106 protein-coding genes, 1 tRNA gene and 1 riboswitch (2 of these 108 running past the window's edge) are annotated in these 113,087 nt (G+C 65.6%); of the genes, 46 read left to right on the top strand and 61 right to left on the bottom strand.

Annotation, left to right across the window (positions count from 1 at the left end):
- The 5 genes from MRY80_RS09090 to MRY80_RS09070 all read left to right on the top strand — a co-directional run.
- Positions 1-500: the 3' portion of a J domain-containing protein gene (locus tag MRY80_RS09090; RefSeq protein ID WP_293290237.1), read on the top strand. 124 nt of this gene lie to the left of the window's left edge; only the last 500 of its 624 coding nucleotides appear in the window; its start codon lies beyond the left edge, outside the window; it ends in the stop codon at positions 498-500.
- A gap of 73 nt (positions 501-573) precedes the next feature.
- A complete protein-coding gene (gene cobS / locus MRY80_RS09085) occupies positions 574-1,560 on the top strand; it encodes a cobaltochelatase subunit CobS (protein ID WP_293290235.1) in 987 nt (328 codons plus the stop codon).
- Between the two features lie 22 nt (positions 1,561-1,582).
- Entirely contained in the window at positions 1,583-3,481 is a 1,899-nt protein-coding gene (gene cobT, locus MRY80_RS09080) for a cobaltochelatase subunit CobT (protein WP_293290233.1), read from the top strand.
- 203 nt (positions 3,482-3,684) lie between these two features.
- Positions 3,685-4,089: a DUF559 domain-containing protein gene (locus MRY80_RS09075; RefSeq protein WP_293290231.1), complete on the top strand. Its 405-nt coding sequence runs from the start codon at positions 3,685-3,687 to the stop codon at positions 4,087-4,089.
- 119 nt (positions 4,090-4,208) lie between these two features.
- The gene (locus tag MRY80_RS09070) at positions 4,209-5,216 is read left to right on the top strand and encodes an esterase-like activity of phytase family protein (protein ID WP_293290229.1); all 1,008 of its coding nucleotides are present in this window, start codon (positions 4,209-4,211) and stop codon (positions 5,214-5,216) included.
- Here the strand turns inward: MRY80_RS09070 and MRY80_RS09065 are convergent.
- Together MRY80_RS09065 and rpmB are read right to left on the bottom strand one after the other, a co-directional pair.
- On the bottom strand, positions 5,213-5,854 hold the full coding sequence (locus tag MRY80_RS09065) for a queuosine precursor transporter (RefSeq protein ID WP_293290227.1): 642 nt from the start codon (positions 5,852-5,854) through the stop codon (positions 5,213-5,215). The genes MRY80_RS09070 and MRY80_RS09065 overlap by 4 nt on opposite strands.
- A gap of 90 nt (positions 5,855-5,944) precedes the next feature.
- Entirely contained in the window at positions 5,945-6,238 is a 294-nt protein-coding gene (gene rpmB, locus MRY80_RS09060) for a 50S ribosomal protein L28 (RefSeq protein ID WP_293290225.1), read from the bottom strand.
- Between the two features lie 230 nt (positions 6,239-6,468).
- On the opposite strand from rpmB, the gene MRY80_RS09055 reads away from it, so the two are divergent.
- From MRY80_RS09055 to MRY80_RS09040, 4 genes are all read left to right on the top strand, one after another.
- On the top strand, positions 6,469-7,395 hold the full coding sequence (locus tag MRY80_RS09055) for an EamA family transporter (RefSeq protein ID WP_293290223.1): 927 nt from the start codon (positions 6,469-6,471) through the stop codon (positions 7,393-7,395).
- Positions 7,382-8,071: a lysoplasmalogenase gene (locus tag MRY80_RS09050; RefSeq protein ID WP_293290221.1), complete on the top strand. Its 690-nt coding sequence runs from the start codon at positions 7,382-7,384 to the stop codon at positions 8,069-8,071. Before MRY80_RS09055 ends, MRY80_RS09050 begins: the two co-directional genes overlap by 14 nt.
- 40 nt (positions 8,072-8,111) lie before the next feature.
- Positions 8,112-9,062: a bifunctional helix-turn-helix transcriptional regulator/GNAT family N-acetyltransferase gene (locus MRY80_RS09045; protein ID WP_293290219.1), complete on the top strand. Its 951-nt coding sequence runs from the start codon at positions 8,112-8,114 to the stop codon at positions 9,060-9,062.
- Between the two features lie 69 nt (positions 9,063-9,131).
- A complete protein-coding gene (locus MRY80_RS09040; RefSeq protein ID WP_293290217.1) occupies positions 9,132-9,797 on the top strand; it encodes a DUF4386 domain-containing protein in 666 nt (221 codons plus the stop codon).
- Between the two features lie 6 nt (positions 9,798-9,803).
- Here the strand turns inward: MRY80_RS09040 and MRY80_RS09035 are convergent, their stop codons facing one another.
- A complete protein-coding gene (locus tag MRY80_RS09035; RefSeq protein ID WP_293290215.1) occupies positions 9,804-10,256 on the bottom strand; it encodes a cupin domain-containing protein in 453 nt (150 codons plus the stop codon).
- Positions 10,256-11,020, bottom strand: coding sequence for a hydroxyacylglutathione hydrolase (gloB, locus tag MRY80_RS09030; protein ID WP_293290213.1), 765 nt, complete (start codon positions 11,018-11,020; stop codon positions 10,256-10,258). Before gloB ends, MRY80_RS09035 begins: the two co-directional genes overlap by 1 nt.
- Positions 11,021-11,115: 95 nt before the next feature.
- Here gloB and MRY80_RS09025 point away from each other — a divergent pair, with 95 nt between their 5' ends.
- The 4 genes from MRY80_RS09025 to MRY80_RS09010 all read left to right on the top strand — a co-directional run bounded on the left by MRY80_RS09025 (position 11,116) and on the right by MRY80_RS09010 (position 14,636).
- On the top strand, positions 11,116-11,853 hold the full coding sequence (locus MRY80_RS09025; RefSeq protein ID WP_293290211.1) for a class I SAM-dependent methyltransferase: 738 nt from the start codon (positions 11,116-11,118) through the stop codon (positions 11,851-11,853).
- A 117-nt stretch (positions 11,854-11,970) separates the two neighbouring features.
- Positions 11,971-13,086, top strand: coding sequence for a histidinol-phosphate transaminase (gene hisC / locus MRY80_RS09020; RefSeq protein WP_293290209.1), 1,116 nt, complete (start codon positions 11,971-11,973; stop codon positions 13,084-13,086).
- A 3-nt stretch (positions 13,087-13,089) separates the two neighbouring features.
- Positions 13,090-14,043, top strand: coding sequence for a prephenate/arogenate dehydrogenase family protein (locus MRY80_RS09015; protein ID WP_293290207.1), 954 nt, complete (start codon positions 13,090-13,092; stop codon positions 14,041-14,043).
- 86 nt (positions 14,044-14,129) lie between these two features.
- On the top strand, positions 14,130-14,636 hold the full coding sequence (locus MRY80_RS09010; RefSeq protein WP_293290205.1) for a DUF1993 domain-containing protein: 507 nt from the start codon (positions 14,130-14,132) through the stop codon (positions 14,634-14,636).
- 19 nt (positions 14,637-14,655) lie between these two features.
- Here the strand turns inward: MRY80_RS09010 and MRY80_RS09005 are convergent, their stop codons facing one another.
- Complete coding sequence (locus MRY80_RS09005) at positions 14,656-15,657, bottom strand: DUF2125 domain-containing protein (protein ID WP_293290203.1); 1,002 nt, start codon at positions 15,655-15,657, stop codon at positions 14,656-14,658.
- A gap of 42 nt (positions 15,658-15,699) precedes the next feature.
- Here MRY80_RS09005 and MRY80_RS09000 point away from each other — a divergent pair, with 42 nt between their 5' ends.
- Complete coding sequence (locus MRY80_RS09000) at positions 15,700-16,248, top strand: gamma-glutamylcyclotransferase (protein WP_293290202.1); 549 nt, start codon at positions 15,700-15,702, stop codon at positions 16,246-16,248.
- Here MRY80_RS09000 and MRY80_RS08995 read toward each other — a convergent pair.
- The 4 genes from MRY80_RS08995 to ftsE form a co-directional block, all read right to left on the bottom strand.
- Positions 16,226-17,002 carry a 1-acyl-sn-glycerol-3-phosphate acyltransferase gene (locus tag MRY80_RS08995; RefSeq protein ID WP_293290480.1) on the bottom strand — a complete coding sequence of 259 codons (777 nt, stop codon included), beginning with the start codon at positions 17,000-17,002 and terminating at the stop codon, positions 16,226-16,228. The two genes, MRY80_RS09000 and MRY80_RS08995, sit on opposite strands and share 23 nt — an antisense overlap.
- A 187-nt stretch (positions 17,003-17,189) precedes the next feature.
- Positions 17,190-17,876, bottom strand: a complete 687-nt coding sequence (locus MRY80_RS08990) for a YdcF family protein (protein ID WP_293290200.1) — start codon at positions 17,874-17,876, stop codon at positions 17,190-17,192.
- Positions 17,877-17,981: 105 nt separating this feature from the next.
- Positions 17,982-19,025 carry an ABC transporter permease gene (locus MRY80_RS08985; RefSeq protein ID WP_293290198.1) on the bottom strand — a complete coding sequence of 348 codons (1,044 nt, stop codon included), beginning with the start codon at positions 19,023-19,025 and terminating at the stop codon, positions 17,982-17,984.
- Entirely contained in the window at positions 19,018-19,677 is a 660-nt protein-coding gene (gene ftsE / locus MRY80_RS08980; protein ID WP_293290196.1) for a cell division ATP-binding protein FtsE, read from the bottom strand. Before ftsE ends, MRY80_RS08985 begins: the two co-directional genes overlap by 8 nt.
- Before the next feature lie 172 nt (positions 19,678-19,849).
- Between ftsE and MRY80_RS08975 the strand changes: the two genes are divergently transcribed.
- The 3 genes from MRY80_RS08975 to MRY80_RS08965 are packed head-to-tail and all read left to right on the top strand — an operon-like array spanning position 19,850 to position 21,319.
- Positions 19,850-20,401 carry a hypothetical protein gene (locus tag MRY80_RS08975; protein WP_293290195.1) on the top strand — a complete coding sequence of 184 codons (552 nt, stop codon included), beginning with the start codon at positions 19,850-19,852 and terminating at the stop codon, positions 20,399-20,401.
- A gap of 4 nt (positions 20,402-20,405) precedes the next feature.
- Positions 20,406-20,954 (top strand): hypoxanthine phosphoribosyltransferase, encoded by a 549-nt coding sequence (gene hpt / locus MRY80_RS08970; protein ID WP_293290193.1) that lies wholly within the window; start codon positions 20,406-20,408, stop codon positions 20,952-20,954.
- Entirely contained in the window at positions 20,954-21,319 is a 366-nt protein-coding gene (locus MRY80_RS08965) for a response regulator (RefSeq protein ID WP_293290191.1), read from the top strand. The genes hpt and MRY80_RS08965 overlap by 1 nt, the downstream gene beginning before the upstream one ends.
- Before the next feature lie 187 nt (positions 21,320-21,506).
- On the opposite strand, the gene MRY80_RS08960 is transcribed toward MRY80_RS08965, so the two are convergent.
- The 4 genes from MRY80_RS08960 to argH all read right to left on the bottom strand — a co-directional run bounded on the left by MRY80_RS08960 (position 21,507) and on the right by argH (position 27,153).
- Complete coding sequence (locus tag MRY80_RS08960) at positions 21,507-24,035, bottom strand: TIGR02302 family protein (protein ID WP_293290189.1); 2,529 nt, start codon at positions 24,033-24,035, stop codon at positions 21,507-21,509.
- 105 nt (positions 24,036-24,140) lie between these two features.
- Positions 24,141-25,406 carry a diaminopimelate decarboxylase gene (gene lysA, locus MRY80_RS08955; RefSeq protein ID WP_293290187.1) on the bottom strand — a complete coding sequence of 422 codons (1,266 nt, stop codon included), beginning with the start codon at positions 25,404-25,406 and terminating at the stop codon, positions 24,141-24,143.
- Between the two features lie 25 nt (positions 25,407-25,431).
- On the bottom strand, positions 25,432-25,605 hold the full coding sequence (locus tag MRY80_RS08950; protein ID WP_293290185.1) for a lipoprotein: 174 nt from the start codon (positions 25,603-25,605) through the stop codon (positions 25,432-25,434).
- Between the two features lie 135 nt (positions 25,606-25,740).
- Entirely contained in the window at positions 25,741-27,153 is a 1,413-nt protein-coding gene (argH, locus tag MRY80_RS08945) for an argininosuccinate lyase (protein ID WP_293290183.1), read from the bottom strand.
- On the opposite strand from argH, the gene MRY80_RS08940 reads away from it, so the two are divergent.
- The 7 genes from MRY80_RS08940 to MRY80_RS08910 all read left to right on the top strand — a co-directional run bounded on the left by MRY80_RS08940 (position 27,152) and on the right by MRY80_RS08910 (position 35,805).
- Complete coding sequence (locus MRY80_RS08940) at positions 27,152-27,838, top strand: TlpA family protein disulfide reductase (protein ID WP_293290182.1); 687 nt, start codon at positions 27,152-27,154, stop codon at positions 27,836-27,838. The two genes, argH and MRY80_RS08940, sit on opposite strands and share 2 nt — an antisense overlap.
- Positions 27,839-28,432: 594 nt before the next feature.
- Positions 28,433-31,525, top strand: a complete 3,093-nt coding sequence (locus MRY80_RS08935; protein WP_293290180.1) for a helicase-related protein — start codon at positions 28,433-28,435, stop codon at positions 31,523-31,525.
- A 4-nt stretch (positions 31,526-31,529) separates the two neighbouring features.
- Positions 31,530-31,919, top strand: a complete 390-nt coding sequence (locus tag MRY80_RS08930; RefSeq protein WP_293290178.1) for an RNA-binding S4 domain-containing protein — start codon at positions 31,530-31,532, stop codon at positions 31,917-31,919.
- 65 nt (positions 31,920-31,984) lie between these two features.
- On the top strand, positions 31,985-33,316 hold the full coding sequence (locus MRY80_RS08925; protein WP_293290176.1) for a GH1 family beta-glucosidase: 1,332 nt from the start codon (positions 31,985-31,987) through the stop codon (positions 33,314-33,316).
- Positions 33,317-33,463: 147 nt separating this feature from the next.
- On the top strand, positions 33,464-33,802 hold the full coding sequence (gene fdxA, locus MRY80_RS08920; RefSeq protein ID WP_293290478.1) for a ferredoxin FdxA: 339 nt from the start codon (positions 33,464-33,466) through the stop codon (positions 33,800-33,802).
- Between the two features lie 348 nt (positions 33,803-34,150).
- Positions 34,151-34,726: a CarD family transcriptional regulator gene (locus tag MRY80_RS08915; protein WP_293290174.1), complete on the top strand. Its 576-nt coding sequence runs from the start codon at positions 34,151-34,153 to the stop codon at positions 34,724-34,726.
- A gap of 212 nt (positions 34,727-34,938) precedes the next feature.
- Positions 34,939-35,805, top strand: a complete 867-nt coding sequence (locus MRY80_RS08910; protein WP_293290476.1) for an RNA polymerase factor sigma-32 — start codon at positions 34,939-34,941, stop codon at positions 35,803-35,805.
- A 15-nt stretch (positions 35,806-35,820) separates the two neighbouring features.
- On the opposite strand, the gene MRY80_RS08905 is transcribed toward MRY80_RS08910, so the two are convergent.
- From MRY80_RS08905 to thiB, 4 genes are all read right to left on the bottom strand, one after another.
- On the bottom strand, positions 35,821-37,284 hold the full coding sequence (locus MRY80_RS08905) for a M48 family metalloprotease (RefSeq protein WP_293290474.1): 1,464 nt from the start codon (positions 37,282-37,284) through the stop codon (positions 35,821-35,823).
- A 225-nt stretch (positions 37,285-37,509) separates the two neighbouring features.
- Positions 37,510-38,253: a thiamine ABC transporter ATP-binding protein gene (gene thiQ, locus MRY80_RS08900; RefSeq protein ID WP_293290172.1), complete on the bottom strand. Its 744-nt coding sequence runs from the start codon at positions 38,251-38,253 to the stop codon at positions 37,510-37,512.
- On the bottom strand, positions 38,250-39,866 hold the full coding sequence (locus MRY80_RS08895) for a thiamine/thiamine pyrophosphate ABC transporter permease ThiP (protein ID WP_293290170.1): 1,617 nt from the start codon (positions 39,864-39,866) through the stop codon (positions 38,250-38,252). Before MRY80_RS08895 ends, thiQ begins: the two co-directional genes overlap by 4 nt.
- A gap of 4 nt (positions 39,867-39,870) precedes the next feature.
- Positions 39,871-40,872 (bottom strand): thiamine ABC transporter substrate binding subunit, encoded by a 1,002-nt coding sequence (gene thiB, locus MRY80_RS08890; protein ID WP_293290168.1) that lies wholly within the window; start codon positions 40,870-40,872, stop codon positions 39,871-39,873.
- Between the two features lie 50 nt (positions 40,873-40,922).
- Positions 40,923-41,023, bottom strand: a riboswitch (TPP riboswitch).
- Positions 41,024-41,111: 88 nt separating this feature from the next.
- Here thiB and MRY80_RS08885 point away from each other — a divergent pair.
- From MRY80_RS08885 to MRY80_RS08875, 3 genes are all read left to right on the top strand, one after another.
- Entirely contained in the window at positions 41,112-41,783 is a 672-nt protein-coding gene (locus tag MRY80_RS08885) for a thiamine diphosphokinase (protein ID WP_293290166.1), read from the top strand.
- A gap of 65 nt (positions 41,784-41,848) precedes the next feature.
- Complete coding sequence (locus tag MRY80_RS08880) at positions 41,849-42,103, top strand: glycine zipper domain-containing protein (RefSeq protein WP_293290164.1); 255 nt, start codon at positions 41,849-41,851, stop codon at positions 42,101-42,103.
- Positions 42,104-42,255: 152 nt separating this feature from the next.
- Positions 42,256-44,094 carry an ABC-F family ATP-binding cassette domain-containing protein gene (locus tag MRY80_RS08875; protein WP_293290162.1) on the top strand — a complete coding sequence of 613 codons (1,839 nt, stop codon included), beginning with the start codon at positions 42,256-42,258 and terminating at the stop codon, positions 44,092-44,094.
- Positions 44,095-44,109: 15 nt separating this feature from the next.
- On the opposite strand, the gene MRY80_RS08870 is transcribed toward MRY80_RS08875, so the two are convergent.
- The 3 genes from MRY80_RS08870 to MRY80_RS08860 form a co-directional block, all read right to left on the bottom strand.
- The gene (locus MRY80_RS08870) at positions 44,110-44,448 is read right to left on the bottom strand and encodes a hypothetical protein (protein ID WP_293290160.1); all 339 of its coding nucleotides are present in this window, start codon (positions 44,446-44,448) and stop codon (positions 44,110-44,112) included.
- Positions 44,449-44,593: 145 nt separating this feature from the next.
- Complete coding sequence (gene phbB, locus MRY80_RS08865; RefSeq protein ID WP_293290158.1) at positions 44,594-45,319, bottom strand: acetoacetyl-CoA reductase; 726 nt, start codon at positions 45,317-45,319, stop codon at positions 44,594-44,596.
- A 135-nt stretch (positions 45,320-45,454) separates the two neighbouring features.
- Entirely contained in the window at positions 45,455-46,630 is a 1,176-nt protein-coding gene (locus tag MRY80_RS08860; RefSeq protein ID WP_293290156.1) for an acetyl-CoA C-acetyltransferase, read from the bottom strand.
- 239 nt (positions 46,631-46,869) lie between these two features.
- On the opposite strand from MRY80_RS08860, the gene phaR reads away from it, so the two are divergent.
- Both phaR and MRY80_RS08850 read left to right on the top strand, forming a co-directional pair.
- Complete coding sequence (phaR, locus tag MRY80_RS08855; RefSeq protein WP_293290154.1) at positions 46,870-47,472, top strand: polyhydroxyalkanoate synthesis repressor PhaR; 603 nt, start codon at positions 46,870-46,872, stop codon at positions 47,470-47,472.
- 230 nt (positions 47,473-47,702) lie between these two features.
- Positions 47,703-48,131, top strand: coding sequence for a heme-binding protein (locus MRY80_RS08850; RefSeq protein WP_293290152.1), 429 nt, complete (start codon positions 47,703-47,705; stop codon positions 48,129-48,131).
- Here the strand turns inward: MRY80_RS08850 and MRY80_RS08845 are convergent.
- The 4 genes from MRY80_RS08845 to MRY80_RS08830 form a co-directional block, all read right to left on the bottom strand.
- Entirely contained in the window at positions 48,128-48,511 is a 384-nt protein-coding gene (locus tag MRY80_RS08845) for a hypothetical protein (protein WP_293290472.1), read from the bottom strand. The genes MRY80_RS08850 and MRY80_RS08845 overlap by 4 nt on opposite strands.
- A gap of 103 nt (positions 48,512-48,614) precedes the next feature.
- On the bottom strand, positions 48,615-49,334 hold the full coding sequence (locus tag MRY80_RS08840; protein WP_293290150.1) for a carbonic anhydrase: 720 nt from the start codon (positions 49,332-49,334) through the stop codon (positions 48,615-48,617).
- A gap of 57 nt (positions 49,335-49,391) precedes the next feature.
- Positions 49,392-50,279: a pyridoxal kinase PdxY gene (pdxY, locus tag MRY80_RS08835; protein WP_293290148.1), complete on the bottom strand. Its 888-nt coding sequence runs from the start codon at positions 50,277-50,279 to the stop codon at positions 49,392-49,394.
- Entirely contained in the window at positions 50,276-50,533 is a 258-nt protein-coding gene (locus MRY80_RS08830) for a hypothetical protein (RefSeq protein ID WP_293290146.1), read from the bottom strand. Before MRY80_RS08830 ends, pdxY begins: the two co-directional genes overlap by 4 nt.
- Before the next feature lie 164 nt (positions 50,534-50,697).
- On the opposite strand from MRY80_RS08830, the gene MRY80_RS08825 reads away from it, so the two are divergent.
- Positions 50,698-55,509, top strand: coding sequence for an NAD-glutamate dehydrogenase (locus MRY80_RS08825; protein ID WP_293290145.1), 4,812 nt, complete (start codon positions 50,698-50,700; stop codon positions 55,507-55,509).
- A gap of 14 nt (positions 55,510-55,523) precedes the next feature.
- The gene (locus tag MRY80_RS08820; protein WP_293290143.1) at positions 55,524-56,924 is read left to right on the top strand and encodes an MFS transporter; all 1,401 of its coding nucleotides are present in this window, start codon (positions 55,524-55,526) and stop codon (positions 56,922-56,924) included.
- Positions 56,925-56,931: 7 nt separating this feature from the next.
- On the opposite strand, the gene purH is transcribed toward MRY80_RS08820, so the two are convergent.
- The 4 genes from purH to htpX form a co-directional block, all read right to left on the bottom strand.
- Positions 56,932-58,548, bottom strand: a complete 1,617-nt coding sequence (purH, locus tag MRY80_RS08815; protein ID WP_293290141.1) for a bifunctional phosphoribosylaminoimidazolecarboxamide formyltransferase/IMP cyclohydrolase — start codon at positions 58,546-58,548, stop codon at positions 56,932-56,934.
- A 114-nt stretch (positions 58,549-58,662) separates the two neighbouring features.
- Complete coding sequence (locus MRY80_RS08810; protein WP_293290139.1) at positions 58,663-60,288, bottom strand: heparinase II/III family protein; 1,626 nt, start codon at positions 60,286-60,288, stop codon at positions 58,663-58,665.
- A 147-nt stretch (positions 60,289-60,435) separates the two neighbouring features.
- Positions 60,436-61,851 carry an RsmB/NOP family class I SAM-dependent RNA methyltransferase gene (locus tag MRY80_RS08805; RefSeq protein ID WP_293290137.1) on the bottom strand — a complete coding sequence of 472 codons (1,416 nt, stop codon included), beginning with the start codon at positions 61,849-61,851 and terminating at the stop codon, positions 60,436-60,438.
- On the bottom strand, positions 61,842-62,834 hold the full coding sequence (gene htpX, locus MRY80_RS08800) for a zinc metalloprotease HtpX (protein ID WP_293290135.1): 993 nt from the start codon (positions 62,832-62,834) through the stop codon (positions 61,842-61,844). The genes MRY80_RS08805 and htpX overlap by 10 nt, the downstream gene beginning before the upstream one ends.
- A 114-nt stretch (positions 62,835-62,948) precedes the next feature.
- Between htpX and MRY80_RS08795 the strand changes: the two genes are divergently transcribed.
- Both MRY80_RS08795 and MRY80_RS08790 read left to right on the top strand, forming a co-directional pair.
- Positions 62,949-63,200 (top strand): DUF1674 domain-containing protein, encoded by a 252-nt coding sequence (locus MRY80_RS08795; RefSeq protein WP_293290133.1) that lies wholly within the window; start codon positions 62,949-62,951, stop codon positions 63,198-63,200.
- 217 nt (positions 63,201-63,417) lie between these two features.
- Positions 63,418-64,764, top strand: a complete 1,347-nt coding sequence (locus MRY80_RS08790; RefSeq protein WP_293290131.1) for a TadE/TadG family type IV pilus assembly protein — start codon at positions 63,418-63,420, stop codon at positions 64,762-64,764.
- A gap of 297 nt (positions 64,765-65,061) precedes the next feature.
- Here MRY80_RS08790 and MRY80_RS08785 read toward each other — a convergent pair whose 3' ends face one another.
- On the bottom strand, positions 65,062-65,478 hold the full coding sequence (locus tag MRY80_RS08785; RefSeq protein ID WP_293290129.1) for a hypothetical protein: 417 nt from the start codon (positions 65,476-65,478) through the stop codon (positions 65,062-65,064).
- Positions 65,479-65,601: 123 nt separating this feature from the next.
- Complete coding sequence (gene acs, locus MRY80_RS08780; RefSeq protein WP_293290127.1) at positions 65,602-67,554, bottom strand: acetate--CoA ligase; 1,953 nt, start codon at positions 67,552-67,554, stop codon at positions 65,602-65,604.
- A gap of 328 nt (positions 67,555-67,882) precedes the next feature.
- On the opposite strand from acs, the gene MRY80_RS08775 reads away from it, so the two are divergent.
- Positions 67,883-68,416: a D-Ala-D-Ala carboxypeptidase family metallohydrolase gene (locus tag MRY80_RS08775; protein WP_293290125.1), complete on the top strand. Its 534-nt coding sequence runs from the start codon at positions 67,883-67,885 to the stop codon at positions 68,414-68,416.
- A gap of 54 nt (positions 68,417-68,470) precedes the next feature.
- Here MRY80_RS08775 and MRY80_RS08770 read toward each other — a convergent pair whose 3' ends face one another.
- Positions 68,471-69,433 carry an NAD-dependent epimerase/dehydratase family protein gene (locus MRY80_RS08770; protein ID WP_293290123.1) on the bottom strand — a complete coding sequence of 321 codons (963 nt, stop codon included), beginning with the start codon at positions 69,431-69,433 and terminating at the stop codon, positions 68,471-68,473.
- 102 nt (positions 69,434-69,535) lie between these two features.
- Between MRY80_RS08770 and MRY80_RS08765 the strand changes: the two genes are divergently transcribed.
- Positions 69,536-70,435, top strand: coding sequence for a LysR family transcriptional regulator (locus MRY80_RS08765; RefSeq protein WP_293290121.1), 900 nt, complete (start codon positions 69,536-69,538; stop codon positions 70,433-70,435).
- Here MRY80_RS08765 and MRY80_RS08760 read toward each other — a convergent pair.
- From MRY80_RS08760 to MRY80_RS08750, 3 genes are read right to left on the bottom strand one after another with little or no spacing between them, the layout of a single operon-like run.
- Positions 70,425-71,654, bottom strand: coding sequence for an MFS transporter (locus MRY80_RS08760; protein ID WP_293290120.1), 1,230 nt, complete (start codon positions 71,652-71,654; stop codon positions 70,425-70,427). The two genes, MRY80_RS08765 and MRY80_RS08760, sit on opposite strands and share 11 nt — an antisense overlap.
- A gap of 12 nt (positions 71,655-71,666) precedes the next feature.
- Positions 71,667-72,047: a VOC family protein gene (locus MRY80_RS08755; protein ID WP_293290118.1), complete on the bottom strand. Its 381-nt coding sequence runs from the start codon at positions 72,045-72,047 to the stop codon at positions 71,667-71,669.
- Positions 72,044-72,820 (bottom strand): DeoR/GlpR family DNA-binding transcription regulator, encoded by a 777-nt coding sequence (locus tag MRY80_RS08750; RefSeq protein WP_293290116.1) that lies wholly within the window; start codon positions 72,818-72,820, stop codon positions 72,044-72,046. Before MRY80_RS08750 ends, MRY80_RS08755 begins: the two co-directional genes overlap by 4 nt.
- A 143-nt stretch (positions 72,821-72,963) precedes the next feature.
- Here MRY80_RS08750 and MRY80_RS08745 point away from each other — a divergent pair, with 143 nt between their 5' ends.
- Complete coding sequence (locus tag MRY80_RS08745; protein ID WP_293290114.1) at positions 72,964-73,113, top strand: DUF3309 family protein; 150 nt, start codon at positions 72,964-72,966, stop codon at positions 73,111-73,113.
- A 112-nt stretch (positions 73,114-73,225) separates the two neighbouring features.
- Here MRY80_RS08745 and pyc read toward each other — a convergent pair whose 3' ends face one another.
- The 8 genes from pyc to MRY80_RS08705 form a co-directional block, all read right to left on the bottom strand.
- On the bottom strand, positions 73,226-76,687 hold the full coding sequence (gene pyc, locus MRY80_RS08740) for a pyruvate carboxylase (protein WP_293290112.1): 3,462 nt from the start codon (positions 76,685-76,687) through the stop codon (positions 73,226-73,228).
- A 100-nt stretch (positions 76,688-76,787) separates the two neighbouring features.
- Complete coding sequence (locus tag MRY80_RS08735) at positions 76,788-78,392, bottom strand: acyl-CoA dehydrogenase family protein (protein WP_293290110.1); 1,605 nt, start codon at positions 78,390-78,392, stop codon at positions 76,788-76,790.
- Between the two features lie 4 nt (positions 78,393-78,396).
- Positions 78,397-80,217, bottom strand: coding sequence for a feruloyl-CoA synthase (locus MRY80_RS08730; RefSeq protein ID WP_293290108.1), 1,821 nt, complete (start codon positions 80,215-80,217; stop codon positions 78,397-78,399).
- Entirely contained in the window at positions 80,217-80,705 is a 489-nt protein-coding gene (locus MRY80_RS08725) for a MarR family transcriptional regulator (protein WP_293290106.1), read from the bottom strand. The genes MRY80_RS08730 and MRY80_RS08725 overlap by 1 nt, the downstream gene beginning before the upstream one ends.
- A gap of 92 nt (positions 80,706-80,797) precedes the next feature.
- Positions 80,798-82,114, bottom strand: coding sequence for a TRAP transporter large permease (locus MRY80_RS08720; protein WP_293290104.1), 1,317 nt, complete (start codon positions 82,112-82,114; stop codon positions 80,798-80,800).
- The gene (locus tag MRY80_RS08715; RefSeq protein WP_293290102.1) at positions 82,111-82,692 is read right to left on the bottom strand and encodes a TRAP transporter small permease subunit; all 582 of its coding nucleotides are present in this window, start codon (positions 82,690-82,692) and stop codon (positions 82,111-82,113) included. The genes MRY80_RS08720 and MRY80_RS08715 overlap by 4 nt, the downstream gene beginning before the upstream one ends.
- 82 nt (positions 82,693-82,774) lie before the next feature.
- Positions 82,775-83,824, bottom strand: coding sequence for a TRAP transporter substrate-binding protein (locus tag MRY80_RS08710; RefSeq protein ID WP_293290100.1), 1,050 nt, complete (start codon positions 83,822-83,824; stop codon positions 82,775-82,777).
- A gap of 134 nt (positions 83,825-83,958) precedes the next feature.
- Positions 83,959-84,657: a fumarylacetoacetate hydrolase family protein gene (locus MRY80_RS08705; RefSeq protein ID WP_293290098.1), complete on the bottom strand. Its 699-nt coding sequence runs from the start codon at positions 84,655-84,657 to the stop codon at positions 83,959-83,961.
- A gap of 134 nt (positions 84,658-84,791) precedes the next feature.
- On the opposite strand from MRY80_RS08705, the gene MRY80_RS08700 reads away from it, so the two are divergent.
- Positions 84,792-85,271, top strand: a complete 480-nt coding sequence (locus MRY80_RS08700; RefSeq protein WP_293290096.1) for a MarR family transcriptional regulator — start codon at positions 84,792-84,794, stop codon at positions 85,269-85,271.
- Between the two features lie 60 nt (positions 85,272-85,331).
- On the opposite strand, the gene MRY80_RS08695 is transcribed toward MRY80_RS08700, so the two are convergent.
- Positions 85,332-86,177, bottom strand: coding sequence for a glycosyltransferase family 2 protein (locus MRY80_RS08695; protein ID WP_293290470.1), 846 nt, complete (start codon positions 86,175-86,177; stop codon positions 85,332-85,334).
- Positions 86,178-86,441: 264 nt separating this feature from the next.
- Here MRY80_RS08695 and MRY80_RS08690 point away from each other — a divergent pair, with 264 nt between their 5' ends.
- Positions 86,442-87,290 (top strand): metallophosphoesterase, encoded by an 849-nt coding sequence (locus MRY80_RS08690; protein WP_293290094.1) that lies wholly within the window; start codon positions 86,442-86,444, stop codon positions 87,288-87,290.
- 8 nt (positions 87,291-87,298) lie between these two features.
- On the opposite strand, the gene MRY80_RS08685 is transcribed toward MRY80_RS08690, so the two are convergent.
- The 11 genes from MRY80_RS08685 to uraD form a co-directional block, all read right to left on the bottom strand.
- Positions 87,299-88,165, bottom strand: a complete 867-nt coding sequence (locus MRY80_RS08685) for an NAD(P)-dependent oxidoreductase (RefSeq protein WP_293290092.1) — start codon at positions 88,163-88,165, stop codon at positions 87,299-87,301.
- A 134-nt stretch (positions 88,166-88,299) separates the two neighbouring features.
- Positions 88,300-90,264: a TRAP transporter fused permease subunit gene (locus tag MRY80_RS08680; protein WP_293290090.1), complete on the bottom strand. Its 1,965-nt coding sequence runs from the start codon at positions 90,262-90,264 to the stop codon at positions 88,300-88,302.
- Between the two features lie 123 nt (positions 90,265-90,387).
- Positions 90,388-91,590 (bottom strand): TAXI family TRAP transporter solute-binding subunit, encoded by a 1,203-nt coding sequence (locus MRY80_RS08675; protein ID WP_293290088.1) that lies wholly within the window; start codon positions 91,588-91,590, stop codon positions 90,388-90,390.
- 97 nt (positions 91,591-91,687) lie between these two features.
- Positions 91,688-92,122, bottom strand: a complete 435-nt coding sequence (locus tag MRY80_RS08670; RefSeq protein ID WP_293290062.1) for a DUF126 domain-containing protein — start codon at positions 92,120-92,122, stop codon at positions 91,688-91,690.
- Positions 92,119-93,393: an aconitase X catalytic domain-containing protein gene (locus tag MRY80_RS08665; RefSeq protein WP_293290060.1), complete on the bottom strand. Its 1,275-nt coding sequence runs from the start codon at positions 93,391-93,393 to the stop codon at positions 92,119-92,121. Before MRY80_RS08665 ends, MRY80_RS08670 begins: the two co-directional genes overlap by 4 nt.
- 525 nt (positions 93,394-93,918) lie before the next feature.
- Positions 93,919-93,995, bottom strand: a tRNA-Arg gene (locus MRY80_RS08660).
- A 362-nt stretch (positions 93,996-94,357) separates the two neighbouring features.
- Entirely contained in the window at positions 94,358-95,098 is a 741-nt protein-coding gene (locus MRY80_RS08655; RefSeq protein WP_293290058.1) for an aspartate/glutamate racemase family protein, read from the bottom strand.
- Positions 95,098-96,378, bottom strand: coding sequence for a TRAP transporter large permease (locus MRY80_RS08650; RefSeq protein WP_293290056.1), 1,281 nt, complete (start codon positions 96,376-96,378; stop codon positions 95,098-95,100). Before MRY80_RS08650 ends, MRY80_RS08655 begins: the two co-directional genes overlap by 1 nt.
- The gene (locus MRY80_RS08645) at positions 96,375-96,860 is read right to left on the bottom strand and encodes a TRAP transporter small permease (protein WP_293290054.1); all 486 of its coding nucleotides are present in this window, start codon (positions 96,858-96,860) and stop codon (positions 96,375-96,377) included. The genes MRY80_RS08650 and MRY80_RS08645 overlap by 4 nt, the downstream gene beginning before the upstream one ends.
- A gap of 4 nt (positions 96,861-96,864) precedes the next feature.
- Positions 96,865-97,854, bottom strand: coding sequence for a DctP family TRAP transporter solute-binding subunit (locus tag MRY80_RS08640; protein WP_293290052.1), 990 nt, complete (start codon positions 97,852-97,854; stop codon positions 96,865-96,867).
- Positions 97,851-98,417 (bottom strand): 2-oxo-4-hydroxy-4-carboxy-5-ureidoimidazoline decarboxylase, encoded by a 567-nt coding sequence (uraD, locus tag MRY80_RS08635; RefSeq protein WP_293290050.1) that lies wholly within the window; start codon positions 98,415-98,417, stop codon positions 97,851-97,853. The genes MRY80_RS08640 and uraD overlap by 4 nt, the downstream gene beginning before the upstream one ends.
- A 121-nt stretch (positions 98,418-98,538) precedes the next feature.
- On the opposite strand from uraD, the gene MRY80_RS08630 reads away from it, so the two are divergent.
- Positions 98,539-99,474 (top strand): LysR family transcriptional regulator, encoded by a 936-nt coding sequence (locus MRY80_RS08630; RefSeq protein ID WP_293290049.1) that lies wholly within the window; start codon positions 98,539-98,541, stop codon positions 99,472-99,474.
- A 281-nt stretch (positions 99,475-99,755) separates the two neighbouring features.
- Here MRY80_RS08630 and MRY80_RS08625 read toward each other — a convergent pair whose 3' ends face one another.
- Genes MRY80_RS08625 through MRY80_RS08595 form a run of 7 tightly spaced genes read right to left on the bottom strand, consistent with a single transcriptional unit; the run spans position 99,756 to position 106,338 of the window.
- The gene (locus tag MRY80_RS08625; protein ID WP_293290047.1) at positions 99,756-100,787 is read right to left on the bottom strand and encodes an ABC transporter ATP-binding protein; all 1,032 of its coding nucleotides are present in this window, start codon (positions 100,785-100,787) and stop codon (positions 99,756-99,758) included.
- A gap of 31 nt (positions 100,788-100,818) precedes the next feature.
- Entirely contained in the window at positions 100,819-101,661 is an 843-nt protein-coding gene (locus tag MRY80_RS08620) for a carbohydrate ABC transporter permease (protein ID WP_293290045.1), read from the bottom strand.
- Positions 101,658-102,560, bottom strand: coding sequence for a sugar ABC transporter permease (locus tag MRY80_RS08615; protein WP_346433393.1), 903 nt, complete (start codon positions 102,558-102,560; stop codon positions 101,658-101,660). The genes MRY80_RS08620 and MRY80_RS08615 overlap by 4 nt, the downstream gene beginning before the upstream one ends.
- Before the next feature lie 40 nt (positions 102,561-102,600).
- Complete coding sequence (locus tag MRY80_RS08610; RefSeq protein ID WP_293290041.1) at positions 102,601-103,848, bottom strand: sugar ABC transporter substrate-binding protein; 1,248 nt, start codon at positions 103,846-103,848, stop codon at positions 102,601-102,603.
- A gap of 32 nt (positions 103,849-103,880) precedes the next feature.
- On the bottom strand, positions 103,881-104,786 hold the full coding sequence (locus tag MRY80_RS08605) for an SMP-30/gluconolactonase/LRE family protein (RefSeq protein WP_293290039.1): 906 nt from the start codon (positions 104,784-104,786) through the stop codon (positions 103,881-103,883).
- Positions 104,783-105,577 carry an SDR family oxidoreductase gene (locus MRY80_RS08600; RefSeq protein ID WP_293290037.1) on the bottom strand — a complete coding sequence of 265 codons (795 nt, stop codon included), beginning with the start codon at positions 105,575-105,577 and terminating at the stop codon, positions 104,783-104,785. Before MRY80_RS08600 ends, MRY80_RS08605 begins: the two co-directional genes overlap by 4 nt.
- Positions 105,574-106,338, bottom strand: a complete 765-nt coding sequence (locus MRY80_RS08595; protein WP_293290035.1) for a FadR/GntR family transcriptional regulator — start codon at positions 106,336-106,338, stop codon at positions 105,574-105,576. Before MRY80_RS08595 ends, MRY80_RS08600 begins: the two co-directional genes overlap by 4 nt.
- A gap of 122 nt (positions 106,339-106,460) precedes the next feature.
- Between MRY80_RS08595 and MRY80_RS08590 the strand changes: the two genes are divergently transcribed.
- The 7 genes from MRY80_RS08590 to MRY80_RS08560 form a co-directional block, all read left to right on the top strand.
- Positions 106,461-107,603 carry a mandelate racemase/muconate lactonizing enzyme family protein gene (locus tag MRY80_RS08590; RefSeq protein ID WP_293290033.1) on the top strand — a complete coding sequence of 381 codons (1,143 nt, stop codon included), beginning with the start codon at positions 106,461-106,463 and terminating at the stop codon, positions 107,601-107,603.
- A gap of 60 nt (positions 107,604-107,663) precedes the next feature.
- Positions 107,664-108,530, top strand: a complete 867-nt coding sequence (locus MRY80_RS08585; protein ID WP_293290468.1) for a DUF6772 family protein — start codon at positions 107,664-107,666, stop codon at positions 108,528-108,530.
- The gene (locus MRY80_RS08580; RefSeq protein ID WP_293290031.1) at positions 108,530-108,865 is read left to right on the top strand and encodes a hypothetical protein; all 336 of its coding nucleotides are present in this window, start codon (positions 108,530-108,532) and stop codon (positions 108,863-108,865) included. The genes MRY80_RS08585 and MRY80_RS08580 overlap by 1 nt, the downstream gene beginning before the upstream one ends.
- Before the next feature lie 133 nt (positions 108,866-108,998).
- Positions 108,999-109,694, top strand: a complete 696-nt coding sequence (locus tag MRY80_RS08575) for a GntR family transcriptional regulator (protein WP_293290030.1) — start codon at positions 108,999-109,001, stop codon at positions 109,692-109,694.
- Positions 109,684-110,592 (top strand): dihydrodipicolinate synthase family protein, encoded by a 909-nt coding sequence (locus MRY80_RS08570; protein WP_293290028.1) that lies wholly within the window; start codon positions 109,684-109,686, stop codon positions 110,590-110,592. The genes MRY80_RS08575 and MRY80_RS08570 overlap by 11 nt, the downstream gene beginning before the upstream one ends.
- Complete coding sequence (locus MRY80_RS08565) at positions 110,589-112,082, top strand: aldehyde dehydrogenase (RefSeq protein WP_293290026.1); 1,494 nt, start codon at positions 110,589-110,591, stop codon at positions 112,080-112,082. The genes MRY80_RS08570 and MRY80_RS08565 overlap by 4 nt, the downstream gene beginning before the upstream one ends.
- A protein-coding gene (locus MRY80_RS08560; protein ID WP_293290024.1) for a trimethylamine methyltransferase family protein crosses the window boundary here: on the top strand, positions 112,079-113,087 show its 5' portion. The gene runs 548 nt beyond the window's last position; the window shows 1,009 of its 1,557 coding nt (coding positions 1-1,009); it begins with the start codon at positions 112,079-112,081; its stop codon lies beyond the right edge, outside the window. The genes MRY80_RS08565 and MRY80_RS08560 overlap by 4 nt, the downstream gene beginning before the upstream one ends.

The following is a 113,087-nucleotide window of genomic DNA, read 5'->3' as shown; positions in this document are numbered from 1 at the left end:
GCACCCACAAGGCGCCGGCCGGCCGCGACCGCGAAGGCCAGTACCTGCATTTCTGCATCGACCACGTTCGCGAATACAACAAGAACTACAACTACTTCTCCGGCCTCGGCGACGACGAGATCGCGAAGTTCCAGAAAGACGCGCTGACCGGCAACCGGCCGACCTGGAAGATGGGCACGGCCCGCATCGAGGACGCCACCGCCGCGCCGGTCTTTTCCGACATGAAATCGGGCTCTGCGCGCTCGATGCGCATGCGCGATCCCAATTGGCGCGCCGGCGCCACCGCCCAGCCCGTGCGCAAGCTGAAGCCGCTGGAAGCCAAGGCGATGTCGACGCTCGGCCTTAAGGCCACGGCGACAGCCGAGGACATCAAGACGCAGTACAAGGCTCTGGTCAAAAAGCACCATCCCGATGCAAATGGCGGCGACCGCACCTCCGAGGAACGTTTCCGCGACGTGGTGCAGGCCTATCAATTGTTGAAGACCGCCGGGCTGTGCTAGTCCCGGCGAAAGAACCCGTTACACGACACAAGACACCCCCGCATGCGGCCCCCGTCCGCATCAAGGAGGCAGGATGAACAAGATGGAACTCGACATCGCCAACATGCCCGACACCAGCGTCGACGCGCGCACGGTGTTCGGCGTGGATGTCGACATGCAGGTGCCGGCCTATTCGGACGCCGACGCCTATGTGCCCGAAATCGACCCGGACTACATTTTCGACCGCGCCACGACGCTGGCGATCCTGGCGGGCTTCTCCCACAATCGCCGCGTCATGGTGTCCGGCTACCACGGCACCGGCAAATCGACCCATATCGAGCAGGTCGCGGCGAGGCTGAACTGGCCCTGCGTGCGCGTCAACCTGGACAGCCATGTCAGCCGTATCGACCTCGTCGGCAAGGACGCCATCGTCGTCCATGAGGGCAAGCAGGTCACCGAGTTCCGCGACGGCATCCTGCCCTGGGCCTATCAGCACAATGTCGCGCTCGTCTTCGACGAATACGACGCCGGCCGCCCGGACGTGATGTTCGTCATTCAGCGCGTGCTGGAATCGTCCGGCCGCCTGACCCTGCTCGACCAGAGCCGCGTCATCCGCCCGCACCCGGCCTTCCGACTGTTCGCCACCGCCAACACCGTCGGCCTCGGCGACACGACCGGCCTCTATCACGGCACCCAGCAGATCAACCAGGCGCAGATGGACCGCTGGTCCATCGTAACCACGCTCAACTATCTGCCGCATGACAAGGAAGTCGAGATCATCCTCGCCAAGGCGAAGCACTACCAGGACGCCAAGGGCCACGAGATCGTCAACAACATGGTGCGCCTCGCCGACATGACGCGGCAGGCCTTCATCAATGGCGACCTGTCGACCGTGATGAGCCCGCGTACGGTGATCACCTGGGCGGAGAACGCCGACATCTTCAAGGATGTGGGCTTCGCCTTCCGGCTGACCTTCCTCAACAAGTGCGACGATCTGGAGCGCACGCTGGTGGCCGAATTCTACCAGCGCTGCTTCGGCCAGGAGCTGCCCGAAAGTGCAGCCAATGTGGTGTTGAGCTAGGCGAGAAGCGACGCGACAATCCATGGCAGGCCCCGGAGACAATATCCGCAAGAAGCCGGCCAAGCCGGTCGACACCGAGCCCTTCAAGCGCGCGGTGACGACCTGCATGCGCGCCATGGCGGGCGAGCCCGAGCTCGAGGTCGTCTTCGCGGCCGACAAGCCGGCCTTCGCCGGCAAGCATGCGCGCCTGCCCGACCTTCCGAAACGCATCACTCGAAATGACGTGATGGTGACGCGCGGCGTCGGCGATTCCATGGCGCTGCGTACCGCCTGCCACAATCCGCGCATCCACGCCGCTTCCGCCCCGGACGGCACCGACGCGCGCGCCGTCTTCGACGCAGTGGAGCAGGCCCGCATCGAGGCGATCGGCGCCCGACGCATGCCGGGCGTCGGCGACAACATCGCCGCGATGATCGACGACAAGTTCACGCGCGCCAATCTTGCCACCGTCTCCGACCGGGACGATGCGCCGCTGTCGGAAGCCGTGGCGCTGATCGTGCGCGAGAAGCTCACCGGGCGCCCGACCCCGCCCGGCGCCGCCGCCGTCGCCGATGCGTGGCGCGACTGGATCGAGGACAAGGCGGGCGACGATTTCGCCCAGCTGGAGACCGCGATCGACGACCAGTCGAGCTTCGCCAAGGCCGTACGCGACATGCTCGTCTCGATGGAACTCGCCGACGAGATGTCCGGCGAGGAACCCGAGGACAGCGACGACGACAACGAGGACGAACCGGATTCCGAAGAGGAATCCGAGGGCGGCAGCCAGGACGAAACCGGCGAGGAACAGTCGGAGACCGAGGAAAGCCAGACCGAAAGCGAACAGCCCGAATCCGGGGAAATGGACGCCGCCGACGCCACGACCGACGACATGCAGGACGACATGGACGCCGACGCCGAAGAGCCCGGCGAGGCGATCCGTCCCGAGCAGCCGTTCAACGACATCCTGTCCGGCATCGACTACAAGGTGTTCTCCACCGAGTTCGACGAGACGGTCTCGGCGGAGGAATTGTGCGACGAAGCCGAGCTTGAGCGCCTGCGCGCCTTTCTCGACAAGCAGCTCGCCAATCTCCAGGGCGTGGTCGGTCGGCTGGCCAACCGGCTGCAGCGCCGCCTGATGGCGCAGCAGAACCGCTCCTGGGATTTCGATCTCGAGGAAGGCTATCTCGATCCCGCGCGCCTGCCGCGCATCATCATCGACGAGATGGCCGGCACCTTCGCACCGCTCTCCTTCAAGCGCGAGCGCGACACCAATTTCCGCGACACGGTCGTGACGCTGCTGCTCGACAATTCCGGCTCCATGCGCGGCCGGCCGATCACCGTGGCCGCCACCTGCGCCGACATCCTTGCGCGCACTCTGGAACGCTGCGGCGTCAAGGTCGAGATCCTCGGTTTCACCACCCGCGCCTGGAAAGGCGGCCAGTCGCGCGAGGCGTGGCTGAAGGGCGGCAAGCCGGCCGAGCCCGGCCGCCTCAACGATCTGCGCCACATCATCTACAAGAGCGCCGACGCCCCGTGGCGGCGCGCACGGCGCAATCTCGGCCTGATGATGCGCGAAGGCCTGTTGAAGGAGAACATCGACGGCGAGGCCCTGACCTGGGCCTATCGCCGGCTCGCGGCGCGTCCCGAACAGCGCCGCATCCTGATGATGATTTCCGACGGCGCGCCGGTCGACGATTCCACCCTGTCGGTCAATCCCGGCAACTATCTGGAACGGCACCTGCGCGCGGTGATCGAGGAGATCGAGACGCGCTCGGAAGTCGAACTGCTCGCCATCGGCATCGGCCACGACGTGACGCGCTACTACCGCCGCGCCGTGACCATCGTCGACGCCGAAGAACTCGCCGGCGCGATGACGGAACAGCTCGCCGGGCTGTTCGAGGAACAAAAGGCGCGCGACACCCGCCAGCGCAGGGCAGGCTGATCGCCGCCTTGGCCCGAACGGTAACCCAGACATCCGATCCCGCTTCGATCGACGCGTCAGCATCCAGGCCACTGGCCCAGAACTTCGGACGCGGGCTTGCCCACCTGCTACCTCTCCCCCATCATCGATGGGGGAGAGGTGGCCCGAAGGGTCGGAGAGGGGGCCTTGTGGCGCAGGCACCGAAACGATCGGCAAGTCGCAGAATGCCCGGCTCGACCAGTCGGGCGCGGCGCCTGCGGTCGGCCGGCAACCAGGCCGAAGCGCTACTCTGGACAGAGGTGAAAGCCCGGCGGCTCAACGGGTTCAAATTCGTCCGGCAGTCTCCTGTCGGCCCCTATATCGTCGATTTCCTCTGCCGCGAGAAACGTCTGATGATCGAACTCGATGGCAGCCAACACGCGGGCAGCGCCGATGACGAAAGGCGCGATGCGTTCCTGACCGCGCAGGGATACGCCGTGCTCGGCTTCTGGTCGGCGGACATGGTCCGCGACAGACCTACCGTGCTGGCGACCATCGTCGAGGTTCTGGAAGGACGGCTCACGGAAAACACCAATGCGCCCGACCTGAAATACAAGGTGGCGATCCGACGAGGAAGAGGCGACGATTGAGCCGGCCCCCTCTCCGCCTCGCTTCACTCGGCACCTCTCCCCCTGAAGGGGGCGAGGAAGCGCACCGTGTCGGTCACCGCGCCCTCGCTTCCACCTGCGGGAGTATTCTGACTCGGAGGTTGACCCAGCTAGCCCATACAAGCCTGATCGCATCCGCGATGGTCGTTCTCCTCGCCTGCGCCCCGGCCCGCGCCGCATCCGACGCGATCGAGATGACGGTGACGAGCCGGGTGATCACGCATTTCCGCATCGGCACGAACCAGGAGCGCTTCGGGCCCTTGGAATTCGCCGGCGGGCTGGAGATGAACGGGTCTTCGCGTCATTTCGGCGCGATTTCCGGCCTGCAGCTCTTCGACGACCAGTCGCGCTTTCTCGCGGTCGCCGATACGGGCTTCTTCGTGACCGGTCGCATCGAACGCGATGACGACCATCACCCGACCGGTCTTTCAAGCGTCGTGATGCGCCACATGGGCGCTGCGACCAATGAAAAATGGAAGACCGACGCGGAAGGGCTGACGGTCAGGGGCGACATCGCCCATGTCAGTTTCGAGCGCGAACACCGCATCTCCGATTACAGGCTGTCAGGTGACGACGCCCCTGTCCTGCTGCGCACGGCCCCGCCGCCGGTGCCGATGCGCGAATTGCGGGCCAATCGGGGCTTCGAGACCGTGTCGGTCGCACCGGCGGCCTCGCCGCTGGCCGACGCGCTTGTCGGGATCACCGAGATGAGCCTCGACGCCAACCGCAATATCATGGCTTTCGTGCGCAAGCCCGACGGCAAGAGCTTCCAGTTCTCCGTGCGGCGCTCCGACGAATTCGACATCACCGACGGCGATTTCCTGCCCGACGGCGACATGATCCTGCTGGAACGGCGTTTCAACATCACCGACGGCGTCGCCATGCGCTTGCGCCGCATCAGGAGCGGCGACATCGTCGAAGGCGCCACGGTTGACGGAGAGGTGCTGCTGGAGGCCGACCTGTTCTACCAGATCGACAACATGGAGGGCCTCTCCATCACCGTCGATCCCGACGGCACGCCGCGACTGACCATCATCTCCGACGACAATCACTCGCTCCTGCAGCGCAATCTGCTCCTGGAATTCCGTCTCGTCGGCGAGGACGGCTAGGCGGGAACAGCGGAGCGGTCGGCGATGAGGCTCCGCAGCACGCGATAGGGTGCGAGCAGAACCAGCGCGACGAGGATCTTCACGATGAAGTCGCCCGCGGCTAGCGAGACCCAGAGCGCCGTCTCCCCGCCGACGCCGAGGAACGGCACCGGGAAGGCGAGAGAGCCGTCTTCCATGCCGAAGCCGGCGTCGATGAAGGCGAATCGCGCCGAGAAGGCGACGCCGAAGAACAGCACCGTGTCGATGACGGAACCGAGCACCGATGAGATCAGCGGCGCCTTCCACCACGCCGAGCGGCGCAAACGCTCGAAAACGGCGACGTCGAGCAACTGCGCGACCAGGAAGGCCGAACCCGACGCGATCGCGATGCGCGGCGACGCCAGCCAGATCGACAGCGCTACGGCGAGGACGAAACCGAAGATGACGATGATCCGCGCGGCCTGAGGGCCGAAGCGACGGTTGGTCAGGTCGGTGACGAGGAAGGCGACCGGATAGGTGAACGCACCCCAGGTCAGGAGATCGGCGAGATTGACGCCGCCGAAATGGGCTTGGACCGGAAACTGGACGAGATAGTTCGATGCGGCGACGACCGCGCACATCGCAACGATGAAGGGAAGATAAGACTGTGCCTTGAGCATTTTTTTATCCTGGGTGATGCCACCAGCGAGCGTTCAAAGAAAACAGGCCGGTTGCCCGGCCTGAGGAGGTCAACTGACTGAAGCCTGAGATCAGGCGGCCTGTTCGGCCGTCTTCTTGGCGATCTGGCGCTTCAGCAGACGGGCGCGCTGCGACAGCTCGTTTTCCTTCGCCTTGGCGAGGAAAGCGTCGAGGCCGCCACGATGCTCGACCGTGCGCAGGGCCGCGGCCGAAACGCGGAAACGGTAGCTCTGGCCAAGCGCTTCAGACATCAGCGTCACTTGGCAGAGATTGGGCAGGAACCGGCGCCGGGTCTTGTTGTTGGCGTGGCTCACATTGTTGCCGGACTGGACAGACTTGCCGGTCAGATCGCATGCGCGAGACATGGTGTTCACCTTCGAATCTTGTTTCTAGCCCCGCCGGGCAAACGCAATCTCGTGTCGCGCCGGGCTTTGCGGCGTCGCCGGAGGGTGCGGCTCTAGCGGAAAAGTCAGCGTCCTATAGTGACAAAGGACTTTTGCGTCAACCGCTTTGGCCGATTTTGAGTCGCCGTGCGCGCACCCGCCCCGATCGTCGGCCGCTTGACAAATCCGGCCGCGACGGCGACGGGATCGCCATGAGCGACACGATCATGCCAATCACCGCGGAACGCAAGCGTTTCATCGCCACGCTGATGGGCTTCAGCGCGGTCTTGATGTGGGCGCTGCTGGCCTTGTTCACCGCCGCGTCCGGCGACGTGCCGCCATTCCAATTGTCCGCGATCTGCTTCGCCATCGGTGCCGCGATCGGCTTCGTCGCAACCGCCGGCAAGCGCGGCCGGCGGGAGAAGCACCCGCCCGTCCCGTGGCAAGCCTATCTGCTCGGCATCGGCGGGCTGTTCGGCTACCACTTCCTCTATTTCACCGCGCTGCGTCATGCCCCGGCCGTCGAGGCGAGCCTCATCTGCTATCTCTGGCCGATGCTGATCGTGACCGGCAGCGCCCTCATGCCGGGCGAGAAGCTCGGCTGGCACCATCTCGTCGGCGTGGCCTGCGGCTTTGCCGGCACGGCACTCATCGTCACCGGCGGCGAGGGCTTTTCGCTGAAGGCCGAATACGCCTATGGCTACGGCGTGGCGATCGCCGCCGCCTTCACCTGGTCGGCCTATTCGCTGCTGTCGCGCCGCTTCGCCAGCGTGCCGACCGACATCGTTGCCTGGTACTGTCTGGCGACCGCGATTCTTTCGGCCGTCGCGCATCTGGCGCTGGAGACGACGGTCTGGCCGCAAGGCTGGACCGAATGGCTCGCCGTCGCCGGTCTCGGCGCATTGCCGGTCGGCGCCGCCTTCTATGTCTGGGACCACGGCGTCAAGCATGGCGACATCCAGGTGCTAGGCGCGTCGAGCTATGCCGCACCGCTGATCTCCACCGTCATCCTGATCGCGGTCGGCATGTCGCAGGCGACATGGGCGATCGCCATCGCCTGCCTGTTGATCACCGGCGGCGCGGCGATCGCCGCCAAGGACCTGTTGTTTGCCCGGAGGAAACGCGATGCTGCCGTTTGAAGGAGGCGTCACCGGCACGTTGAACGGCACGCTGCTTTTCTCCGTCCTGCTCGCCATCGCCTATCTGTTCTACGGACATCGCCGCTCGACGCCGCTGAAGGTCGCCGCAAAAACGCTGTCCGTGGGCTTGCTCGCTCTCCTGTCGGTCGAGGCCGGCGGCCCGTGGCTGCTGACGCTGGCGCTGGCGTTGTGCGCCGCCGGCGACTTCTTCCTCGCCATCGAGGACAAGGACGAGCGCTTTTTCCTCGCGGGACTGGTCTCGTTCTTGGCAGGCCATATCGCGTATGTCGTTCTGTTCGCCGCCCTGCCCGCATCGCAGGCGCCGCTGCCGCAGGTGGCACTCGGCATTGTCGGCGTCGCCATGGTCGCGATCGCGCTTGGCATGGGACGGCGCCTGTTCGGCGCGGCGGCCGAATTGCGCTGGCCCGTCATGGTCTATATCGCGGCGATCCTTGCGATGGGCATGGCCGCGATCTGGAACGGCGCGGGCCTGATCGTCGCGGGCGCGGCCAGCTTCATGATCTCCGACACGATCCTCGCCGCCGACCGCTTCCTGATGAAGCCGGATACTGCCGGACGGCAATTCGCGGGACCGGCGATCTGGATCACCTATGTCGCGGCACAGGTGCTGATCCTGTTCGGCGTCCTCGCGGCCTATCCGACCGTCATGGCGTGAACATGTTGACAAAATCAACATTATGTTGATTTTGTCAATTATGGATCAAGACAGATCGGTACATCCCGTTCCCGCCGACCGCATCGCCGCGGTCCGCCGGTTCAACCGCTTCCACACCCGCCTCGTCGGCGCCCTGAACGAGCATCTGCTCGAATCGGGCTATGCGCTGTCGCAGGCGCGTGTTGTCTACGAGCTCGGCCATGCCGGCCCGAAACCCGGCATTACGGCGACGGAGCTCGGCCGGGAGCTGGACATGGATCCGGGCTATCTGAGCCGCCTGCTCGCAGGGCTGGAACGCGACGGGCTGATCGCCCGCCAGCCCTCCCCTCAAAACGCCAAACGGCTGCTCCTGAGCCTGACGGAGGCCGGCGACGCACTGTTTCGCCGCCTCGACGCGGCCTCCGCGCGCGAGGTGACCGACCTTCTCGGCCCGCTCGCCGAAAGCGAGCAGAAGGCGCTGGTCGGCGCGATGACCCGCATCCGGACCCTGCTCGACCCGACGCCGGACGACGCCACCATCGTGTTGCGCGATCCGGAGCCCGGCGACCTTGGCTTCGTGGTTCATCGACAGGGATTTCTCTACGGCAAGGAGTATGGCTGGGACTGGACCTTCGAGGGGCTTCTCGGCGGGATCGTTGCCCAGTTCGTCGAGACCTATGACCCGGCGCGCGAACGCTGCTGGATCGCCGAGATGGATGGCGCGGTCGCCGGTTCCGTCTTCGTCGTGCGCGCCGACGACCAGACCGCCAAGCTGCGCATGCTCTATGTCGAACCCTCGGCCCGCGGCCATGGCCTCGGGCGCAGGCTGGTCGAGGAGGCGATCCGCTTCGCCCGGGCGCGCGGCTACACGAAGATGGTGCTGTGGACGAACGACATCCTGGTCGCCGCCCGCCGGATCTACGAGACCACGGGTTTCACGCTCGTCAGCGAGGAGCGTCACCATTCCTACGGCAAGGACCTTGTCGGCCAATACTGGGAAAAGCCGCTGTGACACTGCCCCGCATTGCAGATCCCGCACGCTAGCCGGTAGGGGTGAGGGCGCATCAGCGGAGCACGCCGAATGAACGCCCTTTCCCCCAGAACGAGCGCACTCATCGCCGGAACCGCCTACCTGGCGATGACGGTCACCGCCATAAGCACATTGTTCGATTCGGAGATCGTCTCCGCGCTGTTGGAAAGCGGCAGTGAAGCGCCGGCATGGCCGACCGACATCTCGTCCGGCATTCTCCTGCAGCTCATCGGACTTGCCGCCGTGGCGGTCTTGGACGTTGTCGTGGCCTGGGCGCTCTATTGCCTGTTCCAACCGAAGGCGCCGGGGATTGCACTCTGGATGGCGATCGCGCGGATCGTCTATGTGGTCGTCTTCGCCTGGGCGCAGACCCGCATTGCAGCGGCATGGGCGATCACGCGCGCCGACGCTCTCGACGAGGGAAGCATCGACGCCGTGCTGGCGGCGTTGCAGGACTTCCAAAGGAGCTGGGACCTCGCCTTCTTCGCGTTCAGCGTCCATCTCGTCCTGCTCGGCATGCTCATCTGGTCCGAGAGCGTGCTGCGCAAGACGATCGCCGCGCTGCTTGTCATCGCGGGCGTCGGCTATTTCATCGACAGCGTGATCGCCTTCACGATGCCCGATGTCACCCTTCGGCTGGGCGTCTACACCTTCATCGGCGAGATGGTGCTGATGATCTGGCTCCTGACGGTGGCCGGGCGCCGCGAAACGCGATAGCGCCGATCAGCCGCCCCGCGGCGGGCGCGGCGTCGGCTTCCAGTCCGGCGGAGCGAGCTCGAAGGAGGCGAAGTCGAAGCCCGGCGAGACCGTGCAGCCGACCAGCGTCCAAGGCCCGAGCGAGGTCGCCGTCTGCCAGCAATTGGCCGGAACGACGATCTGCGGATGCTCGCCCGTCGTCAGGTTCGGGCCGAGCCGGTAGCCGGTCGCGTCATGGCCGTTCGGCGACAGGGTGAGGGCCAGCGGCGCGCCGGCGTAGAAATGCCAGACCTCGACGGCGTCGGTCACCCGGTGCCAATGCGAGACGTCGCCGGCCTCCAGCAGGAAATAGATCGCCGTGGAATGGGCGCGACCGTCCACGCCGGCCTTGTCGCGGAAGCTCTCCGCATACCAGCCGCCTTCCGGATGCGGCTGCAGGCCGAGTTCCTTCTTGATCCGTTCGGCGGCCAGGTTGTGCATCAGAAATTGTCCTTGCGCTTGCGGATCTCCGCGAACACGTCCTCGTCGCTGGCGTCCTCCATGCCCAGATGGGCGCGGATCGCGGGATCGTCGGCGCGCAGGAACGGATTGGTGGCGAATTCGACGGACAGCGGCACTGGCAGCGTCCACGCGTCGCCGGCCCGCAGCGCCTCCACCTCTGCAGCGCGCTTCTGCAGCGCGTCGTTGTCCGGATCCACCGTGACCGCGAAACGCGCATTGGAGAGCGTGTATTCATGCCCGCAATAGAGCATTGTCTCGCCCGGCAGCGCCTTCAGCTTGCCCAGGCTGCCCCACATCTCCGCCGGGCCGCGCTCGAACAGGCGCCCGCAGCCGAGCGAGAACAGCGTGTCGCCGGCAAACAGCAGGCCGGCCTTCGCGCTGTGGTAGACGATGTGACCGGCGGTATGGCCGGGCGTTTCTAAGACGTCGAAATCATAGGCCCCGAAAGAAAACACGTCCCCCTCGGAAAGCGCCTCGTCGAGACCGGGGATCTTGTCCGCCTCGCCCTTCGGCCCGACGACCTGGCAGCCGAATTTCAGCTTCAGCGCCATGATGCCGGCGGTGTGGTCGCCATGGTGATGCGTCACCATGATGTCCGTCAGCGTCCACCCCTTGTCGAGCAGCACGGTGTGGATTTCCATGGCGTCCGGCGCGTCGATACTGGCGGTCCGTCCGGTCTCGGGATCGTGCACCAGCACGCAGAAATTGTCCGACCGGCATATGAACTGTTCGATCTGAAGCATGAGGCAGTCTCCCTTTCGCGGTGGTCGCCATTGCCCCGCGCCGGGATTTGTTGCACCTGTCGATCAACGACGCAACCGGCACGGACACGACGCCCATGCATATGGATATCGTGGAAATTCGCGGCTTCTACCACAGCCTGCTCGGCGAGCTGGCGACCCGCTCGATCGCCATGGGGCTGGCGCGCATCTGGCAGCCCATGCCGAACGAGAGGCTGCTCGGCCTCGGCTACGCGCGCCCCTGGCTCGACCGGTTCGAACCCGACACCGAGCGCACGCTCTCCTTCATGCTCGCCGCCCAGGGCGCCGTGAAATGGCCGCGCAACGGACCCTCCCGCTCTGCCCTTGTCTTCGACGAGGAACTGCCGCTGCCCGATTCCGCCGTCGATCGGATCCTGATGGTTCATGCGCTCGAACACGCCGAAAACCCGCGCGAGACGCTGATGGAGGCCTGGCGCGTGCTGGCGCCGAACGGAAGGCTGGTTCTCGTGGTGCCCAACCGGCGCGGCCTGTGGGCGCGCTTCGAACACACACCCTTCGGCACCGGCCGACCCTTCTCCAAGGGCCAGATCACCCGGCAGTTGCGTGACGCCAACTTCACGCCCGGGCCGATGACGGAGGCGCTGGCCTTCCCGCCGGTGCGCTCCGGTTCGCTGTTGCGCGTCGCCTATCGCAGCGAACGGCTCGGCATGCGCCTGTGGCCGGGCTTTGCCGGCGTGCTGATCATCGAGGCGCAGAAGCGCCTGTTCCAGGGCCTGCCGGTGGCCGAGCGCCAGTCGCGCCGTGTCTTCGTGCCGGTGCTCGCCCCGCAGGGCGCCGCCCGCACGCGCGACTGACGTCACGCCCCTTCATTCGCGCTTCTCGACATTTTGAACGGTCGGCGCTATTGCCCTGCAGTCCCAGAAACAGCCTCAGGGCGATCAGACCCGAGGCCAGCAGGAAAGTCTCAGGCAATGTCCGCGCACGAAACCCCGTCCCGTCCCGTCCCCGGTCCCGGCGTGATGGAGATCGCGGCCTATGTGCCGGGCAAGAGCAAGGCCAAGCCGGGCGTCAAGCTGCACAAGCTGTCCTCCAACGAGACGCCGCTCGGACCGAGCCCGGCCGCGATCGAGGCGTTCAGGGCCGAGGCCGAAACGCTGGAGTTCTACCCCGACGGATCGGCAAACGACCTGCGCAAGGCGATCGCCGAGACGCACGGGCTCAACCCGGACAATCTCCTGTGCGGCAACGGTTCGGACGAACTGCTCGGCCTGCTCGCCCATGTCTATCTGGAGCCGGGCGACGAGGCGATCTTCACCCAGCACGGCTTCCTCGTCTACAAGATCCAGATCCTCGCCAATGGTGCCACGCCGGTCGTCGCGCCGGAGACCGATCTGCGCGCCGATGTCGATGCGATCCTCGAGCGCGTCACCCAGCGCACCAAAATGGTGTTCCTCGCCAATCCGAACAATCCGACCGGCACCTACATGTCGGACGCCGAGGTCAAGCGCCTGCATGCCGGCTTGCCGAAACATGTCCTCCTCGTGATCGACGCGGCCTATGCCGAATATGTGCGCCGCAACGACTATTCGGCCGGCGTCGAGCTCGTATCCGACCACGAAAACGTCGTGATGACGCGCACCTTCTCCAAGATCCACGGCCTTGCGGCCCTGCGGATCGGCTGGATGTACGGCCCGGCGCATGTCATCGACGCGCTCAACCGCGTGCGCGGCCCCTTCAACCTGAACTCCGCGGCAATCTCGGCCGGTGCGGCGGCGATCCGCGACCGCGCCCATGTCGAAAAGGCGGCGCATTTCAACGAAGAGTGGCTGTCGACCCTGACGAGCGCCCTCACCGGCATCGGCCTGACCGTCACGCCCAGCGTCGGCAATTTCGTCCTCATTCACTTCCCCGCGGGCGATCCGGCCAGATCCGCCGCCGCGGCGGACGCATTCCTGACCGATCGCGGTTATGTGCTGCGCGCCGTGGACAGCTACGGGCTGCCCGACGCCCTGCGCATGTCGATCGGCACGGCGGAGGCCAATGAGGGCGTGGTCGAGGCGCTGACCGAGTTCATGGGCCGCGCCTGAGCCATGTCACAGTCGGATCCTCTTTTTGAGCGCGTCGCGCTGATCGGCATCGGCTTGATCGGTTCGTCGCTTGCTCATGCCACCCGCCGCGGGAATCTCGCCGGCGAAATCGTTGTTTCGACGCGCAGCGCCGACACGTTGAAGCGCGCCGAGGAACTTGGTCTCGGCGACCGATACGAAGCAGACGCCGCAAAGGCCGTCGAGGGCGCGGACCTCGTGATCCTGTCCATACCGGTCGGCGCCTATGGCAAGGTCGCGGAAGCGATCGGCCCGTATCTCGCCAAGGGCGCGATCCTGAGCGATGTCGGCTCGACCAAGGGAACCGTGGTGCGCGACGTCGAGCCGCATGTGCCGGCCAGCGTGCATTTCATTCCCGGCCACCCGATCGCAGGCACCGAGCATTCCGGCCCCGACGCCGGCTTCGCCAGCCTGTTCGAGGGCCGCTGGGCCATCCTGACGCCGCCCGCCGACGCCGATCCGGCCGCCGTCGACAAGCTGACGCGCTTCTGGACGGCCTGCGGCTCCAAGGTCGACACGATGGACCCGGATCATCACGACCGGGTGCTCGCCATCGTCTCGCACTTGCCGCACATCATCGCCTACAACATCGTCGGCACCGCCGACGATCTGGAAGCGGTGTCGAAATCGGAAGTGATCAAATACTCCGCATCGGGCTTCCGTGACTTCACCCGCCTCGCCGCCTCCGATCCGACGATGTGGCGCGATGTCTGCCTGTCCAATCGCGACGCGATCCTGGAGATGCTGGGGCGCTTCTCGGAGGATCTGGCTTCGTTGCAGCGGGCGATCCGCTGGGGCGACGGCGACAAGCTGTTCGACCTCTTCACCCGCACCCGCGCCGTCCGGCGCTCGATCATCGAGGCGGGCCAGGAAGTCGACGCACCGGATTTCGGCCGTCATCCCGAAATCCAGCCGAAAAAGGAACAGGCGGCCGACTGACGCGTTCTTTCGTCGGGCGCGGACTGTCACAGCGGTTCGCGCCCCGCTATCGTCCCTTTCGCGGACAGATCTTCTGAAAGGACGCCATGCCCCTCACGCTCTACGATGTCAGCATTCCGGTCTTCACCCGGGAACTGCAGAACATGTCGGGGTTCCTTGAAAAGGGCCGCGCCTTCGCCGACGAGACCGGGCTGAGCCACGACGAACTGCTCAACGCCCGGCTCTATCCGGACATGGAGCCGCTCGTCTTCCAGGTCCGCCGCGCCTGCGACGCCGCCCGCTTGACGGCGGTGCGCGTCGGACAGGCCGAACCGCTCGACATCGCGGACACGGAGAAAAGCTTCGACGATCTGGAAGCGCGCATCGTGCGCACGCTCGGCTATCTCGACGCGGTGCCGCAAAGCGCGATGGAGGGCCGCGAGGACGTGCAGATCGTTCTGCCGGCGCCGGAACGCGACCTGACATTCACCGCACGCGACTATGTGATGGCCTTCGCCCTGCCGAACTTCTTCTACCGCGCCACGATGGCCTATGCCCTGCTGCGCCATAATGGCGTGCCGGTCCGCAAAGCGGACTTCATCAGCGGCGGCTGAAACCGGCTGAAACCGATCCTCAGTCGAAGGTCGGCGCCCAACCGACCGGAATGAAGCCCAACACGATCCGCCCGTCGCGCACCGTCACCGGAATGCTCGTCTCCGGCGTGCCGTCTGGCCCCGGCCGAGACGGCAGGGCCGTCACCATCTGCATCTGACCCGAAAACTCGGGAAACACCGGCTTCAGCGCCGTCGAAAGCCCGGCGGGGTCAACCAGGATCGCCTCGAACCTGGCGTTCAGGCGTCCGTCCTGCCCGATATCGAACGGCCCGCTGACGACGACACCCTGTTCGGGCGTCAACAGCAGCGCCAGCCGACGGATCTCGCCGGAAACGCCGCGCAGCGTTTCCGTCCCGCGCGCGGCAAGTGCGACACCGTCGGCGATCGTCAGATCCGCGTCCCCGGCGACCACCGGCAGGGTCCGGCCATCCGTCAGGCGACTGTCGATCACCAGCCCCTCGTAGCGCAGGGCAAGGTCCAGGTCGGCGCCGTTGATGCGCATATGCGCCTCGGCATGGCTGGCGGAGAGCGCCTGTTCCATCGGGCCGAGGGCCACCTTGATGTCCTCGACCGCGACCGAGCCCCGCTGCGGCACCGGCCGTGAAAGCGTCGCGCTGGCGCGGGCAAGCGACCAGTCGAAGCGGATCGGCGCGGCCAGCGCCCCCTGCACGGCCACCGGCGCGTCGAGTTCGGCATAGATGCGGCGCGGTTCGTAGACCTGTGCCGCGCTGCGGAAGCCTCCCGCCTCGATCGTCAGGCCCTGCGCGGGCCGCGCCAGATCGAAGGCGGTGCAATGAACTTCCAGCCGGAAGGGATATCCGCGCACCTCGCGGTCGGCGCATTCGATGGACGTGCCCCGGCCGCGCTGCGTCTCGACCATGCGGGCCGCCTCGGCCTCGACCCGCTCGGCCAGCCAGAACCAACCGGCCGAATAGGCAATGGCGACAAGGATGATGACCATGCCCAGCCAGCGAATGCGCCGGCCGGCATTGTAGGCCGGTTTTGCTTTAGGATCTGCCATGCTAGAGGCCATCGCCTGCGAATGTGGAAACAACGTGAGCTTATGGACGATTTCTGGGTCTTCGGCTACGCATCATTGATGTGGAAGCCGGGTTTCGACTACGTCGAGAAGCGGCGCGCGCGCCTTTACGGCTATCACCGCAGCCTGTGCATCACCTCCTACGAACATCGCGGCACCCGTGAACGCCCCGGCCTCGTCATGGGGCTGGACCGCGGCGGCTCCTGCGTCGGCGTGGCGTTTCGCGTGGCAGGCGAAAAGGGCGAGAGGGTGATGGCCTATCTGCGCGAGCGCGAACTCGTCACCAATGTCTATCTGGAGCGCAGCGCGACGATGGCGCTGGAAAAAGGCCCGAAGACATCCGCCGTCGCCTATGTGGCCGACCGCAGCCACGGGCAGTATGCCGGACGCCTGAGCGTCGAAGACGCGGTCGAGCGGGTCTGCGGCGCGGTCGGCGGCATGGGGCCGAACGAGGACTATGTCATCAACACCGCCGAGCACATCCGCCTGCTCGGCATTCGCGACCACTGGCTGGAACATGTCGTCGCCGGCATCCGGCAACAGATGGCCGTCACCCCGCATCAGTCGGGCTGACACCCGCCGCGCTACGCAACTCCACCACCCTCTTCCTTGCGGTTTCCGGAAAGGGCGGCGCGTCCGGATCGTCGGCGAGCGCCAGCAATTGCCGGTCGCAGGCGCCCTCGGTGCGCTCGATCAGGGTCCGGCGGAACGTCTCGCCGTCGAGGCCCGGCTGGATCGGATCGAGGATCTCCACCTTGATCGTGCCCGGATGGCGCAGGAAGGAACGGCGCGGCCAGTAGAGCCCGGCATTGTGGGCGATCGGCACGACCGGCAGGTCGAAGGTCTCGTAGAGATTGACGATGCCCTTCTTGTAGTTCGGCTCCGCGCCCGGCGGACGCCGCGTGCCCTCCGGATAGATCACGATCTGGCGACCCTGGGCGATGGCGCGCTTCGCGCCCTTGTTGACCGAGTCGATCGCCTTGAAGCGGTTTCCCCGGTCGATCGGGATCATCTGCATCTTGGCGACGTACCAGCCGAACAGCGGAACCCACATCAGCTGGCGCTTCAGGATCATCACCGGATCCGGCCACCACGGCAGGAAGGCGAAGGTGTCCCAGGCCGACTGGTGCTTCGGCGCGAGGATGTAGCTCCCCTCCGGCAGCTTCTCCAGGCCGGTCACGACATGTTTCGTCCCGGCGACATGCCTGTGCAGCCACAGCATCGACCGCGCCCAGAACTTCGGCACGAACCAGGCCTGCTTGTGCGGCGCCAGGAAGGCGAACGGCAGGAACACGACCATGTAGACGAAGGTCACGGCGTAGAACATGGCGTTGAAAAGAAGGGATCGAAGAACCAGCAAGGGACACCCGGTCTCGTTCACGAATTGCGATCCGGCGGTTTCATCGCTGAAACGGCAACCCCGCCCGGATCCTGTCTTGGTCGCGCCTTGCGGCAGCAAGCCGGCGCCCCTCCGGCGATACACGCCGGGGCCCGACAAGGCAAAGACAAATCGACTAGCCGCCGGTCGGCGCCGGGAAAAGCGTGCGAAGCCGCGCCGCGCCATATTTGACATATTCGCCGAGCAGCACGCGGTAGCGGCTGAGCTCCTCGCGCAGGCCGCCCTCGCCGCTGCCGGTGGAGACGACCGCATGCGGAACCAGGCTGACGTCCTGCATGACGCGTTCCATCTCCAGCAAGCTCCGCGGCATGTGATAGTCGTTGGTCACGATGATGAGCGAACGATAGCCGTGCCGGTGGGCCCAGGCGGCCGCCTCCTCCGCGTTGCCGATCGTGTCGAGCGCGTTGTGGTCGAGATCGACGCAGCAGGAGAAGAGCGCCTCGTCATTGGCGTAGGTGTGCATCAGCGTCGCATGCGTGGTCGAGGCGTGCACGCCGCTGATCAGGAGCCGCGCGCCCATGCCCGCCTCGAACAGCCGCACCGCCTCGTCGATACGATCGCGCCCGCCGGTCAAGACCACGATGCCGTCGGCGCGGCGGTCTTCCGGCGCGCGATAGAGCGCGATGTCGTTCAGGAAGATGAAGAAGCCGACACCGTAGAGGACAAGGCAAAGTGCAGCGATGAGCGCCAGAAAGCGCACAAAACCGCCCCTTCGGCGTGACGATCGGCGCATCGTCTTCGCCGATTTCCGCGTCAACACCGCCGTTCCGCCCTGCCCCTCGGTGCCAAACGCCTTGGTCATGGCCCGAATCGATAGCGCCGAATTCGGGCGCGGTACAGACCGAATAGCGACGATTTCGGCGCAAATATGTGGCATTCAACCAGTTTTCGCCCCGGTTGCAGCCCGTCAGTAGTCGAGACGGCCGGGATCGGCATGGTGGTCGTCGATGTCGTGCAGCGTGCGCAGAACGGTGACATGGCTGGTCAGCGCGGTCAGCACGCCCGCCAGCACGATCACCGCGAAGACACCCGCATAGGCGCCGAGCCCGATGGAAAAATCGCCGAAAAAGGCCGACGCCTGCTCGCCCTGCGGCGTGATGATGTTGCGCGCCGACCAGAAGCTGACGAGCACGAAGATCAGCGTCGCGAAGCCGCCGCCGATCACCCCGCCCCAGATGCCGGAGAGGAGGAAACGCCGGTGGAACTGCCGCGCGACGAAGCCCGACCGCGCGCCGATGAAATGCAGCACCTCGATGATGTGCTGGTTCCCCGCCATCGCCCCGCGCGTGGCGAAGATCACCGTCAGCACCAGCGCGGCAAGCACGAGGATGAGAATGCAAAGCCCGATGACCGTCGTCGTGCGCGCCATGCCGACCAGGCGGTCCACCCAGGCGCGGTGATCGTCGAGAGAGGCGTTCGGCACCGACTGGTAGAGCGCATCCTGCAAAAGGGCGAAATCCGGTGGCGAATCCTCGTCGATCGTCACCACGACGAGGCGCGGCACCGGCAATTCGTCGAGACCGAGCCCCGAACCGAGCCACGGTTCGAGAAGCGCCACCGTTTCGGCCCGGCCGATGATGCGCGCGCCGCGCACGCCGGAAAAGCCGGAGGCCAGTTCCTGGGCCTGCCGCAGCGCCGCCTCCATGTCGATGTCGTCGGAGGGCCGGATCTGGATCGTCGCCTCGCGGGCGATCTGGCTTTGCCAGGTCTGCGCGCTCTTGTTGACGAGCGAGACGGCCCCCACGGCAAGGCAGGCGAGAAACGACATGATCGCGATGACCAGCACCAGCGACTGGCCCGACATGCTGCCCTTCGGCACGATCGGCGCGAGCGGGCGCAATCCGGGAACGCGCTCGCCGCGCCCGTCGGTGCGCTGCACCGGCAGTTTCGGTCGGGCGGGACGCGCGGCCTTCGCCGTGGCCGGCGCGGATTTGTCGGCGCGGTCACTCATAGATTTCGAGCTGCCCGTTCGAGAGGATCATGCGGCGCGCGTCGACCTGGTCCATCAGGCCGAGATCGTGGGTGGCGATCACCACCGCGGTGCCGAGCCGGTTCATCTCCAGGAACAGGCGCAGCAGCCGCCGCGCCATCGGCGTGTCGACATTGCCCGTCGGTTCGTCGGCGAGCAGGATCTCCGGCTGGTCGATCAGCGCCCGCGCGATGGCGACGCGCTGCTTCTCGCCGCCCGACAGGACCGGCGGCAGCGCGTGGATGCGTTCGCCCAGCCCCACCCATTTGAGCAATTCCAGCACGTCGTGGCGATAGGTCGCCTCCTCTTTGCCGCGCACCCGCAGCGGCAGGCCGACATTCTCGTAGATCGTCATGTGGTCGAGCAGGCGGAAATCCTGGAACACCACGCCGATGCGCCGGCGCAGGAGCGGCAACTCCACCGGCTTGATCGTGGCGATGTCCTGGTCGAAGACGGTGATCAGGCCGCGGGTCGGCCGCAGCGACATGAACAAAAGGCGCAGGAGCGACGTCTTGCCGGCGCCGGACGGCCCGGTCAGGAACTGAAAGGACTGTTTGGGGATGTGAAAGGACACGTCGCGAAGGACTTCCGGCCCCATCCCGTAACGCAGTCCGACATTCTCGAATCTGATCAAGCGCTCCGCCCGAATCGCATCAACTACCGCGTCAGCGAAGGATTAGAGCAACCGTCCCGCGATTGGAACCGACCTCTCCTGGCCCCGCCAGCCACAACCTTCGATTAACCAAAGCCGCGTAGACCGAAATCATGGCGGTTCCGCGTTCGGCGGCCGCATCGGAGATCCGGACTTGGCGCACGACATCATCGACGCGGAATTCGAGACCGTCCGGCGCGACGCCTTCGACGCGACTGCCGCACCGGGCGCGCCGAAGCCAGTGCCAGCGCAAGCGCATGACCACCAGATCGGCATCCTCAAGTCGGCGGAGCCGGCGCGACCGCTGCCAGGTCCGCGCATGCATGTCGCCTATGGCCTGTCTGTTCTCTTCGCCTCCGTCGCCGCCTTCCTGCTGGCCGGCGGCCACGTTTTGCTGCGGGCCGCGCCGCACGCGCCCGCCGAACCGGCGCTGCAACTCGTCTCCAGCACGAACGAAGCGCTGCCGCAGCGCGGCGACGTGCTGACGGTCCAGGCGACCGTGCGCAATTCCGGACCCGACGCCCGCCGCGTGCCCGACGTGCTGCTGACCTTCCCGGCCACCGACGGCACGCGCCGCCTGGTCTACCGCGTGGCGCGCGGCGAAACGCTCGAACCGGGCAAGAGCCTTGCGTTTACCGTCAGAATGCCGAAAAAACCGGGATATGCGCAGGCGCCGAGCCTGCGATTCGATGCAAACGGGGTTTGACACCATGCCGATCGTTCGGGGCAAGAGGATCGACGTTCTCTATTCGGCGTCCACCATCGCGGCGCGCAATCTGGAACTCGCAAAGGAAATCGGCGAGCGGGACTACAGCAAGCTGCTGGTGGTTTCCGTCCTGAAGGGCTCCTTCATCTTCTCCGCCGATCTGGTGCGCGCCATGCACGACGCGGGTCTGGAACCGGACGTGGAATTCATCATGCTGTCCACCTACGGCGCCGGCACCGAGGCCGGCCAGGTGAAGATCCTGCGCGACATCGACAGCGAGGTCGCCGATCGCGACGTGCTGCTGGTCGACGACATTCTGGAATCCGGGCGCACGCTCACCTTCGCCCGCAAGCTGATCCTCGAACGCGGTGCGAAGAGCGTCGGCGTCTGCGTGCTGCTCGACAAGTCGATGCGCCGCCAGGCCGACACGCCGCTTCAGGCCGATTTCGTCGGCTTCGAATGTCCGGACCATTTCGTCGTCGGCTACGGCATGGATGTCGGCCACGCCTTTCGCGAACTGCCCTTCGTCGGCGTCGTGGCGGGAGACGCCTGATGGCAGCGATCCTGCTCGTCGAGGACGACGATTCCGTGCGCACCTTCACCGCCCGGGCGCTCACCATTGACGGGCACACGGTCGAGCTGGCCGAAGACGGCGACATCGGCCTCGCCAAGCTGACGGAACGCGCTGGCGCCTACGATCTCGTCCTGTCGGACATCCGCATGCCGGCCATGGACGGCATCGCTATGGCCACAGAGATGGCGAAGGATTTCCCCGACCTGAAGATCCTGCTGATGACTGGCTACGCCGAACAGCGCGAACGCGCCCGCGAGGTCACGCAGATCATCGTCGACGTGGTGCAGAAACCCTTCACCTTGGCGCAGATCCGCGCCGCGGTGGCGAAGGCGCTGGCCGCATAACCTCCACAACCCCACGGCGCTTCGCCCGACGACCACTCCCCGCAAGCCGGCGAGGAAGCGGCCCCGCGATCACACGGAACTTGTGCGCCGGATCCTGACGAAGTGGTTCCTCGCCCCGCAAGCGGGGAGAGGTGTCGCGGCACAGCCGTGACGGAGAGGGGCCGGCGCGGAGCCGAACAAAAAAGCCTCAGTTCAGATCCAGCAGGCGCTCGAGATATTCCTTCTCGAGCTGCGGCGACAGCGCGTTGCCGAGACGCTTGCGGATCGCGTCAAGAATTTCGCGGGCGCGGCGAATGTCGATCTCGTCGGGAATTTCCACCGATTCGCCGAAATCCGGTCCGGCCGAACGCTGCGGCCGACCGAGCGGGTCGCGGTCGATGCCGGCGCGGTTGCCGCCCGGCTGCGCCTGGCCTTCGCCCTGGCCCATCGCCTGCTGCATCTGCTGCATCATGGAGTCGGCCCCGCGCCGGAGCGCGTCCATCGCCTGGCCCTGATCGGAGAAGGCCTGTTCGCCCTGCCCGTCCTGCAATGACTGGCCGGCCTCGCCCATTTCGCGCCCGGCCTCGCCGAATTCCTCGCCCGGATTGATGCCCATGCCGCGCAGGCCGTCCATGAACTGCTCGAGCCGGTCTCGCAGCGCCTGCTGGCCGGGTGCGAGGCCCTGCAGGCCATTTTCGCCCATGCCGTTCTCGCCCATCTGGCCCTTTTCGCCCTGCTGACCCGGCTGTTGGCCGGGCTGCTGCCCTTGCTGGCCCTGCTGGCCGCGACGGCTCTGGCGATAGGTCTCGTTCATCAGCTCCTGCTGGCGCCGCAGGATCTCGCCCAATTCGTTCATCTGCTGCTGGGCCTGGCTCTGCTGGCGCCCCTGCTGCATCTGCCGCTGGCCCATCTGCAGGTTGTTCATCATGTCCTGCAACTGGCTGAGCAGTTCCTGCGCCTGTTCGCGCGCGCCGGACTTGGCGAGTTCCTCGAGCCGGTTGAGCATCTCCTCCAGGCTCTGCATGTCCAGTTCCTGCATGTTCTCTTGCGGCATCTGCTGGGCAAGCTCGGGATTGTTCTCCATCTGGCGGGCGAGTTCGCTCAGATAGTCCTGCATGGCCTCGCGCAATTCGGCCATCAGTTGCTCGATCTCCTCGTCGGACGCGCCGTTTTCCAGCGCCTCCTTCAGCGCCTGCTGGGCAGCCTGCAGACGTTTCTCCGCGTCAGACAGATTGCCGTCCTCGATCGTGCGAGCGAACTCCCAAAGATAATCGACGACACCGCGCAGCGCCTCGTCATTTCCCCGCGCCTCCAGAAGCCGCGCCCGCGCCGTGACGAGGCCCAGGAAATGGCTGGCGTTGCGGATCGTCTCCTCGGGGTAGAGCGTCAAAACGTCGATCACGTCGACGATGTCCTTCACCGCATTGGCGTCGAGGGCGAGGTTGCGCCGCTGCTCGATGACGGCGCGCGCCAGCGGATTGGCGAAGGGGCGGCCCGGCAGGATCAGGGTCTTGGTTTCGCTGCGTCCGGTCTGCCCGCGATCGTCCTCGGCTTCCAGCATCATGCGCACCTGCGCGCCCGCCCAGGGATGTTCGCTCAGATCGCGCATCGTCTTCGCCGCGCCGTCCTTGGACGAGCGGCGCGGCACGGCCAACTGCAACTCCGGCGCCTCGTAAAGCGGGCGGGCGGTTTCCGCGCCATCCTCGGCCAGTTCGATCAGGCCGCGCGCCTTGGTGACGCGATAGTCGTCCTGCGCGACGTAGTTCAGCGTCATGGCGCCATTGGCGGCGCGCACGGGATCGCCTTCGAACGCGATGGTCGGCGCGTGATCCGGCGTCACGGTGAATGCCCAGTCGCGCAAGGTCTCCAGCCCGCCGCCGGAGATTTCCAGCCGGCCGGATGCTTCCAGCGTCACCTCGAAGCGCCGAGAACTCGCCGGCTGCGCCTGCCCCTCCTCAGCCGTCGTGGCAAGCGGGGTCTGCGCTTCCGGCCAGGTCACGGTTTCGCCGCCGGTTCCGCCTGCGATGCGCACCACGGCCAGACTGCCTTCCGGCACCGTAAACGCCGTTCTCTCGGCATTCTGCCCGGACGTCAGGAAAAGGGGCGCCATGCCGGTATAGGCCGGCGGGGTGATCCAGGCGTCGATGCGCGGCGGCACGACTTCTGCCAACTGATGGCTGCGAAACGCGTCGCGGATCGATCCGCCCGACGAACCGAAGGACCATGCAAACGCCGTGACCAGCACCAGCACGACGGCCGCCCGCAGCGCATAGGGGTCGCGCGCCGGAATGTCGGTCCTGGCATGTGCGCCATGTACGCCGTCGACACGCGTCGCCATCCGCCGCTGGTGTTCGCGCCACAGCGCGGCCGAAAACGCGTCGTCGGAGCCGGCCGACAACCGGTCGTCCTGGGTGGTGATCGGCGCATGGGAAAGCGCGTTGTCCTGCTCGAGACGCCGGTCGATATCGGACGATCCCGGCATCCGCAGACCGCGCAGGGGCCAAAGGCTCGCCACTGCGGCGACGCCGAGCGCCACGGCAACGCCGATACGCGTCGTGTCACCGACCTGACGGAACAGGCCGAACCATGACAGGATGGCAAAAAGCGCCACGATCGCGGCGATCGGCAACAGGCGCGGCAGCACCCGTTCCGCGACCATTGCGATACGCGTGACGAAGCGAACCGGCCGCAGCCGGCGCGAAAGGGTGGATGGGACGGTTTCGGTCTCGTCTGCCATGCGCCTCATGCCTCAATGAGACGAAATTAGCACTGAAACGGGCAAAGACGAGGCGCAAAAGCAAGAAAACGGTTCACAGCTTCGTCATGTGCGACGACAGCCTGCTCAGAACCAGTCCGGCACGCTGTCGAGACCGATCAGTTCCTCGTAGCTCGGGCGCGGCCTGCAGACGTGATAGCTGTCACCCTTGACGATCACTTCCGGCACGAGGAGGCGCGAATTGTAGGTGCCCGCCTGGACCGCCCCGTAAGCGCCGGCGGACCCGAAGGTGATCAGGTCGCCGGCCTGAACGGCTGCCATCTCCCGATCCTTCGCCAGAAAATCGCCCGACTCGCAAACCGGCCCGACAATGTCCGCCAGCATGCGCGGGCCGTCGGGATCCGCTTCCACGACCGGCGTCATTTCGTGCCACGCCTCGTACAATGTCGGCCGGATCAGGTCGTTCATGGCGGCGTCGACGATGACGAAGGACTTGGCGTCCGTTTCCTTCACATAGACCACTTCGGTGACCAGGATGCCGGCATTGCCGGCGATCATCCGGCCTGGCTCGAACACGGCGGTCACGCCAAGTGGGCGGACATGCTTCTTGACGATCTCCGCATAGGCCGCCGGCAGCGGCGGCGGCGCATTGTCGGTGCGATAGGGGATGCCGAGCCCGCCGCCGAGATCGACATGGTCGATGGCGTGGCCGTCGGCGCGCAACTGCTCGACCAGTTCGGTCAGAAGCCGGAACGCGTCGTCGAAAGGCTGCAACTCGGTGATCTGGCTGCCGATATGCATGTCGATGCCGGAGACCTTCAGGCCCGGCAGGGATGCCGCGCGACGATAGACCTCGCGCGCTCTCAGCCATGAGATGCCGAACTTGTCGCCCTTCTTGCCGGTCGAAATCTTGTGATGGGTTCGCGCGTCCACATCCGGATTGATGCGCAGCGAGACCGGGGCCTGCTTGCCGGCGGCGACGGCGCGCGCCGACAAGAGTTCCAGTTCGGGTTCGGATTCCACGTTGAAGCAATGGATACCCGCCTCAAGCGCAACATCCATCTCGCGTGTGGTCTTGCCGACGCCGGAAAACAGGATCTTTTCCGGCGGGATGCCGACAGCCATCGCCCGGCGCAATTCGCCTTCCGAGACAACATCGGCGCCGGAACCGAGCTTCGCCAGCGTCGTCAGCACCGCCTGGTTGGAATTGGCCTTCATCGCGTAGCAGACGAGCGCGTCGATATCCGCAAACGCATCCGCGAACACGGTGTAATGGCGCTCCAGCGTGGCGGTGGAATAGCAATAGAAGGGCGTGCCGACCGCCTGCGCGATCATCGGCAGCGGCACATCCTCGGCGTGAAGCACGCCGTCACGATACTCGAAATGGTTCACCGGTCGGTTCCGCGGCTATGGGGTATCAGATCAGCGGATCCAGGATGAATCGCCGCTCGTCGTCGGCGTCCTGATCCACGTCGGGCTGGCTCGCCTGGGTGGCCGCCTTGGGCGCTTCGGGGCTGCCTGCACGGCCGCAGGCGGCGAGGCTCGCGGCGAGCGCCGCCATGAGAAGAATGCGCGAGACTGCGAGACCCATCGTCGTCAACCTTTTCGCTGCCACCGGCCACGCGGGCCGAAACCGGATCGATGCCCGTTTTCCTAGCGTGCCGGGGCGCAAATGAACACCCCTGACCGAACCTTCCGGTTCGGCCCGTTAAATCAGCGTTGCAAGTCAGCTTTCCTTGGCCAGCCGCTTCTTCCAGTAGCGGATCTGCCGACCGACTTCCTGCGGCGCGGTGCCGCCGAAGCTCTTGCGGCTCGCCGCCGACTTGCGGACCGTCAGGACCTCAAAGACGGCCGCGGTCACGCCGTCATGGATCGACTGCAGATCCTCCAGCGACAGCCGGTCGAGGCGCACGCCCTTCTGTTCTGCCATCGCGACGGCGCGGCCGGTGACGTGGTGAGCCTCGCGGAACGGTATCCCGAGTTCGCGCACCAGCCAGTCCGCGAGGTCCGTGGCCGTCGAATAGCCGGAAGCCGCCGCTTCGCGCATCGCCTTGTCGTTGACGGTCAGGTCGGCGACCATGCCCGTCATCGCGGCAAGCGCCAATTCCAGCGCCTCGGCGGCGTCGAACACGGCCTCCTTGTCCTCCTGCATGTCCTTCGAATAGGCGAGCGGAAGACCCTTCATCACGGTCAGCAGGGACACGAGATCGCCATTGATGCGGCCGGTCTTGGCGCGAACCAATTCGGCCGCGTCGGGATTCTTCTTCTGCGGCATGATCGACGAGCCGGTCGAAAAGGCGTCCGACAGGGTCACGAAGCCGAATTGCGGCGTCGACCAGATGACGATCTCCTCGGCGAAACGCGACAGGTGTGTGGCGCAGATCGAAGCCGCGGACATGAACTCAAGCGCGAAATCCCGGTCGGAAACCGTGTCGATGGAGTTGCGCGTCGGTTCGGCGAAGCCGAGCGCACTGGCCGTGCGGTGCCGGTCGATCGGAAAGCCCGTGCCGGCAAGCGCGGCTGCGCCCAGCGGGCATTCGTTCATCCTGGAAAGCGCGTCCTTCATCCGCGACAGGTCGCGGCCGAACATCTCCACATAGGCCATCAGGTGGTGGCCGAAGGTGACCGGCTGTGCCGTCTGCAGATGGGTGAAGCCCGGCATCACGGTGGCGCGGTGCTCTTCGGCGCGGGTCAGCAGCGTTGCGATCAGCCCCTTGAGGAGCCCGACGGCCTTGTCCGCCTCGCCGCGCACCCACATGCGAAAATCGAGCGCCACCTGGTCGTTGCGCGAACGCGCCGTGTGCAGCCGGCCGGCCGTCGGTCCGATCAGATCAGACAGGCGCGCCTCGATATTCATGTGGATGTCTTCGAGCTTGCGCGAGAAGGCGAAGTCCCCCGCCTCGATCTCTGACCGGATCGTGTTCAGCCCGTGAACGATCTTGTCGCGGTCGTCGCCCGAAATTATGTCACATTCTGCCAGCATGTCCGCATGCGCGATCGATCCCTCGATGTCCTGGGCATAGAGCTTGCGATCGAAGCCGATGGAGGCGTTGATCTCCTCCATGATTGCCGCGGGGCCGGATGCGAAGCGCCCGCCCCACATCTGATTGGAACCACTGTTCTTGGTATCGTCGCCCATGAGTGAAAAAACCCCGGAAAGTAAGAACGGGACGTCGGCGGGTCGCCGCCCGCCCGTCGCAATGATCGCCGCTGTCGCCATCGGCCTGACTGCCGTCGCCGGCGCGGCCGGGATATACGCCACGGGCATGCTGCATGGCAATGGCGCCGAAACCGGCGCCTGCGAGGCCGCCATCGCCAGGGGCCAGGAGCTCAAACCGCTGCTGACGGGCGAAATCGCAGCCATGGCCGCGCGCTCCGAGGCCAACGACCTTTCCACGCTCGCCTTCAACGACGGCGACGGGCAGCCGACGACGCTCGCCGCGAGCGGCGGCAAGCCGCGCCTCGTCAATCTGTGGGCGACCTGGTGCGCACCCTGCCGCGCGGAAATGCCCGCGCTCGACCGGTTGCAGGCCAACAAGGGCGGAGCGGATTTCGAGGTGATCGCGATTTCCGTCGACGGCGGCTCGGACGACAAGCCGCGTGCCTTCTTCGACGAGATCGGCATCGCCAATCTCGGCTTCTATCACGACCCGACGATCGGCGCCTTCAACACGATGAAGAAGGAATCGCTCGCCTTCGGATTGCCCGTGACGGTGCTTGTCGACGAGGAGAACTGCGTCGTCGCCAACATGAACGGCCCGGCGGAATGGGATAGCGACGACGCCTATCGCCTGATCGACGCGGTCATCAAGAAGGAAGACTGAGGCGGCCAAAGGTTAACGCGAGCACCGATATGGCGGTGCCTCGCGTCCGATGAATCGTTAAAGTTGTGCCTGAGGCATCGACGGACACACCACATGTGGTGAGAACGAAACAGGAAACTTGTCCTATCTCTGATTCGTCGCCGATTCGTTCCACCTCGGTTCTGTTCGTTAACGAGACCTTGCCGGAACCCGAACACACATGGTTAACAAATGGTGAAAATAGTCGATACATATCAATTCATTAACCGGGGCCGCGAAACGCCTGTCAGCCCCGGCGGGCGGTCGTTAACGAATTCGCCGACAACCGACGAGAACGCCGCAGCCGCGATTCACCAACTGGTGTGCATGAGGCCGCGGACCACCACATCTGGTGGAGAACAAAGCTGCAACCTATGAGAGTCAGCGATTCGTCGCCGATTCGTTCCAGACTCGTTCCGGTTGTTAACCCTCACAACCCAGAAGCGGTGAAACGCCCGTAAGTTCGCGTATTTTTCGCCCTGCAATTGCCGAGTCGGCGTGCTAAAGGCGGAAAAGTCTCCCGAAAATGCCGATCGGCGCCGGATACCCCCGGATTCGAATTTCATGCCAGAGTCAATGCCCCCTCAAATCATGACCGGCCACACCGTCAAGGCGGTTCTCGGGCCCACCAACACCGGCAAGACCCACTACGCCATCGAGCGCATGGTCGCCCATTCCAGCGGCGTGATCGGCCTGCCTCTGCGGCTGCTCGCCCGCGAGGTCTATGGCCGCGTCGCCGAGAAGGTCGGCGCAGGCCAGGTGGCGCTGATCACCGGCGAGGAAAAGATCGTTCCGCCCAAGGCCCGCTTCTCGGTCTGCACGGTGGAAGCAATGCCCTCCCAGACCGACGCCGCCTTCGTCGCCGTCGACGAGGTGCAACTGGCCGGCGATCTGGAGCGCGGCCACATCTTCACCGACCGCATCCTCAACCTGCGCGGCCGCGAAGAGACATTGCTGCTGGGGGCCGGCACGATGGCGCCGATCCTGCGCGCGCTGATGCCGGGCATCGACATCGTCTCGCGGCCCCGCATGTCGCATCTGGCCTATGCGGGCTCCAAGAAGATCACCCGCCTGCCCCGCCGGTCCGCTATCGTCGCCTTCTCCGCCGACGAGGTCTACGCGATCGCCGAACTGATCCGCCGCCAGCGCGGCGGCGCCGCGGTCGTCATGGGCGCGCTCAGCCCGCGCACACGCAATGCGCAGGTCGAACTCTACCAGTCCGGCGACGTCGAGTATCTCGTCGCAACCGACGCCATCGGCATGGGGCTCAATCTCGACGTCGATCACGTCGCCTTCGCCCAGCTCAGGAAGTTCGACGGCTATTCCTTCCGTGAACTGTCGCCCGCCGAGATGGCCCAGATCGCCGGGCGCGCCGGACGCCACATGCGCGACGGCACCTTCGGCGTCTCGGGCTACGCCCATCCGCTCGACGACGAGACCGTCGAACGCATCGAGGGCCATGAATTCGAGCCGGTGAAAGTGCTGCAATGGCGCTCGCGCCAGCTCGACTTCTCCTCCATCGCCGACCTGCGCGCCTCGCTGGAGACCCCGCCCAATCTCCCCGGCCTGACCAAGGCGCTGCCCGCCGTCGACCAGCGCGCGCTGGAATTCCTGGCCCGCGACGCGACCGTCGCCGACATCTGCCGGGGCCGGGACGAAGTGGCGCTGTTGTGGGAAGGCTGCATGCTGCCCGACTACCGCAAGATCGCCCCGGCCCAGCATGCCGACATCATTTCGCAGATATTCTTCGACTTGGTCCGGCGCGGCCATGTCGACGAGGACTACATGGCCGAGCAGGTTCTGCGCGCCGATCGCGCGGATGGCGAGATCGACACCCTGTCGGCCCGTATCGCCCAGATCCGCACCTGGACCTATGTGGCCAACCGGCCCGGATGGCTTGCCGATCCGCTACACTGGCAAGAAAAGACGCGCGCGATCGAGGACAAGCTGTCCGACGCGTTGCATGACAGGTTGACGAAACGCTTTGTAGACCGCAGGACATCCGTGCTCATGAAGCGGTTGCGAGAGAACGTGACAATGCAAGCAGATATCAGCCCGGACGGCGATGTAACGGTGGAAGGCCACCATGTCGGACGGCTCGACGGTTTCCGCTTTTCAGCGGACAAATCCGCGGAAGGCGAGGACGCCAAGGCCGTGAAGGCGGCTGCCGCCAAGGCGCTGGCGACCGAGTTCGACACCCGCGCCGAACGGCTTGCCGCCGCCGGCAACGGCGATTTCGCCGTGTCGATGGACGGCGTGTTGCGCTGGATCGGCCAGCCGGTCGCGTCGATGACGGCCGGCGAGGAATGGCTGAAGCCGCGCGTCGTGCTGTTGGCCGACGAGCAGTTGACCGGCCCGTCCCGCGACAAGGTGGCCGCGCGCCTCGAGCGCTTCGTCGCCCATCACATTGAGACGCATCTCAAGCCGCTGGTCGATCTGGGGCGCGCCGACGAATTGTCCGGCATCGCCCGCGGCATCGGATTCCGCCTGATCGAGAATTACGGCATCGTCCCGCGCCGCGAGATCTCCGACGAGATCCGGTCGCTCGACCAGGACGGCCGCGCGGCGCTGCGTCGCTACGGTGCGCGTTTCGGCTTCTACCACATCTTCATCCCGGCCCTGATCAAGCCCGCGCCGGCCGGCCTTTTGACCCTGCTCTGGGCGCTCGCCAATGACGGCAAGGACAAGCCCGGCTATGGCGACGTCGTGCATATGCTGTCGACCGGCCGGACTTCGCTGGTGCCGGATCCCGAATTCGACACCGCCTTCTACAAGCTCGCCGGCTATCGCCATCTCGGCAGCCGCGCCGTGCGCGTGGACATTCTGGAGCGCCTCGCAGACCTGATCCGCCCGGCGCTGCAGTTCCGCGAAGGCGGCAACGCGCTGCCCGAGGGGGCTGCTGGCGGCGGACGCTTCTTCGTCACGCCGGCGATGATGTCGATCCTCGGCGCGACCGCCGACGACATGGAAGCCGTGCTCGGCAGCCTCGGCTACCGCCACGACAAGGTCGAAGCGGCCGATTTCGATGCGAAGCTCGCCGAGTTGAAGGCAGCAAGCGCGCCGGCCGAACCGGAGGCTCCCGCCGAAGCCGACACGCCCGCGGCACCGGCCACCGAGGATGCGGCAAGCGAACCGTCGGACGAGGTGACTGCCGAACAGACGGCTGAACCCGCAACCGAGGCCGCCTCCGACGAACCGGCACCGGAGACTGCGCCCGAGCCCGAGCCGACCCCGGGCGTCGAAGAAGCCGCGAGCGAGGAACCGCAGACCGAGCCTGCCACCGAATCCGAGACAGCCCCGCAGGCCGCCGTAGAGCCGGAGGGCGAAACGACGGAGCCGGCTGCCGAAGCCGAGGAACCCAAGCCGGTTCTCGTCTGGTACCAGGTGCGCGGCGACCGCGGCCGGCGCGGCAAGCGCCCGCAAGGCGGACAGCGCCGCGACGGCGCACCGGCCCAGGAAGGTCGCGAACGCGGCGAGGGCCAGCGTCCGAAAGGCGGCAAGGGCAAACCGCGCGGCAAGCGCGACGGCGACCAGCGCGGACAGCATCATGGCGGCAAGAACAAGGGCGGCAATGCCGGCTCCGCCAGGCCGCCGCGCCGCGAAGCGCCCATCGATCCGGATTCGCCCTTCGCCAAGCTGGCCGCCTTGAAGGACCAGATGAAGAAATGACCAGATGACGGGCGCCGCCAGTCAGCGCATCGACAAATGGCTCTTCTTCGCCCGCGTGGCGAAATCTCGAACGCTCGCCGCCAAGCTCGCCCAGGGCGGCCATGTCCGCGTCAACGGCAACAAGATTTCCCAGGCAAGCCAGGAAATCAAACCCGGTGACGTGCTGACCGTGGCGCTCGAGCGCCGGGTCATCGTCTACAAGGTCGTCGATTGCGGCACGCGCCGCGGCCCCGCCGCCGAGGCACGCCTGCTTTATGAGGATCTTTCGCCGCCGCCCCCGCCGCGCCCGGACAATGCGCTGGACCGGATGAGCGGCACGCGCGATCCGGGAGCGGGCCGTCCGACCAAGAAGGAACGGCGCGCCGTCGACAAGTTGATCGGCGAGGGAGATTGACGTCGGCCACCCGCTTCGTGCTAAGGCAACTGCAACGTTAAAGTGAACCTCCCAAGGGCCCGTTGATGACCTTCTCCTTCCGACGCTCTGACTTTCCCGACGGATTCCAGTTCGGCGCGGCCACCGCCGCCTACCAGATCGAGGGATCGTCCTTCGGCGGCGCAGGCCCGTCGCACTGGGACACTTTCGCCGCAACACCCGGAAATGTGGTCAATGCCGAAACCGGCGCAATCGCCTGCGACCACTATCACCGCTACGAGGAAGATCTCGACCTGATCCGCGACGGCGGCTTCGACGCCTATCGCTTCTCCACATCCTGGGCGCGGATCATGCCCGACGGCACAAACGTTAATGTAGAAGGGCTGGACTTCTACGACCGGCTGACCGACGCCATCCTGGAACGCGGCCTGAAGCCCTATCTGACCCTGTATCACTGGGACCTGCCGGCCGCGCTGTCCGATTTCGGCGGCTGGCGCAACCGCGACGTCGCGAACTGGTTCGCCGATTATGCCCGCACCGTCTTCGCCCGCATCGGCGACCGCATGGAGACGGTCGCCACGATCAACGAACCGTGGTGCGTTGCCTGGCTCAGCCATTTTCTCGGCATTCACGCGCCGGGCCTGCGCGACATCCGCGCCGCCGCGCGCGCGATGCATCACGTGTTGCTGGCGCATGGCCGCGCGGTCGAGGCGCTGCGTGCCGAGGGATGCGACAAGCTCGGCATCGTGCTGAATTTCGAGCACGCCAATCCGGCCAGCGACGCGCCGGAGGATGTCGCTGCGGCAAGGCGCCAGGACGGCCACTACAATCGCTGGTTCATCCAGGCGATCACGCAGAAGAGCTATCCGGAAGACATCCTCGAAGGCCTGGGCGACCATATGCCGCAGGGCTACGAGGCCGATCTCGAAACGATCGGCACCCCGATCGACTGGCTCGGCGTCAATTATTACACCCGCTCCAATATCGCCCATGATCCGGACAGCGTCTGGCCGTCGATCAAGGCCGTGCCCGGCCCGCTGCCGACCACCGACATGGGGTGGGAAATCTATCCCGACGGCCTCCACGCGATCCTCACCCGCCTGCATCGCGACTATACGAAGGACACGCCGATTATCGTCACCGAGAACGGCATGGCCTGGGACGATCACGTCGAAAACGGGCGCGTCGACGACGCCATCCGCGTCGATTATTTCGACGCGCACATGAAGGCCGTGCTGCGGGCGATCGCCGACGGCGCGCCGGTGCAGGGCTATTTCGGCTGGTCGCTCCTCGACAATTACGAATGGGCGCAGGGCTATGCCAAACGCTTCGGGATGGTGCATGTGGACTACGAGACCCAGAAGCGGACTCCCAAGGCCTCTTACGAAGCCTTTCGCCATGCGATTGGCGGCAACTGAGAACAGGTTTGCCAATCAGGGCGCAATCCGTCGAAAATCCTTTCACCGACGTGCGTTTTTGCCCCCTTGCACGCTTTCGGCAAAGCCGGTACCCATCCCCGGATTCCGCGGCCGGTTCCGGTCGGCCGCCACATGCTGGAGCCGCCCGTGACCTATGTCGTCATCGATAACTGCATTCGCTGCAAATACACCGACTGCGTGGAAGTCTGCCCGGTAGACTGTTTCTACGAAGGCGAGAACATGCTCGTCATCCATCCGGACGAATGCATCGACTGCGGCGTGTGCGAGCCCGAATGCCCGGCCGACGCCATCCGCCCCGACACCGAGCCGGGGATGGACAAGTGGCTTCAGATCAACACCGAATACGCCGAGAAGTGGCCCAACATCACCGTCAAGCGCGAGCCCTTGCCCGAGAGCAAGGAGATGGACGGCGTCGAGAACAAATACGAGCAGTTCTTCTCCGCCAATCCGGGCGAAGGCGACTGACGAGAGCGGCCGTCGGCCCCGCGGACAGCTTGAACTTGCCTGGCGGCATTACCATTTACGTTAAGGTAAACCCGTCATCGCGGGCGGGCTGAAGCCCGAAAATTGTGCAACGCATTGAAAATCGCGCATTTTTGTGGTAATAGCACAAGAATGCCATTTCTCGTCACGCGCTTGGGCTGTTTGACACTCCCAATTTGATAGAACGCCTGCTCACCGGTTCATCACCGGCAGGTCATCGCGACCCTTCTGGGGCCCGATCTGCGACGTTCGCGCCTGATCAGAGATGGTGGAAACCAATTGCGCCCCTGCGGATAGTCCGCAGGGCGACGCGCAGGGAGTAAGAAAAGTATGGCGACTGCCTCCAAGAAGAGTGCTCAGCGACAGGGCTTCAAGACCAACGAGTTCATCGTCTATCCGGCCCATGGCGTCGGCCAGATCGCGGCGATCGAGGAACAGGAAGTTGCGGGTCACAAGCTCGAGCTGTTCGTGGTCGAGTTCCAGAAGGACAAGATGCGCCTCAAGGTCCCGGTGGCGAAGGCCGTGTCGATCGGCATGCGCAAGCTGTCCGAGCCCGACTTCGTCGAACGCGCTCTGAAGATCCTCCAGGGCCGCGCCCGCATCAAGCGGACCATGTGGTCGCGCCGCGCGCAGGAGTATGACGCCAAGATCAACTCCGGCGACCTGATTTCGATCGCCGAGGTCGTGCGCGACCTGTACCGCGCCGACAACCAGCCGGAGCAGTCCTATTCCGAGCGTCAGCTCTACGAGGCCGCTCTCGACCGGATGGCGCGCGAGATCGCGGCGGTCAACAAGATCACCGACACCGAAGCGGTGCGCCTGATCGAGACCAACCTGAACAAGGGCCCGAAGCGCGGCGCCAAGGCCGAGAACGACGAAGGCGACGCTCAGGAAGAAGCAGCCTGAATTGCCAGCGCCGGCATAACCAAGGCGCAACCATAACGAAATTGTGAGACCCGGCCCCTGCGGCCGGGTTTTTCGTTTCATGCCAAGGCGTTACGGCATTGTGCGACCAGTGACGCCGCACTGTTCACCCCCGCTTGTGGTCCAATCCCTCAAAAAAGGCGTATCCTAGAGTCAAATTTCCAAGGTCCAACGATCGGGAGAACGACATGGGTATGCAACTGGCCAGACGTTCGATGGTGAAGGCCGCCATGGCCGCCCCCTATCTGGAACGCGAGGAGGAACACGACCTCGCCGTTCTGTGGAAGGAAAAGCAGGATCAGGATGCGCTGCACAAGATCACGACCGCGCATATGCGGCTCGTGATCTCCATGGCGTCGAAGTTCCGCAATTTCGGCCTGCCGATGAACGACCTCGTCCAGGAGGGCCATGTCGGCCTTCTGGAAGCCGCGGCCCGCTTCGAGCCCGAGCGCGACGTGCGCTTCTCGACCTATGCCACCTGGTGGATCCGCGCCTCGATGCAGGACTACATCCTGCGCAACTGGTCGATCGTGCGCGGCGGCACCTCGTCCGCGCAAAAGGCGCTGTTCTTCAACCTGCGCCGCCTGCGCGCCCGCCTGGCCCAGGCCGGATCGTCCGCACCGTCCCAGGCCGACATGTATCGCCAGATCTCCGAAGCGCTCGGCGTCGCCGAAAAGGATGTGGCGCTGATGGATGCGCGCCTCTCGGGCCCTGACACTTCGCTCAGCGCGCCGGTGGCCACGGAGGAAGCGTCCTCGGCCTCGCGCATGGACTTCCTCGTCGACGAACGCCCGCTTCAGGACGAGGTCGTGGAGGAACTGATCGACGACAAGCGCCGCAGCGACTGGCTGCACAACGCCATGGACGTCCTCAACGACCGTGAACGGCGCATCATCATGCGCCGGCGGCTGACGGAAGACGGCGCGACGCTGGAATCGCTCGGCGTGGAACTGGGTATCTCCAAAGAGCGCGTGCGCCAGATCGAGAACCGCGCGCTGGAAAAACTTCGCGGCGCCTTGATCACCAATGATCCCGACATGGCGGCCATGGCCGCCATCTGAGGAGCTTGAAGACCCTTAGTCGCGAACGACCTTGTAAGATTGGCCGGGCTTGACGGTCTCGCCGCTCGACATGCCGTTGAGCACGCGGAACAATTCGAGCGGCCGCGACACCCCGCGCATGCGCGCGGCAAGCGTGCGATCGGACTCGCCCGGCCCCGCCTTCACGATGCGCAATGTCAGCGGTTTCAACGAGCGCTTTTCCGACGTCGACAGCTTGCGGAAGCTGTTTCGAACCGACTGGGCGAGCGGACCCAGCGAGGCCGATCCGCGCGGCATGGCGGTCAGGATCCGGTAGACGGAATTGCCGGCCCGCACGACCGTGATATCGAAATCCCACTGATCCGCCGAGGCGCGTGCCGTCGCGGCCTGCAGGCCGTTGATCCGCAGCGCCTGAACCGATGTCGGGTCCAGTCCCTCCACCCAGCCGCTGGCGATGTAGGTCGTCAGCGACTGCCGGGACGGGACGGAGACGCCGTCGAACCGGATCGCCGCATTGTCGGACGCGCGCGCGCCAAGAACCGCGTCAGCGCGATTGTCGATGTCAAACTCGTCCGGGAAGGTAAAGGAGATGCCGAGTTCGGCATGGGCGTAGGTCTGCCCGCGCACATAGCCTTCCTCCGGCGAATCGCCGAACAGCATGCCGTCGATCCCCGCCAGATAGCTCTCGCGATCGCGGCTGCGCTCACCGCGCCCGCCGAAATTGCGCGCATGACCGATGGCCAACTCGATGCGCTGCGGCGTCGAGGGGTGCGTGGCCAGGAAATCGAGACTCGTGTCGCCGTCGCCCGCCTGGTTGCGGAAATCCATATAGGCGCCCATCGTCTTCTGGAAATCGGCGGCGGCATAGGGGTCGAAGCCGGCCTCGCCGATCGCCGCGATGCCGATGGCGTCGGCCTGCAGTTCCTGATTGCGCGAGAACTGCGCCAGCCGCAGCTTTCCGCGCACAAGCGCCCGACGTCCGGCGTCCTTGTCGGACAGCACGTCGGACACCACCCGGCTGGCAAGCTCCACCTCGGCTTCCTTCTGCTGGCGCAAAATGCCGTGATTGGCCGTCACATGGCCCATCTCATGCGCGATCACGGCCGCAAGCTCGGCCGTGTCGTTGGCGAGCGCCAGGAGGCCGCGCGTGATGTAGAGATAGCCGCCCGGCAGCGCGAAGGCGTTGACGTTGGGCGAGTTCAATATGGTGATCTGGTAGACTTGGCTCGGATTGTCGGAGACCGTCACCAGCTTGCCGACGATGCCGGCGACCATCCGCTCCAGCTTGGCGTTGGAGTATTCCCCGCCATAGGTCGCGAGGATCTTCGGGTGCTGGGCAGCACCGACGCGCGCCAGCTTGCCGGAACGCACATTCTCGGCGATGACCGGGCTGTTGGACGGACGGATCGACGAATCCCCGACGAGGTCGGAGAGGCTCTGGCACGACACGGCAAGCAGCGGCAAGGCTGCGGCGAGCGCAACCGCGCCACGACGCCGCATCGCTTTCGGGCGGAACACCGCCTCTGCCATGGTTACCATCCTGCCCATCATGCGGATTTCGCTATCCCGCGTTCGAATCGTGGGACCACTCCTGCCCCCAAGGTCGGCTTACAAGCAACGCCGTGCAGACCACAAGTGCCACAGGGTCACACATCGCGGCGATGCGTCCGCCTCACCCGACGCGACGCTGATTGCCAGCAGATTGGGGCGAAAGCGCGTCGCGCGTCACGCCGGCCGTCTGTCGCTTTGTCCTAGATAGGCACGCACCGCCTCCGGCGCCACATCCGGGTCCAGAAGCGTGTCGGTCGGCCCTTCGGCCATCGTCGCGCCATCGGCGAGAAACACCGTCCGCGCCGCGATCCGGCGTGCGTCCTCGGGAAAATGCGTCACCATGATCGTGGTCATGGCGCGGTCTTCATGGATAGAGGCGAGCAGGTCCAGCATCTCCACGCGCAGCGCCGGGCCGAGCGAGGCGAAGGCCTCGTCGAGCAGCAGAACCGGCTTGCGGCGCACGATCACGCGGGCCAGCGCCACGCGCTGACGCTCGCCGCCGGACAATTCCGCCGGCCGGCGAGCGCCATAGCCGGCAAGACCGACGGCCTCCAGCGCGGCCTCGACGGTTGCGCGGTCTTGCGCCGTCAGCCGGAGCGACGGCGAGACGCCGAGCGCTACATTTTCGAACACACGGAGATGCGCGAAGAGGTTGTTGTCCTGGAACACCATCGAGACCGGCCGTTCGGAGACCGGAACCCGGGTCATGTCGCGATCGCCGAAACGGATCGCACCCGCATGCGGGGTTTCAAATCCGGCGATCAGGCTTACCAGCGTGGATTTTCCCGATCCGCTCGGCCCCACCAGCGCCGTCATCTCCCCGGCCTGGAAGGCGCAGTCGAAGCGCATCTCGGCGGCGCCCGGCGCGTAGCGGAAGCGAACGTCGTCGCAACGGATTGAAACAGCAGCCTCGGTCAAGACGTCCTCGCCTCCGCGGAGCCGACGCCGGTGCGGTCGGCAAACATCATCAGCGCCATGGTCATGAGACACAGGATCAGGGCCAGCCCGGCCGCGTCCTGCGTCCGGTAGCTGCCCATGCGCTGCAGGATCAGATAGGGCAGCGTCTGGACGTCCTGCGACCCGAAGATCGCGATCACGCCGAGATCGCCCAAGGAAAGCGCCAGCGAGAACGCCAGCGCCAGCAGCAGCGCCCGGCGCAGAAGCGGCCAGGTGACCAGCCGCAGCCGGGCGAAGCCGGAGATCGCCAATTGCCGGCACAGGCGGTCATAGCGCTCCATCATGCTCGACGCGGACGGCGCCAAGAGCCGGAAGGCGAAGGGCACCGCCATGGCGGCATTGATCGTCGCGACCATGATCGGCGCGGCGCCGTAAACGTCGCCGAAGCGGCGGATCGAGACGAACCAGCCGGCCGCGATCACAACCGGCGGCACCACCAGGATCAGGCTCGAGGCCTGCCCGAGCAGGCGCTCAGACGCCGACGGCGTGCCGGTGAAACCGCGTTGCGCCGCCGCGCGCGCCATGCCGAGGGCGAGCGTCAGCGCCAGACCGACGGCGAGGACGGCGGCCAATGCCCCGAGGACGAGACTGGTCGCCAGGGCGGAACGCACGCTCGCCTGCGCGGCCAGCCCGGACAGGTCGGCGGCGAGGCCACGCCAGAACACGACGACGAAAGGCGCGGCGACGAAGACCGTGCCGACGACGATCACGAGCATGGCGACGATCCCCGCGATCGCGTTTCGGCGCGTCGCGAAGGGCCGCATGGCGCCGAGCGTCAGCCCTGCCGACACCTCGCCGCCCGCCCGTGTCAACATGGCGAAGGCGAACGCCGTCACCGCGACCTGGACCAGCGCCAGGAGCACCGCCCGGGCAATGTCGAAATCGAAGGTGAGCGCCTGATAGATCGCCACTTCCAGCGTCGTCGCGCGCGGCCCGCCGCCAAGCGTCAGCACGACGGTGAACGACGTGACGCACAGCATGAAGATCAACGACGCAGCCGACATCAGCGCCGGCCGCATGAACGGCCACAACACGTGGCGGAAGCGCGCCGCAAAGCCCATGCCGAGTTGATGCGCCAGGCGGTCATATTCGGCCGGCATCGACGACAGGCCGCCCAGCGCGACGCGCACCGCCAGCGGCATGTTGAAGAAGACATGCGCCAGCAAAATGCCCGCCAGACCGTAAATGGAGGGAAAATCGACGCCCGCGCTCTCGACCAGCCGGCTGAGGGCGCCACGCTCGCCATAGAGGCCGACAATCGCCAGAACGGCGACGATCTGCGGCAGCGCCAGCGGCAGGACGAACAGCCGCAACACCAGCCCGCGCCCCGGAAAGTCGCGCATTTCGTGCAGCGCGACCGCGACCGGAATGGCGAAACCGAGCGAAAGGCCGGTGGACAGAAGCGCCTGGACGAGCGTGAAGCGCAGGCTGCGCCACACGACCGGATCGCCCAGCGCCTCCGCGATCTCGCCGCCCGCGCCCGGCAGCGCCATGATCGCGAGCGGCAGGAACGCCCCCGCCGCAAGAGCGGCGAGGAACAGGACCGGGACCCACGCGATGCGGCCGATGGCCATGCGTTTAGCGGCTCATCGCCTGCAACCACTCGTCGACCCAGGCCTTGCGGTTTTCGGCGACGGCCTCGGGCGCGAAGAGCAGCGGCTCGGCGGGCTGAACGAGCTTGCCGAAGACGGGATCAAGCGGTTCGGAGGTCGGCGCGGCCGGCAGCATCCAGTTGGTCTCCGGAATGACGTCCTGAAAGGCCGGGCTCAGCATGAACGCCAGGAATTGCGCGGCGAGCGGATTGTCGGCGCCCTTGGTCGTCATGCCCGCCACCTCGATCTGCATGTAGTGGCCTTCCGAAAAAGCGGCCGCCTGATAGCGGTCCGTGTCTTCGGCGATCATGTGATAGGCCGGCGACGTGGTGTAGGAGAACACCATCGGCGCCTCACCGGCGGTGAACAGGCCGTAGGATTCCGACCAGCCGGGCGTCACCGTCAACACGCGGTCCTTCAGCTTCTCATAGGCCGCCGGCGCGTCGTCGCCGTAAAGCGTCTTGATCCACAGCATCAGGCCCAGACCCGGCGTCGAGGTGCGCGGATCCTGGATGGCGATCTTGCCGTAATCGCCGTTGAGGAACGCTTCCATGCTGTCCGGGGGCGTGTCGATGGCCTGCGTGTCGTAGATGACGGCGAAGTAGCCGTAGTCGAAGGGCAGGAAGAATTCGTCCGACCATCCGCCGGGCACATCGACACTCACATCGGACAGGCCGTGCGGTGCGAAGAAGCCGCTGTCCTTTGCTTCCGCCGTCAGGTTGGTGTCGAGGCCGAGCACGATATCGGCGTCGGTGCGTCCGCCTTCCAGGCGCAGGCGATTGAGGAGCGCGACACCGTCGGCGACCGAGACGAATTCGAGGTCGCAGCCGCATTCGGCTTCGAAGGCCTTTTCGACCTGCGGCCCCGGCCCCCATTCCGCGGTGAAGCTCTCATAGGTGTAGACGGTCAACGTGCCCTCGGCGAGCGCGGCCCGGGACAGGCCGACAAGCGCGGTGGCGGAAAGAAGACAAATCAGCAATCTGTGCATCACGCACCTCCTTGGTTCGAATGGGGATCGAGGCGCATGGTTCCGACGGTGCGGAGAAAGCGTCTAATCCCTACGCCGGTGCAAACCGGATCAGGTTCGACGGGTTGGCTTCTGCCTCTCAGCTGCGTTCACAGCACCCCGTTAGAGCAGCGCTCTTCTAGACCGCTTGCGCCCCGCCTTTCAAGAGGCATCGGTTTTGGTGCTTGGCGGCCGAAACAAGGCGCGCTACTTGCTGGGCGATGTCCGATCCTGCCCCCACCCGCTTCGCCATCCTGCTCGACGGCGCGTTGCACCCCACCGAAAGACTGCGCGCCCAGGTGAAGGGCCGGCGGATCCTGGCGGCCGACGGCGGCATCCGCAACGCCGAGCGGCTCGGCGTGACGCCCGAATTGTGGCTCGGCGATTTCGACAGCGCCGACCCGACGCTCGAAGACCGTTTCAGCGGCGTCGCCCGCGACAATCATTCGCCGGACAAGGCGGTTTCCGACGGCGAGATCGCGATCCGTCACGCGCTTGAACTCGGGGCGTGCGACCTGCTTCTCGTCGGCGCGCTCGGCGGCCCGCGCAGCGACCACGCCTTCTTCAACCTCGCAGGCGCCGTCGATCTGGCGCGGCGAATACCGGAGCTCGACATCCTTCTGAGTTCAGGCGACGAGGAGGCAATTCCCGTCCGTCCGAAAAAAAAGTTGCGACCCGACTGGCCGGATGGAACCATTTTCTCCGTCATGAGTTTCGACACTATGGTCGGATTGACAGTGCGCGGCGCCAAGTGGCCGCTTGACGATGTGCATGTGCCATTCGGGTCGACCTGGACTTTGTCCAACGTCGCCAAGGAGGGGCTAGAGATCCATTTGACCCGCGGTTATGCCGTGGCGATTTGCCAGTTTGACAAATCGCGCCAAGCGATGTGACATTCGTCACATTGCTGCTGTTCTTGTTTGTCTAAGCTTTCGGCGGGAAAGAAGGAGATCACCCGATGAAAATCACGAAAACTATCGCAGTGCTTGCTGTCGTCGGCGCCCTGGCGGGCTGCACCACGGCTGAACAGAGCGCGACGGTCGGTGCGGCCGCGGGCGGCGCCATCGGCGCGGCCGTGACCGGCGACCTCGGCGGCGCAGCCATCGGCGCCTTCATCGGCGGCGTGGGCGGCTACCTGCTCGGCAAGGAAGCCGACGGTCGCTGCCGTTACCGTCGTCCGAACGGCCAGATTTTCTACGCGGCCTGCCCGTAAGAATTATCTACCTCCAGTCAGGGCCGCGGCGTGCGATTGCGCGCCGCGGTCTCGGCCTTTTGCGGGCCTCTTGCGGAAACCACGCATGTTTCCGTCGGCTTTGAGACGTGTCCCGCTTCCGCGCGGAAGGGACTTCCTCTAAGACGCTGGCCATGGCCACTTCCCCACCGCTTCTTCGCGCCGAAAACCTGACGCTGACCTTCGGCGGCGCTCCGCTCTTTTCCGATGTCTCCTTCTCGGTCCATGCCGGCGACCGCATCGCGCTTGTCGGCCGCAACGGCTCCGGCAAGTCCACGCTGCTGCGCATCGCGGCCGGATTGAGCGAGGCGATGGACGGCGAGGTCGTCACCGAGAAGAACGCGACGATCCGCTATCTGCCGCAGGATCCCGACCTGTCGGGCTTCGACACGCTGGGCGACTATTCCCGCGCCGAACTCGGGCCCCTCGACGATCCCTATCGCGCCGACCAGTTGCTGTTCGAACTCGGTCTCGATCCGGAGCGCGCGCCTTCGGGCCTCTCCGGCGGCGAAGCGCGCCGCGCCGCTCTGGCGCGCACGCTGGCGCCCGAACCGGACATCCTGTTCCTCGACGAGCCGACCAACCACCTCGACCTGCCGGCCATCGAATGGCTGGAAGACGAACTGGCGCGCTCGCGCTCGGCGATCGTCATGATCTCGCATGACCGCCGCTTCTTGGAAAAGCTGTCGCGCCGCACGCTGTGGCTCGACCGCGGCGTCCTGCGCGACAACGAGGCCGGCTTCTCCGCCTTCGAGGACTGGCGCGACAAGCTGCTGGAAGAAGAGGAGCGCGATCACCACAAGCTCGGCCGCAAGATCGCGCGCGAAGAGCACTGGGTCGTTCACGGCGTCTCCGGCCGGCGCAAGCGCAACATGCGCCGCCTTGGCGAACTGGCCGAATTGCGCAAGTCCTTCCGCGAGCATCAGGCGCCCGAGGGCGCGGCGAAACTGGCCGCCTCCGACGCACGCGAAAGCGGCAAGCTCGTCATCGAGGCGACGGCCATCGCCAAGGCGCATGGCGACAACACGCTGGTGCGCGATTTTTCCATCCGCATCCATCGCGGCGACCGCATCGGTTTTGTCGGCCCCAACGGCGCGGGCAAGACGACGCTGATCCGCCTTCTGACCGGCGAACTGGAGCCGGATGCCGGAACCGTGCGTCTCGGCGCCAATCTCGACATGGCCGTGCTCGACCAGCGCCGCGATGCGCTCGATCCCGACGAGACGCTGGAGCATTTCCTGACCGACGGACGCGGCCAGTCGCTGCTCGTCAATGGCGAGCAGAAACACGTCGTCTCCTACATGAAGGATTTCCTGTTCAAGCCCGAGCAGGCGCGCACGCCGGTGCGCGAATTGTCGGGTGGCGAGAAGGCGCGGCTCATCCTGGCCCGCACACTGGCGCGCCCCGCCAACCTTCTGGTGCTCGACGAGCCGACCAACGATCTAGACATGGAAACGCTGGACCTCCTGCAGGAACTCGTCGCCGGCTTTCCCGGCACGGTGCTGCTGGTCAGCCATGATCGCGACTTCCTCGACCGCACGGTCAATGCCGTGATCGCGCCCGACGAGACGCGCCCCGGCGAGGGCCAGTGGGTCGCCTATGCCGGCGGCTATTCCGACATGCTCGCCCAGCGCGGCACGACCCAGGCCGGACAGCGCAAGTCGAAGGTCAGGCCGGCGGCATCGGCCAAAGCCGAGACTGAGGCGCCGCGCGCGGCTCCGCAGGCGGCGAAATCGAAACTCTCCTACAAGCAGAAATATGCGCTGGAGACCTTGCCCGGCCGCATCGAGGCGCTGGACGGCGAAATCGCCGCGCTGGAGGCCAGGCTTGCCGATCCCGCCCTGTTCGCCAAGGACCCGGCCGGCTTCAACGTCGTCGCCACGGAATTGGAAGGCAAGCGCACCACGCACGCCGCGCTCGAGGAAGAGTGGCTCGAACTGGAAATGCTGCGCGAGGAAGTCGAGGGCGGCTGAGACACCCTCCGCCCGTCAGGCGATCGGATTGCAGCGGTTCCATTCCTCTTCGGGCTGCTCGACACCGTCGATGAAGCGCTCGACACGCAATACGTCGTCGCCGCTCAGGAACATGCGCACGTCATGCGCGGCTTCCGGATCGCCGGCAGGGCCGACATAGCGGAAGGCGTGCCGCGAATACTCGCCCATGATCTCCAGCCCGGAGGGGATTCGGATATTGACCCCGTCGATGGTGAGCGTCCGGCCGTCATCCGCGCACCAGTCGCCATCCACGGCATCGGCTTTCGCCGGCAGGGCATAGAAACCCGCCAGCAGGACACACAAAGCGGCCCGCTTGATCATTGAAACTGCCATTTTTGGTTCGTCACACCAAAGAGATAACCGAATCCGGCCAGCGGGTCCAATTCTCAGTCAGCGGTCTCGACCGCATCGGCGCGGACCCTGCACGGGGCCCGCAGCCGGTGACGCCCGTCAGCCGGGCGTCACGCTCGCCGCTTGATCAGGCGAAATACTGACCGCCATTGGCCGACAGCGTCGAACCGGTGATGAAGCCGGCGTCGTCGGAGGCGAGGAACACGACGCAGCGCGCGATTTCCTCCGGCTCGCCGAGGCGGCCGACCGGAATGAGCGGCAGGATGCGCGTCTTCAGCACGTCCTCGTCGATGGCGCGCACCATTTCCGTTCCGATATAGCCGGGGCAGACGGCGTTGACCGTGATGCCGGCGCGCGCGCCTTCCTGGGCCAGTGCCTTGGTGAAGCCGATGTCGCCGGCCTTGGCGGCCGAATAGTTGACCTGGCCCGCCTGGCCCTTCTGCCCGTTGATCGACGAAATGTTGATCACCCGGCCGAACTTGCGGTCGCGCATGCCCGACCAGACCGGATGCGTCATGTTGAACAGGCCCGACAGGTTGGTGTTGATGACCGCGTCCCAATTGTCCTTGGTCATCTTGTGGAACATGCCGTCGCGAGTGATGCCGGCATTGTTGACCAGCACCGCGACCGGTCCGAAATCGGCCTCCACCTGGCGGATGCCTTCCGCGCAGGCGTCGTAGTCGGCGACCGACCATTTGTAGACGGCGATGCCGGTCTCGTCCTTGAATTTGGCTGCGGCCTCGTCATTGCCGGCATAGTTGGCGGCGACCGTGTAGCCGGCCTCCTTCAGCGCGATGGAAATGGCCGCGCCGATGCCGCGCGTTCCACCGGTGACAATTGCGACTTTGCTCATGGAATGATCCTCCCTCTGGAAATGGGTGTTTGGTCGGCAGTCGGTGGTCGGCAGGGGGAAATCCCGTTGCCGGACACCCCGCTGCCGCCATCCTTTGTGATCTACCGACTAGACACGACTGACAGCCGACCTGCCTTACATCCGCTCGACGCACATCGCGACGCCCATGCCGCCGCCGATGCACAGGGTCGCGAGACCCTTGTTCTTGCCGCTGCGCTTCATCTCGAACAGCAGCGTGTTGAGAATGCGCCCGCCCGACGCGCCGATCGGATGGCCGATGGCGATGGCGCCGCCATTGACGTTGACGATGTCGGTGTTCCAGCCGAGATCCTTGTTGACCGCGCAGGCCTGCGCGGCGAAGGCTTCGTTGGCCTCGACGAGGTCGAGATCGTCGATCTTCCAGCCGGCCTTTTCCAGCGCCTTGCGCGACGCCGGGATCGGCCCGGTGCCCATGATCGCCGGATCGACGCCCGCTGTCGCCCAGGAGACGATACGCGCGAGCGGCGCGATGCCGCGGCGCGAGGCTTCCTCTTCGCTCATCAGGACGGTCGCGGCCGCACCGTCATTGATGCCCGACGCGTTGGCCGCCGTCACCGTGCCTTCCTTGTCGAAGGCCGGACGCAGCTTGCCGACGCTGTCCATCGTCACGCCGTGCTTGATGTACTCGTCATCCTCGACCACGGTGTCGCCCTTGCGACCCTTCACGGTGAACGCAACGATCTCGTCCTTGAACTTGCCGGCCTTCTGCGCGGCCTCGGCCTTGTTCTGCGACGCGACGGCGAAGGCGTCCTGCTCGTCACGGGACAATTGCCACTGGCGCGCGACGTTCTCGGCGGTGTTGCCCATGTGGTAGCCGTTGAAGGCGTCCAGCAGGCCGTCCCGCAGCATGGTGTCGACCATCTTCATGTCGCCCATCTTCACGCCGTTGCGCAGATGCGCGCAATGCGGCGCCAGCGACATGGATTCCTGTCCGCCCGCCACGATGATGCTGGCGTCGCCGGCGAGGATCTGCTGCATGCCGATCGCCACCGTGCGCAGGCCTGAGCCGCAGAGCTGGTTGAGGTTCCAGGCCGTCGTCTCCTGCGGGCAGCCCGCGCCCATGGAGGCCTGGCGCGCCGGGTTCTGGCCCTGGCCGGCAGTCAGGATCTGCCCCATGATCACCTCGTCGACCTCGGCGCCGTCGACACCGGCACGCTCCAGCGCGCCACGGATGGCCGCCGCGCCAAGCTCATGGGCGGGCACATTGGCGAGGGCGCCGCCGAACGAACCGACGGGCGTGCGTGCCGCGCTAGCAATAACCACTGATGTCATGAAGGAAACTCCCTTTCTAAGGCCGGGTGAATGCCGGCTCGTCAAATCATCTTATCGCCCGACGTTCAACACTCAACTGCCGGGCATAGGAAAACCTTTCCGTAGGGGCCAGATAGCATTTGTGCTTACGTCTTTGGCTGCACTGCAACAAACGCTTTGATATGGAGCGGTTTTGTCACTAGTATTTCGCCAATGCGAAAAGCGCCCGCCACGAGGCGCCGCGAACGGGAGAGCACAACATGGCTGATAACGGCGATCCGACCGTCATCAAGAAATATGCAAACCGCCGCCTCTACAACACCGGCACAAGCACCTATGTGACGCTCGAGGACCTCGCCAACATGGTCAAGGACGGCGAGGATTTCGTCGTCCACGACGCCAAGAGCGGCCAGGACCTGACGCATGCCGTGCTGACCCAGATCATCTTCGAGCAGGAAGGCAAGACGGGGCAGGCCATGCTGCCGATTTCCGTGCTGCGCCAGCTCATCTCCTTTTACGGCGACCAGATGCAGATGGTCCTGCCGAGCTACCTGGAACATTCCATGGCGCTGTTCGCCAAGGAGCAGGAACGCATCCGCGAGCAGATGGCCTCCGTCGTCGGCAAGACGCCGATCGACCTGATGGCGTCGGGACAGCAGATGATCGAGGAGCAGACGCGGCGCAACATGGAAATGTTCCGCAACGCCATGCAGATGTTCTCGCCCTTCACGCCCGAGGCCGCCGAGGAGACCGTCGGCGAGGCCGAGGCGACCGCCGACGCGTCATCGTCTCCCGACGACCTGAAATCCATGCGCGAGCAGATCGCTGCGATGCAGCGAAAACTCGATTCGATGGACAAGTAAGACCGGACTTACCCCCGATCAGGATTTCGCTGTCGCGATCGACGACGATCGCGGCCCGCGGCCCCGTGCCGTTTTCGCGATAGCCGGCAAACGGCCCGCAAGCCGGAAATTGCGCGTCAAGATTGCATGCGCGGAAAAGATGTTTCAACGGCCGGGCGAAACCGGTCCGTGCTACGGTCGGCCGGCGCAAATTCTCATCCGCAAATCACAAAGCCAAGGGGCCCCAGAACATGTCGACCATCCCGCTCGCAACGGCCAACCAGATCATCGAGGCGACCATCGCCAAGGGCACGGAGATCGGCGCCAAGCCGCTGTCCGTGGCCGTGCTCGATGCCGGCGGCCACCTGATCGCCTTCCAGCGGTCGGACAACTCGTCCTTCATGCGCTTCGAGATCGCCGCCGGAAAGGCCTATGGCGCGCTCGCGCTTGGCGTCGGCTCGCGCTGGCTGCACGCGCAGGCCGAAACCCGGCCGCATTTCCTGGAAGGCCTGTCGAACGTCTCCGGCGGCAAGATCGTCGCTGTGCCGGGCGGCGTGCTGGTGAAACAAGACGGCGCGATCATCGGAGCGGTCGGGGTGACCGGCGACAGCTCCGACAATGACGAGGCCTGCGCCGTCGCAGGCATCGAGGCGGCAGGCTTTTCGGCCGACGCCGGCTAGTTGAGCGACACGTCGCGGCCGGCCGACCGGATGGACACCGAGAAGCCGGCCATCAGATCGACGGCGGCCATCACCATCAGAAGGAAGAACACCGACGTCGCCGCACCGGCGACGACGAGGAATTCGACCAGGAAAGCGACGAAGACGAAGGTCGACAGCACGTGATCCAGCACGGAGGCGTTGGATGTGCGCGTCGACTTGAGGATCTCGAAGAACATGAAGATGAGACCGGCGAGGATCAGCATGTCGCCGAGGTTCATCCGCCAGACGCCCCCCGACAGCATTCCCACCGCGAAAATCTCGCTGCCCCAGGGATCGCCGCCGCCGAAACCCGCCAATCCCGCGATCACGAGGTTGTAGAGTATAAAGGGGACGACCATCAGAGGAATATTCGACACCGCAAGACCCTTTCCCGGCAGACCTTCGAATGCCGTGTTCCTAAATCCAATTCAAAGAAAAGGAAACCGCCGAATCCGGCGGATTTCAGTCTGCCACGCGCAGTCCCGAGGTGCCCAGAGCCGGCTCGAACTGCCCCTCGTCGGGATCGTAGACCCACAACACGCCTTCCGAAATGTCGAACCAGGCGCCGTGCAGCGTCAGCCGGCCATCGGCCTCGCGCTCGCTGATATAGGGGAACGTGCGCAGGTTTTCGATCGACTGGCGCACCGACATGCACTCCACCGCCGTCTGGCGCGGGTCCTGCCCCGGGTGGATGTGGCTGTCTTCGGGATGGTCGATATGCACGTGACGGACGGGATCGTGCCCCTCGCCGCGACCGACGGCGTCGATCGCCGGGTCGAGAAGGCTGATCCAGTGGCCGATGGCGTCGCCCTTGTCGAGCGACTCGCGACGCTCGTCCAGCGCCGCCGCGACACCGCCGCAGCGGCCATGCCCCATCACCACGATGTGGCGCACGCCGAGATTGACGACCGAGAATTCGATCGAGGCGACCGACGAGCGGTAGCGGCCCTCGGCATTGTAGGGCGGAACCAGATTGGCGACATTGCGCAGGACGAAAATCTCGCCCGGGCCTGAATCGAAGATGATCTCCGGCGCGGCGCGCGAATCGCAACAGGCGATCACCAGCGCCTCGGGCCGCTGCCCGGCCGCCGCCAGTTCGCGGTAAGCGTCGGAACGCTTGCGATAGGTGGAGTGCAGAAAACCCTGATAGCCGTCGAGCAGCTTTTGCGGAAACGTCGTCATGCACAACGAATTAGCGCCAGACCGGCCACTGTTCAAGATGCTGCGCCGCAGCAGCTGTCAGGCCCGGCGCGTCGGCGAAGGCGCCGTGGAGAGCCAGCGCAGTTGCACCATGGCCATCGGCGAGGCCAGGCTCGCCTGGTCCGTCTCCAGCATCAGTTCGTCCGCGCCGCGGCGACAGGCCCGCGCCACCAGGTCGTAGACGGAGGCCGTCGCCATCTGCAACGCCTTCTGCGGCTGGGCGCCGATCAGCAGATGCGCAAGGAAGAGCGCCGTCGTCAGGTCGCCGGTGCCGTTCGGCGGATTGGCGATCTGGCGGTGTTCGGCAAGCATCGCCGTCTCGCCATCGACGAGCAGGTTGCCAATGCCGCCGGCGAGCATCGCATGCGCGCTGGTCACCAGAACGTGGCGCGCCGCCATCTGCGAGGCCGTCGCCCGGATGTCCTCGTTGCTGTCGGTTTTCGAGCCGGTCAGCCAGGCGAATTCGAAGCGATTGGGGGTGACGATGTCGGCGATGGCGAACAACCGGTCGCGGATCGCCTCGGCCACCGCGCCGGGCACGTAAAGCCCGCCCTGGTCGCCGATGACCGGATCGCAGACATGCAGGGCCTGCGGGTTGGCCCGTCGAAGGGCGGAGACGAAATCGGCGACCGGTCCCGCCTGGTCGGCCGAACCCAGATAGCCGGTCACCACCGCGCCCACCTCGCCCAGATGCGGCGAAGAGGCGAGCGCGCCCATGAAGGCGGCGAACTCTTTCGCTTCCGGCACGATGCGCGGCGCGGGCCCGTGGCCCGGATGCCAGGGCAGCGTCACGGTCGGCACGGACCACACCGGGAAACCGAGCGATTCCAGCGCGAAGACCATGGCGCGATTGCCCACCGAGCCCCGCGCCACATGGCTGGAGATCACGACGACCGCCGGACGCACCGAATGGGCTGGCTGGGTCATCGCCGGAGGTAACCGACCAGCCAGATGGCGAGAACGATGAAGGCGATGGCGCTCAGCGCGCGACCGGTCCGGCGGCCCCACACCTCGACGCGATCGTCGGGATCGGCGTCGTCGCCGGCCATGTGCGCCCGGGCGCGATTGACCGTGCGTGCCATGGTCGATTGGCCGAGCAGCTCCGAATCGACGGCGACGCGTTCCAGCGTCTTGCGCGCCTCTTCCTCGCGGGCGAGATCGTCGGGATGTTTTTCGGCCATCGATGAAAACCGTGAATTTCGGGAACCGGCCGGACACTATCGCGGCGCGCCGTTTCCGGCAACAGAGGCCGTCGGCGAAGAATTGTGCTGCATGCCCGGATCGCTTTGTTATGGTAACGCCGCAAAACTGCGATACCCAGCCTTGGACCGAACGGGAGGGGACAATGGCGAAAGACGCAAGTGCGGCAGTGATGGACTATATCGGGTCCGTCCTGCGCCACATGGATGCCGCCGACGAGCGGATGACGACCCTGGTGCGAGCCCTGCTCTCCGAAGCCCGCGAGGACGACCTGTCGCTTGTCGACGCCTCCTGCGCGGCCAAGGCGATCGCGGTCACGGCCGATGCGCTGGCGATGCATGCGCGCGGCGCCTCGGTGGTCCGGGTCGTGCCGGCCTGCGCGCCGAATTGCTGCGTCGTCTCCATCATCAACGAGAACATGCCGTTCCTGTTCGATTCGGTGATGGGCGAGATCAACGACATGTCGCATCGCGTGCGCCTCGTCGTGCATCCGATCTTCGACGTGAAGCATCACGGACCGGATTTCGAGCTCGTCGCGCGTTCGGCGAGCGGCGTCCCGGAGGAAGGCGCGATCCGCACCAGCGTCATCCATGTGATGCTTGAGGACATCAGCGACGAAACCGCGCGGGCGCTGGAAGAGAACCTCAACACCATCATCACCCAGGTGAAGGCCGCCGTGCGCGACTGGCGCGCCATGCTGGACCGGCTCGATGAGAGCATGCGCGACCTGCAGACCAAGATCCTGCCCGTCGCGCAGGCCGACGCCAACGAGGCGCTCGCCTTCCTGGAATGGCTGCGCGACAACAATTTCACCTTCCTCGGCATGCGCGAATACGACTTCGTCGGCGACGAGGAGAACGGCAAGCTGCAGCGCGCCGACGCGCCCGCGCTCGGCATCCTGTCCGACCCGGAGGTCCGCGTGATGCGGCGCGGCGACGAGCCCGTCACCACGACACCGCAGATCCGCGCCTTTCTGAACAGCCGCGACATGCTGATCGTCGCCAAGGCGAACCTGAAATCGAAGGTCCACCGCCGCTCCTACATGGATTACGTCGGCATCAAGACCTATGACGAGGAAGGCCGCCTGTCGGGCGAATTGCGGGTCGTCGGCCTGTTCACCTCGACCGCCTACACGCGCTCGGTCACGCGCATCCCCTATCTGCGCTCCAAGGTGGACGCCGTCATGCGGCGCGCCGACTACGATCCGGCGAGCCATTCCGGCAAGACGCTGATGAACGTGCTGGAATCCTATCCGCGCGACGAACTGTTCCAGATCGACGTTCCGACGCTGACCGAGAACGCGCTGACCATCGTCGCGCTCGCCGACAGGCCCCGCGTGCGCGTGTTGAGCCGCATCGACCCGTTCGACCGCTTCGTCTCCGTCATCGTCTTCGTGCCGCGCGACCGCTACGATTCGCAGGCGCGCGAGCGCATCGCCGCCTATCTCGCGCAGGAATATCAGGGCCACATCTCGGCCTATTACCCGGCCTTTCCGGAAGGCTCCTTGGCGCGCGTGCATTTCATCATCGGCCGCCGCGAGGGCAAGACGCCGACGCCCGCCCAGGCGAAGCTGGAGGCGGAGATCGAGGCGATCACCCGCACCTGGCAGGATCATTTCGTCGAGCACCTGATGGAGGACGGCGTCAGCCCCGCCACGCGGGCGTTGCGTGACGCCGGCTTCCCGGACACCTACCGCGACACCGTGCTGCCGCTGCAGGCGGTCGAGGATCTGCGGCGCATCGCCCGGCTTTCCGCCGACAACCCGATCGACGTCGACTTCTTCCGGCCCACCGGCAAGGCCTCCAGCGAGGCCGGACTGCGCATCTATCACCATGGCGCGCCCGTCGCGCTGTCGGAGCGCGTGCCCATTCTCGAAAACATGGGCTTCCGCGTCATCAGCGAACTGACCTACGCCATCGACGTCTCGGCGAAGCTCGGCGCGACCGTCTGGCTGCACGAGATGCAGATCGAGAGCCAGTCCGGCGCGGCCGTGCCGATGGAGGACGAAGGCGTCATCTTCGAGGACGCCTTCCTGTCGGTCTGGAACCGCGAAAGCGACAACGACCCCTATAACGGCCTGGTGCTCGCCGCCGGGCTGACCGCGCGCCAGGTCACGGTTCTGCGCGCCTATGGCCGCTATCTGCGCCAGGCTGGCACGCCCTATGGGCAGGCCTACATGGCCGGAGCGCTGATCCGCCACCCGATGCTCGCCCGCCAGCTCTTCGAGTTGTTCGACGCGATGTTCGATCCGCGGCGCGAAGCCGATCCGGACGAAGACACCGACGTGACCGCCAAGCACATCAAGGCGGCGATCGCCGACCAGCTGGCCGAGGTGCCCTCCATCGACGAGGACCGCATCGTGCGCGCGATCCTGGTGGTGATCGAAGCGACGTTGCGCACCAACTTCTTCAGCCCCGGCCCGCAGGGCGAATTGCGCACGTCGCTCGCCTTCAAGCTCGATTCGCGCGCCATCCCCGATCTTCCCGATCCCAAGCCCTTCCGCGAGATCTTCGTCTTCGGGCCGCAAGTCGAAGGCGTGCATCTGCGCTTCGGCCCGGTGGCGCGCGGCGGCCTGCGCTGGTCGGACCGCGCCCAGGACTACCGCACCGAGGTGCTGGGTCTCGTCAAGGCGCAGCAGGTCAAGAACGCCGTCATCGTGCCGGTCGGCGCCAAGGGCGGCTTCTACCCGAAGCGCCTGCCTGTCGGCGGAAATCGCGACGAGATCTTCGAGGCGGGCCGCGCCGCCTACATCACCTTCATTTCCACGCTCCTGTCGATCACCGACAATCTGGAGGGCGACACCGTCGTGCCGCCGAAGCTGACGGTGCGCCGCGACGGTGACGACCCCTATTTCGTCGTCGCCGCCGACAAGGGCACCGCGACCTTCTCCGACACCGCCAACGCCATTTCCCAGGAGATGGGCTTCTGGCTGGACGACGCCTTCGCGTCGGGCGGCTCGGCGGGCTACGACCACAAGAAGATGGGCATCACGGCCCGCGGCGCCTGGGAAGCGGTCAAGCGGCACTTCCGCGAGATGGACAAGGACATCCAGTCCGAACCCTTCACCGTGGTCGGCGTCGGCGACATGTCGGGCGACGTCTTCGGCAACGGCATGCTGCTGTCCGAACAGATCAGGCTGGTCGCCGCCTTCGACCATCGCGACATCTTCATCGATCCAGACCCCGACCCGGCGACGAGCTTCGCCGAGCGCCAGCGCATGTTCGAACTGGGCCGCTCGAGCTGGCAGGACTACGACACGTCGAAACTGTCGGAAGGCGGCGGCGTCTTCTCGCGGGCGCAGAAGATGATCACGCTGTCGCAACAGGCCGCCGACGCGATCCGGCTCGGCAAGACCCGGGCGACGCCGAACGAGATCCTGACCGCCATCCTGAAGGCCGACGCCGAACTGCTGTGGTTCGGCGGCATCGGCACCTATGTCCGCGCCACCACCGAGACCGATCTCGACGCCGGCGACAAGGCCAACGACCCGATCCGCATCACCGCGCGCGAGGTCGGCGCCAAGGTGATCGGCGAGGGCGCCAATCTCGGCATGACCCAGCGCGCCCGCATCGAATACGGGCTGCATGGCGGCCGCTGCAATTCCGATGCGATCGACAACTCCGCCGGCGTCAATTCCTCCGACGTCGAGGTCAACATCAAGATCGCGCTGAAGCCCGCGATGGATGACGGCACGCTACCGCGCCCCGAGCGCAACACGCTGCTCGCCGACATGACCGAGACGGTGGGCGCGCTGGTGCTGGAGAACAATTATCGCCAGACCCTGGCGATCTCGCTGGCCGAACGGCGCGGCCTGACGATCCTGTCGCTGCAGGAACGGCTGATGGAATCGCTGGAGGAACGCGGCGATCTCGACCGCGAGGTAGAGTTCCTGCCGAACGCCTCGGTGCTCTCCCAGCGCCGCAAGGCCGATCGCGGCCTGACCCGCGCCGAGATCGGCGTGCTGCTCGCCTACTCCAAGATCGTGCTGTTCGACGACCTCGTCGAGAGCCACCTGCCCGACGATCCCTATCTGGAGGCCGACCTGCTCGGCTATTTCCCGCCGCGCATGGTCGAGGAGTTCACGGACCGCATCAACGCGCACCGGCTGCGCCGCGAGATCATCGCGACGGTCCTCGCCAACGAGGCGATCAATCGCGGCGGCACCTCGCTGATCAGCCGTTTCGAGGACGCGACCGGCATGCTGCCGAGCGGCATCGTGCGCGCCTTCGTCGCCGTGCGCGACGGCTACGACCTGCCCTCGCTCTATGCCGCCGTCGACGCGCTGGACAACCGGATTTCCGGGGCCCGCCAGCTCGACATCTATGACGAGATCGGCGAATCGCTGCGCATCGCCATGGGCCAGTTCATCAAGAACGGCGAGAGCCACGCGCCGCTCGCCGGGTCGGTCGCGATGCTGCGGGCCGCCACCGAGGAACTCGAACCCCAACTGGCCTCCCTGATGCCGCCCTATCTCGTCGAGTGGATCGGCGGGCGGCGCGCGGAACTGGAAACCGAGGGTCTGTCGGCCGAGATCGCGAACCGCATCGCCCTGATGCCGATCATCGCCATGACGCCTGACATCCTCAGCGTGTCGAAATCGTCGGGCCGGCCGGTGCTGGCCTCGGCGGAAGCCTTCTTCGCCGTGACCGAGATGTTCCGCATCGGCCGCCTCGAGCGGCTGGCCTGGGACTTGCCGACCGTCGATTATTTCGACGGCCTGGCCCAGAACCGGGCGCTCGACATCATCAATTCGGCGCGCATCTCCATCACCAGCGCCGCCCTGTCCGCGACGGATGCCGGCACGCCGTCGCGCGACGCGGTCGCCCAATGGTTCGAGGACAATGAATTGCGCATCGCCCGCGTCCAGACCCGCATCGCCGACCTCACCAAGTCCGGCGGCCTGACGGTCTCCCGTCTGACCGTCGCGGCCGGCTTGCTGGCCGACCTCGTCTCCTAGCCTCGGAAACCCGAATGAGCGATCTCAACGCGGATGCGACGCCTGCGGCTGGCGCAAACCCCGTCACCCGGCGGGGCATTGCCGGCTGGATGTTCTTCGACTGGGCGGCGCAGCCGTTCTTCACGGTGGTCACCACCTTCATCTTCGGCCCCTATTTCGTCTCCCGCATGGCGCCTGACCCCGCGACCGGCCAGGCCGCATGGGGCTATGCCATCGCGGCCGGCGGCCTCGTGATCGCGGTGCTGTCGCCGATCCTCGGCTCGATCTCCGACCAGACCGGTCCGCGCAAGCCGTGGATCGGCATGTTCGCCGTGCTGCAGATCGTCTCGCTGGCGCTGCTGTGGTTCGCCGCACCGGGATCGAGCCTGTTCTGGGTCCTCGTCTGCTACACCTGCGCCTCGATCGCCGCCGAGTTCTCTACCGTTTTCAACGATTCCATGCTTCCGCGCCTGGTCTCGCGCGAGAATATCGGCCGCGTCTCCAACACCGCCTGGGGGCTCGGCTACATGGGCGGCATGATCGTGCTGATCTTCGTCGTGCTGGCGCTCGCTGGATCGCCGGAAACGGGCGTCACGATCCTCGGCATCGAGCCGCTGTTCGGGCTCGACCCGGCGCTCGGCGAGGATGCCCGCGTCACCGGGCCGATCTCGGCGATCTGGTACCTCGTCTTCATCCTGCCGATGTTCTTCTTCACGCCCGACGCCAAGCGCGGCCGGCAACTCGGCGAGGCCGTCCGCTCCGGCCTTTCAGACCTCAAGGACACGCTGCGCGAGGCGCGCGAACGCGTGGGCATCGTGCGCTTCCTGATCGCACGGATGATCTATCAGGACGGAGTCGGAGCGCTGCTGGCCCTCGGCGGCGGCTTCGCCGCGGCGATGTTCGACTGGTCGATCACCGAGATCGGGATCTACGGCATCATCCTGAACGTCGTCGCCATCTTCGGCTCCATGGCCGGCGGGTCCGTCGATCATCGCATCGGCTCGAAGAAGGTCGTGCTGATATCGGTCGCCTGCCTGCTGGTCGCGACGCTGGGCATCGTTTCCACCGGTCCCGGCTTCACGCTCTTCGGTCTCCTGGAATTCGGCGAGGCGGATTCCGGCGGCCTCTTCGGCACGGCGGCGGAGAAGGCCTATATCGTCTTCGGCCTGCTGATCGGGCTGGTCTTCGGACCCGTACAGGCCTCGTCGCGCTCCTATCTGGCGCGCAGCGTGTCGGAGGACGAGGCCGGCCGCTATTTCGGCATCTATGCGCTGTCGGGCCGGGCGACGAGTTTCCTCGCGCCCTTCTCGGTCGCCACCGTCACCGCGCTGACCGGCTCGCCACGCATCGGCATGGCGACGCTGATCGTGTTCTTCGTGGTCGGCTACGCGATCCTGCAGGCGACGCCCTACCCGGCGCACACGCCGGAGGAATAGCCGCCCGTCAGTGCCGGAAGTGCCGGACGCCGGTGACGACCATGGCGATGCCGTGCTCGTCGGCGGCCGCGATCACCTCGTCGTCGCGCATCGATCCGCCCGGCTGGATCACCGCCTTCGCACCCGCCTCGATCGCGCTCATCAGGCCGTCGGCGAAAGGGAAGAAGGCGTCCGAGGCCACGACGCAGCCCTCGGTGAGCGGCTCGGAAAGCCCCATCGCCTCGGCCGCGTCCTGCGCCTTGCGCGCGGCGATGCGGGCCGAATCCACCCGGCTCATCTGGCCGGCGCCGACACCGACGGTGGCAAGGTCCTTCACATAGACGATGGCGTTCGACTTGACGTGCTTGGCGACGCGGAAGGCGAATTTCATGTCGGCCAGCTCGGCCTCGGTCGGCTGGCGCCTGGTCACGCATTTCAGGTCGAGGTCGTCGACCACGGCGCTGTCGCGCTCCTGCTTCAGGAAGCCGCCGGCAACCGACTTGACCAGAATGCCCCGGGCGCGCGGATCGGCCAGCGCGCCGGTCGTCAGAAGCCGCAGGTTCTTCTTCGCCGCGACGATCGCCGCCGCTTCGTCGGTCACGGCCGGCGCGATGATCACCTCGGTGAAGATCTTGACGATCTCTTCGGCCGCCTCGGCGTCGAGCGTCCGGTTGAGCGCCACGATCCCGCCAAACGCCGACGTCCGGTCGCAATCGAAGGCCCGGCGATAGGCATCGACCAGCGTGCCGCCCGTCGCCACGCCGCAGGGATTGGCGTGCTTGATGATCGCCACCGCCGGCGTGTCCGCGCCGAACTCGCTGACCAGTTCGAAGGCCGCGTCCGTGTCGTTGATGTTGTTGTAGGAAAGCGCCTTGCCCTGCAGCAGCGTCGCCGTGGCGACGCCCGGGCGCTTCTCGCCGGTCAGATAGAGACCGGCCGCCTGATGCGGGTTCTCGCCGTAGCGCATGGCCAGCGACAGCGTGCCGCCCGTGGCGTGATGCCGGCTGACCGCGGGCAACGACAACTGCCCGGCCATGTAGTCGGCGATCATCACGTCATAGCTGGCGGTGCGCTGGAAGGCCTTGGCCGCGAAACGCTTGCGCTGGTCGAGCGTCGACGCGCCATCGTTCTCGGCGAGCATCGCGGTCACGTCGCCATAGTCGGCCGGATCGGTGACGATGGTGACATAGGCATGGTTCTTCGCCGAGGCGCGCACCATGGCCGGCCCGCCGATGTCGATGTTCTCGACCGTCGTCGGATAGTCGGAATCGGCGGCGACCACTTCCTCGAAGGGATAGAGGTTGATCACGACGAGATCGAACGCCGCGATGTCGTTGGCCTGCATCGCCGCGACATGCTCCGGATCGTCGCGCACCGCGAGCAGGCCGCCATGCACGGCGGGATGCAGCGTCTTGACCCGGCCGTCCATGATCTCCGGAAAGCCGGTGACGTCGGCGACATCGATGACGGGAAGCCCGGCTTCCGCGATCGCCTTGCGCGTGCCGCCGGTGGACACCAGTTCGACGCCGCGGGCGCTCAGCTCACGGGCGAGGTCGATCAGACCGGTCTTGTCGGAAACGGACAACAGCGCCCGGCGGATCGCCACGCGGTCCGGGGCGGGAATTTTCTTGGAAGCGACGGCCATCGGTCGGTCCTTCATGCATCGAAATGAGGGGTTCGCCGCCGCTGCTAGCACGACACGGACGCCGTGCCTATCGGGCAAAGCCGCCCATGCACCGCAAGTCTGGGCCCAAGCCGGTCAGGTCTTGCGGAAAATCCACTCGACCGCCTCGATGTCGGGCCAGATGCCCGCAATGACGATCTGGTGGGACTTCACCGGGCCTGCAATGCCGGCGAAATGGATGGATTCCTCGATCGTGACGTCACCGTCATTGGCGGTGAACAGCCAGCTCTCGCCCTGCTGGGTCGACAGATGCACCGACCGGTTATCCTCGCGCGTCGCGCGCACCACCGGATGCAGGTGGAAACGGATGTCGAATTGCCGCTGCGCCTGCCCGCCGCCGCGCCCCTGGCGCACCAGACGGTCCCGGCCGTCGATGCGCGCGCCGTCTTCCTGCAGCGCCATCGCGCGCTCGTGCCACAATCCGAACTGGCGCAGATAGCCGTCATGTCGGGCGACGAAGCCCGGCGAACCGGCATTCTCCCGCCGCTCGATGCGCACGGTCGACGGACCCGAGACGATCCTCAGGCATTTCTCGCCCGACGGTTTCGACGAACTGCCGAACCGCGCCGACGACGTGTCCTCCAGAACCAGCGTCGAATGGGCCGCCGTCACGCGCGCCATGTCGCGATAGCGCTCCCTGAGCAGCGTATCGACGCCGGAATTCACGATCAGCCGCTGGCGGCCGCTGGAGAACTCGAAGGCGAGGCAACTCGCATGGCCTTCGAACCCGTGCAGCCCGGACGGCGGCACGCCAGTATCGACAATGACGACCGATCCGTCGCGCGCCATCCGCTGATAGCCGGAATGCGGCATGTGCCCCAGCGGCTGGGCGCCGTTCTGGTCGTGGCGAAGAACCGCCGCCGCCAGGTTGAGATTGCTGCTGCCCGCGCCATGGAACATGGCCATGTGCCCGTCCACATGGCGGAAGAACCGCAGCGCCGGATAGAGCCGGTCCAGCGAGCGGACGAGTTCCTGCGGCACGGGCTTCGACGCGGAAACGTAGCACTGCGCCAGCGGCAGAAGGTCGGCGAGCAGGCCCGGCAGCACGTCCGGGCACCGGCTGACATGCCCGCCATCGGGCAGGATCTGCGTGCGCAGCTGATATTCCAGGTTCTTCGCCGCCGAGGCCTCGAACCGCGCCGATGTCGGCAGCACCTGCGCCGCATAGGCCAGCGCGATGCGCACGGTCAGCGCGTCCAGATCGTCGCTCATCGAGGCGGCGAGGCCGCGGAGATAACGCACCTGGCGCGCCAGCGACCCCATGAAGCGGCGGTAGAAGACGGGATCGCTGTCGAGCAGCAGCAGGCGCGAATACTGCATCCACGCGATCACCCGCGCCGCCGTGACGCTCATCTTCCAGGCATTGCCGGACACGCCGCGGCCCTGGCTCGTGATCCAGTCATTGACCAGCGCGCGGGCATTGGTGGAGGCGAGATCGCTGTCGGCGCCCTTCATGTGGCGAAGCCAGCGAAACCCGTTCAGCGCGTCTTCCCAGGCCACCGACGGCGGATCGACGGAAAAGGGCGACGCGCCGCCGGTGTCGACGACACGGCCCGCGAAGGAATAGCGCCCCTCGTAGAAGTCGCGCGCGGCGAGCGGATCGGCCGGCCGCAGGTCCGGCGGGACCATGGTCAGCCGTTCCGGCACCGGTCCCATGAACCGCCAGGCAAAAACCGGCCCCTTCTGGATGCGCTGGCGCACTCCGGACCAAAACAGCCGAACACCCGACAACCAATATGCCGGACCGTTCATCAATGCGGGTCGGCCCACTTGATCTCCATCCCGCCGTTCAAGACGAATCGAAGGATAAACAATTGCATCTGCTTTACAATCAGGGACGCGTCTCGGCTATCCGATAAGCCGCCGGAAGCGCGCGGCGAAGAATCCGTCCACGCCGCTTGTCGCAGGGTCACCCAGGTCCAGATGCGCGGGCGTCAGCCGCAGAAACCCTTCCGGCGTGACGGCGTTCTCCACGCCCGGCGCCTCGTCGCCGGTCACTGGCACGATCTCGAATTCCGGATGGTTTCCGGCGAAATCGCGGGCCACCGTCTCGCCTTCCAGCGGGTCGAGCGAGCAATTGGAAAACACCAGCAACCCGCCCGGCGCGACCAGCGTCGCCGCATGGTCGAGCATCCGCGCCTGCAGCCCGGCGAGTTTTTCGATGTCGGCGGGCGATTTCGTGAACGGCACGTCCGGATGGCGGCGCACCGTGCCGGTGGACGAACAGGGCGCGTCGAGCAGCACGGCGTCGAAGGGCCCCTCCGGCGCAAAGGCGAACATGTCGACCGCCACCGTCTCGCAGCGCGACCCGAGACCCAGCCGCTCCAGATTGGCATGGAGCCGCTTCAGCCGGTTCGCCGACAGGTCGAGAGCGGTCACGGTCGCGCCGGCATCGAGCATCTGGGCGGTTTTGCCGCCCGGCGCGGCGCAAAGGTCGGCCGCGCGCTTGCCTTCGAGATCGCCGAACAGCCGCGCCGGCATGGCGGCCGCCGCGTCCTGCACCCACCACGCACCGGTGTCGTAGCCGGGCAGCGACGGGATCTCGCGCGACGCTCCGGTCAGCCGCAGCGATCCCGTCGGCAGGACGATCGCCTCGAGCTTCTCCGCCCATTCGGCGGCCTGCGGCTGCTCGCCGGCCTTCAGCGTCAGGTCGATCGGCGCCTCGACGCGGTGGCAGGCGTCGATCCTGGCCGCCGTCTCGGGACCGTGGATCGCGTCGAGACGGTCCGCGAACCATTGCGGCGCGCGCACCGGCGCTTCGGCGAAACGCGCCAGCAAGCCGTCCTTGTCGCGCGAGGCACGCCGCAGGAGCGCGTTGACCAGCCGCGCGAAACGCCGCGACCGCGGATCGGCCTGCGCCGCCGTGACCGCGAGATCGACCGCGCTGTGATCGGGAACGTCGAGGAAGAGGATCTGCGCCAGCCCGGCAATCAGGATGTTGCGCAGCCCCGTCGCGCCGGCGGGGAGCGGCTTTTCGGTGAAGCGGCGGATCGTGTCGTCGAGATCGCCGTAATGGCGCAGCGACGCGAGAAGCATGGCCCGCACCAGCGCCCGGTCGCGCAGCTCCAGCGCCAGATAGTGCGGATGGCCGTGCACCTCGTCGGTCAACCCGTCCATCGACGATTTCGCGTCGAGGATCGCCCCGAGGATGCGGTGCGCGGCCTGCCGTGTCGCGAGGCCCGGCTTGTCGTCGGGCCGCGGCGCCGCCTGGTCTGTCTTGCGCGGCCCCGGCCGGCGCCGGCGTGCCGGCGCGCTCAACCCCACGGGCCCTTGTCGTCTCCGCGTCCCCATTTGGGTCCGGTCTTCGGAATGCCGGACGAGCCGGACCGCGCCGGTTTCTCCGCTTGCGCCGGTCGCGCCGGTTCGGCCTTCGGCTGCGGAACGGGCGGCGCGGCGGGCGCGTCCATTTCGGCGGCCATCGCCATCAGCGCGCGGATGCGGTTTTCCGTGTCCGGATGGGTGGAGAACAGGCTGTCGGCACGCTCGCCGTTCAAGGGATTGATGATGAACATGTGCGCCGTGGCCGGATTGCGCTCGGCGGCGACATTGACGGTCCGCCCGGCGGCGATGGCGATCTTCTTCAGCGCGCTCGCCAGCCATTCCGGATTGCCGCAGATTTCCGCGCCGCGCCGGTCGGCGGAATATTCGCGCGTCCGGCTGATCGCCATCTGCACGATCATCGCCGCGAACGGCGCGACGATCATCGCCACCAGCACGCCGATGAAGCCGAACGGATTGTTGTTGTCGCGCGAACCGCCGAAGAAGAAGGCGAAATTGCCGAGCATCGAGATCGCGCCGGCCAGCGTCGCGGTCACCGTCATGGTCAGGGTGTCGCGGTTCTGGACATGCGCCAGCTCATGCGCCATCACGCCGGCGACCTCCTCGCGGCTGAGCCGATGCAACAGCCCCGTCGTCGCCGCAACGGCGGCGTTTTCGGGGTTGCGTCCGGTGGCGAACGCGTTGGGCTGGTCGGATTCGATCAGATAGACCTTCGGCATCGGCAGGCCGGCGCGTCCGGCGAGCGCCTCGACGATGCCGTAATATTCCGGCGCGTTCTTGCGATCGACCTCCACGGCGTTGTGCATGCGCAGCACCATCTTGTCGGAATTCCAGTAGGAAAAGGCGTTCATCGCCAGGGCGATGACGAAGGCGATCATCATGCCGCCCGTGCCGCCGATCAGATAGCCGACGCCCATGAACAGCGCCGTCATGAAAGCGATCAGCATGGCCGTTTTCATCATGTTCATGAAGCTGTCTCCACAAGGGGCGGGCGTTGGATTCGCGCCGCGAACGCCTATAATAGTGTGTGCGCAACACGGCGTTTTCAACCACGAGACCGCCGCATCGACAAGACCGGGCCCATGAACGACCAGCGAGAAACCGAAGCGGCCACGCTTGATTCCACGGACGGCGCCGCCGCGAATGAGGCACATGAAAAGCGCGTCGAGGATCTTCCGCCGGCGGCTAGGCGCGCCCTTGCCGAGGCGACAGCACGGCGCGAGGCGCTGGACGCCGCCGAACGGGAGCGCAGCCGCGAAGTCGGCGGGCGCGGCGGTAAGGATCCGGCCCGCTACGGCGACTGGGAAGTCAAAGGCATCGCCGTCGATTTCTGACGCCCTCCTGGCCGCGTAGAACCGATCCGCGCCAACCGAATTCGACTTGCACCGCATTTGTCCGAGTGTGTTTACGCTTTGTTGGGGGCGTTTCGTAATTCGACCCCCTGCGCGGGCGTCAATTAGCCGTCCGACAAGAAGTTGACACTAGCGTGCGCCCAGGAGCGGCATCATCTCCGCATCGCAGACCGCGAGCCAAGCCGCCAAGGAGACATTCGTGCGCATCGTGTTGGATCGACTCAAGGATTTCGCCCGCGACAGGCGCGGGAATTTCGGCATCATGTTCATCGCGCTCGGAACCACCCTGCTGATGGGCTCCGCGATGGCGATCGACGTGGCGCGCATGTTCGCCACCCACAACAAGCTGGTCTTCGCCGTCGACGCCGCCGTTCTCGCCACGACCCAGGGCCTGACGCTCGGCGACATTCCGATGGACGAGGCCGAAGAGGCCGTCCGCAAATATCTCGACGCCAATCTCGACAACCGGACGCTCAAGCCCGCCGACGTGGAGATCGACGCGATCAACGTCGACACCAAGGCCCGCTCGCTGGAGGTGAAGGCGCACACGCTGATGCCGATGACCTTCGCCGGCATCGTCGGCTATGACGACCACCGGGTCGACGCGGTCTCCAAGGCGCAGTTCTCCAACACCGAGATCGAGGTCGTCATGGCGCTCGACATCACCGGGTCGATGGGCAACAAGATCGGCAACAGCTGGTACTCGCCGACCAAGCTCTCGGCGCTCCAGGACGCGGCCGCGTTGGCGTTGGACACGCTCTTCGAGGATGTGGACGAAGACGACAAGATCCGCGTCGGCCTTGTCCCCTATTCCGAAGCGGTGAACGCCGCGCCGGTCATCGACAAGATCGCGACCACTGGCCTCACGGAGGAGGAGTGCGAGTGGACCGGCGGACGCGGACGCTGGGGCCGCGGCGGCGGCGACTATGTCTGCACCACCGTGACCACCTATCCCGACTGTGTCCGCGAACGCACGGGAACCTACAAATACTCCGACGCCTTCGCCACGTCGTCTGCCAAGATCGGCTCGTCGGAATATGACTGCCCGAACGCCGAGATCGTTCCGCTCACGTCAAACCAGTCGAAGCTGGAAAGCACGATCGACAGCTTCAGCGCCAGCGGCTGCACGGCCGGACATATCGCCATCGGCTGGGCCTATTACATGCTGTCGTCGAAATGGAATTCGGCATGGCCGGACGGCTCGGACGCCGAGGATTTCGACGAGCCGGGGGTGAGCAAATACGCGATCATCATGACGGACGGCGAGTTCAACACCTTCGAATCGAACGGCTACTACTGCACCAATTCCGGCGGCAGCCTTTCGGAAGACTACGCGCTCGGCCTGTGCAGCGCGATGAAGAATGACGGCGTGAAGGTCTATTCGATCGCCTTCGACGCGGGTTCGGCGGCGGAAAGCCTGATGAAGAACTGCGCGACCTCGGTGAACGGCAAGTCGCTCTATTACAACGCCACCGACGAGGACAGCCTCGAGGAAGCGTTCCTGGAGATTGCCCGCGACATCAAGGGCCTCAGGCTGGTCAACTGACCGGCCCCGGCAAGGCGTCGCAACGAAAAAGGCCGCCCCGAGGGGCGGCCTTCGCAATTCCGGGAACCGGACGGTCGGCAGACCAGGACATCGGTCAGATGTCGATCCGGTTACACAGGGCGTTTCTCGCCGTCAGAGGCTGCTCCGACGGAGAGCGACCCGCATAGACCGTCCCGGAACCTTGGAACCACTCGACATCGGATCACCTCCTTTCGATTGTTGAAGACGAATCGGAGTGTGACCCCATTTCCTGCATTGCACAAGTCCCGGCCTGAAAACGGCCGTTGACCCCTGTGCTCAGCCGCCGAGCATGATCGAGCATTTCGCCTTCAGCGGCACCCAGTTGGACAGGGTGTAGTTGCCGGCACCCTTCGCCGCGATGCGGTATTTCGCGTCGATCTTGTTGTGGATGGCGAGGGTGCGCGAGATCTCGGCGACATATTTGCCGTTGACCTTCTTGGCCGTGACCACCTGTACCGGGCCGGCGCCCTGGCCGTGGCGGATCATCATGTAGCTGACCGGGCCGGCCTTGTTGGTGTAGATCCAGGCCTTCATCGTGGCGTTGGTCGGGCAGGCGTTCACGATCGGCGACTTGATCGCCAGCATCGCGGATTCCACCTTCAGCGGCCCGGAACCGCCCTGCTGGAAATTGCCGCCGGCAAGTGCGCTGGTTGCAACCGCGGTGGCGATCAGTGTGAGGAAAAACCGTTTCATGTCTGTCTCCTTGAGTGGCCGCTCGCGTCAAGCGCGGCGGCGCTGTTGGTTTGCTTGGAGACAGACATGCCACAGGCGGCCGAAGCCGCCTGTGCGAGGGATCACAACCGGGAGGGGAGCGCCCTAGCCGCGCTTGTTCTGCCGGTTCTCGATCAGGTCGTCGACGACGGACGGGTCGGCGAGCGTCGAGGTGTCGCCCAGCGCGCCGAAATCGTCCTCGGCGATCTTGCGCAGGATGCGGCGCATGATCTTGCCGGAGCGGGTCTTCGGCAGGCCCGGCGCAAACTGGATCTTGTCGGGCGAGGCGATTGGGCCGATCTCCGTGCGCACGTGCTTGACCAGCTCCTTGCGCAGGTCGTCGGACCCCACGGTGCCTTCCATCAGGGTGACGTAGCAATAGATGCCCTGCCCCTTCAGGTCGTGCGGATAGCCGACCACGGCCGCCTCGGACACCGCGTCATGGCTGACCAGCGCGGACTCGACTTCCGCCGTGCCCATCCGGTGACCGGACACGTTGATCACGTCGTCGACGCGGCCGGTGATCCAGTAATAGCCGTCCTCGTCGCGGCGGCAGCCGTCGCCGGTGAAATACTTGTCCTTGTAGGTGGAGAAGTAGGTCTGCACGAAACGCTCGTGATCGCCATAGACGGTGCGCATCTGGCCCGGCCAGGAATCGGTGATGCACAGATTGCCGTCGGCCGTGCCCTCCAGCACGTCGCCGTCGGCATCGACCAGCTGCGGCTGGATGCCGAAGAAGGGCCGCGTCGCCGAGCCGGGTTTCAGGTTGGTCGCGCCCGGCAGCGGCGTGATCATGATGCCGCCGGTCTCGGTCTGCCACCAGGTGTCGACGATCGGGCAGCGCTCCTCGCCGACCACCTTGTAGTACCATTCCCAGGCTTCCGGATTGATCGGCTCGCCGACCGATCCCAGCGTCCGCAGCGACTTGCGCGACGTCTTCTTGACGTGCTCGGCGCCGGCGCCCATCAGCGCCCGGATCGCCGTCGGCGCGGTGTAGAAGATGTTGACCTGGTGCTTGTCGATGACGTCCCAGAAGCGCGACGGCGTCGGATGGGTCGGCACGCCCTCGAACATCAGCGTGGTCGCGCCGTTGGCGAGCGGCCCGTAGACGATATAGGAGTGCCCGGTCACCCAGCCGACATCGGCGCCGCACCAGTAGATGTCGCCGTCCTGGTAGTCGAAGACATATTGATGCGTCATCGACGCATAGACGAGATAGCCGCCGGTGGTGTGCAGAACGCCCTTCGGCTTGCCGGTCGAGCCGGAGGTGTAGAGGATGAAGAGCGGATCCTCCGCGCGCATCTTGGCCGGCGGGCAGACGGGCTTCGCCTTAGCGATCGCCTCGTGATACCAGATGTCGCGTTCGTCGAACCATTCGATCTTGCCGGCAGTGCGCTGAACGACCAGCACCTTGTCGACCTTGACCTCCTCGCGCTCGGCGATCTCGATGGCCAGATCGGTATTGTGCTTGAGCGGAACCTTCTTGCCGCCGCGCAGGCCCTCATCCGCCGTGATGACGAAATTCGACTTGCAGTCGATGATGCGGCCGGCCAGCGCGTCCGGCGAAAAGCCGCCGAAGACGATGGAATGGATCGCGCCGATCCGGGCGCAGGCCAGCATCGCGAAGGCCGCTTCGGGGATCATCGGCATGTAGATGGTGACGCGGTCGCCCTTCTTGACGCCGTTCGACTTCATCACGTTGGCGAGCCGGCAAACCTTGTCGTGCAGCTCGTTGTAGGTGATCTTCCGGTCGTCATACGGGTTGTCGCCTTCCCAGATGATCGCCACCTGGTCGCCGCGCTTCTTCAGGTGCCGGTCGATGCAGTTGTAGGCGACGTTGGTGACGCCGTCCTCGAACCACTTGATCGAGACCTTGCCCTTGAAGGAGGTGTTCTTGACCTTGGTGAAGGGCTTGAACCAGTCGATGCGCAGGCCGTGCTTTGCCCAGAACTTCTCCGGCGACGTGACGCTCTGCTTGTACCACTTGAGATACTTCTCGTCGTCGATCAACGCCCGTTTCTTGGCGTCCGGCAAAACCCGATAGACTGGACTGGACATGCATACCCTCCCGGAATTCGATATTGACTGTGCCGCGAACGGGCCGGCGCTCCGCCTTCTCCATGCCCGTATCGCCGCGATGTCTGCGGTTTATACCGATGTGAGTCCAGCGGTAAATTAGACCAAGGGCTTTCTTTGCTTGCGGAGATTCCGGGGAGTTGCCCGGTTTTTAATCACGCATCCCGCTGCGGAATGTTTCAAAGCGTGAATTGAAAGCCTGGCCGATGCCGACTAAAGGCGCGTCTCCCGAACATGGCCGGTGTCGGGAGGAGGCCGGTCGCATCTTGTCAGGCCCGCCAAGGCGGGCCGCCCAAACAGGACCGACACATTGATCTTCTCCACACTGGCGCGCCGCGTAGCGCGGGCGCTGTTGGCTGCCGCTTTGTCGGCGACGCTTCTTGCCTTTCCCGCTTCCGCACAAAATCCCCTGAACGGCGATAATCCCTGGCGGCGCATCGCCGTGTTCGACACCGACGAGGCGCATGCGCATCTCCTGCTCGATCCCTCGCCCTTCGACGGCATGGACGCCCTGCAGCTCGCCGCCGTTCCGCGCGGCCAGCGCATCCACTACAACGCCCCGTCGAAATGCGTGCCCGGGCGGCTGAAATCCGTGCTCAACCGCGTGGCCGCGAAATACGGCCCGATCACCGTCAACTCCACCGTGCGCAGCGCGACGCGCAACCGCAAGGTCGGCGGCAAGAAGAGCTCCTGGCATCTGAAATGCGCCGCGGTCGATTTTCGCGTGCATGCCGGCACCAAGGGGCTGCTGACCTTCCTGAAGAAGCAGAAGGAAGTGGGCGGCTACAAGCGCTACAGTTCCGGCTTCTACCACATCGACATCGGCCCGCGCCGGACCTGGTAGGCACCGCGCAAGATTGCGGGGCCGGCGGGAAAGCCCGCCGGACCCCGCGTCTCGTCATGCGGCCTTCGCCGTCGGGTCGTCGCGGTCGAGCCTCAGATCGGCGATCGCTTCCGCGAGCGCCCGGTCGAGCGGGCGATGCGGTTCCTCGCCGATCAGCGCTTCGAGCTTCGCATTGTCCAGCGAATGCGGCACGCGCCACAGATAGGACATCTTGACCACCTCGCGCAGGACGCCGTTGAAGAGGCCGATCGTCCGCAGGATCGGCCAGGGCACGCCGGCGCGCCTCAGCTTCCGGCCCGCCGCCGTCTCCGCAGCCGCCTGCATCGCCTCGCCCGTCACCGCATAGCCACGGAAGTTGAAGCTGGAGAAGGCCGGCAAGTCCCCGCGCTTCTCGGCGACGCGCACGAACGCCTCGGCGAGATCCGGCAGGTAGGAAAAGGCGTGCACGATGTCTCCCGGCCCCGGCCAGGTGAACCGGTCCTTCTTCAATTCCTTCAGGATGATCAGGTCGAGCCAGCTCTCCGGCCGCGTGCCGCCGAAGAAATCCCCGGCCCGGATCACGATCGTGCGGACGCCCTTCTCCTCTGCCGCCCGCTCGAACAGCCCCTCCATCGCGATGCGCAGCCGGGCCTTTTCCGTATCGCCGTTGACCGGCGACCCCTCGGTCATGTCGAGGCCGATGCCCGTCCCGTAATTGTAGACATTGCCGGGGATCATCACGGTCGCCCCCGCTGCCTGCGCCGCCGCCAGCACGTTTTCGGCCAGCGGAACCACGTTCTCCGCCCATGCGTCATAGGTCGGGTTCAGGGCATGCAGCACGACATCCACGCCCGCACACGCGCTGACCAGTGCCGCGCGGTCATGGGCATCCGCCGTCACGGCCTCCACGCCCGGCGCGAGCGCCGCCGATTTCGCACCGCGGGCGATGCCCTTCACGCGCCAGCCGGCCTTGAGAAAGGCTCGCGCCGCCGCGTCGCCGATACGCCCGCTGGCGCCGAGAATTGCTACAGTCTGCATGGTTCGTCTCCGGTCATTCGTTGCAATGACCAGGAGATAAGGCGTTCAGTGATGAATGAATATGAATGAGATTGAAGCCATGCTATTCATGATTGAATGGATATGCGGCATTTCGACTGGAACCTGATCAAGAGCTTTCTCGCCGTGCTCGACGCCGGCAGCCTGTCGGGGGCGGCGCTGTCGACCGGCATCTCGCAGCCGACGCTCGGCCGCCACATCGACGAGCTGGAGACGCTGACCGGGCTAGTCCTGTTCGAGCGCGGCCGCTCCGGCATGACGCCCACGCAAAACGCGCTCGCCCTTCTCGAAGAGGCCCGCTCCATGCAGGCCGGCGCCGACGCCCTGGCGATGACCGTCGCGGGACGCGAGACCGCGGTGGCGGGCACGATCCGCATCACCGCCTCCGAGATCGTGTCGAACTACGTCCTGCCGGAGGTGCTGATCGCGCTGCAGGAGGCCGAGCCGGCGCTGGAGATCGAACTGGTCGCGTCCAACTCGGTTCAGAACCTGCTCGCCCGCGACGCCGACATCGCGGTGCGCATGGTCCGGCCGGTGCAGAACGACCTCATCGCCCGCAAGGTCAACGAGATGGCCATGGGCGCCTATGCCCGGCGCGATTATCTCGACCGCCACGGCACGCCCGACACCGTCGCCGACATGGCGTCTCACCGCCTGATCGGTTACGACCGCAACGACCTGATCGAACGCGGCATGGCGCGCCTCGGGCTGACCTTCGACCGGTCGCAATTCCGCTTCCGCGTCGACAACCAGATCGTCAACTGGGAACTGGTCAAGGCCGGCGCGGGAATCGGCTTCGGTCCGCGCTTCGTCGCGGCGAAATCGCCGGACCTCGTGCGCGTCCTCCCCTGGCTCGACATCGAACCCCTGCCCTACTGGCTCTGCTCGCACCGCGAACTGAAACACAGCGCCCGCGTGCGCCGGGTCTATGATTTCTTGGCGCAGCGCCTGGCGGCCCTGCCGCTGTCGGGCGTCACGGCCTGAGCGTGCGCAGGGAGAGCGACAGGAACGCCGTCGCGACGAGAATGACCGAGAAGCCCGCGAAGATGACGGCAAGGCCGAACCGCTCGGCGACGAAGCCCAGGATCGCCGGCGCCAGCAGCACGCCCGCATAGCCGAACCCCGTCACGATGCCGATGCCGATGGCCGGCTCGACGCCCGGAAAGCGACCGCCGGCCGAGAAGATGATCGGCACCATGTTGGCCAGTCCGAGCCCGCAGATCAGGAAGCCGGCGATCACGATCGGCAGGCTCGGCGCGAGCCCCGCCACCGCGAAGCCGACCGCCGCGATCAGCGCCGAGACGAAGAAGGTCAGCCCGTCGCCGAGCCGGTCGCGCAACCCGTCGCCGAGGAACCGCACCAGCGCCATCGTGCCGGAAAACGCCGCGAAGGCATATCCCGCGATCGCCACCGGCGCCTCGTGATCCTTGGCGAGGTAAAGCGCGCTCCAGTCGAGAATGGCGCCTTCCGGCACGAAGGAGAGGAACGCGCAGAAGCCGAGCAGATAGATGCCGAGCCCCGTCGGCAGTAGGGCGAGGACCTTGCCGACCGACCAGCCGTCGCCCGGTTTCGCCTCGTCGGCGACCGCGAGCAGCTTTCGGTCGGACATGTAGTAGAACTGCGCGACCACGACGATGATGCCGGTCAGCACGAAGACGCCGATCGAATGGCCGACCTCGCCGAACTGCGCCAGCATCCAGCCGCCGAGCGGCGCGCCGGTCAGCCCGCCCAGGCTCCAGAACGCGTGGCACGACGACATGATCGCCCGGCCGCGCGCCTTTTCAACGCTCACCGCATTGGCGTTCATGGCGCCGTCCATCGCGCCCATGAAGGTGCCGAGCCACAGCATGGTCAGCGCCGCGGCCGCCACGTTGGGCGACAGCGCGATGAAGATCAGCCCCGGCGCCAGCATGTAGGAGGTCCAGCGTATCACCCGGTCCGATCCGTAGCGCGTCGTGATCACCGCCCCGGTCAGAAGCGCGATCAGCGCGCCGAGGCCGAACATGATCACCAGCGCGCCAAGCACGGATTCGGTGATCTCCAGCCTTTCCGCCAGCACGGGAATGCGCGGCGCCCAATGGCCGACGACGAACCCGTTGGCGTAGAACGCCGCCGACACGGCCCAGCGCGCCGAAGGCGCGTAATGCGGCCCCGTCGCTTGCGGCACGGGCGCCCCGCCCGCAACTCCTCCGGCAATATCCATCTCGTCCCCGTCCTATGCCGTCACTTCGATCAGGTTGCCGTCGGGATCGACCACAACCGCCTCGTAAAACCCGTCACCCGTCCAGCGCGGCGCCGCGTTCAGGCACCCGGCCTGCCGGGCCCTGTCCGCGAGCGCGTCCACCGCTTCCGGCGATCCGGCCGAAAGCGCGACATGCGCATAGCCGACACGCTCCCCGGCGCAAGCCGCCTCCAGCCACGGCGCCTGCATGATCTCGATGGACTGGTCCGGCGCAAGGGCAAGAAATCGCGACGTGAAGCCGGGTCTGCGCGCGCTCTCGTAGAGGTCTCCGGCATCGATGCCGAACAGGCCCTTCCAGAAGGCGACCGCGCGATCGAGATCGGCGGTCCACAGCGCGACGTGGTGGATCCTCATCGCGCGCGTGCCTCCGCCCGCTGGATCGTCGCACCCGCCGCCTCGCAGGCCGCAACCGCATCCTCGGGCGCGTCGTGCTCGACGATGACGACGGAGCACTCCTTGACCGGAAGCACGCCGAAGGGCGCGACCTTGCCGAGCTTGGCGTTGGTCACCGGCGCGACCGTCACGCCGCTTCTCGCCGCGATCATCCGCTTGAACGCCGCGTCGTCGGCGTCGAACGCCGAGATCCCCGCCTCGGCATCGACGCCGCAGGCGCCGATAATGCAGATGTCGGGGCGAAGGCGTTCGGCCTCGCGCACCGCCTGCGCGCCGATCGACGCGCCGACATGGGCGTCGATGGGTCCGCCGATCACGACGAGTTCGCCGACGCCGCGCGCCGCGAGCGTCGCCGCGATCTGAGGCGCGTTGGTGATGCATGTGACCGCAAGATCGGCCGGCAGGGCCTGCGCGATCGCGAGATTGGTGGAGGCCGCGTCGAGGAAGACCGTCGCGCCCGCGCCGATCCACGGGATCACGGCGCGCGCCAGCGCGGCCTTCGGCTCCACGGCTTCCATCGAGCGTTGCGTCAGCGTGCCCGGCTTTTCGCCGACCGGCAGCGCGCCGCCATAGACGCGCACGCACAGGCCGCGCGCCGCCATTTCCCGGAGATCCCGCCGCACCGTGTCTTCGGAGATGCCGAACTCGCCCGCCAGGTCGGCCGAGATCACCCGGCCGGCACTGTCCAGCCGGCTCATGATCAGGTCCTGGCGCTCGCCCGGCAGCAGGTCCATGGCGGGTCTTCCTCTACATTTCGGAAGAAACATGCATAAACATGCACAATCACGGAATCAAGGGCAAACACCGTCGGGATCGCGGACGGAACCGATTCCGCCGCTCCGCGTTGACGGGTCACTGACAAGCGAAAGGCATATCAATGACCCTCGGCACAATTCTGCTCATCATCCTGGTCCTGCTTCTGATCGGCGCCATCCCGACGCGCGCCCGCTTCGGCAACGCCCCCCTCGGCATCGTCGGCACGATCCTCGTGATCGTCGTGATCCTGATGGCCCTGGGTCAGATCTGACGGCAGGAAAGCCAACGAAAACGGCCGCCCGGAAACCCGGGCGGCCGTTTTCGTTTTCGGACTGTCTTTCGGACCGCGCCGCCGCCCTGCGAGGGCCGGCAACGGTCCCGGCTCAGCTGTAGACGACCAGCAGGTCCTTGGCGTCGATCTGGTCGCCGGCCTTGACCAGCACTTCGGCGACGGTGCCGTCGCGCTCGGCGTGGATCGCGGTTTCCATCTTCATCGCCTCGATCGAGACCAGCACGTCGCCCGCCTTGATCTCCTGACCGGCGGAAACGGCGATGGTCGAGATCACGCCCGGCATCGGCGCGCCGACATGTGCCTCGTTGCCGGGTTCGGCCTTGCGCCGGACGGCTGCGCCGCTCGCGCCATGCGCCCGGTCGGGAACCTTGATCCGCCGCGGCTGGCCGTTCAGTTCGAAGAACACGGTGACCATGCCCTTTTCGTCGATGTCGCCGACGGCAAGGCAGCGCACGACCAGCGTCTTGCCCTTCTCGATCTCGGCATGCACCTCCGCTTCCTGGCTCAGCCCGTAGAAATAGACCGGCGTCGGCAGCGAAGAGACCGGGCCGTACATGGCCTGCGCATTGGCGAAATCGGTGAACACCTTCGGATACATCAGGTAGGAGGCGAACTCGAACTCGGTGATCCCGCGTTCCAGCTTCTCCTCGATCTCCTTGCGCATCGCGTCGAGATCGGCCGGCGGCAACAGCGAACCGGGAACGTCGGTGTAGGGCTTCTCGCCCTTCAGCACCTTGGCCTGGATGGCTTCCGGCCATCCGCTCGGCGGCTGACCGAGATCGCCGCGCATCATCGAGACGACGGAATCGGGGAAGGCGATGTCCTTGTCCGGATCCTTCACGTCTTCCACGGTCATGTCCTGGCTGACCATCATCAGCGCCATGTCGCCGACGACCTTCGACGACGGCGTCACCTTGACGATGTCGCCGAACATCATGTTGACGTCGTGATAGGCGCGCGCCACCTCGTGCCAGCGAGTTTCCAGCCCCAGCGAGCGGGCCTGTTCCTTCAGATTGGTGAACTGGCCGCCCGGCATCTCGTGCAGGTAGACCTCGGAGGCCGGCCCCTTCAGGTCGCTCTCGAAGGCGGCATACTGGGTGCGCACGGCCTCCCAGTAGAAGGAGATCCGGCGGATCCACTCCGAATCGAGCCCCGGATCGCGTTCCGATCCGCTCAGCGCCTCGACGATGGACCCGAGACAAGGCTGGGACGTGTTGCCCGACAGCGCGTCCATCGCGGCATCGACCGCGTCGACGCCGCTCTCGACGGCCGCCAGAACCGTCGCCGCAGAAATGCCGGACGTGTCATGCGTGTGGAAGTGGATCGGCAGGTCGGTCGCCTCGCGCAGCGCCTTGAAGAGCTGCCGCGCCGCGGCCGGCTTCAAAAGGCCGGCCATGTCCTTGACGGCCAGCATGTGCGCGCCGGCCTTTTCCAGTTCGCCGGCCAGGTCGACATAATATTTCAGGTCGTATTTCGGGCGCGCCGAATTGAGGAGGTCGCCGGTGTAACAGATCGTCGCCTCGCAGATCTTGTTCTCCTCGGCGACCGCGTCCATCGAGACGCGCATGTTGTCGACCCAGTTCAGGCAGTCGAAGACGCGGAACAGGTCGATGCCGCCGGCCGCCGCCTGGCGGACGAAATGCTTGACGACATTGTCGGGATAGTTGGTGTAGCCGACGCCGTTTGCGCCGCGCAGCAGCATCTGCAACAGCAGGTTCGGCACCTGCTCGCGGATCTTCGAAAGCCGCTCCCACGGATCCTCGGTCAGGAACCGCATGGCCACGTCGAAGGTCGCGCCGCCCCAGCATTCCAGCGACAGCAGCTCCGGCAGGACACGGGCGTAGCAACCGGCGATCTTGACGATGTCGTCGGTGCGCATGCGCGTCGCCAGAAGGCTCTGGTGACCGTCGCGCATCGTGGTGTCGGTCAGATAGACCTGTTTCTCGGCGCGGAGCCATTTCGCGAAGCCTTCCGGCCCCAGCTCGTCCAGCTTGCGCTTGGTGCCGCCCTCCGGGATCGGAATGCCCGGCCACGGCACGATCGGCGGCGCGGCGTCCGCCGGCGGCTTCGGCCGCCCCTTCGTCTCGGGATGGCCGTTGACGGTGACGTCGGCGAGATAGGTCAGAAGCTTGGTCGCCCGGTCCTGGCGCTTCACCTGCGCGAACAGTTCCGGCGTCGTGTCGATGAACTTCGTCGTGTAGCTGTTGTCGCGGAATTTCTCGTGGCCGATGATCGCCTCGAGGAAGGTCAGGTTGGTCGCCACGCCGCGGATGCGGAATTCGCGCAGCGCGCGGTCCATGCGGGTGATGACTTCTTCCGGCGTCGGCGCCCACGCCGTCACCTTTTCCAGGAGCGGATCGTAGAAACGCGTGATCACCGCGCCCGAATAGGCCGTGCCGCCGTCGAGGCGGATGCCGAAGCCGGTCGCGCCGCGATAGGCGGTGATGCGCCCGTAATCGGGGATGAAGTTCTGCTCGGGGTCCTCGGTGGTGATACGGCACTGCAGCGCGTGGCCGTTCAGCCGGATGTCCTCCTGCTTCGGCACGCCCGATTCCGGCGTCCCGATGGCGAAACCGTCGAGGATGTGGATCTGCGCCTTGACGATGTCGATGCCGGTGACCTCCTCGGTCACGGTGTGCTCGACCTGGATGCGCGGATTGACCTCGATGAAGTAGAATTTCCCGGTGTCGGCATCCATCAGATACTCGACCGTGCCGGCGCCGAAATAATTCGTCGCATTGGCGATGCGCAGCGAGTATTCGGCCAGTTCGGCACGCTGCTCGGCGCTCAGATAGGGTGCCGGCGCCCGCTCCACGACCTTCTGGTTGCGGCGCTGGATGGAGCAGTCGCGCTCGAACAGGTGCACCGCATTGCCATGCGTGTCGCCGAGGATCTGGCTTTCCACATGGCGGGCCCTCTCGACCAGCTTCTCCAGATAGACCTCGTCCTTGCCGAAGGCCGCGCGGGCCTCGCGCTTGGCTTCCAGGACCTCGCGCTCGATGTCGGCTTCGGAGCGGATCGCGCGCATGCCGCGCCCGCCGCCGCCCCAGGAGGCCTTGAGCATGACGGGATAGCCGATCTCGGCGGCCATCGCCTTCACGGTGTCCATGTCGTCGGGCAGCGGGTCGGTCGCCGGAACCACCGGAACGCCGGCCGAAATGGCGAGGTTGCGCGCCGCCACCTTGTTGCCGAGCGACCGCATCGTTTCCGGTTTCGGGCCGATGAACGTGACCCCGGCCGCCTCGCAGGCCTCGACGAATTCCGGGCTTTCCGACAACAGGCCGTAGCCCGGATGGATCGCGTCGGCGCCGGAAATGCGCGCCACGCGCAGCACTTCCTCGATCGACAGGTAGCTTTCGATGGGGCCCAGATCGCGGTCGAGATGCGGCCCGCGACCGACCTGGTAGCTCTCGTCCGCCTTGAAGCGGTGCAGCGCGAGCTTGTCTTCCTCGGCCCAGATGGCGACCGTCTTGATCCCCAGCTCATTGGCCGCCCGGAAGACGCGGATGGCGATTTCGGACCGGTTGGCGACGAGAATTTTCTTGATGGCCAAGGCAGAGGACCCCGATCTGGCGTTGACGTCAGACGAGATTCTTACCGTCAATTTTTGTGCAGCGCAACGTAACCCGCTGCCGCCCGGTTCGAAGCGCGGCCTAGGCGGTCGCCTCCGCCGTCAGGCGGCCATGCGCCGCCATGATCTCGAAGGGCACGCGCCGCAGGACGAAGCGCGCCACGCGGGCGTAACGCTCCGGCTCGGGCGCGGCCTCGGCGCGGGCGCCGATGCGCGCCCAGACCGCGAGAAACAGCACCGCGCCGGTCAGTTGCATGAAATCATGCGCGAGCACGGCGCTGTCGCCCGAAGCCGCGACGATGTCCCGGGCTTCCGCCCAGAGCGCTGCGGCCTTGGTCACCGCGTCTTGCCCGGTTTCCTCGCCAAGCCCCCTGATCAGGTCGGCGAATTGCGCGGCGCCTTCGCCGACGCGCAGCCCGCGGCTCGCCAACGCGCCGGCGTGGATGCCGTTCGCGCCCTCGTAGATCGCGGTGATGCGGGCGTCGCGATAGGTCTGCTCGACCCGGTATTCGCGCAGGAAGCCGTAGCCGCCGAGGATCTGCGTGCCCAGTTCGGCGGCGCGCATGCCGGCCTCGCTGCAGAACACCTTGGCGACCGGGGTCAGGAACTCGACAAGGTCCGGCTTGTCGCCGGTTTCCAGGAACACCAGCGCCAGATGCGCGATGGCGCGGCTGCCGAGCGCCAGCGAATCCATCTCGTCGAGCATGCGGCGCACATCGGCGTGCTGGTCGAGCGTCGCCGCCGCGCCGTCGGGCCCGCGCCCCTGCACCCGCTCGGCCGCATAGGACCGCGCGATGTCGCAGGCCCGCGACGCATGCGCGACACCCTGCAAGGACACGTCGAGACGGGCGTGGTTCATCAGCGTGAACATCGCCTTCAACCCCTCGCCGGGCCGGCCGATCAGTTCGGCTTCCGCGCCGTCGAACACCATCTGGCAGGTCGGCGAGGCGTGCAGCCCCATCTTCTCCTCGATGCGCGCCACCGTGACGCCGTTGCGCGTCCCGTCCTCCTTGTGCGAGCGGCACAGGAACAGCGACAGCCCCCGGATCCCCTCGTCGGAGGTGCGCGCCAGGACCAGGTGCAGGATGCCCTCGCTGGCGTCCTGGTCGCCGCCGGAGATGAAGATCTTCTCGCCGTCGATGCGCCAGCCGTCACCCGCCTCGGTCGCCCGGCAGCGGATGCGCGCCAGGTCGGAGCCGGCGCCCGGCTCGGTCAGGCACATCGTCGCCAGCCATTCGCCCGACGCGAGCGGCGGGATCATCCGCGCCTTCTGGTCGTCGGTTCCGAACGCCAGCACGGTGCGGATCGCGCCCGGCCCCAGCCCGGCCACCATCTGCATCGAATGGCAGGCGCCGGAGAAGATTTCGCTGACGAGCGCGGCCACCGCCCCGCCCATCGCCTGGCCGCCGAATGCCTCGGGCGCGGTCAGGCCCGGCCAGCCCTGCTCGACATAGGCGTCGAAGACGCGCTTGAAGCCCTCCGGCAGTCGCACGCGGCCGTTTTCCAGCCGCGCGCCCTCCATGTCGCCCGGCTCGTCCAGCGGCGCGATCTCGCCCTCGGCGAAGGCCGCGAAATGGCCGGCGATCTCGCCGGCGAAATCCGCGTCCCAGTCCGGGATCCGGCGCGCCTCGGCGATGTCGTTGATCGAAAACAGGATATCGGCGAGCGGCGCCGCAAAAGGTTTCATCGTGTCATCCTCGGATCCGGATCACCGCCGGGTCGGCATCGTCGTAAAGTCGTTCGAGCAGCGCGGCGCGGCGCGTCAGCACCTTGCGCGGGTTGAGATTGCCCTTGGCCGTCATCTCGCCCTCGGCCAGCGAGGCCGGTTCGGCGACGACGAGCGCGCGGGCGACACGGATCGACGAGCCGGTCGCCGTCGCCGCATGGTCGGCCAGGCGGCGGGCGATCTCCGCGTTCAGCCCCTCGTCGACCAGCGCGCCGTCGGCGTCCCCGGGCGCGAAACCGGCATCGCCGAGCGCCTGCCTGTCGGCGAAGATCATCACGCCGATCGCGTCGCGGTCATGGCCGGTCAGCACCAGGTCGGCGGCCAGCGGCGCCAGGCAGGCGAGCACGTCGAGGCGCAGCGCGGCGGCGCGCACCCAGGTGCCCGTCAGGAGCTTGAAGTCCTCCGAAATGCGCCCGTCGAAGCGCAGGCCCTTCTCCGGCCTCTCGGGATCGACGAACCGCATCGCGTCGCCGGTGATGAAATAGCCCTCCGCGTCGAAGCTCTCGCGCGCCTTGTCCTCGTCCTCGAAATAGCCGGCCATGATGTTCGGCCCCTTGACGCGAACCTCGCAGCGCATCTCGTCGTCGGGGATCAGCTTCGCCGTCACCCCCGTCAGCGGCACGCCGACGATGCCCGAGCGCGACGTCGGCTCGTGCTGCATCAGGCAGGCCGGCCCGGTCTCGGTCAGGCCCCAGCTCGACGTCATCAGCGGCACCGAGCCGGTCACCTCCATCGCCATCTCCTCGAAGCCCTGCCACACCTCCTGCGGCAGCGAGGCGCCGGCGTAGAAGACGAGATCGAGGTCGGAGAAGAAGCGCTGCCGCAGGTCCCTGTCGGCACGCAGCGCGGCCAGCATCATGGAAAAGCCCACCGGCACGTTGAAGGCGAGCGTGCCGGTCACCGTGGCGAGATTTTCCAGCGTCCGCTCGAAACGGCCCTTCACCGGCTTGCCGTCGTCGACATAGAGGCTGCCGCCATTGGCCAGCATCATGTTGAAGTTGTGGCTGCCGCCGAAGACGTGGTTCCAGGGCAGCCAATCGACGATCACCGGCGGCCGCTCGCGCAGGAACGGCAGGGCGTCGGCGATCTGGGTCTGGTTGACGCACATCATGCGATGCGTCGTCGGAACGCCTTTCGGATGCGACGTCGATCCCGACGTCATCAGGATCTTCACGACGCTGTCGGGTCCGACCGCTGCATGGGCGGCGTCGATGTCGACGCCCGCGTCGCCGCGCAGCAACTCCTCCAGCGGCGTCGCCCGCGACAGGCCCGGCCGGCTGGCGACGACCTCGATGTCGGCCAGTTCGTCCAGCTCGATCGCGTCGGCATATTCCACGGCGTCGACGGCAAACGCGAGGCCCGGCCGCACGACGTCGATGACATGGCGCAGCCGGTCATGCGCGCCGGGGATCAGCGCATATTGCTCGGCGACCGGCACGACCGGAATGCCGGCATATTGCCCCGCCAGCGCCAGAAGCCCGTGATCGACGCCATTGGCCGACATGATCAGGATCGGCGTCTCCGCGGTCAGCCCGCGGCCGACAAGCGCCGCGGCAAGGGCGCGCACCTGTTCGAGCGTCGCCGCATAGCTCTGTTCGCGCCATCCCGTCCCCGACCGTTCGGCCAGGAAGACCCGGTCCGGCGCCTCAGCCGCCCATCTGTGCAGCCAGTCGCCGGTGGTCCTGACGGTCGGTCCGAGCGCGTGGTCGGCGGTCAGGAGGATCGTGCCGTCCGGACGGTCCTCGCGGATGACGCGATGCGGCTGATACTTCGTCGCCCCGGTCATCACGCGTCGCCCGTGGCGCTGTGTTCGATCTTGCGCAGCGTGGAGATCAGCGCCGCCGCCTCGCTGGCCTGCAGCCCGCCGAGGAGCTTGGCTTCATGCGCGGCCACGGCCGACACCGCCTTCTCGCAGAGGCACTCTCCGTCCGGCGTCGCCCGCAGCGCATGGCTGCGGCGGTCGTTGGGCGCCGGATTGCGCGTGATCCAGCCATGTTTTTCCAGGTCGTCGACGATGGTGACGAGATTGGAGCGCTCGACGGCGAGCGCGCCGGCCAGTTGCGACTGGCTCATGTCCGGGTTGTCGACGATGAGCGCCAAGGCGGTGAAGGTCATCATCCGCAGGCCGAACGGTTCGAGCGTGCGCGCCAGATCCGCCTGCACGAGGTTGAAGGCGCGCTTCATGTTGTAGCCGGCGAAACTGCGCAGCGTCCCGTCGAAGACCCGTATGGGCGACGCTCCCGCGTCGCCGCCGCCTGCAGCAAATTTCGCCATGTCGCCCTCCCGGAAAACCGGGAGGGTCGATATCAGATATGATTGTTATGTCAAATAGCAATAAGTTCTAGGCCGGCGCCGAACCGGCCGGATCAGGCCGGCAGCAGGAACAGCGTGATCGCCGGGAACAGCACCAGGAGGGCGACGCGCACGATGTCGGAGCCGACGAAGAACAGCACGCTCTTGTAGGTCTCCGTCATCGGCGTTTCCCGGTCCATCGCGTTGATGATGAACAGGTTCATCCCCACGGGTGGCGTGATCAGCCCCACCTCCACGACGATCAGCACCAGGATGCCGAACCAGATCGCCACATGTTCGGTGCTCATGCCGAAATCGAGCGCGCTGATCACCGGGAAGAAGATCGGGATGGTCAGCAGGATCATCGACAGCGAATCCATCAGGCACCCGAACACGAGGTAGAACGCCAGGATCAGCACCAGCACGATCCACGGACTGAACCCCTGGCTGACGACGAAGCTCGAGAGTTCCTGCGGCACCTGGCTGAGCGCCAGGAAGGAATTGTAGAACCCGGCCCCGAGCACGATGAAGAAGATCATCGCCGTCGACATCGCGGTCGAGACGATGCTGTCGGCGAAGACCTTCCAGTTCAGGTTGCCCGAAACCAGCGCGATCAGCCCCGTGCCCGCGGCGCCCACCGCCGCGCCCTCGGTGGGCGTGAACCAGCCGAGATAGATGCCGCCCACGACGACGAGAAAGACGATCAGCACCGGCCAGACGTCGAGCAGGGCGCGGATGCGCTCCGAATAGGGCTGCGGCTCGCGCGTGCCGGCCGCGTCCGGATAGAGCCGCACATAGATCGAGATCGTGATCATGTAGCCGATCGCCGCCAGGATGCCCGGAACGAAGGCGGCGAGGAACAGCTTGGCGATGTTCTGTTCGGTCAGGATCGCGTAGATGACGAGGATCACCGAGGGCGGAATGAGGATGCCGAGCGTGCCGCCGGCCGCCAGCGTCGCGGTGGAGAAACCGCCCGAATAGCCGTAGCGGCGCAGTTCCGGCAGCGCCACCCGGCTCATCGTCGCCGCCGTCGCCAGCGACGACCCGCAGATCGCGCCGAAGCCTGCACAGGCGCCGACCGCCGCCATCGCGACCCCGCCGCGGCGATGGCCGAGCCAGCTTTCCGCCGCCTTGAACAGGGCCGACGACATGCCGGAAAGCGTCGCGAACTGGCCCATCAGCAGGAACATCGGGATGATCGACAGCGAGTAGCTGGAGAAGGTCGTGTAGGTCTCGCTCTTCAGCTTGGCCAGGAACATCGTCGCCCCGCCCATCGAGAAATACAGGCCGCCGATGCCGCAGATCATCATGGCGAGCCCGATCGGCGCGCGCAGGAAGATGAGGACGAGAAGGACGGGGAAGGACAGATACCCCAGTTCGAGCATGCTCAATGCGCGGCTCCTTCCGAACTCGGCATGTGGTGCCCGCCCGTGATCAGGCCGACGATGCGGGCGAATGCGCAATAGACGCCGATGATGACCGCCGCGACGGCCCCGGCGAAACTCGCCGCATAGGCCCACCAGATCGGGAATTGCAGCAGGAAGGTCGTCTCGCCGTTGCGCACCTTGCCGAGCAGGCCCTCGTAGAGGCGCCACGCGATCACGATCAGGAGGGCGGTCAGCGCCACTTCCCAGAACGCGACGATGAAGCGGTTGACAGATTTCGGCAGCAGGTTGGTGAACACGTCCACGGTCGCATGTCCGCCATGCAGCTGGCAGATCGGCAGGAACGCGAAGATCGAGAAGGCGATGCCGGCCTCCACGACCTCGAAGTCGCCCTTCACCGGTCCGAAATGGGTGAGGAAGTCGGCCACGGCCGGCGCGATGGCGGCCAGCCATTCCGAATGGCCGAGCGTGTTGGCGCCGCGTCCGATCACGCTGACGCAGGTCAGCACGACGAGAGCCGTCAGGACAATGCCGCCCAGCAACGCCATGATGCGGGCCAGCCACTCAACGAGCCTGAGAATCAAGGGTCCCTCCCCGGGCGCCGGATGGATCCCCGGCAGATCAAGGACGGCCCCGGCGCTTTCGCGCCGGAGCCGGTATTCAGTTTCAGTTGCTGTATTTCGCGATCAGGCCGCGTGCTTCCTCGACGAGGCCGGCTCCGTCGAAGCCCTTCCCGTCCATCTCCTCGATCCATGCGTCGATCGTCGGCGCGGCAGCGTCGCGCCAGGCCTGAACCTCGTCGGCGCTCAGCTCGATGATGTTGTTGCCGCGTGCGACCGCCTTTTCGCGTTCCGGCGCGTCATAGGCCTGCATCGTCTTGCCGGCGAGAGCCGAGAAGTCGAGGCCCGAATTGGCGTCGATCACCGCCTTCAGGTCGTCGGGCAGGCTGTCGTAGCGATCCTTGTTCATCGCGAAGATGAAGGACGTCGTGTAGAGCGAGGCGCCCGTGAATTCCGTGTGGTTGTTCACCAGTTCCGGCACCTTCAGCGCGCCGGTCACTTCCCACGGGATCACGGTGGCGTCGATCACGCCCTTCGACAGGGCTTCGGGCACGGCCGGAACCGGCATGCCGACCGGCGTCGCGCCGAGCGACGAGAACATCATGTTGGTGACGCGCGTCGGCGCACGCAGCTTCACGCCGTTGAGGTCCTCGATCGTCTTGATCGGCTCTTTCGAGTGGATCAGGCCCGGGCCGTGCACCCACACGCCGATGGTGTGGAAGTCCTTGAACTCGCCATCGAGCATGTATTTCTCGGCCATGTCCCAATAGGCTTTCGAGGTCGCCTCCGCATTCGTCATCATGAACGGGAGCTCGAAAATCTCGGTATGCGGGAAGCGGCCGGGCGTGTAGCCGGCAACCGTCCAGACGATGTCGGCGACGCCGTCGATCGCCTGGTCGATCAGTTCCGGCGGCGTGCCGCCAAGCTGCATCGACGGGAAGCGCAGGATCTTGATGCGTCCGTCGGATTCGGCCTCGACCTTGTCGGCCCAGACGTCGAGGACGTATTTCGGGACATTGGCCTGCGCCGGCAGGAACTGGTGCAGCCTGAGCGTCACCTCCTGGGCAAGCGCCTGTTTCGCGCCCAGCCCTGCGGCGACCACCGACAATGCGGCCGCGCCGGCCATGGTAAGCAGATTTCTGCGCAAGAAACGCATGGGAACTCCTCCTCCTTTTGGGTCCGAAAGCCGTTCTAGCCGGCTTCGGCATGAACGTGATACAAAATTCTTACGAAAATCGCCAGTTCTTGTAACACAAAGTCGAAAGTGCCCTCCAAACGCCCCGCGACCGGCTAGTCCGGGTCGCCGATCTGCAGCGCGATGTCCTCGAGCCCGTCGATCTGGCCGACCAAGCGATCGCCCGCGACGACCGGCCCGACACCGGCCGGCGTCCCGGTCATGATCAGGTCGCCCGGCTTAAGATGGTAGAAGCCGGAGAGGTGGCTGACGATCTCCTCCGCCTTCCAGACCATGTCGGACAGAAGCGCGTCCTGCCTGACCTCGCCATTGACCTCCAGGCGGATGCGCTGCGGCCCGATTGCGCCCATTTCGCCGGCCTTCGTGATCGGCGCGACGACGGCGGAGTTCTCGACATCCTTGCCGAGATCCCACGGCCGCTGCTTGACGCGCTCCGAAATCTGCAGGTCGCGGCGTGTCATGTCGAGGCCGCAGGCATAGCCGTAGATCGCCGCCATGGCCTCGTCCTTGGCGGCCTTGAACACCGGCTTGCCGATGGCGAGCACCAGTTCGAGCTCGTAATGGAAGTCCTCGGTTCCCGGCGGATAGGCGACGGTCGCGCCCGACGGCGTCACGGCGAAGACGGACTTGGTGAAATAGAACGGCTTCTCGCGATCGACCTCGTGGCCCATCTCGGCGGCATGGGCCGCGTAGTTGCGCCCGACGCAGAAGACGCGCCGCACCGGAAAGGCCGCCGTTTCGCCACGGACCGCGACGACCGGCAGTTCCGGCGCGTCGAACAGAAGAGCGCTCATGCCTCACCCGTGCTTTCGCTGCCTGCCGACACGGCGACAGATCCCCGACCGCCCGTGATTGCGATGCTTGTCAACATGAAACCATCCCAAATAAGATCGCGCTTCAATGGCGCAATCACCCGGTAATGCACGAAATGCCTGAAGTCCATGAGATGCCCGGCCATCTGATCCGGCGATTGAACCAGATTTCCGTGTCGGTCTTCTCCGAACGCATGGGCCAGGAGGGATACGACCTCACCCCGGTTCAGTTCGCGGCGATGAGCGTCCTGAAGCTCGATCCCGGCATCGACCAGGCGACGCTGGCCGGTTCGATCGCCTATGACCGGGCGACGATCGGCGGCGTCCTCGACCGGCTGCAGCACAAGGGCCTGATCGAACGGACCGTCAGCCGGCACGACCGGCGGGCCCGCGCGCTGCGGCTCACCGCGCAGGGGGAGAGCGTGCTCGACGCCGTCACGCCGGTGGTCCGCGACCTGCAAGGGGACATTCTCGCCGGTTTGACGCCGGCCGAACAGGACCAGTTCCTGGCCCTCGCCCGGAAGGCGACCGAGGCCGGCAACACGCTGTCGCGCGCGCCGCTGGTCAATCGCGGCAAGCGCGACGCCGACGCGTGACGCCGCCCCGGATCGGGCATCCGGACCGGCACGAAACGGCACTGTTGGCGAATATGGCGTCTAACTTTGCGTGTCGCTCTGGCCGGACACGATGCCCCATTCGGTCCAGCGCGCGCCCTGCGACTTGCCGACCTTGCGGATGCGGTTGTTGCTGCCCCAGCTCGCCTTGGTGGCATAGGGGCGCTCGTGCCACTGGTGCACGAGGATGGCGTCGTAGCGCACGCTTCTGCCGCGGACGCCGTTGTGCTCCAGCCGCTCGCCCAGTTCGCGGTCCAAACCCCCGTAGGCCATGCGTTCGTCGAAGCCGTTGACGGCCAGGATGTCGCGTTTCCAGGCCGAGGCGTTGTGGCCGTTGAAGGTCGCCGCCGTCGGATTGAAACGCCGCAGCATCTGCTGCACGACGCGGTTCTGGTTGACCTTGCCGAAGCGCCGCTTCCGCTCCCGCCGCCCCGCCAGCCACGCCGGATCGAAGAGCTGCTGCTCGCGGATCATCGCGGCCGAGATCCCCTCGCTCGCCTCTTTCGAAAGATATTCGACACCGCCCGACAAGAACCCCCCCGCACCCGCCCCCGACGCATGGGTGCTGACGAAATCCTTGCGCGGAATGCAGTCGCCGTCGGTGAAGATCAGATAGTCGCCCTCGGCCGCCTCGATGGCCCGGTTGAGGATGATCGTCTTTCGAAACCCGTCATCCTCGTGCCAGCAATGCTTGACCGGAATCCGCGAACGCTCCGCGAATCGCGTGATGACATCACGCGTCTCGGCGGTCGAACCATCATCGGCGATCACGATCTCGAACTCGCCGCTCTCCTGGCAGTCGAACCCCTCGAGGGAGTTCTCCAGCCAATGCGGAGCGTTGTAGGTCGAGATGATGACACTTACCCTGTGCGGATACGCAGGAACCACCAAAGCGCGTTATTCCCCTCGCAAGGTATGATCGTTTGTCGTTGTCGTTGCAGACATTATAAAAACTTGCCTTTGAGTAATCAATCGACGTGTCGCGCGGCGTTTTGTCGATAAGATCTCGGGCGTCCTGTATCCCGCGATAGGCCGCGCTGCAGAACCACAAAGTCCGTTCCGGCATGCGAAGCGCAATGTCGCTGCACGCGTGTCATGGCCATGACAAGCTGAAATTCTATGCCACCGCAAATCTCAACGCCGGGCCAGAGCATGAAGATCGTCCACATCTCCGACATCCACCTTCATCCGTGGCCGATTCTCGATCTCGAACCGATCGCGAACTTCCGTGCCTGCCTCGCGCATGTTGAGGAACACCAGGGCGACGCCGACCGGGTCATCATCACGGGTGATCTGACCCATCACGGCCTCGCCGAAAGCTACACTCTGCTGCAAGAAATGCTCAAGGATTGTTCGCTGACCGGAGTACAGGCCCCGCGCCTGCTGATCGGCAATCATGACAGCCGCGAGAATTTCGCCGCCGCCTTTCCCGCCGCCCGGCGCGATGACAACGGCTTCATCCAGTGGACCGAGGAAACCCCGGTAGGGACATTCATCTACATGGACACTGTCCTTCAAGGCGAGCATGGCGGTTCCTATTGCGCCGAGCGCCGCGAATGGCTGGAGGTAGCGCTCGATCGCTCTCGGACGAGCGGCCGGCACGCCTGGCTGTTCATGCACCACAACCCGACCGCCGTGCACGTCGCCAATGCCGACCAGATCGGCATCCCTGAGGAAGCCGAACTCAAGGCGCTGTTGTCGCGCTACCGCGACACGATCCGCCACATGTTCTTCGGCCATTGCCACTACACGCTAAGCGGATCGATCTGCGGCATTCCGTTCTCCGCGCCCCGCTCGACCAACCATGTCTGCTGGCCGGACTTCACCGGCAACGCCAACCGCATGGGCCACGGCGAACTGCAGCCCAACTACAACGTTTGCTTTCTGAATGACGATGACGTGGTCATCCACACGATCGACTTCCTCGACCAGCACAAGGTCATGTGGGACGAAACGACGGGTGATGGCTGGATCGCCGAAACCTGCCTGCCAGTGGCATAGGGCCCAGCTTAAGAGAGAGCCAGCAATTCCGGCACGAGCAGCTCGCCCTGCCCGGCCTCCGTTGGCTGCTCATAATACCGGGCCAGCGCCTGCGCCACGTCAGCGGGCAGGCCCAGCGACCGCGCCATCTCTCCAAAATAGCGCATGTCCTTTGCGGCGTTGGCAATCGAGAAGTTCAGGCCGGAATTGTCGCCATCCGTAATCGCGGGTGCAAGGCGATCGAGCACCACGCCGCGGCCGCCGCCCTGCTCAAGCACGTCGCAGAAGACCTCGGTCACGACACCACTCTCCCGCGCCGCGATCGCGGCCTCGATCAGCACGACCGAAAACCCGAGTGACACGAAATTGTGCAGAAGCTTCATAGCGTGGCCGCTGCCCGTGTCGCCGGCATGAACGATGTTCTCTGCGAAACTCTCCAGCATCGGCTTGTGTGCTTCCAGCAGCGCTGCGTCGCCGCCAACGATCAAGTTCAGCCGGCCCTGCGCGGCCTCTTTCGGCGTTCGGGTCATCGGCGCGTCGAGAAACGAACCGCCCGCTTCTTGCACACGCCGCGCCATCGCCCGCGTCGTCTCCGGCAGCGAAGTCGAGCAATCGACAACCAGAGCGCCCGGTCGCAGTCCCTCCAGAACGCCGTCGGGCCCAGTCAGCACCGCTTCCACCTCCGGCGCACCCGTGACAACCAGAATAATGACGTCGCAGGCCGCTGCGACGTCTGCAGCACAGTCCTTGCTCATCGCGCCGAGCGCCCGCAAATCATCGGTCGGCTGGTTGCCAGGATGGTCGAGAAAGACCAAGGGAAATTCGGCCTTGAGCAAGTTGAGCGCGATTCCGTGCCCCATCCGTCCCACGCCAATCAGGCCGACCGTCCGCATCATTCGTCCTCCCTTTCGCTCGTCATCCCGGATACGATCCGGAACGCGAAGGGAAACACCTAGCGCGATTTCGAAGGATGCGACAGGGCTCGGAACACAAGACCGGGACACCAGACGGCGTCCCGGAATTGGCTGATTCAGGCCGCGGCCGGCGCCTTGCGCACGCTCGGTCCCGCTGCCGGCACAAGCACGGCGGCAACCGCGATGGCCAGTCCGACGCCGGTGCTGATCCATTCGGGGAATCCGATCAGCAGCCCTGCGACGAAGATGAAGGGCCGCGGCCACCAACGCAGCTTGCCACGATACGGCAATTGGCCTTCCGAAGCGGCCGCGATCAGCACCACCGCAATCACGTTCAGCACCGTCCAGACAACGGTCAGGTAGATCGGCCCCTGGAAGATCAGGGCCGGCTCGAACAGGAAGAAGATCGGCAGGAAGTAGAGCACGACCCCCAGCCTGGCCGCGTGCATACTGGTGTGGAGCGCGTCCGATCCGCTGATGCGCGAGGCGAGGAAGGCCGCCAACGCCACCGGTGGGGTGATCGCGGCGAGCGAGGCGTAGTAGGCGATGAACATGTGGATCGCCAGCGTGTTCAGGCCCGCGATCTGCTCCAACGCCGGAGCCAGCGTCAGCGCCAGCATCAGATAGGCGGCGACGATCATGCCGAGCATGCCGAAGATGATGCAGACGCCGATGCCGATCGCCAGCACCGGGACGACATTGTCGCCACCCATGCGCACGAGGCTGGCGGCGATCACCGGCGCCACGCCGGTGGCCATCAGGCCGCCGAGGATGAAGCTGGTGGGCAGCAGAAGACCCATCGTCTGGCTGAGCAACTTGGAGATCTGATAGAAGAGATCCGGTATCTTGCGGATGCTCAGGCGCAGTTTCGGATGCAGCGTCGTCAGCACCAGCAGAAGCGCGGAGGCGTAGAACGGCGTCAGCCGCTCCCAGCGCATGATCACAAGGCCCCAGACCAGGAAGCCGAGGACGATCAGGAAGGGCCAGCCGTCCTTGAGGACCTGACCGATTCTCGGCAGGTCTTCGCGCTTCATGCCTTCGATGTCGTTGCGCAGCGCGAAGCCGTGCACATGCATGTAGAGGCCGAAATAATAGAGCACCGCGGGAATGACCGCCGCCAGCACGATGGTGCCGTAGGAGATGCCCGTGAAGTCGGCCATGATGAAGGCCACCGCGCCCATCACCGGCGGCATGATCATGCCGCCCGTCGAGGCGCAGGCCTCCAGCGCGCCGGCGTAATGGGGCGGAAAGCCCGCTCGCTTCATCGCCGGGATGGTCACCGAGCCCGTGCCGACCACGTTGGAGAAGATGCTGCCCGACAGCGACCCGAAGAACCCCGACGCCAGCACCGACACCTTGGCCGGACCGCCGCGCGCGGTGCCCATCATCGCAAGGGCGAGGTTGAGGAAGAAGTCGGCTGCGCCGGTCGCCACCATGAGCGCGGCAAGCACGAGAAACCCGATCAGCGTCTCGGCGACAACCCGGGTGACGACGCCGAGCATTGCGTCATTGGAGAACACGTTGAACGCGACGGTGCGGGCAAACGAGGTCGGCGGACCCCACAGGATGCCCGGCATGTAGAAGGCGTAGATCGGATAGAGCGACAGGACGAGGACGATCGCCAGGAAGATGAGGCCGCCCGAGCGCCGCGCGCCTTCCAGAATCATGACGAAGAGCCCGACGGCCACCCAGAGCTGCCAGACTTCCTTGACCGGCACCCAGGTGCCGAACACGAGCTGGCGCGAGAAATAGGCCATGATGAGCGAGAGGACGACGATGGCGATGGCCGGCGCGTAGCTCGCCCAGGTCACGCCCTTTTCGCCCTTCCAGGCCGGCAGCAGCAGATAGACCACGGGCAGGAACGCGGCCATGAGCAGGAAATAGTAGGTCAGGTCGAGCAGCGGAAAGATGGAGAAGATGTAGCCGATGGCCATCACGACGCCGCCCGCGGACGCCAGGATCACGAGGGTGCGCACCCATAACGGCATCGATTCCCAACGGTCCTCTGAAGGATCGCGCATGTCCTCCGGAACGACGTCCGGGTTCGGTTCCGCTGCAGAATGAGTAGTGTCGACGTTCATGCTCGTATCCTCGGGCGTTCCGGCCCGTCTCGGTGTGTCTTGAGATCCGTTCGTCGCCTGGGTGCACCCGCGCGAGGGGAGTGCTCGCGCGGGTGCAGGCGTCAAAGCGAACGCTGTGCGGACTTAGAGGTCGCCCACCATGTTCGCGTAGGATTTGGTGACGCCGGCATCGGCCTTCATCTTGTCCCACAGCGCCTTGAACTCGTCGCTCTCCGGTGAGACCTTGATGCCCTGGGCATCGGCCTCGGCCAGCGTCGCCTGCCACAGCGCCACGCGTTCGGTGGCAAGGCTCACGAGAGCGTCCTGGCGCGCCTGGTGCGCGTCGGTCCAGATGCCCTTTTCCTTCAGGTACTTGATCGCGCCGTCATGCAGCGGCTGCAGGGCACCGGCGTCGATGAAGGTCTTCAGGCTCTCCACGCTCATCATCTTGGCGTGCTGGTAGTCGTCCTTGAAGTCCTCGTAATGCTCGTCGAGCCACTTGAGGACGTTGTAGACGAACTCCGGATCCTGGTCGGCGCGCACATGGTTGGCCTGGAAGGCGTGGTCCATGTAGATGCCGAGCGAGCTCTTCGTGCCGGCCGTGATCGTCGCCGGGATGTAGCCGACGGCCTTGGCGCGGTAGCGGGCGAACGCCTCCGGATCCTCTTCCTTCTTGGGCAGCGGCAGCCAGGTGATGCCGCCCGGCGTGGCTTCGGCTTCGTAGCTGGTGCCCGAGATCGGCGAGGTGAAGGCGACTTCGGCGCGGCCCTCGGTGACGACCGCGGTGTTGGCGCCGTAGTTGCTGGTCTCGATCTTGTTCACGTCGTCGGACGTCATGTCGCTATAGGCGAGCAGCGCTTCCATGCCGCCGGCGAGGAAGGACGAGGACGCGGTATAGGCGACGGTGGTGTCCTTGTTGATGTCGGTGAAGCTCTTCACCTTGCCGTCGCCGCGGACGATGTAGCCCCACGGGGTGATCAGGTTCATGGTCGCCACGCGCGTGTCGGAGGGACCGCCCTCGCGGGTCATGAAGCCTTCGACGGCGTCCATCTGGTCGAAATATTCCGACGCCTGCATCAGCGAGATGTCGCCTTCGCCGGTGTTCAGCCACTCCGGACGGGCATAGCCGTTCGGCGCCGGCTTGATGGCGACGCGGATGCCGGTCTGCGCGGTGAATTCGGTGGTCCATGCCACGGCCAGCGAATGGTTCGCCGAGCCGACGATCGGCGTGATGACGGTGAAATAGGACGGCCACTTGTAGTCGTCGGCCGATACGCCGCCGATGCCGGCGGAAACGCCGAGAGCCAGCGCCGAGCCCATGACGAGCCTTCTGGTGAGTTTGTGCATGTCTTCTCCTCCTTGGTAACCGTGGAAGGCGCCTCCACCTTCCGCTTGTTCGGCGGCGCCCTGACCGCAGGGCTTCACCGCCATCGTGATGCTGCCTCTACGCCTTGGTGATCGTCACGACCCCCGCATCGGCGTCGACTTCGACGAAATCTCCCGTTTCGATGAGATCGAACACGTCGCCATCGAGATCCGTGATCGCCGGAACGCGCGTGACCACCGCGCCGAGCGCGATCTTGGTCGTCATCCGCGTGAAGATCATCGCCGCCGGGGCGACGTCGTTCAGCCGGCACATGTGAAAGAAGGCAGACCAGCCCGAAGACCCCTTGGCGCCGGGAAAGACCAGCACCTTGCCCGCGAAGCTGACGCCGTTCAATTCGTGGCGCAGTTCGATGACCGAGCCCTCGCGCTCGTTGATCCCGCCCCAGCCGGAGATCGTCTGCGTGGTCACCAGGGCTTCGGCCGCAGCCTTGCCGCCGACGACCTTGCGGCCCTTCAGGGTGATGATGCGCGGTTTGGCCTGCGCGTCGCTCATTGCACCACTCCCAGCCATTCGCCCGCGATCGCCGAATTGACGCATTGCTCGACCGATCCGAACCAGCCCTGCACCTTGGCGATCGCCGGCAGGTAATGCGCCTGCTTGGCGGAATCCGTGGCGATCACGCGGACGCCCTGCGGCAGGCGGCGCGAAATCGAGGGGCATGTGTCGCTCATCACCACGCCGCCGGCGGCCTCGATGATCTCGCTGAACCCCGAACGGTCGGCGATCTGGCGGATGGCGCGCGGCGTGTGCACCCAAAGCGCCGTGTCCGCATGGATCCGCTTGCCCTCGAGCAGTTCTGCGATCAGCGCCATCTGGTCGATCGAATTGTGCGGGCAGCCGAGCATGACGAAGTCGAGCTTGCGGTCGCTGGCGTTCTGCAGCCGCTCCCAGGTCCGCTTGCGCTCGGCGGCACCGTAGACGATCGGCTCGGGCCGGGCGTTCGGCCCGAAGGCGGCGTCCAGCGTCGGCGCTTCCGGCGTGACGCCAGGCATGTGATAGAGTTCGACACCGCCGGAAGAGGCGGCGGCCGCGCCGAAATGCTTAAGCTTCACCAGCGACGGCTGATGCGAAAGCCCCTCGAAGGCAGGGATGTCCTCCTCGACCGCGAAGCCGGTGAAATAGCCGAGCACGCCCCAGTCGGCCATGTCGTCGACCTCGGCTTCGACGCGGACCAGGTGTTGCGCGAACCGATTCTCCGGCAGATGCAGGCCCCAATAGGGGATACGCCCGGTCAGCGCCGCGGCGCCCGTGCTTTCCTTGCCCTCGACATTGGTGCGGGCGCCAAGAACCGAGTTGGCGTAGATGACGGCCGAGGATTCCATCCAGGCGCAGTGTTCGCCGCGCACCGGCACATTGCCGACCTGGTAGGGCGTGCAGGTGCACATCATGTTGATGCCGCGGCGCCCGAGATAGCGCTCGGACCGCTTCTGCAGGTCGGCCAGATCGGGATCGACGCCCTGCGTCGCGAAATTGTCGTTGTCGATGCCGGTGATCAGCTGGCACGTCGGCACGGCGACATGCGGGATCTCGACCGTCTCGTCGCTGTCGAGATTGAGCTCGGAATAGACCCGGTCGAAACCGTCCTCTGCGATATGGCGCACCGACGGCGTTGACGCGTTGAAGGCGCCCGCGACATTGCGCGTCTCCACCAGCCGCTCCGCGCCGAGCGCCTCGCCATAGCGCACGAGCAAGTCCATGGCGCGCGCCACGGCCGCACCTTTCGATCCGTCAAACATCGCCTGTTCGGCGTCGGTCAGTCGCATGGGCCTCCTCCCATGTTCCGCCCCTCCTTGGCGGGGGCGGTTGCTTCGCCGATGGCGAAGACCCACGATGTATACACGAGGGCCCCTATACCTTAACGGATATTGCTGTCATGAAAACCGAAAATATCGGGTTTTCGGCTGTCGCCCCGGCGGAAAATCGCGAAATCGGATTTCCTATAAACTGTTGTTTTTATTGATGCTTTTTCGCAAAATTCACGGCATCTTTCGCGCTACGCGAAGCAACTTCGTGCAAATTGGAAAAGCCGACAAAGTTGTACACCTTCGTACCAGCGAAGCCCCTCTGACCGCCTTCTCCTGACCTTGATTGACCCCAAATTTCCCCTGCAAGCGACGCCCGTCACTGCGCGATCCTACGCCTTGATCGCCCCCTGAGGAACCGGTGCCAGCTTCCCAAGCGGAAGACACGCCGAGCAGGACGCGCGGCAGGGCACTGCAAGGCCGGTATCCGGCACCGTTGAAACCGAACAGCGGGAAGCCCGCTCATCTTGTCGAGGATGTGAAAGCTGGCGCACCCGACAGGATTCGAACCTGTGACCTCTGCCTTCGGAGGGCAGCGCTCTATCCAGCTGAGCTACGGGTGCTTGAGGCGTCGAGCCAAAGCCCGGCCTTGATAGCCGAGCAGGCCTCAACCTTCAATCGGGAATTTGCGCGGGGGACGTTGGGCGAGGGAGGCTATGTCGAATCTTGCCGGGCGAGGCGGCCAGATTGTGCCGAGAGCCTCGGCAGCGCGCCTTGGCGACGCTCTCGGCCAGGTGGGGGCTCAAAGGGATCATGGACTCTCACGGCGCAAGGCACGCGGGGGGAAGCGGCCTTAGATAGCCGGCGCCTGGCCGAAAACGGTATGTCAGGTGACCGGGCAACCGAGGTCAAACCTGCCGCAAACCGTTCGCGACTGGGCCGGCAGAACGAATTTCATCCTTCCACGAATGAGAATTCCGAACGGCTATTCGGCGCGCGCGATCCATGCGGCGAGTGCGCCTGGCAGGCCCGTGCTTTCCTTGGCGGGCGGACGGGCGAAGCTTCCGGCATTCGACCCCTTTGGCCGGAGACGGCATAGTCCGTAGGCTTGCATCGCGGCCGCCTGAACCGGATCGAGCAGGATTGCGGGAACATCTTCCGCGATGTCCCCTGCCAGCCCGGCAATGGGAGCGCCCGCGAGGATGACGACATCCGCTTCCCGGGCGGCACGGTTGCAGGTCTCCACGAGCGGTGCGCGCATGTCTTCGGCCACCGTGGCAATTTCCCCGAAAGACGCGTCAGGCGTGAAGGTCCCGGCAAAGCGTTTTTCCAGCCCGACACGGGTCACCTGTTCGCCGTACCAGGCGACCAGGGCCGGCGCGAATGTCACCAGGGCAAAGCGTTCGCCAAGCGAAAGCGCCGTGAGCATCGCCGCTTCGGACATCCCGGTCACCGGTTTGTCGAACAATTCGCGCGCCGCGGTCAGACCCGGGTCGCCGAATGCCGCGATCACGGCCGCATCGTATTCGCCCTGCAGGCTCGCGAGCATGGCCAGCGCCTCCGCGCCGGCGATCTGCGCTTCCGCTCGCGACGAGATATAGGGAAAGCCTATGGTAGCTGTTGCGCGGATGATTTGCGCATCATCGGGCAGGACGCGCGCGGCGGAGGCCGCCAGCCGATCGGTCAGGGCCTGCGTCGTGTTCGGATTGAGGATCAGCAGTTTCATCAGTATCCGAGACTTTCCGGCAACCAGGTGACCAGCCCCGGGAATAGCATGCAAAGCAGCAGCACGGCATACATGGCGGCGATGAATGGCCAGCTTTCCCGCACCAATTCGCCCATCTTGACGCCCGTGACGCCGCAAACGACGAACAGCACCACGCCGACCGGCGGCGTGAGCATGCCGATGACGAGATTGAGCACGAACAGGAAGCCGAAATGCAGCGGATCGATGCCGAACTGCAGCGCGATCGGATGGAACAGCGGGACCAGCATGATGTAGGCGGCATTCGATTCGAGAAACATGCCGACCACGAGAAGCATGATCGCGATCAGGCAGAGGAAGACGAACGGGCTGTCGGTCATGCCCTGCATGATGCCGGCCAGCTTCATCGGCAATAGGTCGATCGTGAACAGGAATGTCACGGTCGAGGCGAAGGCGATCATCGCGCCGACCAGCGCCGATGTCTTCGCGGCGCCCAGCAGGACCTCCGGCAGATCGGCCACCTTGAGCTTTCGGGTTACTGCGAAGCCCAGAAACAGAGCGTAGCAGACACCGACCGCCGCGCCTTCCGTCGGCGTGAAGATGCCGGCGACGATCCCGCCGATCACGATCACCGGCATCAGGAACACCACGAAATTGCGACGCGTCTCGCGCCAGATATTTGCAAGCGTGATCGGGTGACCGGCGAGCGGATAGTCGCGCTTCCAGGCGATCAGCCAGCACAGCACCATGAAGGTCACGAAGAGTATCAAGCCGGGAATGACGCCGGACATGAACATGCCCCCGACCGACACCGACGATCCGGCCATGAAGGCATAGACGATCATGGCGCCCGACGGCGGAATGATCGGACCGAGATTGGCCGAGGCCGCGACGATCCCGGTCGAGAAGCCCAGCCCGTATTGCTGGCGCAGCGACGGCACGAGCGTCGAGGCAAGCGCCGACGCGTCCGCCACCGCCGCTCCGGAGACAGAGGCCAATCCCGCGCCCGAGACTATGGTCACCTGCGCAAGGCCGCCGCGAACCCTGCCGATGAAGGCGTTCGCGAAGTCGATCAGCCGGTCCATGATCCCGCCCTTGAGCATCAACTCGCCCGCGATCATGAAAAGCGGGATCGACATCAGCGGGAAGGAGTTGACCGAGTTCAGAAGGCGCGGCGCCAGGATGGAAAGATCAAAGTCCGCGAGCCAGAGACCGGCCAGGGCCGAAACGCCGAGCGAGAACGCGAGCGGCATTCCAAGGAATGCGAGCACCATGAAAGTGACGATGACGAAAAGGCTCATTTCCCCGACTCCACCGGAAACACGCCCATATGGGCGAGATGCAGCGCGGAATGCAGCGCGCCGGCGATGATGGGAAAGAAGAAGATGCTTGAGGTGACATCGATAGCGCCGAGGCGCTCGGACCATGTCAATTGCGCGACCAAGACCGACGTGTAGAACACGACCAGCATCATTCCGGCGGCAAGCAGGCTCATCGCCCGCCCGGAAATCCGGCGTAGCTTGGGTGGAAAACGTTCCACGAGCAATTCGATGCCCACATGCGTGCCGTCGCGGATGCCGAGCGGTATCGCCAGGAAGATCGTCCAGACGAATGCGAGCCGGCTGACCTCGTCGGCCCAGTCGAAAGAGCCGTTGAACACGTAGCGCATGACCACCTGCGCGGAGACGACGACCACCATCAGCGCCGCACAGGATATCACGAGGATGCGCGCGCCTTGATCGGCGCGCGCGAGGACCTGCGAGAAGATGCGGTCGAGCAGCATCGGACTACATGCCGAGCTTTTCGATCTCGCTGTCAAGCAGCGTGACCAGGTCCGGATCGAGGCGGCTCTTCGTCTCCGCGGCGACATTGGCGGTCTTGTCGCGGAGCGCGGCGGCAAGTTCCGGGGAAACCTCGGTATAGGTCATGCCCTTGTCGACGAGTTGGCCGAGGCCGGCCGCGTCCTGCTCGGCGGCAAGTTCGCGCTGGAACGCAACCGCGGTCGCCATTGCTTCCTTGATCATCGCCTGCTTGTCCGCATCGAGACCGTCGAACCACTTCTTGTTGGCGGCAACCGAGATGAAGTCAAAGAAATGTCCGGTGTTGGAAACGTATTTCTGGACCTCGGCATAGCCCGCGACGTTGATGATCGCGAAGGGATTTTCCTGGCCGTCGATGACGCCTTGTTCGAGCGCCGAGTAGAGCTCCTTCACATCCATGGCCACTGGATTGGCGCCAAGGGCCCGGAAGGTCGCGAGATGCGTCTCGTTCGGCTGGAGGCGGATCTTGAGGCCCGCAATATCCTCGATCTTTTCGATCGGGCGGACATTGTTGGTCAATTGGCGGAAACCGAGCTCCATGTAGCCCATGGAGGTCATGCCCTCATCGGCGAGTTCCGCGTCGAGTGCCGAACCGACCGGACCGTCAACGATAGCGAAGGCCTGCTCGCGATCCTTGAACTGGAACGGGAGGCCAATGATCTCGAGGCCGGGCACCGTGCGGGTCAGATAGGCGGTGCCCACCCACATCATCTCGACCCCGCCGATCTTCACGGCCTGCACGTTTTCGGCCGCGCCGCCGAGCTGCTGTGCGGGGAAGATGTTGACGTCAATCTCGCCACCGGAGAGGCGCTCGAGTTCCTCCTCGAATTTCACCATGGCGAGCGACGAGGAATGTTCGGTTGCGAAATTGCCTGCGACGCGGATCGTTTCGGCCTGCGCGGCCATCGTGCTGAATGCGATGGCGGTTGATGCGGCAAGTGCGAGAATGGTTTTCATGACAGTTGCTCCTGGTTCACGGGTTCCTGCTTGGGGGAGGGTTTCGGGTCTGGCTCAAAGGCTTGGCGGGTCCGCGACAGTATCACCGACGAAATCTCGGCAAGTGTCGCGGTATGCTCCTCGATCGCCGTGGAGGAGAGGCGGCGTTCGAAGATTTCGAACAGCGTTCCAAGGTCGGTAACGCGGTGAAGGGCTATGACAAAGGGATGGCCGAACCGGGTGCGGTAGGCCGAGTTCATGGACTTCAGGCGCGCCGCGTCGGCCGGCGTGAGGCTGAGAAGGCCGAGGCGCGCCTGTTCGCTGACCGATGCATCCGTCATGCTGCCTTCCTCGGCCTCACGTCCGGCGAGTTCGGGATGTGCCCTGAACAGCTCCAGCTGTTTCTCGCGCCCGGAAGCGAGGATCAGATCGACCAGCGCCATGGCGAGTTCCGCGCTGTCGGCGAAGGGCCGCTCATCGGCTGCCATCGCCGCGACCCAGGCCGAACGTTCCACGAGGGGCTCCAGCATGGAGATCGCCACGTTTCGCGACACGGAGTTCAGTTTCTGGAGTGCGGAATTCATCGGGTCGGTGGGCCCTGTCTGCCTGGTTTCGGTCTTGGTGCCTCGAGGCTACCCCCATGGGGACATTGCAATCCATGATATTATGGACAACAAATCATTCTGATAATTGGAATGGATCGCCATGGCGCTTCACCTCGTTCCCCGCGGCCTGCAATATGTCGAGGCCGTATCCGAGCACGGCTCGATTCAGGCCGCATCGCGCGCCATCGGCATCGCGGCCTCGGCGATCGATCGCCAGATCAAGCTCTTGGAAGACAGGCTCGGCGTGCTGCTTTTCGACCGCACTACCACGGGCATGTCGCTGTCGCCGGTCGGCGAGATGTTCATCGTGCTCGCGCGACGTTGGCGCGCCGACGAGAACCGCATCTGGTCCGATGTCAAACAGATGCAGGGTGTCAATCTCGGCCATATCCGGCTGGTCACGATGGACAGCCTGGTCAACAGCCTTCTGCCGGACTTCCTGCATCATGTCGCGGAGGTCTATCCGAAAGTGCGCATCGACATCGAGATCGCGACACCGGACGATGCGCTGGCCGCACTCTTCGCGGACGAGACGGACATGGTTCTCGCCTTCAATCTGCGACCGCAGCGCGATGTCCATGTCATTTGGAACGAGTGCCTTCCGTTGCACTGCGTCGCTGCGCCCGGTCACCCGCTTGCCGCGTACGACGAGGTGAACCTGTCGATGGTGCGCGACCACGCCATCGCTGTTCAAAGTCCGGCGCTTGCCATCCGTCGAATGCTAGAGGCGCGTCACGGCTGGATATTCTCCGAGAACCGCGCGCCGGTGGTCACCAACTCGCTGCAATTGTTGAAGCAGATGGTCGTTTCGGGCAGCCACGTCGCGTTGACATCGGAACTCGACACGGCCCGCGAACTGCTCGAGGGCAGCCTCGTCGCCATCCCTGTCACCGGTCAGAACATCATGCCGCAGAGCATTTCGCTCGGCATCAGCTCACGGCGCGCGCTGCCCCGCATCGCCATGAAAGTCGCCGATCTCCTCGCCGGAGACGTCGCGGATCTGCTGTCGAGGGTCCGGTCGCGTGACGACGCATGAACAAACCGGCGGACGCCAGGGCCGGCAATCATTGCCAACCGCGGCATCATCAAGCCGAGGACGTTTCGGAGAGCAGCGCTCTATCCGACCGAGCTAAGGGGTGCCTGAGGCGTCAAGCGATGATCCGGCGTCGATAACCGAACGATCCGCAACCTTCACTCGGGAGTCTTGCGCAAGCGGCTTCTGGCAGATTCGAAGCCTGTCGCGTGCCCCCGGAATGTGCCGGTTGTCGCGATCCAGACCGACCGCATGCGTCGTAACCTGCTGCCACCCTGACCGTGTCACGCCTGCGCCTGCACGCGCCGGCCATTTTCGTCGAAGAAGTGCAGATTTTCCGGGTCGATCGCGAGGCCGATGCGATTGCCGGGTTCCGGCGCTTCGCCGTTTCTCACCACCAACGCCGTTTCGCCCGTCTCGAGGGCTACATGCAGCATGGAGGCGGAGCCGGTATATTCGCTGACCGATACCTCTCCGGTGGTAAATCCCGTGTCCGGTGGCACAATCTCAAGATGCTCCGGGCGCAGGCCGACCCTGGTCGCGCCCGCCGGCGCGGTGACCGGCAAGCCGCCAGCATGGCTCCCGAGATCAAGGATGTTCATGCGGGGACTGCCGATGAATTGGGCGACGAAGAGATTGTCCGGTCGGGTGTAGAGTTCGCGCGGGGAGCCAACCTGTTCGATCAGGCCGTCGCGCAGAACCACGATCCTGTCGGCAAGGGTCATCGCCTCGATCTGGTCGTGGGTGACGTAGATCATCGTGTTGCCAAGCCGGTTGTGCAGCGCCGCGATCTCCGAGCGCATGTGCACCCGCAGTTCCGCATCCAGATTGGACAGCGGTTCGTCGAACAGGAAGATTTCCGGATCGCCGACGATGGCGCGGCCGATGGCGACGCGCTGGCGCTGGCCGCCCGAGAGTTCGCGCGGATAGCGATCCAGCAGACCGTCGAGCTTCAGCGTGTCGGAGGCCTCCCGGACCCGCCTTTCGCGCTCCTCGCCACCGACACGCCTGACCTTCAGGCCGAAGGCCATGTTCTCGCGCACGGTCAGATGCGGATAGAGCGCGTAGCTCTGGAACACCATGGCGACGCCGCGTTTGGCGGCTTGGACCTCGTTCATGCGCCGCTCGCCGATGAAGAGATCGCCGGAGGAAATGTACTCGAGACCGGAGATCATGCGCAGCAAGGTCGACTTACCGCATCCGGACGGGCCGACGAAGACGACGAACTCGCCGTCATTGATTTCGAGGTCGACACCCTTGATGACCTGGGCGGCGCCGAAGGATTTGCGGATGTCGTTCAGGCGAAGGCTGGTCATGGGCGGCCCTGGAAAAGTGTCATTGCGGTGTTCATCCCTTCACGCCCGACATTGCGAAGCTCTCGATGATTTGCCGCTGCGCGATCAGATAGACGATCAGGATCGGCACCACGGCGAGCGAGGTCGCGGCAAGCTGGAGGTGCCACAGCGGCGCGCCGTAGGGATCCGTGAAGTTCGACAGCGCCAGCGGAAGGGTGAAGTTGTTCAGGCTGGACAGGAAGACGAGGGGCTCGAGGAACAGGTTCCACGAGAACAGGAACGTGATGATGGCGACGGCCGCGAGCGCCGGGCGCGACATCGGGAGGGCGATCCTCCACCAGATGCCGACCCGCGACAGGCCGTCCATCCGCCCCGCCTCCTCAAGTTCCCTCGGCAAGGCCACGAAATACTGGCGCATCAGGAAGGTCGCCATCACGCCATGCGGGCCGAAGACCGGCAGGAGGACGAGCGGCACATGCGTGTCCATGACGCCGAGCCAGCGCATCAGGAAGAAGTTCGGGATGATCGTCACCTCCTCCGGGACCATCAGCGCCGAAACGAGAAAGAGCATGAGCAGTCCCGCGCCGGCGAAGCGCATGCGTGCAAGTGCATAGCCGGCCAGGGACGACAGGACGAGCGTCAGCCCCGTCACCAGGCAGGCGATGTAGAGCGAATTGAAATACTGGCGCGCAAAGGGCTGGTATTCGAACACCTCGACGAAATTGGACCATCGCCATGCGCGCGGGATGAGCGAGGGTTGCCCGAAGATTTCCGCTGCGCTCTTGAAGCCCGAGGAGACCATCCAGAGAAACGGAAACACGAAGGGCACTGCGAGGATGGCGAGCGAAAGCACCCACATGACTTGCTTGATACGGTCGAGCTGGCGCTGGGTCATGTGGCCCCCTTCTGGCGCAGGATGAGCTGCACGATCGTCAAGGCGAGGACGATGACGAACATGATCATGGCGAGCGCGGAGGCGTAGCCGACATTGAAGAACTCGAATGCCTGTTCGTAGATGTAGAAGGCGAGAACCAGGGTGCCGTTCTCCGGGCCGCCGCCTGTCATGAGGTAGATGTGGTCGAACACCTTGAAGGAACCGATCGAGGTGATGACCATGATGATCAGCGTCGTCGGAGCAAGGAGCGGCCATGTCACCATGCGGAAGACCTGCCAGCCCGACGCGCCCTCGAGGCGGGCCGCTTCCTCGTAGTCGCGAGGAATGGACTGCAGGGCGGCGATGTAGAGGATCATGTTCAGACCGACCATCTTGATGACGCGGGTGACGATGACCGCCGCCATCGCCCAGTCAGGCTCCCGAAGCCAGTTCGGTCCGTCGATGCCGACGACGGAGAGAAGCTGGTTGACGGTTCCCCCCTCGCCCTGGAGCAGAAACTTCCACACAATCGCCCAGGCGACGGCCGAGGTGATCACCGGCGCGAAGAAGACGGTTCGAAAGAAGACAACACCCTTGCGCGGCCGCGACAGCGCGATCGCAAGCGTCAGCGCGAGCGCCATGTTCATTGGAACGAGGCCGATCGCAAAGATCACCGAATTGCGGATGACATGCCAGAAATCCGGATTGACGGTCAGCGCGTCATGGAAGTTCGCGAGGCCGACGAAGATCTGTTCACCGGACAGGAGGTTCCATTCCGACATCGAATAGATCACGACCGCGATGAGCGGGCCGAGAAAGAAGACCAGGAAGCCAGCGAGCGTCGGGCTCACGAACAGCCACGCCTCGAGCGCCTCCCGGCGCTTCAGGGTAAGCCATGGCGCGCGCGATGCGCGCGCCATGGTCTTGCTATCGTCTGTTGCGGTCACGCGGAATGTCCGATCAGAGCTGCGGCTTGATCGCGTCGCAGATGGCGCCGATCGACGCGTTCACGTCGGCGTCGGCACGCCACAACGCGTCGAAGCGAGGCTTCTGGGCCGCGAGGATCTGCGGGGCCTTCTGGTGGCTCGGCAGCACCTTGCCGTTCTTGATCGCGGCGGCGACGTTCTTCATCTGCTCGGCAGGGATCAGCTTGTTGGCCTGGGTGAAGGCATCGCTGTCGAGCACCGAGGCGCGCGCCGGCGGGAAGAACTGCGCCATCACGGCGACATTCTCCTTGTTGGTCATCCAGGCGATGAAATCCTTGGCGAGATCGACATGCTGCGACTTCGAGAATACCACGAGACCGGCCTGACCGATCACCGGCGACTCGCCGCCCGGACCTGAAGGCAGCGGCGCGATACCCCAGTTGAAACCCGCATCGGGCATCTTCGAGGCGCGGGAGATCTGGTTGATCGTCATCGCCGACGCGCCGGAGAAATAGTCACCCTGCTCGCCCGGCGGGACGATGGACTTGTCGACGAACACCATGTCGTGGAGCGTCTGGATGGCCTCGACCGCCTCGGGCTTGTCGAAGCCACATTCGCCATTCGCCCAGGCATCGCCGCCGTTGGCGCGGATCGCGGGCATGACGGCGTGCATGATGCGGGTGTCGTAGCCCTGGCCGTCCTTGAACTCGAAGCCCCAGACGCGTTCACCCGGCTTGGTGAGCGCCATGGAGACCTCGCGGAACTTCGCCATGGTCCATTCGCCCTTTTCGGCCAGCGCCAGCGGATCCTCCAGTCCGGCGGCGTCGAACATGTCCTTGTTGTAGTAGATCATGAAGGGCGAGGTGGAGAACGGGACGCCGTAAATCTCGTCGTCCTTCTTCCAGAGGCCCATGGCGGGTTCGGAGAAATCTGCGAGATCGTAACCGTCGGTGCCTTCCAGTGTCGCCGTCAGCGGCGCGACGACGTTGGCCGCCACGAAGGCGGGCATGGAATCCTCGAACATCCAGCCAAGATCCGGCGGGTTTCCGCCCGCGAGCTGAAAGGTCAGCTTCTGGATGTAATCGCCCGCGGGGATCGTCTCGAACGTGACGGTCACGCCGTCATGGGTTGCCTCGAACCCATCGGCAATGCCTTTGAGCATGTTCAAATGCGCTTCATTGCCGGTCCACACGGTGAAGCGCAGATCCTCTGCGGACACGGCGGTCGAGGCAAGGCAGAGCGCCAAGGCCGATACGGTGATTTTCAACTTCAGACTGGTCATGGATATCCTCCCTGGATGTTTAGACTGGATCGTCAGGCGTCCAGCCGGGCAGGCGACCCGGCCGGAATTCTCGTCACATGCGGCTGTTCGAAGCCCCGCACCTCCGTCTCGATGGCGAGCACGGTGCCGGCCAGCGGTTCCGCCGCCACGTCGAGGCCGAGGCTCATTGTGGTGATGAAGAGCGTCGAGAGACCGTCTCCTCCAAACGCCGGCTTGGTGGGGCGGGAGACCGGCAACTCGACGGCCTGCATCTCCTTGCCGTCCGGATCGAGCCGGACGATGCAGCCGCCATCAATGGCGGCGAACCAGTAGCAACCCTCGGCGTCGACGGCGGCGCCGTCCGGGCGGCCACGGGACGGACGGTGAAACACCCGACGGTTGGAGAGCGTGCCGGAGGCGGTGTCGAAGTCGAAGGCCCAGATGGTGGCGACGTCCGCATGGCTGTCGGCCAGGTAGAAGGTCCGGCCGTCAGGCGAGATCGCCGTGCCGTTTTGAACGCGCAGGCCGGAGACGGCGCTAAGAATCCGGTCGCCGTCGAGGCAATAGAGGCCGCCGACAGGGTCGCGCGCCGAAGACGTGCTCATGGTTCCGGTCCAGAAGCGACCGGCCGCATCGACGACGCCGTCATTCATGCGCGTGCCTTCGGGCGCGCTTTCAATCCGCGCGATCGTCGAGACCTCGCCGGTCTCCGTGTCGAGGCGGTGCCAACCGTCCCCGGCCGCGACGATGACGGCGCCGTCCTGTGCCAGCGCCAGCGCGGACGGAGGAAACGGCATTGCGAAGGTCGTGACCGCTCCGGATTTCGCCTCGTAGCGACGAACCTCCCGCCCGGCGGCATCAACCCACCACAGGCAGCCGGCGCGCGTGTCCCAGAGAGGGCTCTCGCCGACCATGTGCCGAATGTCGCAGATCACGCGGATGTCGGCCCGGGCGCTCATGCGGCTTCTCCCGGCAAGGCTCCGGTCGCATCGCCGATGGTCCAGCCCCCGTCGACCGGTATGCTGGCGCCGGTCACGTAGGCGCCGGCCGCGCTGCAGAGCATCAGAACGGGCCCGACGCAATCTTCTGGCCGCCCCTGCCGGCCCGCGGGGATCTTCGCGACCACCGCCCGCAGGAATTCGGGATCGGCATAGCGCGCGGCATTCGCTTCGGTTTCGATCGCGCCCGGGGCGATGACGTTCATCGTCACACCGTCGCACGCAACCTCGCGGGCAATCGCCCTTATCGTGGTCAGCTGGGCAGATTTGAGCGACGCGTAGACGAGCGTTTCCGCGCGCGGACGGGACGCCATCACGCTGTTGGTCGCGACCACGCGGCCCCAGCCGCGCGCCTGCATTGCGGGCACGAATGCCTGTGCCAATGCGATCAGTGACGTGAAGTTGACGGCAACTTGGGCGTCGAGGCTGTCCTCGCCGAGCGCTGTCCAGGCGGACCGCATTTCAATCGCGGCGTTGGCGATCAGGATATCGACGGGACCACCACGGAGCGCCGCAGCGGCGAGCGCACCGACGGCGCTCCGATCGGCGAAATCCGCCTCAATGACGGAGACCTTGCGCCCCAGTCCGGCGATTTCGGCCCGCGCCGCCTCGGCGCCGGCGTGATCGCCCAGATGATGCAGAACGACGTCCGCGCCCTGGCCGGCGAGGCCGAGAGCGATCGCTCGCCCGATACCGGTGTTCGCGCCCGTGACGAGCGCCCTCCGGCCAGCAAGCGAGAAGATCCCGTTCACGGACGTCCGCCTCGGGATTCGAGTTCGTCGGCAACCTCGAGCGAAGCGATATCCGCCGCCGCGAAATGGATGTCGATCCGCCGCTCGGCATTGTCGGCGTCGCCTGCGGCGATGGCGTCATAGAGCGCCTGGTGGCGGTCGATGGTCGCCTGCCAGTCCGACCGGCTGCGGTTGGAGCGCTGCGAGAACAGTTCGGAGACCTCTCGCTGAACCGATCGCATGCCCTCCATCTGCACGCGGATCATGGAATTGCCCGTGGCGGTCGCCATGCCCATGTGGAACAGGATGTCGGCCTCGGTGAAGGCTGCCGGATCGCCGAGCCCCTCACGCATCTCTTCAAGGGCGCGCTCCATCGTCACCAGCCCCGCCTTGATCCGGCGCTCGGCGGCCAGCCGTGCGATGCCGGTCTCGATGACACGGCGCATCTCGTTCGCCTCCTGCAACCGCTTCAGGCTCGACCGGACGGCGTAGCCGTAAATCCTCTCCAGCGGCTCGCCATTCAGCGCCTTGGCGCGGGCGACCTTTCCCTGCTGCGTGGAGACGAGCCCGGCCGAAGTCAGCTGGCGCAACGCCTCGCGCGCGATCGGCTTGCTGACACCGAACTCCCGCGCGATCTCGCCTTCCGGCGGCAGCGGCTCTCCCGGCGCGATGCGCCCGTCGAAGAGCGCGGCGGCGATGGCGTCGGAAACGGAATCCGCCAGCTTGGACGGCGTCGCGAGCTTCGCGGAGAACATCGGCTTCTTCTCGGGCAGGTCGATCATCGGATTTCCTTTTCCGGCAGGCCTATCACATCGCTCAGCAACTTAGCAACTAAGTTTTTCAGTTGCTAAGTTATCGAGTTGCCCTGTATGAAAGATCGAACCGCAAACCAGGGAGACCGTTCGTGTCAGATGCCAACGCCGCCGGCGCCGATGTGAAAATTACCGACGTCATTGCCCATCCGCTGACGCAGACACTGCCGCGACCGACGGTCACCTCCTGGGGGCGATACAGCGAGGTTTCGATCGTTCTTGTCGAAATCCGCACGGATGCCGGCCATGTGGGCGTTGGCGAGACGCTCGCCCGCTTCTCGCCTCGCGCCTATGCCGACCTGATCGAGACGTCGCTCAAGCCACGACTGCTGGGGCAGAACCCGACCGACATCACGCAGCACTGGAAAACCATGCGCCGGGCGCTCTCGGGCCGCGCCGGCGGCATGCTGTTCGAGGCCATCGCCGGCATCGACATCGCCCTGTGGGACATTCTCGGCAAGATCGCCGGCCTGCCGATCTACCGCCTCCTCGGCGGCGTCGGACGCACGGAGGTTGCCGTTTATGCCGCTTCGGTGAATTGGGGAACGGACGAATTCATGGACGCCGAACTCGATCGCTATCTCGAGAAAGGCTTTCCGCGCGTCAAGATCAAGGTCGCCAATCCGGTTAGGGACGCCTGCCGGCGCATCGAGCGGCTGCGCAAGCGCGCAGGCGACGACATCGAACTGTGCGTCGACGCCAACTGGGCCTACACGCTGGAGGAGGCGATCGAGGTCGGCCGCGCATTGACCGCGAACGGCTATTTCTGGTTCGAGGAGCCGCTCAGGCCCGAGGACGAACAGGGATACGAGCAGTTGCATCGCCAGTGCGCGACCCCGCTTGCGGCCGGCGAAAGCAACTATACGCTTGATCAGGCGATGCGCCTCGTCTCCAACCGCACCCTCTCATACCTGCAGCCCGACGTGGCGCGCTCGGGCGGCATCAGCGAGACACGCCGCATGGCGGAATTCGCCGCCGCGCACGACGTATCCTATGCGCCGCATATCGGCATGTCGGGCATCGTCTGCGAGACGGCGAGCGTGCATCTGGCGGCCGCCATGCCGAACCTCCGCGCCATGGAATGCGAGACAGACGAGAGCCCGTTCAAGACGGCCATTACCGGTGCCGCGCCCGGCGCCGACCGGCAGAAGAACGGCCTGCTTCCCGTTCCGACCGGCCCCGGCCTCGGCATCGAGGTCGACTGGGATGCGGTCAAGAGCCTGCGCGTTCAGTAGGCCGAGACGGAGGAGATGACAGTGACCGACACGCCCACCGCGCGAGAACTGGCCGAAGCGATGCGCCTGGCAATGTTGCGGGCGGATCCGAAATTGAGCCGCTTCGACCCGCTGCCCCGCATCATCAGCCACGACGATTTCTCGCGCGGCCACTGCGGCTGGTCCCAGCTCGTCGGGAACTACGAGGACGATCTCGACACGATGCTGCCCGGCTACGCGCAGCACACCAGCGCGATGCTATCGACGCTCGGCCATTGGGACGCCGGCTCACATGGCGGCTACGACAGTTCCTATGCGCTCAAGATCGCGACGCGGCCGAAGACGGGCGCGCAGAACGTGGCGATCAAACGCCTCACCTTCCGCAAGCGCTGCCCGATCCGCTTCGAGGCCTATTTCACCTTCAAACCGGAGGCGACGGAACTGAAGCTCAGCGAGACCGATGTCCGCTCGGTCGGTTTCCTGTTCGACCTCCAGGGCGGAGACAGCGACGGCGATGCCGAGCGCGTCATGCCGCATCTCCGTTTCCTGAACGCGTTGGACGGCGAGCATGTCCAGAAGTGGCAGTTCAAGCGCGAAACGACGACGTTCAAGCCGATAGGCGCCACCGACAAGACACTCAGCCACTACCACCTTGCGCCGGACGGATGGGAGGACGTGCCGCACGGCGCGCAGCGGCTCTGCTACAACGAGATCCCGACAAAGATAAACTGGACGTATCTGCGCTTCGATTTCGACCTCGCCTCCATGCAGGCGCTGTCGTTCCAGTGCAACGACCGGGTGTTCGACATGTCCGGCTTCGATTCGATCCGCATCCCCGCCATGAAGAACCTCTGGTGCATGCTCAATTTCGCCTTCTTCGCGGAAGCCGATACGAACAAGCGGGCCTTTCTCTATGTCGATTCCGTCTGCGTCTCGGGGGATTTCTGATGCTTCCTGAAAACACCACGGCCATCGTCGCCCGCAACGAGACATGGACGGGCGAGGCCGCGACCGAGCCGCACGAGGCTGGCTGGGCGCGCGAGGCGGTCATCTTCGTGCGGGCATTGAAGCAGCCCACCGGACCGCAACCGAAGGCGCGGGTGGAAATTTCGCCCGACGGAATGCATTGGCTCGCCGAGGGCAGCGAATTCGACATGCCGACCGGCAAGGACGCCATCGCCTGCGCGCGCGTTTCCAACTTCGGAAACTGGCTGCGCGTCGCGGCAGACTTCCCCGGCGGCTCGCATTCGACCGTGCTGGTGACGATCCACCTGAAAGCCTAACGTCCGAGACGCCAGGCACTCATCTGCTCGACCTGCCCCCAGATGATCCCTCGTCACGAACCATCGGTGCCGAGGGGCAACAGCTCGCAATTCTCCTATTTACAGATTATACAATCTGTATAATCATTGGCGAATGAAAGCTTCGACAAAGACCGAAACCGCCGAAATCCTCAAGAAGCGCATCCTGTCCATGGAGATAGCGCCCGGTCAGTTGCTCGACGAAGTCGAACTGGCGGAAACCTTCGGCATGTCGCGCACACCGCTGCGTGAAGTGATCCAGCGGCTTGCCGGCGAAGGCTATCTTGTCGTTGAGCGGAACCGGGGCGCCAAGGTCGCGCCGATGGATTTCGCGACGATGCGCCAGTTCTTCCAGGCTGCGCCGATGATCTATGCCTCGATGGCGAGACTCGCCGCCGAGAATTCAACGGCCAGGGAAATATCCGCCCTCAAGGACATTCAGGTCGCCTATCGCCGCTCGATCTCCGAGAAATCGATCCGCGACACCGCAATGCAAAACCATCGCTTTCACGAGCAAATCGGCGTCATGGCGGCCTCGCCCTATCTGATGCCGAGCCTGAACCGCCTGCTGATCGATCACACGCGCATCAGTCAGACCTTCTACCGCGTGCGCGCCAGGGAAGACGCCGCCCGGATAGCCACAGCCGCCGACCAGCACGACGCGATGATCGAAGCGTTTGAACGCCATGCGGCCGCGGAAGCCGTCGAACTCACGCTTGCTCACTGGTCGCTGTCGCGCGACCGGCTCGAACAATATGTGAGCCCCGATCCGTTGCCATTCGAACTGGGGAGCAAAGCCGATGCGGTTTGAAGGCATCTACACGCCTGTCGTGACGCCCTATTACGCGGACTTCTCCATCAATCGCGAGAATTTCGAAGCGGTTGTCGAACGGCTGATCGCAGCGGGCGTGCACGGGATCATAGTCGCCGGCACGACCGGCGAATATTACGCGCAATCATCCGAAGAGCGCGTGGAGATGATGCGCTTCGCGCGCGAGATCGTCGGCACGCGCGTGCCGCTCATCATCGGCACCGGCGCGATCCGTACCGAGGATTCGATTGCCTATGCCGAGCATGCGAAAGCGGTCGGCGCGGATGCCATCCTCGTCGCCACTCCGCCCTATGCCTATCCGACCGGCCGCGAGATCGCATTGCACGCGCTGGCGATCGATCGCGCCGTGAACCTACCCGTCATGCTCTACAATTATCCTGGCCGCATGTCGGTCAACATGGACGAGGAGACGCTCGACCGGCTCGGCCGCAGTCCGAATTTTTGCGCAATCAAGGAAAGTTCGGGGGATCCGAACCGCCTGCACATGCTGGCGCGCGACTACCCGCATATCCAGCTCTCCTGCGGCATGGACGACCAGGCGCTGGAATTCTTCGCCTGGGGCGCCCGCTCCTGGGTCTGCGCGGGATCGAACTTCGCGCCCGAGGCGCATATCGCGCTTTACGAAGCCTGCGCTGTCGATGGCGACTTCACAAGAGGCCGGCGCATCATGTCGGCGATGCTGCCGCTCATGCGCGTTCTCGAACAGGGCGGCAAATTCGTCCAGTGCATCAAGCATGGCGTGACGATGCGCGGGATCGACTGCGGACCGCCGCGCAGGCCGCTGCAACCGCTCGGCAAGGACGACAAGCGGCAGCTTGAAGAGGTGATCCGCACCCTCGACCGGGCCATCGCGGAGATCAAGGAGGACGGCAAATGAGCGATCTGCTGACACGCGACGAATATGCGGCGATCGCCGCCGGTATCGATTTCCCGCGCTCCGCCTTCATCGACGGGAAGTTCCGTCCTGGCCGCGGCGAAGCGATGCCGACCGTCAACCCGGCGACCGGCGAGACGATCTGCGAAATCGCGGCCTGCAACGCCGACGACGTAGATCTCGCCGTGGAGAAAGCGCGCGAAGCCTATGAGCGCGGCGCCTGGTCGAAGCTTCATCCCGCCGAGCGCAAGGCGGTCATGATCCGCCTGTGCAAGTTCATAACGCGCAACGCGCGCGAACTCGCGGTGATGGAAAGCCTGGATTCCGGCAAGCCTATCCGCGACTGCGTGACGATCGACCTTCCCGAGACGATCAACACGCTGAAATGGCATGCGGAAGCGATCGACAAGATCTACGACCAGACAGCGCCTGTCGGCGAGGACGCGATGGCCGTGATCGTTCGCGAGCCCGTCGGCGTCGTGGCGACCGTGCTGCCGTGGAACTTCCCGCTGTTAATGCTCGCCTGGAAGATCGGACCGGCGCTCGCCGCCGGCAACTCGGTCATCGTCAAGCCGGCCGAGCAGACATCGCTGACCGCCCTGCGCGTCGCTGAACTCGCCGTGGAGGCGGGCATCCCGCGTGGCGTCCTGCAGGTGCTGCCGGGCGATGGTCCGTCAGTCGGCGAGCCGCTCGGCCGCCACATGGACGTCGACATGGTCAGCTTCACCGGATCGACCGAAACGGGGCGGATGTTCCTGCGCTACGCAGCAGATTCCAACATCAAGAAAGTAGTGCTCGAATGCGGCGGCAAGAATCCGGCTATCGTGCTGGACGATGCCGAGAACCTTGACCTCGTGGCGGGTCATGTCGTCAACGCCGCGTTCTGGAACATGGGCGAAAACTGCTCCGCCAACTCGCGACTGATCGTCCACCGGGACGTCAAGGACAAGTTGCTTGAGCGGATCATGGCGCGGCTGCGCGACTGGAAAACCGGCGACCCTCTCGACCCGCAGAACCACCTTGGCGCGCTGATCGCCGGCAGCCACTGCAAGAAGGTGGCATATTACCTGAAGGACGCCAAACCGCTGACCGGCGGCGATGTCGACGGAGCGTTCGTTACGCCGGCGGTCATCGAGGTGGATGCTTCGGACCGGATTGCCCGCGAAGAGATCTTCGGGCCGGTCCTCGCGGTGATCACCGTTGCCTCGACGGAAGAAGCGATCCAGGTGGCCAACGACACCGAATACGGCCTCACGGCCAGCATCTTCACAGGCAATGTTCGCCGCGCGCTCGCCTCGGCCCGGGCGGTGCGCGCCGGCACCGTCACCGTCAACTGCTACGGTGAGGGCGACATCACGACGCCTTTCGGCGGATACAAGCAGTCCGGTTTCGGCGGCAGGGACAATGGCATTCACGCCCACGACCAATACACCGAGTTAAAGACGATCTGGGTCGATCTCAGCGATCCTGCAGCGCAGGACGACGTGTCATGAACGCAGCTGTTTTGGAAAAGATCGGCAAGCGCGGCGGTCGCGGCGCCCGACGCCAGGCTCGTTCGACGATCAACACCACTATGCTACCGGCGCTCCGCCGGAAGCTGTCCCCGGTCGAGCCGATGGACGGCGATCAGATCGAGCGCATCGACCGCGCCTCCATGGACATTCTCGAGGAAGTGGGCGTGGTCTTCCGCGACGAGCAGGCGCTCGCCGATTGGAAGGCCGCCGGCGCGGATGTGCGCGGCGAGCGGGTGCATCTCGACCGGAACCTCGTGCGCGAACTCATCGCCTCGATCCCGGAGAGCTTCACCTACCACGCGCGTAATCCGGCCAACAATCTGCCCTTCGGCAACGATCACTCGATCTTCGTGCCGATGACCGGCGCGCCGTTCCTGCGCGACCTCGAAGACAAACGCCGCATGCCGACGCTCGACGATCTCGCCAACTTCCACAAGCTCGCGTATATGCTGCCAGCGCTGCACTCGACCGCGCATCATATCGTCGAGCCGATGGATCACGTCGTCGCGCATCGACACCTGCGCATCACCTATTCGTCGATGAAGCATTCCGACAAGACCTTCATGGGCATGACCACCAGCGGCAGGAACGCCGAGGACGTGATGGAGATGTGCGCCATCCTCTTCGGCGAGGAGTTCATGGAGAACCATGCCGTCACGACCGGCAACTGCAACGGCAACTCGCCGCTCGTCTGGGACGAGGCCATGCTGTCGGCGATGCGCGCCTTCTGCCGGCGCAACCAGCCAGTGCTGTGCTCGCCCTTCGTGCTCGGCGGCGCCAACACACCGGCTTCCGTGCCGGCCGCGGTCGCCCAGCTCAACGCCGAAGCGCTGTCCGGGCTTGCCTATACGCAAGTCGTCCGCAAGGGCTGCCCCGCGATCTACGGCCACTATCTCTCCACCGTCTCGATGAAGTCAGGCGCGCCGATGGCCGGCACGCCGGAGATCGCGCTGATGAACTTCATGATTGGCCAGATGGCCCGCT

This window comes from Oricola sp. (assembly GCF_022763245.1).
Lineage (GTDB): Bacteria > Pseudomonadota > Alphaproteobacteria > Rhizobiales > Rhizobiaceae > Oricola.
Note: the sequence above shows the minus strand (reverse complement) of the source record. Positions and strands in the feature narration are given on the sequence as shown.

Excerpts from the sequence above, each read along its gene's own strand:
- MRY80_RS08870 (WP_293290160.1), bottom strand. The coding sequence starts at position 44,448 with ATGGCAGTTTCAATGATCAAGCGGGCCGCTTTGTGTGTCCTGCTGGCG.
- argH (WP_293290183.1), bottom strand. The coding sequence starts at position 27,153 with ATGGGCGACGATACCAAGAACAGTGGTTCCAATCAGATGTGGGGCGGG.
- MRY80_RS08605 (WP_293290039.1), bottom strand. The coding sequence starts at position 104,786 with ATGAGCGCCCGGGCCGACATCCGCGTGATCTGCGACATTCGGCACATG.
- MRY80_RS08735 (WP_293290110.1), bottom strand. The coding sequence starts at position 78,392 with ATGAAACCTTTTGCGGCGCCGCTCGCCGATATCCTGTTTTCGATCAAC.
- MRY80_RS08650 (WP_293290056.1), bottom strand. The coding sequence starts at position 96,378 with ATGAGCCTTTTCGTCATCGTCACTTTCATGGTGCTCGCATTCCTTGGA.
- MRY80_RS08690 (WP_293290094.1), top strand. The coding sequence starts at position 86,442 with ATGAAGATCGTCCACATCTCCGACATCCACCTTCATCCGTGGCCGATT.
- htpX (WP_293290135.1), bottom strand. The coding sequence starts at position 62,834 with ATGAACATGATGAAAACGGCCATGCTGATCGCTTTCATGACGGCGCTG.
- MRY80_RS08640 (WP_293290052.1), bottom strand. The coding sequence starts at position 97,854 with ATGAAAACCATTCTCGCACTTGCCGCATCAACCGCCATCGCATTCAGC.
- MRY80_RS08565 (WP_293290026.1), top strand. The coding sequence starts at position 110,589 with ATGAGCGATCTGCTGACACGCGACGAATATGCGGCGATCGCCGCCGGT.
- MRY80_RS08585 (WP_293290468.1), top strand. The coding sequence starts at position 107,664 with ATGCGCCTGGCAATGTTGCGGGCGGATCCGAAATTGAGCCGCTTCGAC.
- MRY80_RS09045 (WP_293290219.1), top strand. The coding sequence starts at position 8,112 with ATGGATCAAGACAGATCGGTACATCCCGTTCCCGCCGACCGCATCGCC.
- MRY80_RS08755 (WP_293290118.1), bottom strand. The coding sequence starts at position 72,047 with ATGAGGATCCACCACGTCGCGCTGTGGACCGCCGATCTCGATCGCGCG.
- MRY80_RS09040 (WP_293290217.1), top strand. The coding sequence starts at position 9,132 with ATGAACGCCCTTTCCCCCAGAACGAGCGCACTCATCGCCGGAACCGCC.
- MRY80_RS08765 (WP_293290121.1), top strand. The coding sequence starts at position 69,536 with ATGCGGCATTTCGACTGGAACCTGATCAAGAGCTTTCTCGCCGTGCTC.
- MRY80_RS08850 (WP_293290152.1), top strand. The coding sequence starts at position 47,703 with ATGTCGACCATCCCGCTCGCAACGGCCAACCAGATCATCGAGGCGACC.
- MRY80_RS08680 (WP_293290090.1), bottom strand. The coding sequence starts at position 90,264 with ATGAACGTCGACACTACTCATTCTGCAGCGGAACCGAACCCGGACGTC.
- MRY80_RS09010 (WP_293290205.1), top strand. The coding sequence starts at position 14,130 with ATGCCCCTCACGCTCTACGATGTCAGCATTCCGGTCTTCACCCGGGAA.
- MRY80_RS08795 (WP_293290133.1), top strand. The coding sequence starts at position 62,949 with ATGAACGACCAGCGAGAAACCGAAGCGGCCACGCTTGATTCCACGGAC.
- MRY80_RS08880 (WP_293290164.1), top strand. The coding sequence starts at position 41,849 with ATGAAAATCACGAAAACTATCGCAGTGCTTGCTGTCGTCGGCGCCCTG.
- MRY80_RS08940 (WP_293290182.1), top strand. The coding sequence starts at position 27,152 with ATGAGTGAAAAAACCCCGGAAAGTAAGAACGGGACGTCGGCGGGTCGC.
- MRY80_RS08675 (WP_293290088.1), bottom strand. The coding sequence starts at position 91,590 with ATGCACAAACTCACCAGAAGGCTCGTCATGGGCTCGGCGCTGGCTCTC.
- MRY80_RS08670 (WP_293290062.1), bottom strand. The coding sequence starts at position 92,122 with ATGAGCGACGCGCAGGCCAAACCGCGCATCATCACCCTGAAGGGCCGC.
- MRY80_RS08620 (WP_293290045.1), bottom strand. The coding sequence starts at position 101,661 with ATGACCCAGCGCCAGCTCGACCGTATCAAGCAAGTCATGTGGGTGCTT.
- MRY80_RS08595 (WP_293290035.1), bottom strand. The coding sequence starts at position 106,338 with ATGATCGACCTGCCCGAGAAGAAGCCGATGTTCTCCGCGAAGCTCGCG.
- MRY80_RS08665 (WP_293290060.1), bottom strand. The coding sequence starts at position 93,393 with ATGCGACTGACCGACGCCGAACAGGCGATGTTTGACGGATCGAAAGGT.
- MRY80_RS09035 (WP_293290215.1), bottom strand. The coding sequence starts at position 10,256 with ATGCACAACCTGGCCGCCGAACGGATCAAGAAGGAACTCGGCCTGCAG.
- MRY80_RS09055 (WP_293290223.1), top strand. The coding sequence starts at position 6,469 with ATGAGCGACACGATCATGCCAATCACCGCGGAACGCAAGCGTTTCATC.
- MRY80_RS08700 (WP_293290096.1), top strand. The coding sequence starts at position 84,792 with ATGCCTGAAGTCCATGAGATGCCCGGCCATCTGATCCGGCGATTGAAC.
- MRY80_RS08575 (WP_293290030.1), top strand. The coding sequence starts at position 108,999 with ATGAAAGCTTCGACAAAGACCGAAACCGCCGAAATCCTCAAGAAGCGC.
- MRY80_RS09000 (WP_293290202.1), top strand. The coding sequence starts at position 15,700 with ATGGACGATTTCTGGGTCTTCGGCTACGCATCATTGATGTGGAAGCCG.
- uraD (WP_293290050.1), bottom strand. The coding sequence starts at position 98,417 with ATGAATTCCGCACTCCAGAAACTGAACTCCGTGTCGCGAAACGTGGCG.
- cobS (WP_293290235.1), top strand. The coding sequence starts at position 574 with ATGAACAAGATGGAACTCGACATCGCCAACATGCCCGACACCAGCGTC.
- purH (WP_293290141.1), bottom strand. The coding sequence starts at position 58,548 with ATGGCCGTCGCTTCCAAGAAAATTCCCGCCCCGGACCGCGTGGCGATC.
- MRY80_RS08725 (WP_293290106.1), bottom strand. The coding sequence starts at position 80,705 with ATGGCGAAATTTGCTGCAGGCGGCGGCGACGCGGGAGCGTCGCCCATA.
- MRY80_RS08885 (WP_293290166.1), top strand. The coding sequence starts at position 41,112 with ATGTCCGATCCTGCCCCCACCCGCTTCGCCATCCTGCTCGACGGCGCG.
- MRY80_RS08990 (WP_293290200.1), bottom strand. The coding sequence starts at position 17,876 with ATGACCAAGGCGTTTGGCACCGAGGGGCAGGGCGGAACGGCGGTGTTG.
- acs (WP_293290127.1), bottom strand. The coding sequence starts at position 67,554 with ATGTCCAGTCCAGTCTATCGGGTTTTGCCGGACGCCAAGAAACGGGCG.
- MRY80_RS08820 (WP_293290143.1), top strand. The coding sequence starts at position 55,524 with ATGAGCGATCTCAACGCGGATGCGACGCCTGCGGCTGGCGCAAACCCC.
- MRY80_RS09075 (WP_293290231.1), top strand. The coding sequence starts at position 3,685 with ATGCCCGGCTCGACCAGTCGGGCGCGGCGCCTGCGGTCGGCCGGCAAC.
- MRY80_RS08750 (WP_293290116.1), bottom strand. The coding sequence starts at position 72,820 with ATGGACCTGCTGCCGGGCGAGCGCCAGGACCTGATCATGAGCCGGCTG.
- MRY80_RS08905 (WP_293290474.1), bottom strand. The coding sequence starts at position 37,284 with ATGCGGCGTCGTGGCGCGGTTGCGCTCGCCGCAGCCTTGCCGCTGCTT.
- MRY80_RS08615 (WP_346433393.1), bottom strand. The coding sequence starts at position 102,560 with ATGGCGCGCGCATCGCGCGCGCCATGGCTTACCCTGAAGCGCCGGGAG.
- pdxY (WP_293290148.1), bottom strand. The coding sequence starts at position 50,279 with ATGACCCAGCCAGCCCATTCGGTGCGTCCGGCGGTCGTCGTGATCTCC.
- MRY80_RS08925 (WP_293290176.1), top strand. The coding sequence starts at position 31,985 with ATGACCTTCTCCTTCCGACGCTCTGACTTTCCCGACGGATTCCAGTTC.
- MRY80_RS08825 (WP_293290145.1), top strand. The coding sequence starts at position 50,698 with ATGGCGAAAGACGCAAGTGCGGCAGTGATGGACTATATCGGGTCCGTC.
- MRY80_RS08760 (WP_293290120.1), bottom strand. The coding sequence starts at position 71,654 with ATGGATATTGCCGGAGGAGTTGCGGGCGGGGCGCCCGTGCCGCAAGCG.
- MRY80_RS08710 (WP_293290100.1), bottom strand. The coding sequence starts at position 83,824 with ATGCGTTTCTTGCGCAGAAATCTGCTTACCATGGCCGGCGCGGCCGCA.
- MRY80_RS09065 (WP_293290227.1), bottom strand. The coding sequence starts at position 5,854 with ATGCTCAAGGCACAGTCTTATCTTCCCTTCATCGTTGCGATGTGCGCG.
- MRY80_RS08895 (WP_293290170.1), bottom strand. The coding sequence starts at position 39,866 with ATGGCCATCGGCCGCATCGCGTGGGTCCCGGTCCTGTTCCTCGCCGCT.
- MRY80_RS08830 (WP_293290146.1), bottom strand. The coding sequence starts at position 50,533 with ATGGCCGAAAAACATCCCGACGATCTCGCCCGCGAGGAAGAGGCGCGC.
- MRY80_RS09015 (WP_293290207.1), top strand. The coding sequence starts at position 13,090 with ATGTCACAGTCGGATCCTCTTTTTGAGCGCGTCGCGCTGATCGGCATC.
- MRY80_RS08930 (WP_293290178.1), top strand. The coding sequence starts at position 31,530 with ATGACGGGCGCCGCCAGTCAGCGCATCGACAAATGGCTCTTCTTCGCC.
- MRY80_RS08745 (WP_293290114.1), top strand. The coding sequence starts at position 72,964 with ATGACCCTCGGCACAATTCTGCTCATCATCCTGGTCCTGCTTCTGATC.
- MRY80_RS08965 (WP_293290191.1), top strand. The coding sequence starts at position 20,954 with ATGGCAGCGATCCTGCTCGTCGAGGACGACGATTCCGTGCGCACCTTC.
- phbB (WP_293290158.1), bottom strand. The coding sequence starts at position 45,319 with ATGAGCAAAGTCGCAATTGTCACCGGTGGAACGCGCGGCATCGGCGCG.
- MRY80_RS08960 (WP_293290189.1), bottom strand. The coding sequence starts at position 24,035 with ATGGCAGACGAGACCGAAACCGTCCCATCCACCCTTTCGCGCCGGCTG.
- MRY80_RS08730 (WP_293290108.1), bottom strand. The coding sequence starts at position 80,217 with ATGACCGGGGCGACGAAGTATCAGCCGCATCGCGTCATCCGCGAGGAC.
- MRY80_RS08625 (WP_293290047.1), bottom strand. The coding sequence starts at position 100,787 with ATGACCAGCCTTCGCCTGAACGACATCCGCAAATCCTTCGGCGCCGCC.
- MRY80_RS08705 (WP_293290098.1), bottom strand. The coding sequence starts at position 84,657 with ATGAGCGCTCTTCTGTTCGACGCGCCGGAACTGCCGGTCGTCGCGGTC.
- MRY80_RS09050 (WP_293290221.1), top strand. The coding sequence starts at position 7,382 with ATGCTGCCGTTTGAAGGAGGCGTCACCGGCACGTTGAACGGCACGCTG.
- MRY80_RS08770 (WP_293290123.1), bottom strand. The coding sequence starts at position 69,433 with ATGCAGACTGTAGCAATTCTCGGCGCCAGCGGGCGTATCGGCGACGCG.
- MRY80_RS09005 (WP_293290203.1), bottom strand. The coding sequence starts at position 15,657 with ATGGCAGATCCTAAAGCAAAACCGGCCTACAATGCCGGCCGGCGCATT.
- MRY80_RS08785 (WP_293290129.1), bottom strand. The coding sequence starts at position 65,478 with ATGAAACGGTTTTTCCTCACACTGATCGCCACCGCGGTTGCAACCAGC.
- MRY80_RS08995 (WP_293290480.1), bottom strand. The coding sequence starts at position 17,002 with ATGTTCTACGCCGTGACCTTCGTCTACATGGTCGTGTTCCTGCCGTTC.
- MRY80_RS08655 (WP_293290058.1), bottom strand. The coding sequence starts at position 95,098 with ATGAAACTGCTGATCCTCAATCCGAACACGACGCAGGCCCTGACCGAT.
- MRY80_RS08580 (WP_293290031.1), top strand. The coding sequence starts at position 108,530 with ATGCTTCCTGAAAACACCACGGCCATCGTCGCCCGCAACGAGACATGG.
- MRY80_RS08985 (WP_293290198.1), bottom strand. The coding sequence starts at position 19,025 with ATGAGTGACCGCGCCGACAAATCCGCGCCGGCCACGGCGAAGGCCGCG.
- MRY80_RS08845 (WP_293290472.1), bottom strand. The coding sequence starts at position 48,511 with ATGGTCGTCCCCTTTATACTCTACAACCTCGTGATCGCGGGATTGGCG.
- phaR (WP_293290154.1), top strand. The coding sequence starts at position 46,870 with ATGGCTGATAACGGCGATCCGACCGTCATCAAGAAATATGCAAACCGC.
- MRY80_RS08630 (WP_293290049.1), top strand. The coding sequence starts at position 98,539 with ATGGCGCTTCACCTCGTTCCCCGCGGCCTGCAATATGTCGAGGCCGTA.
- rpmB (WP_293290225.1), bottom strand. The coding sequence starts at position 6,238 with ATGTCTCGCGCATGCGATCTGACCGGCAAGTCTGTCCAGTCCGGCAAC.
- MRY80_RS09025 (WP_293290211.1), top strand. The coding sequence starts at position 11,116 with ATGCATATGGATATCGTGGAAATTCGCGGCTTCTACCACAGCCTGCTC.
- MRY80_RS08910 (WP_293290476.1), top strand. The coding sequence starts at position 34,939 with ATGCAACTGGCCAGACGTTCGATGGTGAAGGCCGCCATGGCCGCCCCC.
- gloB (WP_293290213.1), bottom strand. The coding sequence starts at position 11,020 with ATGCTTCAGATCGAACAGTTCATATGCCGGTCGGACAATTTCTGCGTG.
- hisC (WP_293290209.1), top strand. The coding sequence starts at position 11,971 with ATGTCCGCGCACGAAACCCCGTCCCGTCCCGTCCCCGGTCCCGGCGTG.
- MRY80_RS08935 (WP_293290180.1), top strand. The coding sequence starts at position 28,433 with ATGCCCCCTCAAATCATGACCGGCCACACCGTCAAGGCGGTTCTCGGG.
- MRY80_RS08915 (WP_293290174.1), top strand. The coding sequence starts at position 34,151 with ATGGCGACTGCCTCCAAGAAGAGTGCTCAGCGACAGGGCTTCAAGACC.
- cobT (WP_293290233.1), top strand. The coding sequence starts at position 1,583 with ATGGCAGGCCCCGGAGACAATATCCGCAAGAAGCCGGCCAAGCCGGTC.
- MRY80_RS08875 (WP_293290162.1), top strand. The coding sequence starts at position 42,256 with ATGGCCACTTCCCCACCGCTTCTTCGCGCCGAAAACCTGACGCTGACC.
- MRY80_RS08610 (WP_293290041.1), bottom strand. The coding sequence starts at position 103,848 with ATGACCAGTCTGAAGTTGAAAATCACCGTATCGGCCTTGGCGCTCTGC.
- MRY80_RS08860 (WP_293290156.1), bottom strand. The coding sequence starts at position 46,630 with ATGACATCAGTGGTTATTGCTAGCGCGGCACGCACGCCCGTCGGTTCG.
- MRY80_RS08645 (WP_293290054.1), bottom strand. The coding sequence starts at position 96,860 with ATGCTGCTCGACCGCATCTTCTCGCAGGTCCTCGCGCGCGCCGATCAA.
- MRY80_RS08570 (WP_293290028.1), top strand. The coding sequence starts at position 109,684 with ATGCGGTTTGAAGGCATCTACACGCCTGTCGTGACGCCCTATTACGCG.
- MRY80_RS08950 (WP_293290185.1), bottom strand. The coding sequence starts at position 25,605 with ATGGGTCTCGCAGTCTCGCGCATTCTTCTCATGGCGGCGCTCGCCGCG.
- hpt (WP_293290193.1), top strand. The coding sequence starts at position 20,406 with ATGCCGATCGTTCGGGGCAAGAGGATCGACGTTCTCTATTCGGCGTCC.
- MRY80_RS08685 (WP_293290092.1), bottom strand. The coding sequence starts at position 88,165 with ATGATGCGGACGGTCGGCCTGATTGGCGTGGGACGGATGGGGCACGGA.
- MRY80_RS08840 (WP_293290150.1), bottom strand. The coding sequence starts at position 49,334 with ATGACGACGTTTCCGCAAAAGCTGCTCGACGGCTATCAGGGTTTTCTG.
- thiB (WP_293290168.1), bottom strand. The coding sequence starts at position 40,872 with ATGCACAGATTGCTGATTTGTCTTCTTTCCGCCACCGCGCTTGTCGGC.